At 70.2% G+C, this 110,610-nt stretch carries 112 protein-coding genes, 1 tRNA gene and 2 pseudogenes (2 of these 115 only partly in view); 67 read left to right on the top strand and 48 right to left on the bottom strand.

The features are described 5' to 3' along the window. The 4 genes from RUR49_RS09545 to RUR49_RS09530 all read left to right on the top strand — a co-directional run. Window positions 1-239: the 3' portion of a zinc-dependent alcohol dehydrogenase gene (locus RUR49_RS09545; RefSeq protein ID WP_409146120.1), read on the top strand. The gene continues 640 nt to the left of window position 1, outside the view; the window shows 239 of its 879 coding nt (coding positions 641-879); its start codon lies beyond the left edge, outside the window; the stop codon is at window positions 237-239. Between the two features lie 74 nt (window positions 240-313). Next, entirely contained in the window at window positions 314-721 is a 408-nt protein-coding gene (locus RUR49_RS09540; protein ID WP_409146119.1) for a 6-pyruvoyl trahydropterin synthase family protein, read from the top strand. Window positions 722-962: 241 nt separating this feature from the next. Continuing rightward, a complete protein-coding gene (locus tag RUR49_RS09535; RefSeq protein WP_409146118.1) occupies window positions 963-1,769 on the top strand; it encodes a glycosyltransferase family 4 protein in 807 nt (268 codons plus the stop codon). Beyond that, complete coding sequence (locus RUR49_RS09530; protein WP_409146117.1) at window positions 1,769-2,680, top strand: SAM-dependent methyltransferase; 912 nt, start codon at window positions 1,769-1,771, stop codon at window positions 2,678-2,680. Before RUR49_RS09535 ends, RUR49_RS09530 begins: the two co-directional genes overlap by 1 nt. Window positions 2,681-2,723: 43 nt before the next feature. Here RUR49_RS09530 and RUR49_RS09525 read toward each other — a convergent pair whose 3' ends face one another. Together RUR49_RS09525 and RUR49_RS09520 are read right to left on the bottom strand one after the other, a co-directional pair. Further along, window positions 2,724-3,200: a cytochrome b gene (locus RUR49_RS09525; protein WP_409146373.1), complete on the bottom strand. Its 477-nt coding sequence runs from the start codon at window positions 3,198-3,200 to the stop codon at window positions 2,724-2,726. Beyond that, window positions 3,127-4,104, bottom strand: coding sequence for a RibD family protein (locus RUR49_RS09520; RefSeq protein WP_409146116.1), 978 nt, complete (start codon window positions 4,102-4,104; stop codon window positions 3,127-3,129). The genes RUR49_RS09525 and RUR49_RS09520 overlap by 74 nt, the downstream gene beginning before the upstream one ends. Before the next feature lie 298 nt (window positions 4,105-4,402). Between RUR49_RS09520 and RUR49_RS09515 the strand changes: the two genes are divergently transcribed. From RUR49_RS09515 to pqqE, 7 genes and pseudogenes are all read left to right on the top strand, one after another. Continuing rightward, complete coding sequence (locus RUR49_RS09515) at window positions 4,403-5,644, top strand: EAL domain-containing protein (protein WP_409146115.1); 1,242 nt, start codon at window positions 4,403-4,405, stop codon at window positions 5,642-5,644. An 84-nt stretch (window positions 5,645-5,728) separates the two neighbouring features. Beyond that, the gene (locus tag RUR49_RS09510) at window positions 5,729-6,103 is read left to right on the top strand and encodes a hypothetical protein (protein ID WP_409146114.1); all 375 of its coding nucleotides are present in this window, start codon (window positions 5,729-5,731) and stop codon (window positions 6,101-6,103) included. A gap of 287 nt (window positions 6,104-6,390) precedes the next feature. Further along, a complete protein-coding gene (pqqA, locus tag RUR49_RS09505) occupies window positions 6,391-6,468 on the top strand; it encodes a pyrroloquinoline quinone precursor peptide PqqA (protein WP_409146372.1) in 78 nt (25 codons plus the stop codon). 20 nt (window positions 6,469-6,488) lie between these two features. Continuing rightward, window positions 6,489-7,427, top strand: a pseudogene (gene pqqB / locus RUR49_RS09500) (pyrroloquinoline quinone biosynthesis protein PqqB); the annotation flags it as partial. Window positions 7,428-7,456: 29 nt separating this feature from the next. Next, window positions 7,457-8,275: a pyrroloquinoline-quinone synthase PqqC gene (gene pqqC / locus RUR49_RS09495; RefSeq protein ID WP_409146113.1), complete on the top strand. Its 819-nt coding sequence runs from the start codon at window positions 7,457-7,459 to the stop codon at window positions 8,273-8,275. After that, window positions 8,272-8,556: a pyrroloquinoline quinone biosynthesis peptide chaperone PqqD gene (pqqD, locus tag RUR49_RS09490; RefSeq protein WP_409146112.1), complete on the top strand. Its 285-nt coding sequence runs from the start codon at window positions 8,272-8,274 to the stop codon at window positions 8,554-8,556. Before pqqC ends, pqqD begins: the two co-directional genes overlap by 4 nt. A 5-nt stretch (window positions 8,557-8,561) precedes the next feature. Beyond that, window positions 8,562-9,692 (top strand): pyrroloquinoline quinone biosynthesis protein PqqE, encoded by a 1,131-nt coding sequence (gene pqqE / locus RUR49_RS09485; RefSeq protein ID WP_409146371.1) that lies wholly within the window; start codon window positions 8,562-8,564, stop codon window positions 9,690-9,692. On the opposite strand, the gene RUR49_RS09480 is transcribed toward pqqE, so the two are convergent. Further along, on the bottom strand, window positions 9,671-10,348 hold the full coding sequence (locus RUR49_RS09480; protein WP_409146111.1) for a hypothetical protein: 678 nt from the start codon (window positions 10,346-10,348) through the stop codon (window positions 9,671-9,673). The two genes, pqqE and RUR49_RS09480, sit on opposite strands and share 22 nt — an antisense overlap. Before the next feature lie 114 nt (window positions 10,349-10,462). On the opposite strand from RUR49_RS09480, the gene moaB reads away from it, so the two are divergent. Further along, window positions 10,463-11,068 carry a molybdenum cofactor biosynthesis protein B gene (gene moaB / locus RUR49_RS09475; RefSeq protein WP_409146110.1) on the top strand — a complete coding sequence of 202 codons (606 nt, stop codon included), beginning with the start codon at window positions 10,463-10,465 and terminating at the stop codon, window positions 11,066-11,068. A gap of 24 nt (window positions 11,069-11,092) precedes the next feature. Here moaB and RUR49_RS09470 read toward each other — a convergent pair whose 3' ends face one another. Then, window positions 11,093-11,749 carry a hypothetical protein gene (locus RUR49_RS09470; protein ID WP_409146109.1) on the bottom strand — a complete coding sequence of 219 codons (657 nt, stop codon included), beginning with the start codon at window positions 11,747-11,749 and terminating at the stop codon, window positions 11,093-11,095. A 261-nt stretch (window positions 11,750-12,010) separates the two neighbouring features. Between RUR49_RS09470 and RUR49_RS09465 the strand changes: the two genes are divergently transcribed. Both RUR49_RS09465 and RUR49_RS09460 read left to right on the top strand, forming a co-directional pair. Then, complete coding sequence (locus RUR49_RS09465; RefSeq protein WP_409146108.1) at window positions 12,011-13,159, top strand: PA0069 family radical SAM protein; 1,149 nt, start codon at window positions 12,011-12,013, stop codon at window positions 13,157-13,159. A 70-nt stretch (window positions 13,160-13,229) separates the two neighbouring features. Beyond that, window positions 13,230-13,646, top strand: coding sequence for a VOC family protein (locus RUR49_RS09460; protein ID WP_409146107.1), 417 nt, complete (start codon window positions 13,230-13,232; stop codon window positions 13,644-13,646). On the opposite strand, the gene RUR49_RS09455 is transcribed toward RUR49_RS09460, so the two are convergent. The 5 genes from RUR49_RS09455 to RUR49_RS09435 form a co-directional block, all read right to left on the bottom strand. Then, window positions 13,643-14,746 (bottom strand): TonB family protein, encoded by a 1,104-nt coding sequence (locus RUR49_RS09455; RefSeq protein WP_409146106.1) that lies wholly within the window; start codon window positions 14,744-14,746, stop codon window positions 13,643-13,645. The genes RUR49_RS09460 and RUR49_RS09455 overlap by 4 nt on opposite strands. Window positions 14,747-14,819: 73 nt before the next feature. Further along, entirely contained in the window at window positions 14,820-15,260 is a 441-nt protein-coding gene (exbD, locus tag RUR49_RS09450; RefSeq protein WP_409146105.1) for a TonB system transport protein ExbD, read from the bottom strand. A gap of 9 nt (window positions 15,261-15,269) precedes the next feature. Continuing rightward, entirely contained in the window at window positions 15,270-16,343 is a 1,074-nt protein-coding gene (gene exbB / locus RUR49_RS09445; RefSeq protein ID WP_409146104.1) for a tonB-system energizer ExbB, read from the bottom strand. After that, window positions 16,340-16,876 (bottom strand): Tat pathway signal protein, encoded by a 537-nt coding sequence (locus RUR49_RS09440; RefSeq protein WP_409146103.1) that lies wholly within the window; start codon window positions 16,874-16,876, stop codon window positions 16,340-16,342. The genes exbB and RUR49_RS09440 overlap by 4 nt, the downstream gene beginning before the upstream one ends. Before the next feature lie 711 nt (window positions 16,877-17,587). Then, window positions 17,588-17,923, bottom strand: coding sequence for an antibiotic biosynthesis monooxygenase family protein (locus tag RUR49_RS09435; RefSeq protein WP_409146102.1), 336 nt, complete (start codon window positions 17,921-17,923; stop codon window positions 17,588-17,590). 278 nt (window positions 17,924-18,201) lie between these two features. Between RUR49_RS09435 and hemP the strand changes: the two genes are divergently transcribed. From hemP to RUR49_RS09360, 15 genes are all read left to right on the top strand, one after another. Next, window positions 18,202-18,438, top strand: coding sequence for a hemin uptake protein HemP (gene hemP / locus RUR49_RS09430; protein WP_409146101.1), 237 nt, complete (start codon window positions 18,202-18,204; stop codon window positions 18,436-18,438). A 505-nt stretch (window positions 18,439-18,943) separates the two neighbouring features. Beyond that, window positions 18,944-19,834: a hemin ABC transporter substrate-binding protein gene (locus tag RUR49_RS09425; protein ID WP_409146100.1), complete on the top strand. Its 891-nt coding sequence runs from the start codon at window positions 18,944-18,946 to the stop codon at window positions 19,832-19,834. Between the two features lie 41 nt (window positions 19,835-19,875). Then, on the top strand, window positions 19,876-20,943 hold the full coding sequence (locus RUR49_RS09420; protein ID WP_409146370.1) for a FecCD family ABC transporter permease: 1,068 nt from the start codon (window positions 19,876-19,878) through the stop codon (window positions 20,941-20,943). A gap of 5 nt (window positions 20,944-20,948) precedes the next feature. Continuing rightward, complete coding sequence (locus RUR49_RS09415; RefSeq protein ID WP_409146099.1) at window positions 20,949-21,755, top strand: heme ABC transporter ATP-binding protein; 807 nt, start codon at window positions 20,949-20,951, stop codon at window positions 21,753-21,755. Between the two features lie 236 nt (window positions 21,756-21,991). Continuing rightward, window positions 21,992-23,584, top strand: coding sequence for an ABC transporter substrate-binding protein (locus RUR49_RS09410; protein WP_409146098.1), 1,593 nt, complete (start codon window positions 21,992-21,994; stop codon window positions 23,582-23,584). Window positions 23,585-23,644: 60 nt separating this feature from the next. Beyond that, window positions 23,645-24,655 carry an ABC transporter permease subunit gene (locus RUR49_RS09405; RefSeq protein WP_409146097.1) on the top strand — a complete coding sequence of 337 codons (1,011 nt, stop codon included), beginning with the start codon at window positions 23,645-23,647 and terminating at the stop codon, window positions 24,653-24,655. 4 nt (window positions 24,656-24,659) lie between these two features. Then, window positions 24,660-25,568 carry an ABC transporter permease subunit gene (locus RUR49_RS09400; protein WP_409146096.1) on the top strand — a complete coding sequence of 303 codons (909 nt, stop codon included), beginning with the start codon at window positions 24,660-24,662 and terminating at the stop codon, window positions 25,566-25,568. A 2-nt stretch (window positions 25,569-25,570) separates the two neighbouring features. Beyond that, window positions 25,571-26,218: a hypothetical protein gene (locus RUR49_RS09395; protein ID WP_409146095.1), complete on the top strand. Its 648-nt coding sequence runs from the start codon at window positions 25,571-25,573 to the stop codon at window positions 26,216-26,218. Window positions 26,219-26,286: 68 nt separating this feature from the next. Further along, window positions 26,287-27,288 (top strand): ABC transporter ATP-binding protein, encoded by a 1,002-nt coding sequence (locus RUR49_RS09390; protein WP_409146094.1) that lies wholly within the window; start codon window positions 26,287-26,289, stop codon window positions 27,286-27,288. Further along, window positions 27,285-28,289, top strand: a complete 1,005-nt coding sequence (locus tag RUR49_RS09385; RefSeq protein ID WP_409146093.1) for a dipeptide ABC transporter ATP-binding protein — start codon at window positions 27,285-27,287, stop codon at window positions 28,287-28,289. Before RUR49_RS09390 ends, RUR49_RS09385 begins: the two co-directional genes overlap by 4 nt. An 89-nt stretch (window positions 28,290-28,378) precedes the next feature. Next, window positions 28,379-29,944: an ABC transporter ATP-binding protein gene (locus RUR49_RS09380; protein ID WP_409146092.1), complete on the top strand. Its 1,566-nt coding sequence runs from the start codon at window positions 28,379-28,381 to the stop codon at window positions 29,942-29,944. Continuing rightward, window positions 29,934-31,028, top strand: a complete 1,095-nt coding sequence (locus RUR49_RS09375; RefSeq protein ID WP_409146091.1) for an ABC transporter permease — start codon at window positions 29,934-29,936, stop codon at window positions 31,026-31,028. Before RUR49_RS09380 ends, RUR49_RS09375 begins: the two co-directional genes overlap by 11 nt. Beyond that, the gene (locus tag RUR49_RS09370) at window positions 31,025-31,939 is read left to right on the top strand and encodes an ABC transporter permease (RefSeq protein ID WP_409146090.1); all 915 of its coding nucleotides are present in this window, start codon (window positions 31,025-31,027) and stop codon (window positions 31,937-31,939) included. The genes RUR49_RS09375 and RUR49_RS09370 overlap by 4 nt, the downstream gene beginning before the upstream one ends. Before the next feature lie 65 nt (window positions 31,940-32,004). Beyond that, a complete protein-coding gene (locus RUR49_RS09365) occupies window positions 32,005-33,081 on the top strand; it encodes a BMP family ABC transporter substrate-binding protein (RefSeq protein ID WP_409146089.1) in 1,077 nt (358 codons plus the stop codon). A 177-nt stretch (window positions 33,082-33,258) separates the two neighbouring features. Next, the gene (locus RUR49_RS09360; protein ID WP_409146088.1) at window positions 33,259-34,851 is read left to right on the top strand and encodes a hypothetical protein; all 1,593 of its coding nucleotides are present in this window, start codon (window positions 33,259-33,261) and stop codon (window positions 34,849-34,851) included. On the opposite strand, the gene RUR49_RS09355 is transcribed toward RUR49_RS09360, so the two are convergent. From RUR49_RS09355 to RUR49_RS09335, 5 genes are all read right to left on the bottom strand, one after another. Beyond that, the gene (locus tag RUR49_RS09355; protein ID WP_409146087.1) at window positions 34,848-35,927 is read right to left on the bottom strand and encodes a DUF4915 domain-containing protein; all 1,080 of its coding nucleotides are present in this window, start codon (window positions 35,925-35,927) and stop codon (window positions 34,848-34,850) included. The two genes, RUR49_RS09360 and RUR49_RS09355, sit on opposite strands and share 4 nt — an antisense overlap. Before the next feature lie 48 nt (window positions 35,928-35,975). After that, on the bottom strand, window positions 35,976-37,283 hold the full coding sequence (locus tag RUR49_RS09350; RefSeq protein ID WP_409146086.1) for a UDP-glucose dehydrogenase family protein: 1,308 nt from the start codon (window positions 37,281-37,283) through the stop codon (window positions 35,976-35,978). A 33-nt stretch (window positions 37,284-37,316) separates the two neighbouring features. Beyond that, entirely contained in the window at window positions 37,317-38,216 is a 900-nt protein-coding gene (gene rfbA / locus RUR49_RS09345; protein WP_409146085.1) for a glucose-1-phosphate thymidylyltransferase RfbA, read from the bottom strand. A 37-nt stretch (window positions 38,217-38,253) separates the two neighbouring features. Further along, window positions 38,254-39,309: a dTDP-glucose 4,6-dehydratase gene (gene rfbB, locus RUR49_RS09340; protein ID WP_409146084.1), complete on the bottom strand. Its 1,056-nt coding sequence runs from the start codon at window positions 39,307-39,309 to the stop codon at window positions 38,254-38,256. Window positions 39,310-39,518: 209 nt separating this feature from the next. Beyond that, the gene (locus tag RUR49_RS09335; protein WP_409146083.1) at window positions 39,519-42,113 is read right to left on the bottom strand and encodes an EAL domain-containing protein; all 2,595 of its coding nucleotides are present in this window, start codon (window positions 42,111-42,113) and stop codon (window positions 39,519-39,521) included. Window positions 42,114-42,205: 92 nt separating this feature from the next. On the opposite strand from RUR49_RS09335, the gene RUR49_RS09330 reads away from it, so the two are divergent. Beyond that, window positions 42,206-43,132, top strand: coding sequence for a helix-turn-helix domain-containing protein (locus RUR49_RS09330; RefSeq protein ID WP_409146082.1), 927 nt, complete (start codon window positions 42,206-42,208; stop codon window positions 43,130-43,132). Between the two features lie 21 nt (window positions 43,133-43,153). On the opposite strand, the gene iolG is transcribed toward RUR49_RS09330, so the two are convergent. Then, a complete protein-coding gene (iolG, locus tag RUR49_RS09325) occupies window positions 43,154-44,140 on the bottom strand; it encodes an inositol 2-dehydrogenase (protein WP_409146081.1) in 987 nt (328 codons plus the stop codon). A 188-nt stretch (window positions 44,141-44,328) separates the two neighbouring features. On the opposite strand from iolG, the gene iolC reads away from it, so the two are divergent. From iolC to RUR49_RS09280, 9 genes are all read left to right on the top strand, one after another. After that, complete coding sequence (gene iolC / locus RUR49_RS09320) at window positions 44,329-46,266, top strand: 5-dehydro-2-deoxygluconokinase (protein ID WP_409146080.1); 1,938 nt, start codon at window positions 44,329-44,331, stop codon at window positions 46,264-46,266. 36 nt (window positions 46,267-46,302) lie between these two features. Next, window positions 46,303-48,156, top strand: a complete 1,854-nt coding sequence (gene iolD, locus RUR49_RS09315) for a 3D-(3,5/4)-trihydroxycyclohexane-1,2-dione acylhydrolase (decyclizing) (protein ID WP_409146079.1) — start codon at window positions 46,303-46,305, stop codon at window positions 48,154-48,156. Between the two features lie 190 nt (window positions 48,157-48,346). After that, window positions 48,347-49,240, top strand: a complete 894-nt coding sequence (gene iolE, locus RUR49_RS09310) for a myo-inosose-2 dehydratase (protein WP_409146078.1) — start codon at window positions 48,347-48,349, stop codon at window positions 49,238-49,240. A gap of 11 nt (window positions 49,241-49,251) precedes the next feature. Continuing rightward, complete coding sequence (gene iolB, locus RUR49_RS09305) at window positions 49,252-50,061, top strand: 5-deoxy-glucuronate isomerase (RefSeq protein ID WP_409146077.1); 810 nt, start codon at window positions 49,252-49,254, stop codon at window positions 50,059-50,061. 115 nt (window positions 50,062-50,176) lie between these two features. Then, entirely contained in the window at window positions 50,177-51,529 is a 1,353-nt protein-coding gene (gene aroA, locus RUR49_RS09300) for a 3-phosphoshikimate 1-carboxyvinyltransferase (protein WP_409146076.1), read from the top strand. Further along, window positions 51,526-52,149, top strand: a complete 624-nt coding sequence (gene cmk / locus RUR49_RS09295) for a (d)CMP kinase (RefSeq protein ID WP_409146075.1) — start codon at window positions 51,526-51,528, stop codon at window positions 52,147-52,149. The genes aroA and cmk overlap by 4 nt, the downstream gene beginning before the upstream one ends. Window positions 52,150-52,366: 217 nt before the next feature. Next, the gene (locus RUR49_RS09290) at window positions 52,367-52,717 is read left to right on the top strand and encodes a YqjD family protein (RefSeq protein ID WP_409146074.1); all 351 of its coding nucleotides are present in this window, start codon (window positions 52,367-52,369) and stop codon (window positions 52,715-52,717) included. 168 nt (window positions 52,718-52,885) lie between these two features. Next, a complete protein-coding gene (locus RUR49_RS09285; RefSeq protein ID WP_409146073.1) occupies window positions 52,886-53,314 on the top strand; it encodes a phage holin family protein in 429 nt (142 codons plus the stop codon). Window positions 53,315-53,622: 308 nt separating this feature from the next. Beyond that, window positions 53,623-53,715, top strand: a tRNA-Ser gene (locus RUR49_RS09280). A 281-nt stretch (window positions 53,716-53,996) separates the two neighbouring features. On the opposite strand, the gene RUR49_RS09275 is transcribed toward RUR49_RS09280, so the two are convergent. The 6 genes from RUR49_RS09275 to RUR49_RS09250 form a co-directional block, all read right to left on the bottom strand. Next, a complete protein-coding gene (locus tag RUR49_RS09275; RefSeq protein ID WP_409146072.1) occupies window positions 53,997-55,175 on the bottom strand; it encodes an NnrS family protein in 1,179 nt (392 codons plus the stop codon). 83 nt (window positions 55,176-55,258) lie between these two features. After that, the gene (locus RUR49_RS09270) at window positions 55,259-55,690 is read right to left on the bottom strand and encodes a pseudoazurin (RefSeq protein WP_409146071.1); all 432 of its coding nucleotides are present in this window, start codon (window positions 55,688-55,690) and stop codon (window positions 55,259-55,261) included. Window positions 55,691-55,779: 89 nt separating this feature from the next. Beyond that, a complete protein-coding gene (gene ccoG / locus RUR49_RS09265) occupies window positions 55,780-57,204 on the bottom strand; it encodes a cytochrome c oxidase accessory protein CcoG (protein WP_409146070.1) in 1,425 nt (474 codons plus the stop codon). Continuing rightward, complete coding sequence (locus tag RUR49_RS09260; protein ID WP_409146069.1) at window positions 57,204-58,310, bottom strand: hypothetical protein; 1,107 nt, start codon at window positions 58,308-58,310, stop codon at window positions 57,204-57,206. The genes ccoG and RUR49_RS09260 overlap by 1 nt, the downstream gene beginning before the upstream one ends. Then, window positions 58,307-58,672, bottom strand: a complete 366-nt coding sequence (locus tag RUR49_RS09255) for a metal-sulfur cluster assembly factor (RefSeq protein WP_409146068.1) — start codon at window positions 58,670-58,672, stop codon at window positions 58,307-58,309. The genes RUR49_RS09260 and RUR49_RS09255 overlap by 4 nt, the downstream gene beginning before the upstream one ends. Then, window positions 58,669-58,923 (bottom strand): DUF2249 domain-containing protein, encoded by a 255-nt coding sequence (locus RUR49_RS09250; RefSeq protein ID WP_409146067.1) that lies wholly within the window; start codon window positions 58,921-58,923, stop codon window positions 58,669-58,671. The genes RUR49_RS09255 and RUR49_RS09250 overlap by 4 nt, the downstream gene beginning before the upstream one ends. A 5-nt stretch (window positions 58,924-58,928) precedes the next feature. Here RUR49_RS09250 and RUR49_RS09245 point away from each other — a divergent pair, with 5 nt between their 5' ends. Continuing rightward, entirely contained in the window at window positions 58,929-59,204 is a 276-nt protein-coding gene (locus RUR49_RS09245; protein WP_409146066.1) for a hypothetical protein, read from the top strand. A 43-nt stretch (window positions 59,205-59,247) separates the two neighbouring features. Here RUR49_RS09245 and RUR49_RS09240 read toward each other — a convergent pair whose 3' ends face one another. Beyond that, a complete protein-coding gene (locus RUR49_RS09240) occupies window positions 59,248-60,138 on the bottom strand; it encodes a formylglycine-generating enzyme family protein (protein WP_409146065.1) in 891 nt (296 codons plus the stop codon). Further along, a complete protein-coding gene (gene nirK, locus RUR49_RS09235) occupies window positions 60,135-61,262 on the bottom strand; it encodes a copper-containing nitrite reductase (protein WP_409146064.1) in 1,128 nt (375 codons plus the stop codon). The genes RUR49_RS09240 and nirK overlap by 4 nt, the downstream gene beginning before the upstream one ends. Window positions 61,263-61,498: 236 nt before the next feature. On the opposite strand from nirK, the gene RUR49_RS09230 reads away from it, so the two are divergent. Next, window positions 61,499-62,200, top strand: coding sequence for a Crp/Fnr family transcriptional regulator (locus tag RUR49_RS09230; protein WP_409146369.1), 702 nt, complete (start codon window positions 61,499-61,501; stop codon window positions 62,198-62,200). Here the strand turns inward: RUR49_RS09230 and RUR49_RS09225 are convergent. Both RUR49_RS09225 and RUR49_RS09220 read right to left on the bottom strand, forming a co-directional pair. Then, entirely contained in the window at window positions 62,178-62,486 is a 309-nt protein-coding gene (locus tag RUR49_RS09225) for a DUF6522 family protein (protein ID WP_409146063.1), read from the bottom strand. The genes RUR49_RS09230 and RUR49_RS09225 overlap by 23 nt on opposite strands. Further along, window positions 62,483-62,707 carry a DUF1858 domain-containing protein gene (locus RUR49_RS09220; protein ID WP_409146062.1) on the bottom strand — a complete coding sequence of 75 codons (225 nt, stop codon included), beginning with the start codon at window positions 62,705-62,707 and terminating at the stop codon, window positions 62,483-62,485. Before RUR49_RS09220 ends, RUR49_RS09225 begins: the two co-directional genes overlap by 4 nt. A 219-nt stretch (window positions 62,708-62,926) precedes the next feature. Here RUR49_RS09220 and RUR49_RS09215 point away from each other — a divergent pair, with 219 nt between their 5' ends. The 9 genes from RUR49_RS09215 (at window position 62,927) to RUR49_RS09175 (ending at window position 70,855) form a co-directional block, all read left to right on the top strand. Beyond that, a complete protein-coding gene (locus RUR49_RS09215; RefSeq protein ID WP_409146061.1) occupies window positions 62,927-63,304 on the top strand; it encodes a YbaN family protein in 378 nt (125 codons plus the stop codon). A gap of 80 nt (window positions 63,305-63,384) precedes the next feature. Further along, a complete protein-coding gene (locus RUR49_RS09210; RefSeq protein WP_409146060.1) occupies window positions 63,385-64,557 on the top strand; it encodes an NnrS family protein in 1,173 nt (390 codons plus the stop codon). Window positions 64,558-65,131: 574 nt separating this feature from the next. Next, window positions 65,132-65,329, top strand: a complete 198-nt coding sequence (locus tag RUR49_RS09205) for a nitrate reductase (RefSeq protein ID WP_409146059.1) — start codon at window positions 65,132-65,134, stop codon at window positions 65,327-65,329. Between the two features lie 13 nt (window positions 65,330-65,342). Next, a complete protein-coding gene (locus tag RUR49_RS09200) occupies window positions 65,343-65,660 on the top strand; it encodes a 4Fe-4S dicluster domain-containing protein (RefSeq protein ID WP_409146058.1) in 318 nt (105 codons plus the stop codon). Then, complete coding sequence (locus tag RUR49_RS09195) at window positions 65,653-65,916, top strand: chaperone NapD (RefSeq protein WP_409146057.1); 264 nt, start codon at window positions 65,653-65,655, stop codon at window positions 65,914-65,916. Before RUR49_RS09200 ends, RUR49_RS09195 begins: the two co-directional genes overlap by 8 nt. Further along, window positions 65,913-68,414 carry a periplasmic nitrate reductase subunit alpha gene (napA, locus tag RUR49_RS09190; protein WP_409146056.1) on the top strand — a complete coding sequence of 834 codons (2,502 nt, stop codon included), beginning with the start codon at window positions 65,913-65,915 and terminating at the stop codon, window positions 68,412-68,414. The genes RUR49_RS09195 and napA overlap by 4 nt, the downstream gene beginning before the upstream one ends. Further along, the gene (locus RUR49_RS09185) at window positions 68,387-68,872 is read left to right on the top strand and encodes a nitrate reductase cytochrome c-type subunit (protein WP_409146055.1); all 486 of its coding nucleotides are present in this window, start codon (window positions 68,387-68,389) and stop codon (window positions 68,870-68,872) included. Before napA ends, RUR49_RS09185 begins: the two co-directional genes overlap by 28 nt. A 48-nt stretch (window positions 68,873-68,920) precedes the next feature. Then, window positions 68,921-69,565 carry a cytochrome c3 family protein gene (locus RUR49_RS09180; protein ID WP_409146368.1) on the top strand — a complete coding sequence of 215 codons (645 nt, stop codon included), beginning with the start codon at window positions 68,921-68,923 and terminating at the stop codon, window positions 69,563-69,565. A gap of 399 nt (window positions 69,566-69,964) precedes the next feature. Beyond that, entirely contained in the window at window positions 69,965-70,855 is an 891-nt protein-coding gene (locus RUR49_RS09175; RefSeq protein ID WP_409146054.1) for a Hint domain-containing protein, read from the top strand. A gap of 81 nt (window positions 70,856-70,936) precedes the next feature. Here the strand turns inward: RUR49_RS09175 and RUR49_RS09170 are convergent, their stop codons facing one another. The 9 genes from RUR49_RS09170 to RUR49_RS09130 form a co-directional block, all read right to left on the bottom strand. Next, window positions 70,937-71,614 carry a DUF1028 domain-containing protein gene (locus RUR49_RS09170; protein ID WP_409146053.1) on the bottom strand — a complete coding sequence of 226 codons (678 nt, stop codon included), beginning with the start codon at window positions 71,612-71,614 and terminating at the stop codon, window positions 70,937-70,939. A 74-nt stretch (window positions 71,615-71,688) separates the two neighbouring features. Continuing rightward, the gene (locus RUR49_RS09165; protein ID WP_409146052.1) at window positions 71,689-72,102 is read right to left on the bottom strand and encodes a RidA family protein; all 414 of its coding nucleotides are present in this window, start codon (window positions 72,100-72,102) and stop codon (window positions 71,689-71,691) included. Window positions 72,103-72,134: 32 nt separating this feature from the next. Further along, window positions 72,135-73,406: a flavin-containing monooxygenase gene (locus RUR49_RS09160; protein WP_409146051.1), complete on the bottom strand. Its 1,272-nt coding sequence runs from the start codon at window positions 73,404-73,406 to the stop codon at window positions 72,135-72,137. Between the two features lie 49 nt (window positions 73,407-73,455). Beyond that, window positions 73,456-75,528, bottom strand: a complete 2,073-nt coding sequence (locus RUR49_RS09155; RefSeq protein ID WP_409146050.1) for an FAD-dependent oxidoreductase — start codon at window positions 75,526-75,528, stop codon at window positions 73,456-73,458. 3 nt (window positions 75,529-75,531) lie between these two features. After that, window positions 75,532-76,287: a nitrilase-related carbon-nitrogen hydrolase gene (locus tag RUR49_RS09150; protein ID WP_409146049.1), complete on the bottom strand. Its 756-nt coding sequence runs from the start codon at window positions 76,285-76,287 to the stop codon at window positions 75,532-75,534. 23 nt (window positions 76,288-76,310) lie between these two features. After that, entirely contained in the window at window positions 76,311-77,342 is a 1,032-nt protein-coding gene (locus tag RUR49_RS09145; RefSeq protein WP_409146048.1) for an extracellular solute-binding protein, read from the bottom strand. Window positions 77,343-77,359: 17 nt separating this feature from the next. Next, window positions 77,360-78,169, bottom strand: coding sequence for an ABC transporter permease (locus RUR49_RS09140; RefSeq protein ID WP_409146047.1), 810 nt, complete (start codon window positions 78,167-78,169; stop codon window positions 77,360-77,362). Further along, on the bottom strand, window positions 78,169-79,086 hold the full coding sequence (locus RUR49_RS09135; protein WP_409146046.1) for an ABC transporter permease: 918 nt from the start codon (window positions 79,084-79,086) through the stop codon (window positions 78,169-78,171). The genes RUR49_RS09140 and RUR49_RS09135 overlap by 1 nt, the downstream gene beginning before the upstream one ends. Further along, window positions 79,086-80,147 (bottom strand): ABC transporter ATP-binding protein, encoded by a 1,062-nt coding sequence (locus RUR49_RS09130; protein WP_409146045.1) that lies wholly within the window; start codon window positions 80,145-80,147, stop codon window positions 79,086-79,088. The genes RUR49_RS09135 and RUR49_RS09130 overlap by 1 nt, the downstream gene beginning before the upstream one ends. A 149-nt stretch (window positions 80,148-80,296) precedes the next feature. Between RUR49_RS09130 and RUR49_RS09125 the strand changes: the two genes are divergently transcribed. Further along, on the top strand, window positions 80,297-81,085 hold the full coding sequence (locus RUR49_RS09125) for a LuxR C-terminal-related transcriptional regulator (protein WP_409146044.1): 789 nt from the start codon (window positions 80,297-80,299) through the stop codon (window positions 81,083-81,085). Window positions 81,086-81,153: 68 nt separating this feature from the next. Here RUR49_RS09125 and RUR49_RS09120 read toward each other — a convergent pair whose 3' ends face one another. After that, window positions 81,154-81,363 carry a hypothetical protein gene (locus RUR49_RS09120; protein ID WP_409146043.1) on the bottom strand — a complete coding sequence of 70 codons (210 nt, stop codon included), beginning with the start codon at window positions 81,361-81,363 and terminating at the stop codon, window positions 81,154-81,156. Between the two features lie 252 nt (window positions 81,364-81,615). Next, window positions 81,616-82,218: a HupE/UreJ family protein gene (locus tag RUR49_RS09115; protein WP_409146042.1), complete on the bottom strand. Its 603-nt coding sequence runs from the start codon at window positions 82,216-82,218 to the stop codon at window positions 81,616-81,618. A gap of 457 nt (window positions 82,219-82,675) precedes the next feature. Here RUR49_RS09115 and RUR49_RS09110 point away from each other — a divergent pair, with 457 nt between their 5' ends. Genes RUR49_RS09110 through RUR49_RS09095 form a run of 4 tightly spaced genes read left to right on the top strand, consistent with a single transcriptional unit; the run spans window position 82,676 to window position 86,450 of the window. Further along, window positions 82,676-83,809, top strand: a complete 1,134-nt coding sequence (locus RUR49_RS09110; protein WP_409146041.1) for an aminomethyltransferase family protein — start codon at window positions 82,676-82,678, stop codon at window positions 83,807-83,809. 27 nt (window positions 83,810-83,836) lie between these two features. Next, a complete protein-coding gene (locus RUR49_RS09105; protein WP_409146040.1) occupies window positions 83,837-84,436 on the top strand; it encodes a dimethylamine monooxygenase subunit DmmA family protein in 600 nt (199 codons plus the stop codon). Further along, window positions 84,433-85,398: a PDR/VanB family oxidoreductase gene (locus RUR49_RS09100; protein ID WP_409146039.1), complete on the top strand. Its 966-nt coding sequence runs from the start codon at window positions 84,433-84,435 to the stop codon at window positions 85,396-85,398. Before RUR49_RS09105 ends, RUR49_RS09100 begins: the two co-directional genes overlap by 4 nt. An 11-nt stretch (window positions 85,399-85,409) precedes the next feature. After that, complete coding sequence (locus RUR49_RS09095) at window positions 85,410-86,450, top strand: heme-dependent oxidative N-demethylase family protein (protein WP_409146038.1); 1,041 nt, start codon at window positions 85,410-85,412, stop codon at window positions 86,448-86,450. Between the two features lie 19 nt (window positions 86,451-86,469). On the opposite strand, the gene RUR49_RS09090 is transcribed toward RUR49_RS09095, so the two are convergent. Next, the gene (locus RUR49_RS09090) at window positions 86,470-87,201 is read right to left on the bottom strand and encodes a helix-turn-helix domain-containing protein (protein ID WP_409146037.1); all 732 of its coding nucleotides are present in this window, start codon (window positions 87,199-87,201) and stop codon (window positions 86,470-86,472) included. A gap of 236 nt (window positions 87,202-87,437) precedes the next feature. On the opposite strand from RUR49_RS09090, the gene RUR49_RS09085 reads away from it, so the two are divergent. Genes RUR49_RS09085 through RUR49_RS09075 form a run of 3 tightly spaced genes read left to right on the top strand, consistent with a single transcriptional unit; the run spans window position 87,438 to window position 89,362 of the window. Beyond that, a complete protein-coding gene (locus RUR49_RS09085) occupies window positions 87,438-88,781 on the top strand; it encodes an NAD(P)-binding domain-containing protein (RefSeq protein WP_409146036.1) in 1,344 nt (447 codons plus the stop codon). A gap of 60 nt (window positions 88,782-88,841) precedes the next feature. Continuing rightward, entirely contained in the window at window positions 88,842-89,078 is a 237-nt protein-coding gene (locus RUR49_RS09080; RefSeq protein ID WP_409146035.1) for a transcriptional regulator, read from the top strand. Next, the gene (locus RUR49_RS09075) at window positions 89,078-89,362 is read left to right on the top strand and encodes a type II toxin-antitoxin system RelE/ParE family toxin (protein WP_409146034.1); all 285 of its coding nucleotides are present in this window, start codon (window positions 89,078-89,080) and stop codon (window positions 89,360-89,362) included. Before RUR49_RS09080 ends, RUR49_RS09075 begins: the two co-directional genes overlap by 1 nt. Window positions 89,363-89,366: 4 nt before the next feature. Here RUR49_RS09075 and RUR49_RS09070 read toward each other — a convergent pair whose 3' ends face one another. From RUR49_RS09070 to RUR49_RS09045, 6 genes are all read right to left on the bottom strand, one after another. Beyond that, window positions 89,367-91,352, bottom strand: a complete 1,986-nt coding sequence (locus RUR49_RS09070) for an ABC transporter permease (RefSeq protein WP_409146033.1) — start codon at window positions 91,350-91,352, stop codon at window positions 89,367-89,369. Further along, window positions 91,349-92,437 carry a glycine betaine/L-proline ABC transporter ATP-binding protein gene (locus RUR49_RS09065; protein ID WP_409146032.1) on the bottom strand — a complete coding sequence of 363 codons (1,089 nt, stop codon included), beginning with the start codon at window positions 92,435-92,437 and terminating at the stop codon, window positions 91,349-91,351. The genes RUR49_RS09070 and RUR49_RS09065 overlap by 4 nt, the downstream gene beginning before the upstream one ends. Window positions 92,438-92,538: 101 nt before the next feature. Continuing rightward, window positions 92,539-93,516: an ABC transporter substrate-binding protein gene (locus RUR49_RS09060; protein ID WP_409146031.1), complete on the bottom strand. Its 978-nt coding sequence runs from the start codon at window positions 93,514-93,516 to the stop codon at window positions 92,539-92,541. A 412-nt stretch (window positions 93,517-93,928) separates the two neighbouring features. Next, on the bottom strand, window positions 93,929-96,295 hold the full coding sequence (locus RUR49_RS09055; RefSeq protein WP_409146367.1) for a DUF1989 domain-containing protein: 2,367 nt from the start codon (window positions 96,293-96,295) through the stop codon (window positions 93,929-93,931). Window positions 96,296-96,410: 115 nt separating this feature from the next. Next, complete coding sequence (locus RUR49_RS09050) at window positions 96,411-97,220, bottom strand: 3'(2'),5'-bisphosphate nucleotidase CysQ (RefSeq protein WP_409146030.1); 810 nt, start codon at window positions 97,218-97,220, stop codon at window positions 96,411-96,413. A 4-nt stretch (window positions 97,221-97,224) separates the two neighbouring features. Beyond that, window positions 97,225-98,568, bottom strand: a complete 1,344-nt coding sequence (locus RUR49_RS09045; protein WP_409146029.1) for a TldD/PmbA family protein — start codon at window positions 98,566-98,568, stop codon at window positions 97,225-97,227. A 305-nt stretch (window positions 98,569-98,873) separates the two neighbouring features. On the opposite strand from RUR49_RS09045, the gene RUR49_RS09040 reads away from it, so the two are divergent. After that, entirely contained in the window at window positions 98,874-99,383 is a 510-nt protein-coding gene (locus tag RUR49_RS09040) for a DUF6101 family protein (protein WP_409146028.1), read from the top strand. A 4-nt stretch (window positions 99,384-99,387) separates the two neighbouring features. On the opposite strand, the gene ubiA is transcribed toward RUR49_RS09040, so the two are convergent. Then, window positions 99,388-100,329, bottom strand: a complete 942-nt coding sequence (ubiA, locus tag RUR49_RS09035; RefSeq protein ID WP_409146027.1) for a 4-hydroxybenzoate octaprenyltransferase — start codon at window positions 100,327-100,329, stop codon at window positions 99,388-99,390. Between the two features lie 132 nt (window positions 100,330-100,461). Between ubiA and purD the strand changes: the two genes are divergently transcribed. Continuing rightward, a complete protein-coding gene (gene purD / locus RUR49_RS09030) occupies window positions 100,462-101,763 on the top strand; it encodes a phosphoribosylamine--glycine ligase (protein ID WP_409146026.1) in 1,302 nt (433 codons plus the stop codon). 43 nt (window positions 101,764-101,806) lie between these two features. Here the strand turns inward: purD and RUR49_RS09025 are convergent, their stop codons facing one another. Beyond that, on the bottom strand, window positions 101,807-102,136 hold the full coding sequence (locus RUR49_RS09025; protein ID WP_409146025.1) for a DMT family transporter: 330 nt from the start codon (window positions 102,134-102,136) through the stop codon (window positions 101,807-101,809). Between the two features lie 2 nt (window positions 102,137-102,138). Then, on the bottom strand, window positions 102,139-103,107 hold the full coding sequence (locus tag RUR49_RS09020) for an alpha/beta fold hydrolase (protein WP_409146024.1): 969 nt from the start codon (window positions 103,105-103,107) through the stop codon (window positions 102,139-102,141). A 184-nt stretch (window positions 103,108-103,291) separates the two neighbouring features. Here RUR49_RS09020 and RUR49_RS09015 point away from each other — a divergent pair, with 184 nt between their 5' ends. Next, window positions 103,292-103,747 (top strand): Hsp20 family protein, encoded by a 456-nt coding sequence (locus tag RUR49_RS09015; RefSeq protein WP_409146023.1) that lies wholly within the window; start codon window positions 103,292-103,294, stop codon window positions 103,745-103,747. A 308-nt stretch (window positions 103,748-104,055) separates the two neighbouring features. Here the strand turns inward: RUR49_RS09015 and RUR49_RS09010 are convergent, their stop codons facing one another. Next, complete coding sequence (locus tag RUR49_RS09010; protein ID WP_409146022.1) at window positions 104,056-104,517, bottom strand: helix-turn-helix domain-containing protein; 462 nt, start codon at window positions 104,515-104,517, stop codon at window positions 104,056-104,058. 76 nt (window positions 104,518-104,593) lie between these two features. On the opposite strand from RUR49_RS09010, the gene RUR49_RS09005 reads away from it, so the two are divergent. Further along, window positions 104,594-105,439, top strand: coding sequence for a class I SAM-dependent methyltransferase (locus RUR49_RS09005; RefSeq protein WP_409146021.1), 846 nt, complete (start codon window positions 104,594-104,596; stop codon window positions 105,437-105,439). A gap of 15 nt (window positions 105,440-105,454) precedes the next feature. Here the strand turns inward: RUR49_RS09005 and RUR49_RS09000 are convergent, their stop codons facing one another. Then, the gene (locus tag RUR49_RS09000) at window positions 105,455-106,513 is read right to left on the bottom strand and encodes a threonine aldolase family protein (protein ID WP_409146020.1); all 1,059 of its coding nucleotides are present in this window, start codon (window positions 106,511-106,513) and stop codon (window positions 105,455-105,457) included. A gap of 348 nt (window positions 106,514-106,861) precedes the next feature. On the opposite strand from RUR49_RS09000, the pseudogene RUR49_RS08995 reads away from it, so the two are divergent. The 5 genes and pseudogenes from RUR49_RS08995 to gltB all read left to right on the top strand — a co-directional run. After that, window positions 106,862-107,185, top strand: a pseudogene (locus tag RUR49_RS08995) (ArsR/SmtB family transcription factor); the annotation flags it as partial. Between the two features lie 164 nt (window positions 107,186-107,349). Next, a complete protein-coding gene (locus RUR49_RS08990) occupies window positions 107,350-107,883 on the top strand; it encodes an SRPBCC family protein (protein ID WP_409146019.1) in 534 nt (177 codons plus the stop codon). 154 nt (window positions 107,884-108,037) lie between these two features. Continuing rightward, window positions 108,038-108,814 carry a hypothetical protein gene (locus RUR49_RS08985; RefSeq protein WP_409146018.1) on the top strand — a complete coding sequence of 259 codons (777 nt, stop codon included), beginning with the start codon at window positions 108,038-108,040 and terminating at the stop codon, window positions 108,812-108,814. A gap of 237 nt (window positions 108,815-109,051) precedes the next feature. Beyond that, window positions 109,052-109,645 carry a dihydrofolate reductase family protein gene (locus RUR49_RS08980; RefSeq protein WP_409146017.1) on the top strand — a complete coding sequence of 198 codons (594 nt, stop codon included), beginning with the start codon at window positions 109,052-109,054 and terminating at the stop codon, window positions 109,643-109,645. Window positions 109,646-110,086: 441 nt separating this feature from the next. Further along, window positions 110,087-110,610: the start of a glutamate synthase large subunit gene (gltB, locus tag RUR49_RS08975; protein ID WP_409146016.1), read on the top strand. The gene runs 4,165 nt beyond the window's last position; 524 of the gene's 4,689 nt are visible here — the first part of the coding sequence; it begins with the start codon at window positions 110,087-110,089; its stop codon lies off the right edge, out of view.

Genomic DNA, 110,610 nt, shown 5'->3' with positions numbered 1-110,610 from the left:
GCGCCTTCCATTCGCAACGCCTGCGGCTCGTCGGCTCGCAGGTCGGCAGCGTGTCGCCGTCGCGGCGGCCACGGTGGAGCTACCGCCGGCGGCTCGAGAAGGCCCTCGCCCTGCTCGACGACCCGCGCCTCGACGTGCTGCTCGACACAGAGATCGCCTTCGCCGACCTGCCGCGGCTCTTACCGGCGGCGCTCGCTGCCGGTGGTTGCGCGCTCGGCATCGTCGTCCGCTACGACTGACGCCGCACGACCTTCGATCCGACCCGGTCGCGGCCGCGTATGCCGCCGACCCCACGAAAACGGGAGACGAATCCATGTATGCCGTCGAAGTTCGCGACCACATGATGATCGCGCACAGCCTGCCGGATCCGGTGTTCGGTCCCGCCCAAGGCCTGCACGGGGCGACATTCGTCGTCGACGTCGCCTTCTTCCGCCCGACCCTGACGGAGCACGGCTTCGTCGTCGACATCGGCCGGGCGACCGATGTGCTGAAGGAGACCATGAGCCGGCTAAGCTATCGCAACCTCGACGACGTGCCGGAGCTCGCGGGGAAGTTGACGACGACCGAGTTCCTCTGCCGCTGGGTGTTCGATCGCATGGTCGAGGCGGCACGCGACGGTCGCCTGGGGCCGGGTTCCGACGGCCTTGATTCGATCCGGGTGACGCTGCACGAGTCCCACGTGGCGCGCGCCTGGTTCGAGGGTCCGGTGGCGAATGCCTGAGCTTTTCCTGATGGTTCCGGGTGACCCCGAAACCGTCACCGGAGGCTACGCCTACGACCGGGCCCTGGTCGCGTCGCTGTGCCGCCGGGGCTGGTCGGCCCGCATCATCCCCCTGCCCGCAGACTTTCCTGACCCGGCTAACGATTCGATCGATTCGACCCTCGATTCAATCGTTGGGGCTCCGCCTGAGGGTCTGATCCTCGTCGATGGGCTCGCGTTTGGAGCCCTCCCGGCGGATCGGTTGCGGGCTCTTCGGCGGCCGGTGACGGCCCTCGTGCACCACCCGCTGGCGCTCGAGGGCGGCCGCAGCGCCGAGCAGGCCGCTGCCGTTGCCGCCACTGAGCGTGCCGCGCTGGCGACCGCCGCTGCCGTCGTCGCCACCAGCCCCGCCACGGCGCGGGCGCTCGCGGCCGACTACGGCGTTCCCGCGCACCGCCTGACGGTCGCCCTCCCCGGCACCGACCCGCTGCCGCCGGCTGTCGGCACGGGCGCCGTGCCGACGATCCTGACGGTGGCGACGATCACCCCGCGCAAGGGCCACGGCACCCTCGTCGCCGCCTTGGACCGGATTCGAGACCACTCGTGGCGGGCGGTGTTCGTCGGCGACGACGGCCGCGACCCAGCGTGCGCGGCGGCGCTCCGGCGCGAGATCGCGGAGCGCGGCCTCACGGAGCGGATCGCGCTCACCGGCGCGGTGACGCCGCTGGCGCTGCTCGACCACTATCTCGACGCCGACCTCTTCGCCCTCGTCTCCACTCACGAGGGCTACGGCATGGCTTTCGCCGAGGCGCTATCAGCAGGGCTGCCGATCATCGCCGGCGACGGCGGTGCCGTGCGCGACACCGTTCCCGCCGACGCCGGCCTGCTGGTGCCGCCCGGCGATGTCGAGGCTACCGCCGCGGCGCTCGCCCGCCTCCTCGACGACCCGGCGCTGCGGAAACGGACCGCGGCGGCGGCGCGGCGGGCGGGTGCGGCGCTGCCGACGTGGGACGATACGGCGGCGGCAGTCGAAGCGGCATTGGCCCCCCTCCTGGCGAAGGCATCCTGATGACCGGATTTTCGAGCGACTGGCTGGCGCTGCGCGAGCCGGCAGACGGGGCGGCACGCAGCCCCGCCCTCGTCGCCTCCGTCGCGACTTTCGCGACTGGCTCCAAGTCCTTGACGGTGCTGGATCTCGGAGCAGGCACGGGCTCGACGCTGCGGGCGCTGGCACCGCATCTGCCGACGGCGCAGCGATGGGTGCTGGTGGATCACGACGCCTCGCTGGTGGCAGCGGGGAAGCGGATTCTGAGCGAATGGGCGGAGACGACCCGGCCGGCGGACCGAGCGGACGACACCAGCACCCCTGACCGTGCCGGTCGCGACCATGACGGCGCCGATGCGGGTGGTGACGGCGGTCTGACGCTGCGCGTCGGCACGCGGCCCGTCTTCGTTTCGTGGCGACAGGCCGATCTCGCCCTGGCCGACTGGCCGTCCCTGCTCGCGGACGTCGACCTCGTCACAGCCTCGGCACTCTTCGACCTCGTCTCCGAAGCCTTCATCGAGTGCTTCGCCGACGCGGTGGCGCAGGCCGGGGCGGCGGTCTATGTCGCCCTCGACGTCGACGGCACCAGCACCTGGTCGCCGCCCCATCAAGACGACGCCGCTGTCGCGGCCGCCTTCCGCCGCCACCAGGGCATCGACAAGGGGTTTGGGCCGGCGCTCGGGCCGGAGGCGACGGCGGTGCTGACGCGGGCGCTGACGGGCCGCGGCTATGCCGTGCGGACGGAGAAGAGCCCGTGGCAGCTCGGACCGGAACACGCCGCGCTGATCACCGCGCTGGCGGAAGGCTGGGCCGACGCCGCCCGCGCGGCCGGGCTCGACGAGGACGTCGTCCAACGCTGGCTCGCCGCCCGCCGCACGGCGTCGGGCTGCGTCATCGGTCACACGGACCTGTTCGCGACACCCCCGCCCCGCTGAGGGGCGAGAACCTCGCGCGCGGACCCTGCCCGCTCCCGCGGCCTCAGCCGGCCGAGGGCAGCATCCGCGCCAGCACGCCATCGTGGCGGACGAAGCGGTGATAGAGCGCGGCGGCGATGTGGATGATCACCAGTCCGCCCATGATCAGCCCGGCGGTCGCGTGCCAGCCGAGCAGCATGTTCGCCAGCGCCTCGTTCTTGTCGACGATTGCCGGCAACTGGAACAGCCAGAAGACGGTGATCGGCGCGCCATAGGCCGAGGTGCCGACCCAGCCGACGATCGGCATCGCGAGCAGGAACAGATAGAGCAGCCAGTGAACGGCATGCGACAGGCCGATCTGCCAGCGTGGTAGCCCCGGCTCAGGCGGCGGTGCGCCCGCAAACAGCCGGTAGGGCAGCCGGATCAGGACGAGAAGCAGGATCAGCGCGCCAAAGGAGCGATGGAGGTCATACAGCGTGTTCTGGACCGGCCCGCTCGGCACGTTGTTCATCGCGAGCGCGAGCGGGATCGCGCAGATCACCGCGATCGCCGTCAGCCAGTGCAGCAGGCGGGCGGTGGGCGAGTAGACGGTGACTGTCATCGTCCTCTCCTGCAGGGGCGACCGCACGGGCCGCCGCGAGATCGCAATCGAACAGCACGTCGCCGTCGGCGAGCACGTGCACGCGGGTCGGCGGTCGCAGGGCGTCGGTGAGGGCGGAGATCTCCGGCAGGCGCAGGCCCTCAGTGCCCGAGCCGATGATGAGCGGCGCCACGGTGACGTAGAGGCGGTCGACGGCTCCGGCGGCGATGAAGCCGGACACCGTCTGCGCGCCGCCCTCGACGAGGATGCGCTTCAGCCCGCGCGCCGCCAGCGCCGCCACGACGGCGTGCGGGTCAAGGCGACCGTCGGCACCGGCGGGGACCGGCACGATGCGCTCGCAGGCAGTGACGCCGGGGCCGGCGCGACGGACCACCAGCACCGGCGGACCGCCGTCGGCGAGACAGCGCATCGTCGACGGAAGCCGGCCGGACGGATCGAGCACGACGCGCACCGGGCTTTCGCCGGCGCAGTGGCGGACGGTGAGTTGCGGATCGTCGGCGACCGCGGTGCCGATACCGACCAGCACGGCGTCGACGAGGGCCCGCAAGCGGTGCAGGTGCGTCAGCGCCTCGGGTCCGGAAATGTAGTGCGAGGAGCCGGTGACGGTGGCAATGCGGCCGTCGAGGGACTGGCCGAGCTGGGCGACGACGAACGGTGCGGTCGTGGCGGCACGCGCCAGCGGACCATAGATGCGATCGAGTGCCCGGCAGGCATTGGGAAGCCGCGAACCCGACCGCACGGCGTCGAGGTAGAGCCGCCACGGATCCGCCGGCCGACGCGCAGCCGCGGGGCGGCGCGGCTCGCCTGCGTCCCTCGGCCAGTGTGGCGGCGCGATCGTGTGCAACGGCTCCTCCCGGTTGGTGCCTACCCGACACGATACGCACCACACCCTGCCTTGGTTCAGTTCCAAACGGAACGGTCTGCGGGAGAAACCGCAAAGAATCTTGAGGCCGCTGCATCTGGCGCAAGCTTCGCGGCGTACAGGCGTCTGTTCGATCCCACGGAGGGGCCGGGAACGTTCGGTGGGGGGAGTTTGTTGCGGTGTTGTGCGGGGCTGCACGCGTGAACAGTCTGCCCGACAGGACCGATCGTGCCGTCCGACTTGCACCGCCACCCTCCCCCTTCTTCCCGCGGACAGAGCCATGAAGATCTCCAGCGACGACCTCACCGGCCTCATCGCCACGACAATCCCCGGCGATCGCGATGCGACCGGCATGGTCAAGCGGGCCCTGCAGGTGATGCGACGGCATCTCGGCCTGCAGGTCGCCTACGTGTCGGAGTTCGTCGACGGGCAGTCAGTGTTCCGGGAAGTCGACGCCCCGGGTCTCGAGGATCTGATCAAGCCGGGGGACTCGCGCTCCCTCGACGACGTCTACTGCCGGCACATCCTCGCCGGTCGCCTGCCGGAACTCATTCCCGACACCTCCCGCGAACCGGTCGCGATGGCGATGCCGATCACGGCCGCCGTGCCGATCGGCGCGCACGTGAGCGTGCCGATCCGCCTGTCGGATGGCGAGGTCTACGGGATGTTCTGCTGCCTCGGCCCGAATGCCGACACCTCCCTCAACCGCCGCGACCTGCAGATGATGCGGGCTTTCGCCGATCTAGCCGCCTTCGAAATCGACCGGCAGCGGCAGCGCGCGATCGCGGCGGCGGAACGGTCCGCGCAAGTCCAGGCGATGATCGACGGCGACGGGTTCTTCATCGTCCACCAGCCGATCTGCGCCCTGCCCGGCCGTGACATCGTCGGCTACGAGTGCCTCTCGCGTTTTTCCGGAGCGCCCCAGCGCACGCCGGACGTCTGGTTCGCCGAGGCCGACGAGGTCGGGCTTCGCGAGGCGCTGGAGATCGCCGCGGTTCGCAAGGCGCTGGATAGCGCCGGATGGCTACCGGCGGGCACCTACCTGTCGATCAACGCCTCGCCCGCAACGATACGCGGCGACGCATTTCAAGCCTTGCTCACTGTCGCGCCGGCCGACCGGGTCGTCGTCGAGCTCACCGAGTACGCCACCGTCGACGATTACGACGCCTTGTCGGAGGCGCTGCGGCCACTGCGGGCGCGCGGCGTCCGCCTCGCGGTCGACGACGCCGGGGCGGGCTATGCGAGCATGCAGCACATCCTCCAGCTGCGCCCCGACATCATCAAGCTCGACATGAACCTGACGCGCGACATCGACAGCGATCCCGCCCGCCGGGCACTCGCGACGGCGCTGATCGCCTTCGCCCACGACGTCGGCAGCGTCATCGTCGCCGAAGGTGTCGAGACGGAGGGTGAACTCCGGGTCCTGCAGGCGCTCGGCGCCGACACCGTGCAGGGCTATCTCGTCGGCCGGCCGCAGCCGCTTTCAGCGCCGGTCGAGGAGACGCAGGCGAGCGCAGCGTAACGGCGGCCGCACTTGCCTCCGTGCAACTTTGCGCCTCCGGCAGGGTTTTCTTCCCGCGGGGCCACACGCACGGAGGAAACAATCATGCGCAAGACGATCCTGACGGCCGCCGCGACGGCCGCCCTTCTCGCCTTCGGCGCCGCCTCGGCGAACGCCGACTGCGCGACCAACTCGGCCGGCATCTCCAAGGACGGCAGCCTGGCGCCGCTGCAGCAGCCGGCGGATGGCAGCGCCGACGCCGGGAGCTCCGGCACGACCACCGGTCCGGCGAGCGAGCAGGCGAACGCCGCGGGCGGGGTCTCCAAGGACGGCTCCAACATGCCGATGGCGAGCGAACCGGGTGGCGGCACCGATGTCGCGACGTCGGGGCAGGACGTGCAGCGCCAGCAGGACGGCCAGCCGACCGCGGCCGCCGAGGGCCAGGACCACGCTGCGGCCAGCAACCAGACGAGCTGCTGAGGCATCGTAATCCGCTCGATGTGTGCCGTCGGCCGGCGCGGCCAGCTCGGCCTCGCCGGCCGCCTGCGCCATGGCGATTCCTCGGGCAAATCCGGGAGCGCTAGCCAGAGTGCTGTGTTGCGGACACCCGACATCCACGTCTGCCGAATATAATAATAACTCTCTTATTCAAGAGCAATACTTCCCGGCGTCGACTCTTTATTGTTCCCGTCTCCGAAGACTCGTGTTAGCTTTCTTGCGTCCGCGAATGTTCGCGGACGCAAGAAGCGCATCGAGAGGAGACGACTATGGCCTGGAAGGCTCCGAAGCTCGTGGAAATCTGCGTCGGCCTCGAAATCAACGGCTACATGCCGCCCGAGTACTGACGAAGACAAGGCACAACGCCATGCGCGAAGGCGCTCAGCCGGTGGCCGACCGCCTTCGCGCGATCGTCCTCGGGGCAGCGGCCGGTGGCGGCTACCCGCAATGGAACTGCCGCTGCTCCGTCTGCGCCCTCGCCTGGGACGGCGACCCGCGGGTGAAGCCGCGGACGCAGTCGAGCCTCGCCATCAGTGCCGACGGCCGCAACTGGGTGCTGCTCAACGCCTCGCCGGACCTCGGCACGCAGGTCCGCGCGACGCTGGCGCTGCATCCGCGACGCGGCGGCGAAGGCGGCCGCGACACTCCGATCCGTGCGGTGGTGCTGACGAACGGCGACGTCGATCACGTCGCGGGCCTGCTGACGCTGCGCGAGAAAGCACCGCTCACGGTGTTTGCGACGGCTGAGACACGAGCGGCCGTGAGCGCCAACCCGCTGTTCGGCGTGCTCGATCCGGCTCTGGTGGCGTGGCGGGAGATCGTCGTCGGACGTCCCTTCGAACCGCTGCCCGGCCTCACCGTCGAGGCGTTCACAGTCCCTGGCAAGGTCCCGCTCTATCTCGAGGGGGCGACAGTAGAAATCGGCACGGAGACGGGCTCGACCATCGGCCTCTCGGTGCGGTGCGCCGGCGTCCGGCTCGACTATGTGCCGGGCTGCGCCGCCGTGACGCCGGCGCTCGCCCGCCGGCTCGCCGGCGCCGATGCGCTGCTCTTCGACGGCACCGTCTTCCACGACGACGAGATGCCGGCGGCGGGCGTCGGCACGAAAACCGGCCGGCGCATGGGGCACCTGCCGGTCGGCGGGGCGGACGGTTCGCTGAAGGCTCTCGCCGGCGTGCCGGCGGGCCGCAAGGTCTTCGTCCACATCAACAACACCAACCCGATGCTCGTCGACGGCTCGCCCGAACGCCGCGCGGTGGAAGCCGCCGGCTGGACGGTTGCCGAGGACGGCACGGAGATCGCGCTGCCGGTGCGCGGCGCCCGGGAGGACACGTCATGGCCATCGCCGCCCGACACGCCGACCCCCGCGATGCGGCCCCCGTCGCCGACCTCTTCGCCGTCGACGACGACAGCCCGCTGACGCCGGAGGGCCTCGAGGAGCGCCTGCGGGCGCTCGGGGCGGCGCGCTACCACGACCGCCACCCGTTCCACCGCCTGCTGCACGATGGCGCCCTCGACCGCGGCCAGGTGCAGGCGTGGGCGCTCAACCGCTACGCCTACCAGGCGGCGATCCCGCGCAAGGACGCGGCGATCGTCTCCCGCCTGGAAGATCCGGCGCTCCGGCGTGCCTGGCGACAGCGCATCGTCGACCACGACGGCGAGCGCGAGGGCGAAGGCGGCATCGCCCGCTGGCTGAAGCTCACCGACGGCCTCGGCCTCGACCGGGATTACGTCACCACTGGCGCGGGGCTGCTGCCCGCGACGCGCTTCGCCGTCGAGGCCTACGTCACCTTCTGCCGCGAACGGCCGCTCTTGGAGGCGATCGCCTCGTCGCTGACCGAGATGTTCGCGCCGGGCATCATCCGCAGCCGCGTCGCCGGCATGCTCGCCGGCTACGACTTCGTCTCGCAGGAGACGCTCGCCTATTTCGGCCAGCGCCTGACCCAGGCGCCGCGCGACGCCGACTTCGCGCTGGCCTACGTCAAGGCGCACGCCCTGACGGCGGAGAAGCAGCGCGCCGTGATCGCGGCGCTCGGCTTCAAGTGCGACGTGCTGTGGGCGCAGCTCGACGCCCTGTACTTCGCCTATGTGGCGCCGCGACTGCCGCCGCCGGGCGCCTTCGTTCCAGACACCGCGGCGGGAGGCCCGCGATGACCGCGGGGGATCCGGCAGCCACCTGCCGGCCGCGGCTGCCGCGCGGCGTGCGGCTGCACCATGACCAGGTGCGCGGCGGCTGGACGATCCTCGCTCCCGAGCGGGTGCTGGAGACCGACGCGGTGGGCGCCGAGATCCTGAAGCGCTGCGACGGGGTCGCGACGCTTTCCGAGATTGTCGACGACCTCGCGCTCGCCTTCGACGCCGACCGGGCCGACATCGAGCGCGACGTGCGCGCCTTCCTCGCCGACCTCGCCGAGAAGCGGATGCTGGAGCCATGAGCGCGATGGACGCCCCCGCCCTCGCGCCGTCGGCGCTCGCCACGCCTGCGCCCCCCGCACCGATCGGGCTCCTCGCCGAGCTCACCCACCGCTGCCCGCTGAAGTGCCCCTACTGCTCGAACCCGCTGGAGCTCGAGCGGCGCGCCGGCGAGCTCGATACCGAGACCTGGAAGCGGGTGCTGTCGGAGGCGGCGGCCCTCGGCGTGCTGCAGGTGCATCTGTCCGGCGGCGAGCCGACGGCGCGGCGCGACATCGTCGAGATCACCCGCCACTGCGCCGAGACGGGTCTCTACTCGAACCTCATCACCTCCGGCGTCGGCCTGCGGCCGGGATTGCTGGAGGCGCTGTCGGATGCCGGCCTCGACCACGTGCAGCTCTCGGTGCAGGCGGCGGACGCGGCGGTGGCCGACGACATCGGCGGGCTGGCGGGCGCCCACGCCATCAAGCTCGCCTTCGCGGAGAGGGTGGTGGCGCTCGGGCTGCCGCTCACGGTGAACGCCGTCATCCACCGCGCGAACATCGCGGCGATCGGCGACCTGGTCGAGCTGGCGCTTCAGATCGGTGCGAAGCGGCTCGAGATCGCCCACGTGCAGTACTACGGCTGGGCCTTCGCCAACCGGGCCTCGCTGATGCCGGGCCGCGACGCCGTGCTGCGGGCGATGGCGGTGGTCGACGCGGCGCGGGTGCGGCTGAAGGGCCGGCTCGTGATCGACGCGGTGCTGCCGGACTACTACGCCCGCCTGCCGAAGGCCTGCGTCGGTGGCTGGGGACGGCGGTCGATCAACGTCACGCCCACCGGCAAGGTGCTCCCGTGCCACGCGGCGGAGACGATCCCGGGGCTCGACTTCTGGTCGGTGCGCGAGCACGCGCTTGCCGAAATCTGGGCGCGCTCGCCGGCGTTCGAGGCCTTCCGCGGCACGGCCTGGATGAAGGAGCCGTGCCGGACGTGCGAGCGGCGGGAGATCGACTTCGGCGGCTGCCGCTGCCAGGCGCTCGCCTTTGCCGGCGACGCCGCGGCGACCGACCCCGCCTGCCACCGCTCGCCGCTGCATGGACAGCTCATCGCGATCGCCGAGGCGGACGCCCGCGCCGAGGCGCCGTACCGTTACCGCAGCTACTCGACCGCGCCGGTCTGAGGGGATCGCACCGGGCCGACGCGGATGGCGGTGGCGATCAGCACGTAGAGCACGATGGCGTTGAAGACGTGCCAGAGGAAGTGCGTGCCGATCGGCACAAGGGCACACAGCGGCCCGTCGACAGTGCGGGCGATCAGCGACACGGCGAAGACCGCCCCGGCGGCGATCAGCCCCTCGCCGGCCGGATGGCGGCGGGTGGCGAGGTAGCCGCCGAGCCCGACGAGGGCGATGAGTGCCGGCACGTAGCCGGCCGAGGAGCCGACGAGCCCGCCGAGGCTGCGCGAGATCAGCACCGAGGCGGCGAAGAAGCCGATGGTGGCGAGCACCCCGCCGACGATCCCGAGCCGGAGATAGCGCCGCATCGCCAGGAAGAAGTAGCCGTAGATGAAGATCGCGATCGGGATGACGTCGGCGAGCGAGGCCCCGACGGTGGCGACGGTGTGAAAGGCGAAGGACCCGAGCCCGACGGCGAAGGCGACGAGGATCAGCGCCAGCGCCGGCCCGTCGCCGCGACCGCGGCGCAGCCAGAGGCTGAGCGCCGCCAGCGCGGCGATGATGAAGGCGGCATTGGTGACGGCGTTGAGTGGCTCGGACCACAGGCTCGCGTCGACACGCTCGCAGTAGGCGTCGATCGGCCGCCGGAGCTCTTCCCACACGCGCGTCTCTCCCCCGGCGGACCACCGGACCGCGAATCGCCCCGCCCTTTCCCCTCAGCCGTCGCCATCCTACCTTGAGGGCAACGCGGCGGGACAGGCGGAACGGAGACGCAGATGGACGCGAAGGCAACCGCGGACGGTGGATGCGCCGCTGCATCCACGGCCACCTCCGGCGGGGCGACGGCCGAGCGGCCGTTCGTGCCGGTGACGATCGCCGTCCTCACCGTCTCCGACACCCGCTCGCTCGCCGAGGACCGTTCCGGCGACACGCTCGCCGCCCGTATCGCCGACGCCGGCCACCGCCTCGCCGACCGCGCCGTGGTGACGGACGATATCGAGGCGATCCGCGCACGCGTGCAGGGCTGGGTGGGCACCGTCGACGTGGTGATCACCACCGGCGGCACCGGCTTCACCGGCCGCGACGTCACGCCGGAGGCGCTGGAGCCCTTGTTCGAGAAGCGCATGGACGGCTTCTCGGCGGTGTTCCACCGCATCTCCTACGACAAGATCGGCACGTCCACCCTGCAGTCGCGCGCCACCGCCGGGCTGATCGGGACGACGTTCGTCTTCTGCCTGCCCGGCTCGCCCGGCGCCTGCCGCGACGCCTGGGACGGCATCCTCGAGCGCCAGCTCGACTACCGGCACCGGCCGTGCAATTTCGTCGAGATCATGCCGCGGCTGGACGAGCACCTGAAGCGTGGCAAGGCGCGCCAGGGCTGACGCCCCCACGCTGATCCCGATGGATCAGGCGGCGCGGCGGGCGACGACGGCGGCCGGCAGGCGGAGCGCCAACCCGGCGAGGCCGAGGCGCTGGCCCTCGGCGGTGCGCCGATCGAGCAGCGCGCGCGTGCGCAGCACCGACAGCCTGCGGGCGCCGAGGCGCAGCAGCAGGTCCTGCTCGGCATAGCCGGCATCGTCGCGATGGCCGCCGAGCTTGGCATAGAGCCGGCGCGACACCAGTAGGCCCTGCTGCGGCGCGGCGAGCCCGAGAAGCGCTCCCCCGAGCCCGGCCCGCCATTCCGACAGCCGAGCGCCGAGCCCCGGCTCGTCGAGAGCAAAGCGGAACACGGCGGCCCGCTCCTGTGCGCCAGGGCGGTCGAGGTAAGCACCGACCTCGCGGTGCCAGCCGGGCTCGAGCACTGCCCCCGGCCGCAGGAACATCAGGAAGCGGTGGCCGCGCCCGGCCTCGACGCCCCGCCGCAGCCGCGCTCCCAGTGGGCCGGACGCGGTGACGAGCGTGCAGCCGGCCGCATCGGCGACGATCGCCGTGCCGTCGGCCGAGCCGGCATCGACGACGACGACGTCCCCCACCACGCCGTCGGCGGCGCCGGGTACCAGCGCGGCGAGCGTACGGGCGAGCGGCTCCTCGCAATCCTGCGTGGCGATGACGACGGTCAGCATCCCTGCCCTTCTAGCACAAAGATGCCGCCCCGGGACCGCCGGCGACAATCGTTTGCACCGTGAGGCGGGCCGAGCGGCGCGGCGCGACGCCGCGGCAGGCGCGGGCGGCACAAGCGTGAGCCAGCAGCGGACCAAACGGGATTCGGGCACCACCCTCTTTGTTCTTGCTTCGTTCCGAGCGCGATGTTAACGCTTTGTTCTCATCGCCCCGCCGTCCGCGCCGATGCGGCGGGCCGAACCTCAGGATCGCCGAGCTTGCCCATGAGCACGACCGCCCTCGCCCGCCCGAACGACCGCTTCGATCCCGCCGCACCCGGCAGCCGCGACGCGCGTGCCGGCATCGGTGTTGCCGAGCACCGCCGTCGCGGGCGCGGTGCCGGTCTCAATCCGGTCGGGCGGTTCGAGCCGCATGCCCGCGAAACCGTCGACGACGGCTGGGAGAGCCTCGCCGAGCTGCCGCCGCTGCGCACCGAGGTGCGCGAGGAGCGGGCGCGCTCGCTGATCACCCGCAACACCTCGCCGGATATCGGCTTCGACCGCTCGGCGAACCCCTACCGGGGCTGCGAGCACGGCTGCATCTACTGCTTCGCCCGCCCCGACCACGCTTTCGTCGGCCTGTCGCCGGGGGTCGACTTCGAGACGCGGCTGTTCGCCAAGTCGAACGCGGTGGAGGCTCTGGAGCGTGACCTCGCCGCCCCCGGCTACCAGCCGAAGCCGATCGCCATCGGCACGGCGACGGACCCCTACCAGCCGATCGAGCGGGAGCGGAAGCTGACGCGCGGCGTGCTGGAGGTGCTCGAACGCACCGGCCATCCGGCGGTCATCGTGACGAAGTCGGCGCTGGTCGTGCGCGATCTCGACATCCTGTCGCGCATGGCGGCGCGCGGCCTCGTCAAGGTGGCGGTGTCGGTGACGACGCTCGACCGCCGGCTCGCCCGCTCGATGGAGCCGCGCGCGGCGACGCCGGCCAAGCGCCTGGAGGCGATCACCGCGCTCTCGCAGGCCGGGGTGCCGGTGGCGGTGCTAATGGCGCCGGTGATTCCGGCCCTGAACGACGCCGAGGTCGAGCGCGTGCTGGAGGCGGCAGCCGCAGCCGGCGCTACCGAGGCCGGCTACGTCGTGCTGCGCCTGCCGCTCGAGGTGGCGGACCTGTTCAAGGAGTGGCTCGCGCGTGACCATCCCGACCGCTACCGCCACGTCATGTCGATCCTCCGGGCGATGCGCGGCGGCAAAGACTATGACGCCACCTTCGGCAAGCGGATGACCGGAACCGGCCCCTATGCCTGGGCGCTCGGCCGCCGCTTCGAGCTCGCGGCGAAGCGGCTCGGCCTCAACAAGCAGAAGCACCGCCCGCGCACCGACCTGTTCGAGCCGCCGGTGCCGGTCGGCGGCCAGCTCAGCCTGTTCTGAGACGGCGTGCCGGCGCCACGGAGGCGGCGAGCGACGGCGGGAATACAGAGGACCATCGATGGACCAGCGCATGAGCCTGCTCACCCTCGGCGTCGACGACGTCGCCCGTGCCACCGCCTTCTACGAGCGCCTCGGCTGGCGGCGCTCGTCGGAATCGACCGCCTCCACCGCCTTCTTCGACCTCGGCGGGCCGGTGCTCGCCTTGTGGAGCCGCGCCGCGCTGGCGGAGGATGCCGGCCTGCCGCCACCGTCGGAGCAGGCATTCGGCGGCGTCGCGCTCGCCCTCAACCTCGGGAGCCGCGAGGCGGTGGACGCTACGCTTGCCGAGGTGGCGGCGGCGGGTGGCCAGCTGACGCGGGCGGCGGCCGAGACCTTCTGGGGCGGCTACACCGGCTATTTCGCCGACCCCGACGGCCACCTCTGGGAGATCGCCTTCAACCCCCACTGGCCGCTCGACGCCAACGGCCGGGTTCGGCTGCCCGGCTAGTTGTTCACCCTGAGGCCGATCGTCCAGTTGAAGCTCGCCTGAGTGAGGTCTGCCGGTGCGGCGGGAAAGGGGCTCGCCCGCTTCACCGCCTGGAGGATCGCCCGGTCGATCGCCGGATTGCCGGAGGTGGTCGCGATGTCGACGCTCGTGAGGGTGCCGTTGCGGTTGAAGGCGAGGCGCACGGCGGCCCGCCCCCTGCCGCTGTGCTGCATCCGGCGGACCTCCCGCTCGATGTCGGCACGGACCTTCGCCTGGTACTGCTTCAGGGCGTCGGCGACCGGTCCTCCGCCGGCAGCGCGCGGTGCCGAGGCGGCGGACTGCGGACGGGCACCGGCCTTCGGCGTGTCCGCGGCCGGTCCGGCGGGCTTCCTCGCCGCCGGCGTCTCGGCAGTCTTGCGCTGGCTCGTCGGCGCGGCGGGCTTCTGCGGCTTCGCCGCCGCCGTCTTGCGGTCGGGCGTCTTCGCCTGGGTGGCCGCCGGTTGCGGGCGTTCGGCGGGTGGCGGCACGTCCGGCTTCACCCGCGGCAGGGCGACCGGACCCGGCAAGGTGACGGCGGCATCCGGCACCACCGGCGCGGCCTCGGGCGGCGGTTCGGCCGCGGCGGCCTCCGCTGGCGCAACCGGCGCCGCCTCTGCCGTCTCGACCGGCGGCAGTGCCTCGGCAGCGACCGGAGCGGCGGTTTCCGGCGGCACCGCCTCGGCGGCGATGGCGTCGGCGGGGCGCACGGTCGGGACCGGCGGTGGTGGTGCCGTCTCGGGCGGCAGTTGCTCGCTGGCGGCGAGCGGCGCCTCGATGGGCTCGGGGGCTTCCGGCGCGATGTCCGGCACCGTCGAGCCGCCAATCGCCTGCGCCTCCGGCAGCGGCACCGACTGGGCGGCCGACGGCGGCAGATCGACCGCGGCGACCGCGTCCGGAAGCACCGGCGCCGGCGGCAGATCGATCATGGCGATCGGCTCGGCCGCCTCGACCGGACCCGTCGCGGGCTCTGACTGCAAGAGCGCCAGGCCGACGGCGAGGTGGGCGGCGAGCACGATGGCGAACGCGAGCGCCCAGACGAGGCTGTCGCGCGGCGGCAGTCCCGTCGGAGGCGCCGGGGCCATGGTCGCCGTCGCGCTCATCGCGGCGACAACCCGGTCGCAGGCCGCACCGGAAGGCGGGACCCTCGCCCCGCGCTCATTGCGCCGCCCCGGCCTCCGGAGCCCCGGCCTCGAGGCCGACGAGGGCGATCTTCAGGTAGCCGGCGTCACGCAGCCGGTTCATCAGCGCCGCGAGATCGCCGTAGGTGACCGCCCGGTCGGCGCGCAGGAAGACGCGCTGCTCGCGGTCGCCGCCGGTCACGGCATCGAGCGCCGCGGCGAGACGGCCCTCGGCCACCGGCGCCTCGCCGACGACGACGCCGTTGTCGGCGGTGAGCGTGACGAACAGCGGCGCCTCCGGCCTTGGCTGCGGCGCCGCCGTCGAGGCCGGCAGGTCGACGGGCACGTCGACGGTTGCGAGCGGTGCTGCGACCATGAAGATGATCAGCAGCACCAGTATCACGTCGATAAACGGCGTGACGTTGATCTCGTGGGTCTCCTCGAGATCGTCGCCACCGGGATCGAGATGGCCCGCCATGGTGCCCGCCTACTCGGCGGCCGCAGCGAGGCCGCGGGCGACGCGCCGGTCGAGATCGCGCGAGACGAGCCGCATCACCGCGGCGGAGGCGTCGGCGAGAGCCTGCCGGCGGTCGGCGATGCGCCGGGCGAAGTGGTTGTAGAGGACGACGGCCGGGATCGCCGCGACGAGGCCGATCGCGGTGGCGAGCAGCGCCTCGGCGATGCCGGGGGCGACGATCGCGAGGTTGGTCGTCTGCGCCTCGGAGATGCCGATGAACGAGTTCATGATGCCCCAGACGGTGCCGAACAGCCCGACGAAGGGCGCGGTGGCGCCGATGGTGGCGAGCGCCCCGGTGCCGCGGCGCAGCGTGCGCGCGACGGCGGCCTCGACCCGCTCGAGGCGGGAGGCGACACGCTCCTTCACGCCGGCGGCCGAGAGACCCGCGGAGAGGCGCGTTTCCTCGACCGCGGCAGCGACGAGGGTGGTCGCCTCGGCCCCGAGGGGCAGCTCTGCCGCCGGCGCGAGGCCGGCCGCTGCCGACAGGGTGGCGCGGTCGCGCCCGAGCCGGCGTCCAGCCGCGGCGAGCTCGAACGACTTCACCAGCGCCACCGTCCAGGTGACGACGGACGCGAAGGCGAGCCCGATCATCACAGCCTTCACGACCCAGTCGGAGGCGAGGAACATGCCCCAGGGCGAGAGATCCGTCGGCAGGTGCGCCCGCGCGGCGAGCGCGGCTTCGGTCTGCGCGCCGGGCGCCGCGGGGGTGACACTTCTGGAGGAAGCGGTGGCGGGGGATGCGTCTGCGGACGCTGCAGACGAGGCGCCGGAGGGCGACTGCGCCGCGTCGACCGCTGCCGCCGGACCCGCAGCAGCCGGCGACGTTTCGGAGAGGGCGGCCGGAGCCCCGGCCGCATCGCCGCCGGGCGGGATCGCGTCGCCCGGCGCCTGCGCGGCCGCGGCGAGTGGCAGCATCAGGGCGCCGAGAACCATGGCGAGCGCAGCGACACGCCGCGCGGCGCTGCCGTTCGCAGACGGGTGCAGGGTTGTTGCACGCGAGGTTGCGGAGAGGATACGGGCGGCGGGCGGCACGGCGCGGCTCATCGCTCGAAGGGCACGGCGGCGCGCGACGCCGTGGTGAGGCGGTCGACACAGCCGGGGATCGCGCCGTCCTCGCCCGTACAGGCGACGACGTCGTTGAGGAGCAGGCGCCCGATGCCGGCGCACGGCAGATCGGCCGCCTCGAACAACCGCACCACCGTCTTGTTCGCCCGCACCGGCCCGGTCTCGACCGCGAGGCGGCGGGCGACGATGCCGTCGCCGTCGAACAGCACGAGATCGAGCTTCAGCTCGTCGAAGCGCTGCGCGCCCGGATTGGCGACGACGAGGGTCAACCGGCAGCCCCCGCCAGCGTCCTCCAGGCGGTTGAGCTCGACCGTCGGGCCGACGTCTGCGGCGACGCTGGCCGCCGAGGCGGCGTTTGCGCCCGACGCCTCTGCCGGAGAGGTCGTCGTGGCCGAAGCGGCAGGCACCGCCGCTGACATGAGCACGGCGAGGACCGACGCCCCGAGCCAACGGGCGGCGAGCGGCGCGCCGGCCGTGCAGACGGCAGGAGAGCGATCGGGGGAAAGGGGCACGCGGCACTCCGCAACGGCGGCGCGAGGCGCCGGCCATGACCGGAGCAACCTCGTCGCCCACCAGAATCCAAAGCGGCGCCTCGCCTGCCGGCGCCAGAAGCGACCTGAAAATGTCTCCGGCACCCTGCGCTTGTCAATGTCGGAGGCAGGGATTCATCCATCGATAGGCCTGTTTAGATTTTATATATTCTAGGCTACCGACCATCGTTTGTAGTTGTTTCAATTCTTGTTTGAGTAGTTCGATCCCTCATCATCCGGCGGACGCTTGACGGCACGGCGACCCGTGTGGCCATTGTCGCCGTGGTCATGGATCATCACAGCAGAAAGCCGCCCGTCACTGGGCGATCGTCTCGTTGGCAGTCGCGGTCGGCCATGCCGGGCTGTGCCGTATCGGGTTTTGCCGTGGCGAGGATTGCCGGGTCCGAGTCGTCGGCAGGCGAAGCGTCCGCCGCTCGGGGCGAGGACGCGCCGGCGAGCCCGCCGGGGGCTCGGGCGGCGGCTCCGCGCCTCCCGCCGAGGACGCGGAGGATGATCGGGACGGTCACGCCGAGCGCCGCGGTGGGAACGGTTTACTGGGGCAGAAGGACGTCGTCCTCACCCATCCTCGCGACCGGCGAGGCGTCGTGGCGGTCGCCTCGCGTCGAGGTCACCAGCGAGGCGTCGCGGCGGTCGCCTCGCCTTGAGGTTACCGGCATGTCGCCGCGACGGCCATCACTCGGCCGCGGCGGCGGCGGCCGGCAGCACCTCCTGGATGGACTCGAAGCCCTCGAACTGGGGGTGGCCGAGATAGAGGCGCTTGCCGGAGCCGGCGTCGCGGTGGGCGGCGCGGAAGGCCTCGGAGCGGGTCCAGTCCTCGAAGGCGGTGCGCGAGGCCCAGATGGTGTGGGAGGAGTAGAGGGTATGATCTTCTCGTTCCGGCCCGCGCAGCAGATGGAAGGCGACGAAGCCGGGGACGCGGTCGATGTGGACGTCGCGGCCGAGCCAGACGGCCTCGAAGGCGGCCTCCTCGCCGCGGCAGACCTGGAAGCGGTTCATGGCGATGAACATGGAGCGTCCTCCGTTGGTGGCCGGTCCCGCCGGGCGTTGCCGGGGGACGGGCCGCAATGGGCGCGCGGCCGCTGGCCGGGCTCGGCGCCAACGCTAGCACGGCCGGCCGCAGGCGCGAACGCCTGTCAGGTGCAGGCCGGTCGTGCGAACGACGCCGCGCGGCCCTGGCCGCGGGCTGCCCCGGCTGCGCCTGATCGCGCTGCGCACCGGCACGAGGCGGCCACGACTGCCCGCGAAGGCTTGGGCCAGACGGCGGCGACCTCGGCGGGGGCGCGGCGATGACGAAGGACAATCCCACGGATGCGGCGGTCGCCGCGCCGACGGACAGGCCGCTGCCGCGGCCGGCCACATCCGATGGGATGGCCCATCGGCCGACCGGAGGGTCGGGGGGGCGGCCGGCGCGCTGGGACGTGGCGGCGCTGTGCGGCGACACCGGCGAGGCGATCCTGGTCCACAAGGGCGAACACTACAGGCTGCGCGTCACCGCGCGCGGCCGCCTGATCCTGACGAAATGAGCCGGCCGCGCCGCTCTTCGACTGGGGCGGCGGCGCGCCGGGACGCAAGGAACGACCGATGCCGCAGACCCTGACATCCCCCCTCCCGGCGCCGACCCGACGTCTCGCGCCAAGCTTGGCGTGCGCACGGTCGGCGCCGCCGGCAGCCACGCAGGCGTTGGCGCTCCCCGGAGCAGGCGAGACGCGCGCTTCCGCCGGTGCGAGACCGGAACGGGGCCGCGAACTGCGGGATAGGATCCGGCGAGGACAAATGTCCCCGGCCCCGGTTGCAGGCAGTGGACGGCAGGAGGCTGCTGATCTCGTGTGGTCCGGCTCGAGAGACCCCACCCTGTCGACCTGCGGTCGCCTGTCCCTCCCCCTGTCAGGGGAGGGACGCGTCGCGGCCGCCGCCGCACCGCTGCCACCGATCGACGAGGCGAGCGTCGAGGGGCAGGCGCCGGGTTTCGGCATCGGACGCCGATTGCCTGCGCCGGGGTGGATCGCCCGGCGGGTCGCCGCAAGCATCGTGGCGGCGCTCCTTGTGGCCGCGATCCCGCTCGCCGGCCCGGCGTGGGCCGAAGCGCTGGTGGACGCCCGTGGCACGCCGGTGGGGACGCCGGACACGGCCCGCATCGTCTCGATCGGCGGGGCGGTGACGGAGATCCTCTACGACCTCGGCCTGGAAGACCGCATCGTCGCGGTCGACACCACCAGCACGGCGCCGGCCCGCGCCCTCGCGCAGAAGCCGAACGTCGGCTACATGCGCGCGCTGTCGGCCGAGGGCGTGCTGTCGACCGGACCGTCGCTGATCGTCGCGACCGAAGGCGCCGGCCCGCCGGAGGTGGTCGAGGTGCTCGCCGCCTCCAGCGTGCCGGTGGTGCTGGTCGACGACGCCACCACGCCGGAGGCGGTCGCCGGCCGCATCCGCTTCCTCGCCGCGGCTTTGGGGGCGGAAGAGCGCGGCGCGGCGCTTGCGACCGAAGTGGAACAGGGCTTCGCGGCACTGGCGGAGACACGGGCGGCGATCCGCACGCCGGCGCGCGTGCTGTTCGTCATCTCGCTGCGCGACGGGGTGCCGATGGCGGCCGGCACTGATACCGCCGCCGACGCGATCATCGGGCTCGCCGGCGGCATCAACGTCGCGGCGGACTTCTCCGGCTACAAGCCGATGAGCGAGGAGGCGGTGCTCGCCGCCGCTCCCGACGTCGTGCTGATGATGACCAGCGGCGCCCATGCCGCCGGCGGCGACGTGCTCGCCCTGCCCGCCTTCCGCGGCACGCCGGCGGCGGCAAACGGCTGGCTCGTCACCATGGATGGCCAGTCGCTGCTCGGCTTCGGGCCGCGCACGCCGGAAGTGGCGCGCGCGCTCGCCGCCGAACTGCACCCCGGCCAGATCGCCAAAGCCGGCACGCCGTGAGCGAAGCCGCGGTGCTGCCGGTGACGAGACGGCCGGGACGGATGGCCGTGCGCCCCGCCGGCGACCGCTCGGCCCGGGGACGGCTGGCGATCGCCGCCGCCCTGGTGGCGCTGGTGCTCGCGGCGGCGCTGTCGCTCGCGGTCGGGGCGACCGGCGTATCGCTCGGGGCGCTGCCGCGGGTGCTCGGCCTCGTCGGCGTCGACGGCGTGGATGCCGCGACGCTCGCCCGCGAGCGGCTGATCCTGCTCGACATCCGCCTGCCACGCGTGGCGCTCGCAATCCTCGTCGGCGGCGGCCTCGCGGTGTCGGGGGCGGTGATGCAGGGGCTGTTCCGCAACCCGCTCGCCGATCCCGGCATCATCGGGGTGTCGTCGGGGGCAGCACTCGCGGCGGTGACGGTGATCGCGCTCGGCGGTGGCGTGCTGGCGCCCTTCGTCGCGCCGCTCGGCCGCGCCGCCGTGCCGCTCGCCGCCTTCGTCGGCGGCCTCGCCGCCACCGCCTTCCTCTACCGCCTCGGCACCCGCAGCGGTGCCACCTCGATCGCGACGCTGCTGCTCGCCGGCATCGCCGTCGATGCGGGCGCCCGCGCGCTGACGGGGCTCGTGATCTTTTCCGCCGACGACCAGGCGCTGCGCGACCTCACCTTCTGGACGCTCGGCAGCCTCGGCGGCGCCTCATGGGCGAAGATCGCCGCCGCCGCCCCCTTCGTGCTGTTCGCGGCGGTGGTGCTGCCGTTCGTGGCGCGGGCGCTGAACGCGCTCTTGCTCGGCGAGGCGGAGGCGCACCATCTCGGCGTGCCGGTGGAGACGGCCAAGCGCCTGTCGATGCTGGCGGTGGCGGCCGCGGTGTCGGCGGCGGTGGCGGTGGCCGGCGTCATCGGCTTCGTCGGCATCGTCGTGCCGCATCTGGTGCGGCTCGTGACGGGGCCGGACCACCGCTTCCTGCTGCCGGCCGCGGCGCTGCTCGGGGCGGCGCTGACGCTCGTCGCCGACGCCGTCGCGCGCGTCGTCGTGGCGCCGGCGGAACTGCCGATCGGCATCGTCACGGCGGCGATCGGCGCGCCATTCTTCCTGTGGCTCTTGCTGCGCCGCCGCGCCGGTGCGGGTTGAGGCCGATGCTGCGCGGCGAGAGCCTGATGGTGGCGCGCGGCGGGCGGCGGCTCGTCGACGACGTGACGGTCGCCTTCCCGGCGGGCGAGCTCGCCGTGCTGATCGGCCCGAACGGCGCCGGCAAGTCGACGCTCCTGAAGCTGCTCTCCGGCGAGATGCGGCCGGACGGCGGTCGAGTGCTGATCGGCGGCGAGTCGCTCGCGGCGATGAAGCCGGCAGCGCTGGCGCTCCGGCGCGCGGTGCTGCCGCAGGCCTCGGCGCTGGCCTTCCCCTTCACGGTGCGCGAGATCGCGGCGCTCGGCGTGGCGATCCCCGGGCTGGCGCTGTCGCGCGCCGAAGCGGCGGCGGTGGTCGACCGGGCGCTCGCGGCTGTCGATCTCACCGACCGCGCCGACCGGCTGCACGATGCGCTGTCGGGGGGAGAGCGCCAGCGCGCCCACCTCGCCCGCGTGCTCGCCCAGCTCTGGGTCGGCGCCATCGGCCGCGGCCCGGGCGTGCTGATGCTCGACGAGCCGACGGCGGCGCAGGACCTTTCCCATCAACTTGCCGTGCTCGACGCCGCCCGCGACCACGCGCGGGCCGGCGCCGCGGCGATCGTCGTCCTGCACGACCTCAACCTCGCCGCCCGCTACGCCGACCGCTTCGTCGTCGTGCACGAGGGGCGCGTGGCGGCCGATGGCGCACCGGCAACGGTGGTGACGCGGCGGCTGCTGGCCGACGTCTTCCGCGTCGCACTGCCGCCGAACGAGGTGCCGCCGGCGGGTATGCCCTTCGCGCTACCGCAGCTGGCAGACCGCTTGCCGGCGGGCTGAGCACGGGCTTGGGCGCTCTGCGCGCGCTGGCCCTGCGTGCCGCTCGGGGCTGAGCCGGCGAGCCCCCACAGCCCACGATCGAAACCAAAGGCTAATAGGTGCACCGTCGCCCGCCCCCTTGGCGTGCGCGTCGCGACGTGATTTTTTACCATCAGGTCGAACGGCGCGGTTGCGTACCCCTGCGGCCCCGCAGGGCGCGATGGCGTTCCGACAAGAACCTGAAAGAGGGAAAAACCATGCTGCTGCGCACACTCGCTTCCGCGCTCGCGTTCACGACGTGCCTCGCCTTCACGGCGGCCGAGGCGAAGACGCTCGTCTATTGCTCGGAAGGAAGCCCCGAGGGCTTCAACCCGTCCTTCTTCACCGCCGGCACCACCTTCGACGCCTCGGCGAAGCCGATCTACAACCGCCTCGTCGAGTTCGAGAAGGGCACGACCAATGTGGTGCCCGGCCTCGCCGAATCCTGGGAAGTCTCCGACGATGGCCTCGAGTACGTCTTCAAGCTGCGCCAGGGCGTGAAGTTCCACGGCAACGACAAGTTCACGCCGTCGCGTGACTTCAACGCCGACGACGTGCTGTTCTCCTTCAATCGCCAGCTGAAGAAGGACGAGCCCTGGTACAAGGTATCGTCGCCGACCTATGAATATTTCGACGGCATGTCGATGCCGGACCTGATCAAGAACATCGAGAAGGTCGACGACTACACGGTGAAGTTCACGCTGAACCGGCCGGAAGCGCCGATGATCGCGAACCTCGCGATGGACTTCGCCTCGATCATGTCGGCCGAGTATGCCGACAAGATGATGCAGGCCGGCACGCCGGAGGTGATCGACAACGAGCCGATCGGCACGGGTCCGTTCCGCTTCGTCGCCTACCAGAAGGACGCGGTGATCCGCTACGAGGCCTTCGCCGACTTCTGGGACGGCAAGCAGCCGATCGACCAGCTGGTCTTCGCGATCACGCCGGACGCCTCGGTGCGCCTGCAGAAGCTGAAGGCGGGCGAGTGCCACGTGATGGCCTATCCGAACCCGGCCGACATCGCCTCCCTGAAGGACGAGCCGAACCTGCAGGTGATGCAGCAGGAAGGCCTCAACGTCGGCTACCTCGCCTACAACACGACCGTCGCGCCCTTCGACAATCCGAAGGTCCGCAAGGCGCTGAACATGGCGATCAACAAGGACGCCATCATCGAGGCGGTGTTCCAGGGCACCGGCGCGCCGGCGAAGAACCCGATCCCGCCGACGATGTGGTCCTACAACGAGGCCGTGAAGGACGATCCCTATGATCCCGAAGCGGCCAAGAAGATGCTCGAGGAGGCCGGCGCCGCGGGCCTGAAGATGAAGGTTTGGGCGATGCCGGTGGCGCGCCCCTACAACCCGAACGCCCGCCGCATGGCCGAGCTCATCCAGGAGGACTTCAAGCAGGTCGGCGTCGAGGTCGAGATCGTCTCGTTCGAGTGGGGCGAGTACCTGAAGCGCTCGTCCGAGATGGACCGCGACGGCGCGGTGCTGCTCGGCTGGACCGGCGACAATGGCGATCCGGACAACTTCCTGGCCGTGCTGCTCGGCTGTGACGCCGTCGGCGGCGCCAACCGCGCCCAGTGGTGCGACAAGGAGTTCAACGACCTGATCCAGAAGGCGAAGTCGCTGCCGACCCAGGCCGAGCGCACCGCCCTCTACGAGCAGGCGCAGTTGCGCTTCAAGGACCAGGCGCCGTGGGCGACGATCGCCCACTCGCTGGTGACGATGCCGATGGCGAAGTCCGTGTCCGGCTACAAGATGGACCCGCTCGGCTCGCACCGCTTCGACGGCGTCGACATCGCCGAGTAATCACCGGCACCCGCTCACGACGCCGCGGCGGACAACCGCCGCGGCGTCGGTCGGCCCGCAATGATCCCGTTTCTCGCAAAGCGAATCGGCCTGCTCATTCCGACCTTCCTCGGCGTGACGGTCGTCGCCTTCCTGTTCATCCGCCTGTTGCCGGGCGATCCCGTGCTGCTGCTCGCCGGCGAGCGCGGCCTCTCGCCGGAGCGCTACGCCGAGTTGATGGCGCAGTTCGGCTTCGACCGGCCGCTCTGGCAGCAATATGTCGAGTACCTGACGGGCGTTCTGCACGGCGACCTCGGCAACTCGATCGTCACCAAGCGGCCGGTGCTGTCGGAGTTCGCGGCGCTGTTTCCGGCGACGCTGGAGCTGTCGATCACCGCGATGATCTTCGCCGTCGTGCTCGGCCTTCCCGCCGGCGTCATCGCCGCGGTGCGGCGCGGCTCGGTGTTCGACCACACGGTGATGTCGACGGCGCTCGTCGGCTACTCGATGCCGATCTTCTGGTGGGGGCTCCTGCTCATCATCGTGTTCTCCGGCTGGCTCGGCTGGACGCCGGTCTCAGGCCGGATCTCGCTGCTCTATTATTTCCCGACGCCGACCGGCTTCATGCTGATCGACAGCCTGCTGTCCGGACAGAAGGGCGCGTTCGCCTCGGCGGTGTCCCACCTGATCCTGCCGGCGATCGTGCTCGGCACCATTCCGCTGGCCGTCATTGCCCGGCAGACGCGCTCGGCGATGCTCGAGGTGCTCGGCGAGGACTATGTGCGGACCGCGCGCGCCAAGGGGCTGACGCCAGGCCGCGTCGTCGGGCTGCACGCGCTGCGCAACGCGCTGATCCCGGTGATCACGACGATCGGCCTGCAGGCGGGCCTGCTGCTCGCCGGCGCCATCCTGACGGAGACGATCTTCTCGTGGCCGGGGGTGGGCAAGTGGCTGGTCGATTCGATCTTCCGCCGCGACTACCAGGTGGTGCAGGGCGGGCTCCTGCTGATCGCCGGCATCGTGATGATCGTCAACCTCGCGGTCGACGTCGCCTACGGGCTCGTCAATCCGCGCATCCGCCACCGGAGGTGAGACGATGGCCGTGACCGATCCGGTGGCCGGCGGCGGGACGGTGAACCCGCGCCTCGAAATGCTCGGCGCCTTCTGGGCGTCGTTCTCGGAGAACAAGGGCGCCGTGGCCGGGCTCGTGTTCATGGTGGTGCTGGTGCTGGTGGCGATCTTCGCGCCGCTGGTGGCGCCGCACGCCCCCGACGTGCAGAACCGCGACGCGCTGCTGGTGCCGCCGTTCTGGGAGGCCGGCGGCTCGCTCACCTACATCCTCGGCACCGACGCCGTCGGCCGCGACATGCTCTCGCGGCTGATCTTCGGGGCGCGCTACTCGCTGTTCATCGGCCTGTTCGTCGTCACGCTGGCGCTCGCCGCCGGCGTGACGCTCGGCACGCTGTCGGGCTATCTCGGCGGCTGGGTCGACACCGTCGTGATGCGCGTCATGGACGTCGTGCTGGCCTTCCCGGGGCTGCTGCTCGCGCTAGTGCTGGTCGCCATACTCGGCCCCGGCCTGATGAACGCGATGATCGCCATCACGCTGGTGCTGCTGCCGCACTTCGTCCGTCTGACGCGCGCCTCGGTGATGACGGAGCGCGACAAGGACTATGTGGTGGCGGTGCGCACGGCCGGCGCCGGTCCGATCCGGCTGATGGTGAAGACGGTGCTGCCGAACTGCCTGGCGCCGCTCATCGTGCAGACGACGCTGTCGTTCTCGAACGCTATCCTCGAGGCGGCGGCGCTCGGCTTCCTCGGCATGGGCGCGCAGCCGCCGACGCCGGAATGGGGGACGATGCTCGCCGAGGCGCGCGAGTTCATCCTGCGCGCCTGGTGGGTGGTGACCTTCCCCGGCCTCGCGATCCTGCTCACCGTGCTCGCCATCAACCTCGTCGGCGATGGGCTGCGCGACGCCCTCGACCCCAAGCTGAAGCGGGGGTGAGGGTGAGCGAGACGCTGCAGACTTCGCTGATCGAGGTGGCCGGGACGATTCTCGCCGCCCTGCTCGGCGCGACGGCGGCGGTGCTCACCTGGTACCTGACGACGCGTGACGAGCGACGCCGAGCCAGCGATGAGTTGAAGCGGGAGGCCGAACGGGCCCGCGAGGAGCGCCAGCGGGTCCGCGACGAGGAGCACTTCGTCCGCGAGCAGCGTGTCATCGACATCGTCACCGCCATCCACGCCGAGATCTGCGCGACGATGCGCGGCATCGAACTGCAGACCCAGCCGGCGGAAGCGGCCTACTTCATCGAGAACGAAGACCCCTTCGTCGTCGCAGACGATACCGATTTCGTGTTCGCCTCGATTGCCGGCGACCTGACGATCCTGCCGGAAACGGTCATCCACGAGGTCGTCGCCTACTACAAGGTGGCGAAACAGACCAACCTTCTGACCGCGGCCATCGACAGGCCGGCCTTTCGCGCACAATCCATCGAGGAGCGGAAGAAGTTCATCGCCGGCCTGCTCGATCTCGCGAACGTGCAACGGTCGCTGGCGGTCGAAGCGCTGGTCCAACTCGAGGACTTCAGGCCGGCACTGCGCGCAAAACGGCTCTGGCTGGCCGTGCCGCCGGGCGTCAAGCTGCAGGGATGATGGGGCCGGTCATGCGCGCAATCTCCAACACGCACCCAATATAGGCTCTCCGGATCACGGCGAAAAGAATGCCCCTCCTCGACATCCGAAACCTCACCGTTTCCTTCGCCACCCGCGCCGGGCCGTTCCGCGCAGTGGACGGCGTGTCGCTTTCCGTCGAGATCGGCGAGGTGGTGTCGGTCGTCGGTGAATCTGGCTCCGGCAAGTCGGTGGCGATGCTGGCCGTCATGGGGCTGCTGCCGTCGACCGCGACGGTGACGGCCGACCGTCTGGAGTTCAACGGCCGCGACCTGCGCACGATCTCAGCCCGCGAGCGGCGCCGGCTCGTCGGCCACGAGATGGCGATGATCTTCCAGGAGCCGATGACGAGCCTCAACCCGTGCTTCACGGTGGGCTTCCAGATCGGCGAGGTGCTGAAGGTCCATCTCGGCCTCGGACGCGCTGCGCGCAAGGCGCGGGCGGTCGAACTCCTCGACCTCGTCGGCATCCCGGAGCCGGCGCGGCGGCTCGCGGCCTTCCCGCACCAGCTCTCCGGCGGCATGAGCCAGCGCGTGATGATCGCCATGGCGCTCGCCGCCGGTCCGAAGCTCCTGATCGCCGACGAGCCGACGACGGCGCTCGACGTGACCATCCAGGCGCAGATTCTCGACCTTTTGCTGCGCATCCAGCGCGAGACCGAGATGGCGCTGGTGCTGATCACCCACGACATGGGCGTGGTGGCGGAGACGGCCGACCGCGTCTCCGTGCAGTATGCCGGCCAGCAGGTGGAGTTGCAGGACACGCTCGGCCTGTTCCGCACGCCGCGCCACCCCTACACGGCGGCGATGCTGGCGGCGCTGCCGGAGCGGGCGACAGAGCGGCGGCTGCCGGCGATCGCCGGCGTCGTGCCGGGCGCCTTCGACCGGCCGGCGGGCTGCCTGTTCTCGCCGCGCTGCGCGTTCGCGACGGACACTTGCCGCACCGTGCCGCCGCAGCCGGCGCCGGCCGAGTTGGGCTACGCGCGCTGCCACTACCCTCTCGTCGACGGGCGGCCGACGCCGCTGTCCCGCACTCCGGAGGTGGTGACATGAGCGTGGCTGCTCGCAAGCCCGTGACCGCAGCGGCCGAGGCGCTGGTGGTCGCCGACGATCTCGCCCGCACCTACCGCGTCGCTCGCGGCCCCTTCCGCGGCGACGCGCTGGTGCATGCGCTCGCCGGCGTGTCGTTCCGCCTCGCGCCAGGCCGCACGCTTGCGGTCGTCGGCGAATCGGGCTCCGGCAAGTCGACGCTTGCCCGCGTCGTCACCTCGATCGAGCCGCCCTCGTCGGGCAGCCTCGTCATCGACGGCATCGACATGGTCACCGCCGGACCGGCGGAGAAGGCGACGCTGCGCCGCGAGGTGCAGATCGTCTTCCAGAACCCCTACGGCTCGCTCAACCCGCGGCAGACGATCGCCACCCAGATCGCCGAGCCGCTGGTCATCAACACCAAGATGCCAGCGGACGAGCGCGAGCAGGTGGTGCGTGATCTCCTCGCCCGCGTCGGCCTCAGGCCCGAGCATGCCGACCGCTATCCGCACATGTTCTCCGGCGGCCAGCGCCAGCGCATCGCCATTGCCCGGGCGCTGGTGCTGAAGCCGAAGGTGCTGGTGCTCGACGAGCCGGTGTCGGCGCTCGACGTGTCCGTGCGGGCGCAGGTGCTGAACCTGCTCGCGGAATTGCAGGAGAGCCTCGGCCTCGCCTACCTGTTCGTCAGCCACGACCTGACGGTGGTGCGCCACATCGCCGACGAGGTGATGGTGATGTACCTCGGCCGCGCGGTCGAGCAGGGGCCGCGCGAGGCGATCTTCGAGGACCCGCGCCACCCCTATACGCGAGCGCTCCTGTCGGCGACGCCCTTTGCCGACCCGGAGCGGCGCAAGGAGCGCATCGTGTTGCAGGGTGAACTGCCCTCCCCGTTCAATCCGCCGGTCGGATGTGCCTTCAACCCGCGCTGCCCGTCGGTGATGCCGCGCTGCCGCGGCGAGCGGCCGCCGATCGACCGGGTCGCCGGACGCGACGTCGCCTGCTTCGTGGCGAGCGGCACGGCCTGACATCCACCGGTAAGTTGCACAGGACGTTGGCGTGCCCGATTTCGCTGCACTAGGATCGGCGGCGGGGCACTAGAACGGGGTTCGGTGGGATGGCGGCGGCAGCGGGCGCTGACGGCGGGAGGGACGCACGGCCGCCGGTGCTGGAGGCGCGCGGCATCGTCAAGCGTTTCGGCGCGCTCACAGCCAACGACCACGTCGACCTGACGATCGGCCAGGGCGAGATCCACGCGCTGCTCGGCGAGAACGGCGCCGGCAAGTCGACGCTGGTGAAGATCCTTTACGGGGCGCTGCAGCCGAACGAGGGCGAGATCCGCTTCCTCGGCGAGCCGGTGACGATTCCCAGCCCGGCGGCGGCGCGCGCGCTCGGCATCGGCATGGTGTTCCAGCACTTCTCGCTGTTCGAGTCGCTGACGGTGGCGGAGAACATCGCGCTGGCGATGCCGCGCTCGCAGTCGGTCGCGCAGGTGGCGGACGAGGCGCGGGCGCTGTCGGTGAAACTCGGGCTGGCGCTCGACCCGACGCGGGTGGTGCGCGACCTGTCGGTCGGCGAGCGCCAGCGCATCGAGATCGTGCGGGCGCTGCTGCAGGACCCGAAGCTCCTGATCATGGACGAGCCGACCTCGGTGCTGACGCCGCAGGAAGCCGACCAGCTGTTCACGACGCTGCGGCGCCTGCGCGCCGAGGGCCGCGCCATCCTCTACATCAGCCATCGCCTGGAAGAGGTGCGGGCACTCTGCGACCGCGCCACGGTGCTGCGCCACGGCAAGCTGATCGGCAGTGTCGATCCCGCCCGCGAGACCGCCGACAGCCTCGCCCGCATGATGGTGGGCGGCGCGGTCGGTACGGTCGCGCACCGGCCGACGGTGCCGGACGGGCCGCCGCGCCTCGAGGTGCGCGGCCTGACGCTCGCCCCGGAGACGCCGTTCGGCACGGCGCTGAAGGACATCCGGCTGATGGTGCGGGCGGGCGAGATCGTCGCCATCGCCGGGGTCGCCGGCAACGGCCAGGCGGAGCTGTTCGAGGCCCTGTCGGGCGAGCGCACCTGCGCCTCTGACACGGTGATGATCGACGGTGTGCCGGTGGGCGAAGACGGCGTTTCGGAACGGCGGCGGCGGGGGGCGGCCTTCGTGCCGGAGGAGCGGCTCGGCCACGCCGCGGTGCCGCGGATGCCGCTGTCGGCGAACGTCGTGCTGACGCGACACGCCACGGCGAAGCTCACCCGCCTCGGCCTGCTGGCGACCGCGCCGGCGAAGGAGATCAAGGATCGCATCATCGCCGCCTTCGACGTGCGCAAGGGCAGCGATGACCCCGAGGCGGCGAGCCTGTCGGGCGGCAACCTGCAGAAGTTCGTCGTCGGTCGCGAGGTGCTGGCGGGGCCAGGCGTGCTCGTCGTCGACCAGCCGACCTGGGGTGTCGACGCCGGGGCGGCGGTGACGATCCGGCAGGCGCTCGTCGACCTCGCCGGCCGCGGCAGCGCGGTGCTGGTGATCTCCCAGGACCTTGACGAGATCTTCGAGATCGCCGACAGCATCGCGGTCATCCACCACGGCCGGCTGTCGCCGGCCTATCCGGCCGATTCGATTACGCTCGAACAGATCGGGCTGCTGATGGGCGGCGCCCACCCGGAAGCCGTGGAGGCGACCGATGCGGCTTGAGCTGCAGCGCCGCCCGCAGCAATCGCGCGCCATGCTTTTGTGGTCGCCGGTGATCGCCGTGGCGCTGACGGTGGTGACGGCCGCCGTCATGCTCGCCGTCATCGGCGTCGACCCGGCGCGCGGGCTCTACGTCTTCTTCGTCGAGCCGCTGACCTCGGCGTGGGGGCTGCAGGAACTGGCGGTGAAGGCCTCGCCGCTGATCCTGATCGCCGTCGGCCTGTCGATCTGCTTCATCTCGAACACCTGGAACATCGGCGCCGAAGGCCAGTACGTCGCCGGCGCCATCCTCGGTGGCTGGGTGGCGCTGACCTTCCAGGATACCGGCGCCGCCTGGGTGCTGCCGGCCATGCTGGCAGCCGGCGTCGTCGGCGGGGCGCTCTACGGGCTGATCCCGGCGGTCCTCAAAGTGCGCTTCGGGGCGAACGAGATCCTGACCAGCCTGATGCTCGTCTACGTCGCACAGCTCGGCCTCGACTGGCTGGTGCGCGGGCCGTGGCGCGACCCGATGGGGTTCAACTTCCCGCAGTCGGTGACGTTCTCGCCGGCGGCGACGATGCCGCTGATCGCCGGGCGGCTGCACGTCGGCGTCATCATCATGCTGGTCGTCGTGGTGGTGGCGGCGGTGATGATGGCGCGCTCGCTGAAGGGCTTCGAGATCCGCGTCGTCGGCATGGCGCCGCGCGCCGGCCGCTTCGGCGGCTTCAAGGAGGGCCCGCTGACGCTGTTCGTGTTCGCTGTCTCCGGCGGGCTTGCAGGCCTCGCCGGCATCATCGAGGTGGCCGGGCCGATCGGGCAGCTGCTGCCGTCGGTGTCGCCGGGCTACGGCTTCATCGCCATCATCGTCGCCTTCCTCGGACGGCTGAACCCGGTCGGCATCCTCGTCGCCGGCTTCGTGTTGGCGATCTCGACCCTCGGCGGCGAACAGGCGCAGATCCTGCTGCAGGTGCCGCTCGACTTCACCAGCGTGCTGCAGGGCGTGCTGCTGTTCTACGTGCTCGCCTGCGACACCCTCGTCGCCAACCGGATCCGTCTCGTCGCATCAGGTCCGCGAACGGCGCCGGGCCCCTCGGAGGCGGCGCGATGAACCTGCTCGAGCCGGCCATTCTGACGATCATCACGGCGGCGACGCCGCTCCTGCTGGCGGCGATCGGCGAGCTCGTCACCGAGCGCTCGGGCGTGCTCAACCTCGGCGTCGAGGGGATGATGGCGATGGGGGCGGCCTGCGCCTTCGCCATCGCCATCACGACGGATTCGTCGCTGATCGGCGTCCTCGGCGGCGTCGGTGCCGGCGTCGCGCTGGCGGCGCTGTTCGCGCTGATGACGCTCGGCTTCGCAGCGAACCAGGTGGCGTGCGGGCTGGCGCTGACCATCCTCGGGCTCGGACTGTCGGGGCTCGTCGGCGCGGACTTCGTCGGTGCGCGGCGGGACGCGATGCCGAAACTGTGGATCGAGGGGCTGTCCGACATCCCCTTCATCGGGCCGATCCTGTTCGGCCAGGACGCCTTCGTCTACGCCTCCTTCGTGCTGGTGGCGGGCGTGTGGTGGTTCCTGTTCCGCACCCGCGCCGGACTGACGCTCCGGGCGGTCGGCGACAACCACGTCTCGGCGCATGCGCTCGGCAGCAAGGTGCTCCGGGTGCGGCTCTGGGCCGTGCTGTTCGGCGGTGGCTGCGCCGGGCTCGCCGGCGCCTACCTGTCGCTCGTCTACACGCCGTTCTGGGTGGACGGCATGACCGCCGGGCGCGGCTGGATCGCGCTCGCGATCGTGGTGTTCTCGTCGTGGCTGCCGGGGCGGCTGGTGATCGGCGCCTACCTGTTCGGCAGCGTCTCGATCCTGCAGCTCTATGCCCAGGGCGCCGGCATCGGGCTGCCATCGCAGCTGATGTCGTCGCTCCCCTATCTCGTGACGATCGTCGTGCTCGTCGCCATCGCCGGCACGCGTGCCCGGGCGCGGGCGCCGGCCTGCCTCGGCGTGCCGTTCGTGCCCGACCGCTGAGCGAAACCGATGTTCCACCCCGGGCGGCCACTCCGGCCTCCCGGCACTGTACAAGGAGACCCTGCATGCGAGCATTTCTGAAGGGCGCGATCGCGGCGCTCGGCCTGGCGGCGCTCGTCGCCGTGGCGCCGGCGGAGGCGCAGGAGAAGCTGAAGGTCGGCTTCGTCTATGTCGGCCCGGTCGGCGACTTCGGCTGGACCTACCAGCACGAGCTCGGCCGCCGCGCCATGCAGGAGGCGCTCGGCGACAAGGTCGAGTCCACCTATGTCGAGAACGTGCCGGAGGGCCCGGACGCCGAGCGCGTCATCGAGGGGCTGGTCCGCTCGGGCCACCAGCTGATCTTCACCACGTCCTTCGGCTTCATGGAGGCGACGGTGAAGGTGGCGCAGCGCAATCCGGACGTGAAGTTCGAGCACGCCACCGGCTACAAGCGGCTGCCGAACCTCGCAACCTACGCCGGCCGCTTCTACCAGGGCCGCTACATCTCCGGACAGATCGCCGCGAAGATGTCGAAGACCGGCGTCGTCGGCTACATCGGCTCCTTCCCGATCCCCGAGGTCGTCTCCGGCATCAACGCCTTCATGTTGGGCGCCCAGTCGATCCGGCCGGACATGAAGGTGAAGATCGTCTGGGTGAACTCCTGGTTCGACCCCGGCAAGGAAGGCGACGCGGCGAAGGCGCTGCTCGACCAGGGCGCCGACATCATCGCCCAGCACACCGACAGCCCGGCCGCCATGCAGGTGGCCGCGGAGCGCGGCGCGCTCGCCTTCGGCCAGGACTCCGACATGATCAAGTTCGGGCCGAACACGCAGCTCACCTCGATCATCAACGACTGGTCGGGCTACTACATCGACCGCGTCAACGCCGCGCTGAACGGCACCTGGGAATCGACCGACGTCTGGGGTGGCCTGGACACCGGCATCCTCAAGATGGCGCCCTACACCAACATGCCCGACGACGTGAAGGCGATGGCCGAGGCGACCGAGAAGGCGATCCACGACGGCACCTACAAGGTCTTCACCGGCCCGATCACCAAGCAGGACGGCACGCTGGCGGCGAAGGAGGGCGAGGTGCTGCCCGACCCGGCGATCCTCGGCATGAACTGGTACATCCAGGGCGTCGACGAGAAGGCGCCGAACTGAGCCGACCCGGCCGGGCGGCGGCGGAAGACGGCCGCCGCCCGGCCCCATCAGCGAAGCGTGATCGCCGCCCGGCTGCATCCGTGCGGCCGGTTCGTCTATAAGTTCGGCGCCTCTGCCGTCGCCCCGTCCCGCCGCTGCTCTGGTCGCGCGCGGAACGGGCTCGCACGGAGTGCCGCCATGCGCCTGGCCTCGATCGGGTGGCTCACCGCCCTCGCCTTCCTCGCCCTCTTCGCGGTTCCCACAGCGCCGGCCACTGCGGCCGATTCCTACCTGTCGACGCCTGGTGACGCGGCGCGGGCCTTCGGGACGCTGATCGACGAGATCGGACGGCGCCCAGCGATCTATTCGGTGCGAATCTCGGCCCAGGAGATCGCGATCGAGGTGCAGGGCGCGGGGCGACCGTCAGACATCGACGCCTGGAGCATCCGCCGCATCCGGCGCCTCGGCTTCACCGTCGAACCGACCCGCGGGCCGCAGCCGGTGTCGCCGCCCGGCTTCATCCGCGACATCGTGCCGGGCTTCTTCCCGCTCGCGGCCGCCGACCTCGAGCGCGTGCCGGCCCTCGTCGCGGCGGCGATCGAGCGGGCGGCGCTGCAGGACGCAGCGGCCGTCTCGTCCATCACGATCGCGCGGCAGGTGTCGATCCTGCCGAGCCCGAGCTTCGGACCGGTGCGCTGGACGATCAGCGTCGGCTCGGGACGGGAGAGCGCGTCGGTGTTCGCCGACGAGGCCGGCCGCATCGTCGGCGCCGACCTCTCCGGCACCGAGCGTGCGCGCACCCTGAACCTGATCGCCACCGAGGACTGGCCGAAGGACGAGGCGATCGCGGACCTCACGGCCGTGCTCGGCCCGACCCGGCGCATCCGCAGCCTCACAGTCCACGACCAGTTCCTCAGCGTCGACGCCGACCACCCGACGGCGGCGCAGCAGACGATGGGCTACACCTGGGACCTCTCCGGCGTGCGCACCATGGGCATCGGCATGCCGCTGTTTCCCGGCACCCCGGACGAGGCGTCGTTCCTCGTCGGCGAGGTCGATCTCGGCCGGCTTTCGGCCGTCCGCGATGCGGCGCGCAAGGCGTGGGGTAACGATGGTGCCCGCCTCGTCTACATGATGCTGAGGCGCGACATGGACGCGGCCGGCGCGCCGCCGCTGCGCTGGACGCTCAACTTCAACGATCCCGGCGGCGAAAGCGGATCGGTGGTGCTGGGCACCGACGGCACCGTCGTCGCCGTGACGCTGCCGCCGAGCCGGCGGCCGAATCTCGACTGGATGGCGCCGGAGACGGTGGCCGAGACGCTCGGCCGGCTCGAACGGGAGCTCGGAGCGGCGACGCGGATCTCGCAGCTGATGTTCCAGAACGGCCAGGCGCAGGTGCTGGCGGAGGACCCGCGCAGCCCTGGCACCAACGCCAACTTCATCATGGACGCCGAGGACATGACCCGCTTCGGCACGCCGATGCCGTGGGAGGCGGAGACGAAAGGCGACCATGCCTTCCGCATCGCCGACCTCGCCTTCTTCGATGCGGCGACGCTGCGGCGGCTGACGGAGGAGACCTACAAGCGCCTGAAGACGGATCCGGCGAAGATGCCGGTGTCGCGCTACACCTTCTCGGTCGGCCAGTTGATGACGCCGATGGGCGACTTCATGGTGCCCTCCCCCGACGGCAAGGTGACGCTCGAGATCCGCGTCGAGGCGGCGAACGGCATGGACGGCGGCTGGGTCGCCTACACGGCGACTGGCAAGGCCTTCGACGTGATGACGCCCTAGCCGGGCGTGGGCGGGCCCGACGCATCGGGACCGTCCCCGTCCGGCCCATCCTCCGGGTCGGCGTCCCATTCCTCGTCAACTACCGGCTGCGGATCGGCGTCCTGCAGGTCGAGCAGCCGCTCGAGTTCGGCGATGCGCTGGTAGAGCGACTGGGCGCGAAGCTGCGCGGAGTTCTTCTCGACGAGAGCGTCGTAGTCGATGGCGGCGGTGACGACGTCGTAGATCTCGAGGCCGAGGTGGGTGAGGTTGTGGCGCCGGCCAAGCCTGCGGCCGCCGACCTCGCCGAGGAAGGACATGAACTTCGGATTGCCGACGACGGCGTCGAGGTCGACGGGGTTCACCTTTGGGCCGCGCTTGCGGGAATAAAAGCGCGTGCTCGACTGGCCGACGACGAAGCCGCCGTCGGTGGCGGCGAGGCCACGCAGGTAGCCGCCGAGCTTCAGCTTCGTGATCGCCCCGCTCGCCCAGTCGCGGGAGACGAGCTGACCCGCGGCGGAGCTCAGGCAGTGCAGCGTGCCGCCGACCTCGACGAGCGAGTGCGGGTGCTTGAGGCCGCCGATCAGCACCTCGCGGCTCTCGAGGTCCCAGACGGCGCCGGAGCGGCCCTGGCCGTCATAGCGGGGGTGGACGTGCGACAGCACGTGGACGCGGCCGTCGTGGAGGCCGACGTCATTGATGTGGAGGCGGCCGTCGGCGTGCTCGAAGGCCCAGAGCTCGCGGACGACGAGATCGTCGGGAGAGAAGGTGAAGAGCCGGGAGTTGCCGGTGGAGACGACGCAGATCTCGTCGCCGAGGCGCTTGATCGAATGGAGGTCGTGGAAGCGGTCGTCCGTGATGACGGCGCGCAGCGACAGGTCGGGAGCGAGCACCACCACCCGGCCGCTCTCATGGCCCTGCACGCAGACGTAGATCGCCTCCTCGGTGGCGAGCAGGCCGGTGACGCCGGTATCGGGCGGCGCGATCCACGATGCGCAGTCGACGAGGCCGAAGCGGCGGCGATCGAGACTGCCGACGATCAGCGGGAAGCGGACGCCGTTGCGCTTGAGATTGCAGAGCGAGAGGAGGACGGTCACCATCGGGTCAGCGGCAGGCGGCGGCTCCGATACGGGCCGCCGCCGGCCGGATCAGGCGCCGCGGCCGACGTCGGCGTAGGTGAAGCCGTGCCGCTCGACTTCCGGACGCCGGTAGACGTTGCGCAGGTCGACGAGCACGGGGACGTTGACGATCGTCTTCAGGCGGTCGAGGTCGAGGGCGCGGTAGGTGTCCCACTCGGTGACGAGCACGACCGCGTCGGCGCCCTCGGCGCAGTGGTAGGGGCTGTCGCAGAAGAGGACGCCGGTCATCAGCTTGGCCGCCTGCTCCATGCCCTCGGGATCGTGGGCGCGCACGGTGGCACCGGCCTGCTGCAGTTCGTGCACGACGTCGAGCGCCGGGCTCTCGCGCATGTCGTCGGTGTTCGGCTTGAAGGTCAGGCCGAGGATGGCGATGGTCTTGCCGGCGACGCTGCCGCCGCAGGCGCGCACGACCTTCTCGGCCATACGCTTCTTGCGCTGGTCGTTGACCGCGACGACCGCCTCGACGAGGCGCGTCGGCGCACCAGACTCGCGCGCCGTTTCGACGAGGGCGCGGGTGTCCTTCGGGAAGCAGGAGCCGCCGAAGCCCGGGCCGGCGTGCAGGAACTTGCCGCCGATGCGGTTGTCGAGGCCGATGCCGCGGGCGACTTCCTGGACGTTGCCGCCGACGGCCTCGCAGAGGTCCGCCATCTCGTTGATGAAGGTGATCTTGGTGGCGAGGAAGGCGTTGGCCGCGTACTTGATGAGCTCGGCGGTGCGCCGGCCGGTGAACATCACCGGCGCCTGGTTGACGAACAGCGGCCGGTAGACCTCGCTCATCGGCTCGCGGGCGCGCTCGTCCTCGAGGCCGATGACGATGCGGTCGGGACGCTTGAAGTCCTCGATGGCCGCACCTTCGCGCAGGAACTCGGGGTTGGAGACGACGGCGACGTCGGCTTCCGGCCGGGTGTCGCGGATGATGCGCTGCACGGCGTCGCCGGTGCCGACGGGCACGGTCGACTTCGTCACCACCACAGTGAAGCCGGTGGCGGCGCGGGCGATGTCCTGGGCGGCGGAGAAGACGTAGGTGAGGTCGGCGCGGCCGTCACCGCGGCGGGACGGGGTGCCGACCGCGATGAAGACGACGTCGGCCTCGGCGATCGCCGGAGCGGCGTCGAGCGTGAAGGAGAGGCGGCCGTCGCGCTGGTTGCGGGCCACCATGTCGTCGAGGCCGGGCTCGAAGATCGGCACGCGCCCGCCCATCAGCATGGCGACGCGCTCAGGGTCCTTGTCGATGCAGACGACCTCGTGGCCGAAATCGGCGAAGCACGCGCCCGAAACGAGGCCGACATAGCCGGCGCCCAGAACCGCAATCTTCATGCTCTACTCCTGAAGCAATGTTGGACGGGGCGCTCAGCCGAGCTCTTCGGGCCCCTGGGAATGGGAAAGCGGGTCCTGCAGAAGGTCGGCGAGATAGGCCCCATAGGAATTCTTGTAGCGGGCGGCGAGTGACGCGAGTGCGTCGGCGGTGAGCCACCCCTTCCGCCAGGCGATCTCCTCCGGGCATGCAATTTTGAAGCCCTGGCGGTGCTCGATCGTCTTCACGAACTCCGACGCCTCGAGCAGGCTGTCGGTCGTGCCGGTGTCGAGCCAGGCGGTGCCGCGCGGGAAGCGCACCACGCGCAGGTCACCGCGCTTCAGGTACGCCTCGTTGACCGAGGTGATCTCCACTTCGCCGCGCGGCGATGGCGTCACGCCCTTGGCGATCTCCACCACGTCGGCGTCGTAGAAGTAGAGGCCGGTGACGGCGAGGTTGCTCTTCGGGTGCTCGGGCTTCTCCTCGAGCGACAGCGCCCGGCCATCCGGCGCCATCTCGACGACGCCGAAGGCGCGGGGGTTCGCCACCGGATAGGCGAACACCGTCGCGCCTTTCTGGAGTTTCGCCGCCTCCTCGACGAGGCCGGTGAGGCCGGAGCCGTAGAAGATGTTGTCGCCCAGCGCGAGCGCCACCGGGCTCGAGCCGATGAAGTCCTCGCCGATCAGGAAGGCCTCCGCGAGGCCGCGAGGCTGGTCCTGTTCGGCGTAGGTGAAGGAAATGCCCCAGTCGGAGCCGTCGCCGAGCACAGCCTTGTAGAGCGGCAGCGCCTGCGGGGTCGAGATGATCAGCACCTCGCGGATGCCCGCCAGCATCAGGATCGACAGCGGATAATAGATCATCGGCTTGTCGTAGACCGGCAGCAGCTGCTTGGAGACGGCGAGCGTCACCGGATGCAGTCTGGTGCCGTGCCCGCCGGCGAGGATGATACCCTTCATCGTCCCTCTTCTTCCTGTAGCGCCCCGTGTCAGGGGCTCAGGCGCGCGCCTTCAGGCCGAGCCGCTCGCCGCGATAGGCGCCGCTGCGGATCGGCTCCCACCAGCGGCGGTTATCGAGATACCAGGCGACCGTCTTCTCGATGCCGCTCTCGAAGCTCTCCCGCGCCGTCCAGCCGAGCTCGCCCTCGAGCTTGCCCGCATCGATGGCGTAGCGGTGGTCGTGGCCCGGCCGGTCGGTGACGAAGGTGATGAGCTCGCGGCGCGAGCGATCGGCCGGCGCGATGCGGTCGAGGATGTCGCAGATGCGCTCGACAACCTGCAGGTTGGTGCGCTCGTTGCGGCCGCCGACATTGTACTTCTCGCCCGGCCGGCCCCGCTCGAGGATGGTGACGAGCGCGCGCGCGTGGTCCTCGACATAGAGCCAGTCGCGGACGTTGGAGCCGTCGCCATAGACCGGCAGCGCCTTCATCTCCAGCGCATTGAGGATCATCAGCGGGATGAGCTTCTCGGGGAAGTGGTGCGGCCCGTAATTGTTCGAGCAGTTCGAGACGATCACCGGCAGCCCGTAGGTGCGGTGCCAGGCGATGGCGACGTGGTCGGAGGCAGCCTTCGAGGCCGAATAGGGCGAGGACGGGTCGTAGGCGGTCGTCTCGGTGAACAGCCCATCGGGGCCGAGCGAGCCGTAGACCTCGTCGGTCGAGACGTGGACGAAGCGGAAGCGCTCGCGGCGCTCGCCGTCGAGCGTCTCGAAGTGGCGCCGCGCCGCCTCGAGCAGCACGGACGTGCCGACGACGTTGGTCTCGATGAAGGCGGACGGGCCCTCGATCGAGCGGTCGACGTGGCTCTCGGCGGCGAGATGCAGGACGGCGTCCGGATCGTGCTGGCGGAACACCTCGGCCATCGCCGGGGCGTCGCAGATGTCGGCGCGCACGAACGCATAGCGCGGGTCGCCGGCCACCATCTCCACCGAGGCGAGGTTCGCCGCATAGGTGAGTTTGTCGAGGTTCACGACCGAGTGGTCGGTGTCGCGCACCAGATGCCGGCACACCGCCGAGCCGATGAACCCTGCCCCACCCGTCACCAAGATGCGCATGATCGAGACCTTCCTGACGGATCGCGGCCGCCGGACCGGCGGATCCCGCCACCGCGGGCACAAAGCGAGGAGGCTGCGGAGGACGGGACGATGCGAGCGGCCTTCGACCGGTTCCCGGAACGCCGCAGAAGCGCCCCCGACGAACGGCGACCTTGAATGGAGAAGCCCGCCGGTGTCGTCAAGTCGCGCATGTGCCGCGGATCGGCCGATCACGAAGCCGTCAAGGGAAGCATGACGAGTTCGTCAGCGTCCTCGACCGCCAGCGGACGTCCGAGCAGGAAGCCCTGGCCGTGGTCGCAGCCGAGGTCGAGAAGGGCCTCGCGGGTCTCCCACTCCTCGATGCCCTCCGCGACGACCGTGAGTCCGAGGCCGTGGCCGAGGTCGATCATCGCCCTCACGATCTCACGGTCGTTGGGCGAGCGCGTCATTCCCGACACGAAGGAGCGGTCGATCTTCAGGCTGTCGATGGGGAACTGGTGGAGGTAGCCGAAGCTCGAATAGCCGGTGCCGAAGTCGTCGATGGCCAGGCTGGCGCCGAGCTTCTTGAGCCGTCGCAGAACGCCGACGACCTGATCGGAATTGGCCATCAGCGTGCCTTCGGTGATCTCGAACGTCAGAGTGCCGTAGTCGACCGGGTGCGCCCCGAGGGCGGCTGCCAGGCGGTCGGCGAGGTCGGGGTCGGCGAGCTGATGGGCGGAGAGGTTGACGGAGACGTAGATGGGCTTGCGGCCGTCGCGCCCCCGGCGTTCCAGCCAGCGCGAGGATGAGGCGGCGGCGAGCGACAGGATGCGTTCACCGAGCGGCAGAATCAGGCCGGTCGCCTCTGCGATGGGGATGAACACGGACGGCGGCACGCCGCCGCGCTCCGGGTGATTCCACCGGGCCAGAGCCTCGAATCCGACGAGGTCGTTGGTGGCGATGTCGAAGATCGGCTGGAAGGCCGCGAAGATCTCCGAGGGCCGCGTCGACAAGGCCTCGCGCAGGTCCGCCTCGATCTCCAGGCGCTCGAGGTGGCGGGTGCGGACGGCGGCGTCGTAGCGGTTGATCGCCCCTGGCCGGTCCGACTGGCAGGCCATCTCGGCGTCTTCCAGAAGGCGCTCGATGCCGCCGGTTCGGCGGGCGATGCCGAAGGCAGCGCCGAGCGGCACGCGCCGGCCCTCCAGCTCGAAGGGATGCAGGAAGGCGTCGCGGAGCGTCTGGGCGAGCCGCAGTGCGCCCTCCTGGGTGAGGCGCGCGAAGATGGCGAACCAGTGCTCGCCGACCCTCGTGAGCGCCGCTCGCCCCTCCAGCAGGCCCTGCAGGCGGGCCGCGACGGCAGCCATGAGCCGGTCCGTGAACGCATGTCCGAACGAAGCCGTGATCTCCACGAAATCGCAGAGCCGGACGGTGACGACGGTGTCGAAGCCGCTGTCGGCGCTCTCCCAGCTGACGAAGCGCTGCAGCACGGCATTGCGATTCGGCAGTCCGGTGGCGAGATCGACGAAGGCGAGACGCTCGAGCTCGCGCTCGAGACGACGCTGCTCGGTCACGTCGCGGCCGACCGAGAGATAGCCGGTCACCCTTCCTTGCTCGTCGAACAGCGCGCGGTTGGTCCAGGCGTAGAGACGCTCCTCGCCGCTGCGGGGATACTTCCGGTTCTCGCTGCGATAGATCGGCGCCTCCGGCGTCAGCGCCTCGAGTGCCGGCTGCAGCCGCTCCCACACGTCGTCCGGAATGGTGGCCGAGGCGTGCCGGCGACCGTCGCCGCCGACAGAAAGGCCAAAGAGGTCGCGGAAGGCCCGATTCTCGAAGGTGACGAGGAAGTCGGCGTCCCACAGCGTGACGATGTCGGACTGGTCCTCGACGAGGGCGCGAAACTGCGCCTCGCTGGCGGCGAGCGCCTCCACCGTGCGGCGCTGCTCGGACATGTCCCGCAGATGCGCGGTGAAGAAGCGGCGGTCGGCGGCCGTGACCTCGGAGATCGAGACCTCGACCGGGAACGGCCGTCCATCGGCCCGCCGCATCGTGAGCTCGTGCGTGAGGGCGGCGTCGGCGCCCCTCGCCGCCAGTTGCCGGATCGGGTGCGCCTCGCCGTCGCCGACGTCGACCGCGAAGGTGAGCGCCAGCGGCTTGCCGAGGACGGCGTCCCGCGCCACGCCGAACATCGCCTCGGCGGCAGGGTTGAACTCGACGATGTGATCGGCCTCGTCGACGGTGACGATGGCGTCGAAGGCGGCGTTGAGGATGGAGACCCGGCCGACGGCGTTGGCGGCGAGGCCGATCATCGAGCGCTCGATGGCGGCGGACAGCAGCCTGCCGACCAGACGCATGAAGCCGACCTCCTCGGCCCGCCACGCGCGCTCGACCTCGCAGTCGCCGACACCGACGTGGCCCCACCACTGGCCGGCGACGATCAGCGGCGCGGACAGGAAAGCCCGCACCTGCTGGCGATCGAGCTCGGAGCGCATGCGACCTTCGAGATCGCGCGCCAGGCCGGCGATCATCTCGCCGCGGCGGCGCAGTTCCGCCCACTGCAGCATGGTCGGATCGCCGTGCGTGAGATCCTCGTCGATCAGGCCGCTGTCGCCGGAAAAGCGCTCGAGACCGGGCGCGGCCCAATCGAAGCGCAGCGTCTGGCCGAGGCCGCGGCCCGGAACCTCGTGGACCTGGAACAGGAAGACGCGATGGACCCGCAGCGCGGCCGCGACCCGCGCCGCCAGCACGGGCGCGACCTGACGCCAGTCGCCGACATCACCGATCACGGTGGCGATCTCGGCAGCGAGCTCGAGAAGCGGCGCTTGACCGTCGTCGTCCCGAGCGAGCATTTCATTCCTTCCGTTCCGGAGCCCGAGCCCCGGCGCGCACAGACGCTGGACCGGTTCGCCCCTGCGCCGACCGGACCCGACGTCCGGCAAAGATGGCGACCCTCGTGCGTACCATCCCGCACTTCCACCTCTATGGCGACAATTCACGAAGCGATGATTTCGACTTCGTGCACGTCGAGCCGCTGTGGCGCCGCTCCGCCCGGTTCGGCTGGGTGATCGAGCCGCACGCCCACCGCCACCTCCACCAGGTGACTGCGGTGACGTCCGGCGCCGGGGAGGCGCTGATCGACGGCGAGGCGGTGGCGTTCGCGGCACCCGCCGTCGTGCTGACGCCGGCGGGGGTGGTGCACGGCTTCCGCTTCACGCCGCCCTGCGATGGCCACGTCCTGAATTTCACCGAAGACGTGCTGGCCGGCGTCCCGGAGGCCTACGGCACCCCGGCCGACCGGCTGGCGCGCCTTTGGTCCCGGCCGGTGCTGCAGTTCGCCCCGGGCCCCGATTTCGACCGGCTGATCGCGTTGCTCGACGCGATGACCGAGGAGGAAGCGCTGGCGCGGCAGGATGCGCGCACGGCGCTGCGGGCGCTGCTCGTGCTCCTGTCCGTCGAACTGTCGCGGGCGAGCGCCGAGGGCGAGCGCTTCGCCGCCGTGACGCTCAGGCGCGCCGACGCCACGGTTGCCGAGCTGCGGGACCTGATCGAGGCGGGCTTCCGGACGAGCCGACGGCTCGCCGACTATGCCGACCGCCTGGGCATGACCAGCGACCGGCTGAACGAGCACTGCAAGCGCGCCACCGGTGTCACCGCCGGCCACCTCTTGCGCCAGCGCGTGCTGACGGAGGCGAAGCGGCAGCTGCTGTTCACCGACCTCTCGGCCTCGCAGATCGCGTACGAGCTCGGCTTCGCCGACCCGACGCACCTGTCGCGCTTCTTCAGGCGCTACACCGGCCTGACGCCGAGCGCCTTCCGCGCCGGCCGCCGGGAAGACGCCGCCTCAGGGGGCGGGCCGGACGAGGGCTGAGGCGGTCCGATGGCAGGCCCGTCACACGCGCACGGGCCGGCCGCTGCGGCAGGCCTCGGTGGCAGCGTCGGCGAGGATTTGGGCGCGCAGGCCGTCCTCGCCGGATGGCGACGGCACACGCTTCTCGGCGAGACATTCGAGGAAGTGCTGCAACTCGCGGCGGTAGGCCTCGGCATAGCGCTCGAGGAAGAACGGCAGCGCCGGCTCGACGCGGAAGCCGGTGCCGTCGGCCTCCTCCACCGTCGTCTCGCGGCGGTTGTCGGCGCGCACCAGCCCGGCCGAGCCGTGCACCTCGATGCGCTGATCGTAGCCGTAGGTGGCGCGGCGGGAGTTGGTGATGGTGGCGATGCGGCCGAAGGCGGTCTTCAGCATCACCGCGGCGGTATCGACGTCGCCGGCCTCGCCGATCGCCGGGTCGACCAGGGCGGCGCCGACGGCGTGGACCTCGACGGGTTCCTCGCCGAGGAGATGGCGGGCGAGATCGAAATCATGGATCATCATGTCGCGGAACAGGCCGCCGGAGCGGGCGATGTAGGAGACCGGAGGCGGCGACGGGTCCTTCGAGATGATGGTGACCAGTTCCACCTCGCCGGCGGCGCCGGCGTCGAGGCGCTGCTTCAGGCGGGAGAAGCTCGGGTCGAAGCGGCGGTTGAAGCCGATCATCAGAGGGATGCCGGCGGACCGAACGACCTCGAGGCAGCGGCGGATGCGGGCGGAGTCGAGATCGACCGGCTTCTCGCAGAAGACCGCCTTGCCGGCTCGCGCACACGCCTCGATGAGATCGGCGTGGGTGTCGGTCGGCGAGCAGATCATCACCGCATCGACGTCCGGCGCGGCGATGGCCGCCTCGCTCGACGACACGCGGGCGCCGTAGGCGGCGGCAAGGCCGGCGGCCGCGTCCGTGTCGGCGTCACAGACGGCGACGAGGGTGGCCCCCGGATGGGCGGCGGCGTTCGCCGCGTGGATTCGGCCGATCCGCCCGGCCCCGATCAGCGCAATGCCCGTCATCGTCGGCTCCCGCCTCCCCTGCCCAGCCGGCCACAAGCGGCCAAACCAGAACGTTCATTCCGAATTGACACCAGAATAGAATTCTCGTTTCATGCTGTCCAGTCGGCCGGCTCGCCGGTGGCGTCGCGCGGGACGGTTGAAGCCAGGGCGCCGGTGCCGAAGGAGCCCGGCCACAGGGAGAAGGCGCGATGAGCGCGGTGCATCGACCGTCCGCCGAGGCGGACCTCGACGTCATCACCTACGGCCGCGCCTCTGTCGACCTCTACGGGCAGCAGATCGGCGGGCGGCTGGAGGACGTCGCCTCCTTCGCCAAGTCGATCGGCGGTTCTCCCACCAACATCGCCGTCGGCTGCGCCCGCCTCGGGCTCGCGGCCGGTCTCGTGACGGGCGTGGGCGACGAGGCGATGGGCCGCTTCGTGGTGGAGCAGCTCGGGCGCGAGGGCGTCGCCACGGACGGGGTGAAGGTCGACCCGGCGCGCCTCACGGCGCTCGTCCTCCTCGGCGTGCGCGACGAGCATGCCTTTCCGCTGATCTTCTATCGCGAGAATTGCGCCGACATGGGGCTGACGGAGGCGGACGTCGACCCGGCCTTCATTGCCCGGGCGCGTGCCCTCGTCGTCACCGGCACGCACTTCTCGCGGCCGAGCGTCGATGCCGCCGGGCGCAAGGCGATCGCTGCGGCGAAGGCGGCGGGACGGCGCGTCGCCCTCGACATCGACTACCGGCCGAACCTGTGGGGCGTCGCCGGACACGGCGAGGGCGAGGCGCGCTATGTCCGCGCCAGCGCGGTGACGGAGCACCTGCAGACCCTGCTGCCGGAGATGGACCTCGTCGTCGGCACCGAGGAGGAGTTCCACATCGCGGGCGGCAGCGAGGACACCCGGGCGGCGCTGCTGGCGGTTCGCGCGCTGACCGAGGCGACGCTGGTGCTGAAGCGCGGGCCGATGGGCTGCGTCGTCTTCACCGGGAGGGTCCCGGACCGGCTGGAAGACGGCATCCGCGGACCGGGCTATCCGGTCGCCGTCTATAACGTGCTCGGCGCCGGCGACGGCTTCATGGCCGGCTTCCTGCGCGGCTGGGTGCGCGGCGAACCGCTCGAGACGTGCGCCGCGTGGGCGAACGCCTGCGGGGCCTTCGCGGTATCGCGGCTCCTCTGCGCGCCGGAATACCCGACGTGGCCGGAGCTCTGCCACTTCCTCGCCCATGGCAGCCGCACGGCGGAGCTCCGCAAGGACCGCGAGCTCTCCCACATCCACTGGGCGACGACGCGCCGGCCGCGGCCGGAGGGGCTGATGGCGCTCGCCATCGACCACCGTGCCCAGCTGGAAGACCTCGCCGACCGCATCGGCGCCGACCGTTGCCGCATCGCAACCTTCAAGCGGCTGGCGGTGGCCGCCGCCGCCCGGGTCGCCGACGGTCGGCCGGGGTTCGGGGTGCTGCTGGACGGCATCCACGGCCGAGAGGCGCTGTTCGACGCGGCCGGCCACGACTTCTGGATCGGCCGGCCGGTGGAGCAGCCGGGCTCGCGGCCGCTCGCTTTCGAGGGCGTCGACGACCTCGGCTCGCACCTCGTCGAATGGCCGGTCATCCACACCATCAAGTGCCTGTGCTTCTACCATCCCGATGACCCGCCGGCGCTGAAGGCAGCGCAGGAGGAGAAGCTGCTCGCGCTCCACGACGCCGCCCGCACGGTCGGGCGCGAACTGCTCGTCGAGATCATCGCCTCGCGGCATGGACCGGTCGGCGACGACACAGTCGCGGAGGTCATCGCGCGGCTCTATCATCTCGGGCTGAAGCCGGACTGGTGGAAGCTCGAGGGCCAGCCGAGCGAGCGCGCGTGGGCGAATGTGGCGCGCGCCATCGAGGCCGGCGATCCGTGGTGTCGCGGCGTCGTGCTGCTCGGGCTGGAGGCGCCGGAGGAGGAACTGGTGCGGACGTTCGAGACGGCTGTGGCCTCGCCCGTCGTCAGGGGCTTCGCCATCGGCCGCTCGATCTTCGCCCAGGCGGCTGAGGAGTGGCTTTCCGGCCGGATCGACGACGAGGCGGCGATCGCCGACATGGCGGCCCGCTTCGGCCGGCTGGTGGCGGCGTGGGGAACGGCGACGGCGCGGCGGCGCGCGGCGTGAGGGCGGCGAAGAAACGCCCGTGACGGGGAGGAAGCCTTGACCACCATCCGGCTGACGGCGGCGCAGGCGCTGGTTCGCTATCTGGCGGCGCAGAGGACCGAGATCGACGGCGTCGACGTGCCGATCTGCGGCGGCGTGTGGGCGATCTTCGGACACGGCAACGTCGCCGGCATGGGCGAGGCGCTCTGGCACGTCCGCGACCGGCTGCCGACCTTCCGCGCCCACAACGAGCAGGCGATGGCGCTCTCCGCCACCGCCTACGCCAAGGCACTCTTCCGCCGGCGCTTCATGGCCTGCACCTCGTCGATCGGACCCGGTGCCACCAACATGGTGACGGCAGCCGCCGTTGCCCACGTCGACCGACTGCCGCTGCTGCTCCTGCCCGGCGACGTCTTCGCGAGCCGCCGGCCGGACCCGGTGCTGCAGCAGATCGAGGTGTTCTCCGACGGCACGCAGACGGTGAACGACTGCTTCCGGCCGGTGTCGCGGTACTTCGACCGCATCACGAGGGCCGAGCAGCTTCTGGCGGCGCTGCCGCGGGCGATGGCAGTGCTGACGGATCCGGCCGAGTGCGGGCCGGTGACGCTGTCGCTCTGCCAGGACGTGCAGACGGAGGCCGCCGACTTTCCCGTCGCCTTCTTCGAGCAGCGCAGCTGGACGCCGCGCCGGCCGCGGCCGGACAGGGACGAACTCGAGGCAGCCGCCCGGCTCCTCGCCGGGGCGGCGCGGCCGCTGATCGTTGCCGGCGGCGGCGTGCTCTATTCCGAGGCGACCGTCGAGCTCGCCCGCTTCGCCGAGACGCATGGCATCCCGGTGGCGGAGACGCAGGCCGGCAAGGGCGCCCTGGCCCACGATCATCCGATGGCCGTCGGCTCGATCGGCGTCACCGGCACCAGCGCCGCCAATGCACTCGCCGAAGAGGCCGACGTGGTGCTCGCCGTCGGGACGCGGCTGCAGGACTTCACGACCGGTTCGCGCGCTTTGTTCAAAGGCGACGACAAGCGCCTGATCTCACTGAATGTTCAGGCCTTCGATGCCGGCAAGCACGGTGCCCTGCCGCTGGTCGCCGACGCGCGAGTCGGCCTCCAGGAATTGTCGGCGGCGATCGGCCGAGTGCGGGCGCCGGAGGCGTGGCGCGCCCGGGCTGCGGGCCTGATGGTCGCGTGGCGCGAAGCTTCGGCGCGCGCAACGGCCCCGACCAACGCCGCCCTGCCCTCGGACGCTCAGGTGATCGGCGCCGTGCAGCGGGCGAGCCGGCCGGAGGACATTCTGATCAACGCCGCCGGCGGGCTGCCGGGCGAACTCCACAAGCACTGGCAGACGTCGCAGCCCGGCGGCTACCACATGGAATACGGCTACTCGTGCATGGGCTACGAGATCGCCGGCGGGCTCGGCATCAAGCTCGCCCGTCCCGACCGGCCGGTGACGGTGATGGTCGGCGACGGCTCCTACCTGATGATGAACTCGGAGATCGCCACCTCGGTGATGCTCGGGGCGAAGCTCGTCGTGGTCGTCCTCGACAATCGCGGCTTCGGCTGCATCAACCGCCTGCAGCGGGCGACGGGCGGCGCCTCGTTCAACAACCTGCTCGCCGACACCGTCCACGCGGCGATGCCGGAGATCGACTTCGCCGCCCACGCCGCGAGCCTCGGGGCGATCGCCGAGAAGGTGGCTGGCGTCGCGGAACTGGAGGCGGCGCTGGTGCGGGCACGCGGAGCCGATCGCACGACGGTGCTCGTCATCGACACCGACCCGATGGTGGTCACGGAGGAAGGCGGCCACTGGTGGGAGGTGGCGGTGCCGGAAGTCTCCGAGCGCGCCGAGGTGCGGGCGGCACGGACGGCCTACGAGGCGGCGCTCGCCGCTCGGGAGGGCGGCGCGACGCGCTGAGGCGTCCCTCCCCTGCCAGGGGGAGGGACAGAGCGCCGGAGGCGCTCAGGGTGGGGCCCGTCAATCCAGCACGCCACGATTGACGTCGAACTTCGGATTGACGGGCCCCCACCTGCCGCGCCTGCGGCGCGGCTGTCCTCCCCCCTGGCAGGGGGAGGACGAAGAAACCTTCGACGTTGAGAGGACCTTCATGCCCATCCGTATCGGTGCCAACCCCATCGGCTGGTCGAACGACGACCTTCGGACGCTCGGCGGCGACACGCCGCTGGAAACGTGCCTGACGGAAGCCCGTGCGGCGGGCTTCGAGGGCATGGAGCTCGGCCACAAGTTTCCCCGCGAAGCGGGGCCGCTCAGGGCGGTGCTTTCGGCGCACGGGCTCGACCTCGTCTCCGGCTGGTACTCGGCCGAACTCCTCACCCGCGATGCCGACGCCGAGATCGCGGCGATGCGGCCGCACCTCGATCTCCTGAAGGCACTCGGGGCGACCGTGCTCGTCTTCGCCGAGACCTCCAACGCCATCCACGGAGACCAGTCGGCGCCGCTGTCGAAGCGGCCGGTGATGAAGGTGGACGACTGGGCGGAGTACGGACGCCGCGTCACCGCGGTGGCGGAGGCCTGCCTCGCGGAGGGCGTCCGCCTCGTCTACCACCACCACATGGGCACGATCGTGCAGTCGGCCGAGGACGTCGACGCCTTCATGGCCGCGACCGGACCGGCGGCGCACCTGCTGCTCGACACCGGCCACCTGACTTTCGCCGGCGCCGATCCGGTGGCGGTGGCGCGGCGCTGGCGGGACCGCATCAGCCACGTCCACTGCAAGGACGTGCGGGCGGACGTGAAGGCGCGGGTGCTGGCAGAAGACCTCTCCTTCCTCGATGCGGTCGTCGCCGGCGTCTACACCGTACCGGGCGACGGCTCAGTGGACTTCGTCTCGGTGCTGAGGGAACTGCCCGGCTATTCCGGCTGGCTGGTGGTCGAGGCCGAGCAGGACCCCGAGAAGGCCCACCCCTTCACCTATGCCCGGATGGGCCACGACAACCTCGCCCGCTTCGCAGCCGAGGCCGGCCTCGTGCGCGCCGCCTGAGGAGGCCACCGATGTCGAAGCTGCTCGTGAAGCCGTCGGAGCCTGGCGACGACGGTCGCGTCCACGCGGTGACGCCCGCCTCCGCCGGCTGGACCCACGTCGGCTTCGCCGTCCACAAGCTCGCTGTGGGTGGCGTGGCGACGGGCGGCGAGGCGGGGCGCGAGGTATGTCTCGTGCTCGTCGCCGGCCGCGCCCGAGTCACGGCAGGCGACCGGGACTTCGGCGAGATCGGCGGGCGGGCGTCACCCTTCGAGGGCGCCGGTTACTCCGTCTACGTGCCGGCGGGGCTGCCATGGCGCGTCGAGGCAGTGGGCGACTGCGAGCTCGCCGTCTGCACCGCGCCCGGCACCGGTGCGGGCGCCCCGACGCTGATCGGCCCGGACGACGTCGGCGAGGAGGTGCGCGGCACCGGTACCAACGTCCGCTACGTCCGCAACATCCTGCCGGACAGCTCGCCGCTGGCAGAAAGCCTGCTCGTCGTCGAGGTGATCACGCCCGGCGGACACTGGTCGTCCTACCCGTCGCACAAGCACGACCGCGACGCGCTGCCGGCAGAGTCGCTGCTCGAGGAGACCTACTACCACCGCCTCGAGCCGTCGCAGGGCTTCGCCTTCCAGCGCGTCTACACCGACGACCGCAGCCTCGACGAGACGATGACGGTGGAGGACGGCGACGTCGTGCTGGTGCCGCGCGGCTACCACCCGGTCGCCGCGCCGCACGGCTACACGCTCTACTACCTCAACGTCATGGCCGGCCCGAAGCGCATCTGGCGCTTCCACAATGAGCCTGCCCACGCCTGGCTGGTCGCGCCGAAGGCCTGACCCGGGCTGGCGCCATCCGGGCGGCGTGATGACAGTCCCCGACCTGCGTGCTACCGGAGGCCCCGCCGGCGGCGCCCGCCGCCGGGCGCCCTTCCCTCCTTGCCGATGCGAGCCGATGGCCTCCTCGATCGCCCCAGCCCCCCTCTCCGCCCAGGCTTCCGGGCCGCTCACCGGCCGCATCCGCGTGCCCGGCGACAAGTCGATCTCGCACCGCTCGCTGATGCTCGGCACGCTTGCCGTCGGCACCACGGAAATCGACGGGCTGCTCGAGTCCGCCGACGTGCTGGCGACCGCGGCGGCGATGCGGGCGCTCGGCGCCACGGTGACGCGCAGCGAGGACGGCCGCTGGCGCGTCGCCGGCGTCGGCGTCGGCGGGCTGCTCGAGCCCACAGCGCCGCTCGACTTCGGCAATGCCGGCACTGGCTGCCGGCTGGCGCTCGGCCTCGTCGGCACGCACCACATCGCCGTCACAGCGGTCGGCGACGCCTCGCTGTCGGGCCGCCCGATGGGCCGCGTGCTGGCGCCGCTCCGGCTGATGGGCGCCGAGGCGATCGCCCGCCAGGGTGACCGCCTGCCGCTGACGATCCGCGGCGCCAAGACGCCGACGCCGATCAGCTACCGCCTCCCGGTCGCCTCGGCGCAGGTGAAGTCGGCGGTACTGCTCGCGGCTCTCAACACCCCCGGCACCACCACCGTCATCGAGCCGGTGGCGACGCGCGACCACACCGAGCGGATGCTCGAGGGTTTCGGCGCGACGCTGTCGATCACCACTGACGCCGACGGCGTCCGCACCATCCGCATCGACGGGCCGGTGGAACTGTCGCCGCAGTCCGTCACGGTGCCGTGCGATCCGAGCTCGGCCGCCTTCCCGATCGTCGCGGCGCTGCTCGTTCCGGGCTCCGACCTGACGATCGAGGCAGTGCTGCTCAACCCGACGCGCACCGGCCTGATCACCACGCTGCAGGAGATGGGCGGCGACCTCGTGATCGAGAACGAGCGGCTCTCCGGCGGCGAGCGGGTCGGCGACCTGCGCGTGCGGGCGAGCAAGCTCACCGGCATCACCGTGCCGCCCGAGCGGGCGCCGTCGATGATCGACGAGTACCCGGTGCTCGCCGTCGCCGCCGCCTTCGCCGAGGGCGAGACGGTGATGCACGGCCTCGAGGAACTGCGGGTGAAGGAATCCGACCGTCTCGCCGCCGTGGCGGCGGGGCTTTCGGCCAACCGCGTCGAGCACGAGACCGGGCCGGACTGGCTCGTCGTGCGCGGACGGCGTGGTTCGGTCGGCGGCGGGCGCGTGACGACCCACCTCGACCACCGCATCGCCATGAGCTTCCTCGTCATGGGGATGGCCGCCGACGCTGCCGTCTCGGTCGACGACACGGCGATGATCGACACGAGCTTCCCGGGCTTCACGGCGCTGATGGAGGGGCTCGGCGCCCGCTTCGCGACGCCGGACCCGGTGGCATGATCATCGCGATCGACGGGCCGGCGGCCTCCGGCAAGGGCACCCTCGCCCGCCGCCTCGCCGCCCACTACGGGCTCGGCCATCTCGACACCGGCCTCACCTACCGGGCGGTCGCGGCCGCCCTTCTCGCCAGCGGCGCCTCGCTCGACGACGAGGCGGCGGCGGTGGCGGCGGCCGAGCGGCTCGACCTCTCCGCCCTCGACCGCGAGACTCTGTCGGCCCACGCCGTCGGCGAGGCCGCCTCGCGCGTCGCGGTGATGCCGGCGCTCCGGGCGGCGCTGGTGCGCGTCCAGCGTGCCTTCGCCGAGACGCCGCCGGGCGCCGTGCTCGACGGCCGCGACGTCGGCACGGTGATCTGCCCGGATGCGCCGGTGAAGCTCTTCGTTACCGCCAGCGCCGAGACGCGCGCCCGCCGGCGTGCCGACGAACTCGCCGGCCGCGGCGAGCCGGCGGATGTGGCTGCGATCCTCGCCGACCTCGTCCGCCGCGATGCCCGCGACGCCGAGCGCGCCGCCTCGCCGATGCGGCCGGCCGACGACGCTGTGTTGCTGGACACGACTGCGATGACCGCCGACGACGCGTTTGCGGCGGCCTGCGGCATCATCGACCGCGTCATTCGCTGACGCCCACGGAACGCCATTCACCTTGACGCGTTAGTCCGGTTGCAAGCCAGGGCGGGGTGGCGGATGCTTGCCCGGCGCCCCGCTTCTGGTGCGGTCGCGACAGTCGCGATCGCCCGAGACGGAGGCTGCGACCGTGGACGACAACATCAGGCGCGCGACGAACTCCCCTTCGACCGCAGCGGCGGAGGCCGGGCGCGAGGCAGAGAAGGTGGGAATCATGGCCGAACGGAAAATCGAGAACAGCGTCAACGATGTCGGCGCGGATCTCGCGCAGCTGAAGGCCGATCTCGGCAAGCTCGCCGCGAGCGTCGCCTCGCTGGTCGAGAGCCAGGGCCAGTCGGCCGCCGCGAGCGTCAAGGGCCGCGTCCGCGCCGCCGCAGCGACCGCAGAGGATGCGGCTGCCCGCGTCGCCGAGGAGGGACGCTACGCCTACGACCAGACTCGCGCCGCCGTCGCCAACGCCGGCGACGACGTCAGCCGCATGGTCGAGCGCAACCCGATCGCCGCACTGGGCATTGCGCTGGGCGTCGGCCTCGTCATCGGCATGATGTCGCGTCGCCGCGACTGATCACCGTCCGGCCGCGGCGGCAGGCGGGGCCCTCCCGTCGCGCCGCCGGGCGGACCTGGGGGCCGGAGCGCCAGAGGCGCACCGTGAGGTGGATGGACGGAGCGCCCGGGTGGCGCACCGTCGATGAGGGAGCGCCGCGGGCGCACCCGAGACAAGGGCGGTCGACCGGTGCTGAGACTCCTGCTCGAACAGTTCACCCGCGACATTCGCCTGGAGATGCGCCTGCGGGCCCAGCGCACCGTGACGACGATCGTCTGGTCGATTGTCGCCGGCATGCTGGCTCTGGTCGGGCTGATCTTCCTGCTCGTCGCAGCCGCCTTCGGGCTGGCGCCCGAGCTCGGCGCCGCCGGAGCGACGGCGGTGGTGGGCGCCGGCACGCTGGTCGTCGCCGGCCTCGCCATCCTCGCCGCGCAACCGCGCCGGCCGCGCGTGCGCAGTGCCGCCATGCCGCCGCCCGCCTTCGCCGCGCCGCCGCCAATGGCCTCGCCCGCCGCCGATCCGTCGGCGATGAAGCAGGACGAGAAGTCCGGCAAGACGGCCATGGCGATCGCGGGTGCCGCCCTCGTCGCCGGACTGGTGCTCGGACGCCGCCTCTGAGAGTGATGCGCCGACTGGCGCAGGGTCGCGAACGAGAGCGGCTCGGATCGCCTTGCATCAACCCATCCACGCCCAAGACGATCGCAGAGCGGTGCTTCAACGAATCCACGCTCAAGACGAGTGCGGAGCGGTGAGACGTGCCGGCTTGCCAGGAGTCCGTCACCGCACCGGCGAGCCGGGATCGTCTGCATCCCCGTTTCCCCGAGCCCCTGCGCCGCCGCGAGGCTTGCTCCGGCCAGCCTGAGAGCGGCGTCGTCGCCACTCGGGGATTGACCAGCGCCGTGACGCTCTGTAGCCATTCCCCCGCCGGAGACGTGGCCGAGAGGCTGAAGGCGGCGGTTTGCTAAACCGTTAGACGGGGTAAACCCGTCTCGAGGGTTCGAATCCCTCCGTCTCCGCCATTCCCTTCATTAGACGCCTGAAAAGGCTTGAATTCTTCCGCCGCTTTGGGCGGCACCCCGACATGTACCCAATTCATGGTTGAACCGCGCCGGATTTTCCGGAGACCGATAGCTTTCAGCAGCTGCGCGGCCTCGAGGTAGTTGAAGTCCGGCAGCCACAGTGCGTTCGGATGCGGGGCCTGCACCTTCCGGTTCACCCGGTCGAGGGGGCAATCGGCCGATTTGTGGCTGGACGCATTGCCGACGACGGCAAAGCCACAGCGCGGCGGCGCGGAACGGGGTCAGGTGAGAGACTCGGCAATCCTTGTATCCCGGGGGATTAGCAGCATGCGCCCGTAGCCGATGGCGAAGGCCAGATAGGCGGCGGCCCAGGCGAGGCCAGCGCAGTCGAGAGCATGGACGTACCAGCCGCCCGCGTAGGGGGCCGCGACGCGCGCGGCGGCGCCGACGAAGACGAGCGCGAACAGCGCGATCTCGAGCCGTCCCGCCACGAGGGGCCGACCGGAATGGCCGCGGGTGGCTCGCGTCATCATCGCCAGCGTCATCGCGCCGACGGTGCCGACCGTCCAGATGTGCACCGCTGCAACGGGCTCGACGGACGACGGCCACAGGATCGAGGCGGCGATGGCAAGGAAGCCGAGGGGGATGGTGGCGAAGGCGACGTGCAGAACGAGGAGCAGCGGCTCGGAGCGTGCCGACAGTCCGCACCACCGCGAAAGCCTGACGCCCGCCAGAATGCCCGCCAGCCCGAGCAGTCCCGCCGTCGCCGTCACGTCCGGGAAGGCAGTCCATGCGAGAAGGCCACCAACCGCCGCCGCCATGCCGACGGCGTCCAGCATCGAGAACGCGGCCGGCAGGCAGGTGGCCTTGCGGGCCGCGAGCCAGTTGCGGGTGAAGGCGGGGATGACGCGGCCGCCGATCAACAGGATGAGAAGAACCACCAGCGAAACGGCCACTCGAATCGAAATCTCGGCGGTGCCGGTCGTTCTCGCCTCGAGATGGAAGGCGAGGTTGGCGACGCCCAGAGCCGCAACGACGGCAACGACCCGCAGGTTGCGGTGGTTCTTCGCAGCGATCACCTCCCGCGCCAGAACGGCCGCCAATGCCACCGGGAAGAGGAGGTCGACAACCATGCCGGCGTTCGCCCCGATCGCTGCAGAGGTCGAAACGGCCAACCGGCCGGCGAGCCACAGGCAAACGAGGACGAAGAGCAGACGCCCGGCGACGGGAGGGCGACCGGTCCAGTTGGCGACGGCAGTGAGTGTGAAACCGGCCACGATCGCCATGACACCACCGAACAGCGTCGTGTGGACGTGCCAGTTGCGTGGCTGGAACAGGGTCGGAAGCTCGATGTCACCGATGTAGAGAGGCAGCCACACGAGGACGGATGCCGCCATCGCCAGGGACCCGAGGAGAAAGAAGGGGCGCAATCCTCCCGTGAGCCAATACGGACGGGTCACTTACGCGAGCTCCTCGAAAGCCGTCGGCGACGCGGGATTGATCTCCCGGCGTCGCACTGCAACGGCTGGGGCGGCGGAAACGGTCAGAGTCCGGCGAACAGTTCGGCGAAGCGCTTGCCAGCCTTGCCCGGGTTCTTGACCGACTTGGCCTCGTCGAGGTTCACGGGATCGCCGACCACCACGACGGCCACCATGCCCATGGCGAGGTGTGGCTTGCACTTGACGCCGTAGACCCCGGGCTCGGCGAAGACGACCGTGACGTCCTTGCCCATCTTGCCCTCGAAGCTCGCGGCCCCGTCGGGGAGCATGCCCTTGATCGTCTCGGCGTTGTGGCCGGGGTCGGTCGACTTGAACGTGACGGTGTCGCCTGGTGCGACGCGGACGAGGTCCGGCTCAAACACCATCACTCCCTTCTCGCCCTTGTTGAGCATCCTGACCTCGTGGTCTGCGGCGGTGGCGGTCGCTCCTGCAAGGACAAGGGCCGCAACTGCGAGGGCAATTGTCTGGAACTTCATGGCGTCTCTCTTTGCGGGCCGGTGCGGCCCGTCGGAGCTACACCTACCCGGCGCCTTGCGCCCGAACGTTGTGCCCGGACAAACAGCGCTCAGCTTCCCGGCAACAGAAAGCGATCGACCGTGGCGACGCTCTCACCGCTCGGTGCCGTCAGAGTGAAGCGGACGTCGCCATTCACGTCCGGACGCCCAAAGACGGACACCCGTACCTTCCGGGTCTCGTCAGCGGCGGCGGTCAGGGTAAGCGCCTCCGCTTCGGATCCGGGCTCGGCGGCGATGGCAAGCGTCACGGGTGCCGCACCCTCGACGGTGAGGCGGAACGTGGCTGCCGACGGCGAGGCGTTGGCGATGCGGATCTCGTAGCCATTGCGGATGCGGCCGTCGGACAGCACGACGGCGACGGGGTTGCGTTCGTGCGCGACGCCGAGCCCGAATTCCGGCCGCCCCGCGATGAGCAGCGGCATGCCGACGGCAAGAACGAGCACCGCCGCGGCGAGCGCCACAGTCTTCGGTCGGATGAGCCGCGCCGGACGCTTCGGCTCTCCGCGCCGCTCCCGTTCGATGTTGGTCCAGGTCTCGTAGTCGATGAGGCCGCGCTCGCGGCCGAGCTTGCCCATGGTGGTATCGCAGGCGTCGACGCAGAGGCCGCAGTTGATGCAGGCGATGCTCGGGCCCTCGCGGATGTCGATGCCGATCGGGCAGACGGCGACGCAGGCGAAGCAGTCGACACAGTCGCCGGCGGGGATACCCTGGGCGCGAGCGGCGGCGGCCTTCTTGGCCGACATCCTCGCCTCGCCGCGATAGTCGCGGTAGGTCACCGTCAGCGCCTCGGGATCCCAGATCGCTCCCTGCAGCCGCGGCCACGGGCACATGTAGGTGCACACCTTTTCGCGCCCGAAGCCCGCCAGGCCGTAGGTCGTCAGCGTCAGCGTCGCGATCATGCCGTAGGCGGTGCTGGAGGCGGTTCCGGTGGCGACGTCGGCGAGCAGCGTCGGCGCGTCGGCGAAATAGAGGACGAAGGCACCGCCGGTGACGAGGGCGATGAGCAGCCACAGCGCGTGCTTGAGGGCGATCTCCCCACCCCTTCGGACGCTGAAAGGCGCGGCCGCCTTGCGCAGCCGGTCCCGGCGGTCGCCCTCGACCCGCCGTTCGACGAGCATGAAGAGGTCGCTCCAGACCGTCTGGGGACAGAAGAAGCCGCACCAGACCCGGCCCGCCAGCGCGTTGAGGAGCACGAGAACGAGCGTCGCGAGGACGAGGCCGCCGGTGACGAGGTAGAACTCCCGCGGCCCGATCTCGAGGCCGAAGAGGTGAAAGCGGACACTGGCGAGGTCGAACAGGATCGCCTGGTCGGGGCGGCTCGGCCCGCGATCCCAGCGCAGGAACGGCAGCCCGTAGTAGACGGCCAGGCAGAGGGCGAGCAGTCCCCACTTGATGCGCCGCACCTTGCCCGACACCGATTGCGGCACGACGCGGTCGGTGGGCAGTCCGCGCTTCAGCTTGGGGTCGTGATACATCACAGATCAGGTCCCTCGAGGCGGGCCGGCTCTCCGGCGCGCTGGCGGGTGGCAGCGCCGTTGGCGAGGGCGGTGGCGGCGAGGATCCCCGCGTAGACGAGGAGCGCCGCGACCGTCAGCCACGCCCCGGCCGCAACGAGGGCGCCGGACTGCGCGAAGTCGCCGAGCAGGCGCGCCGCCACCCCGATCTGCAACATCACCACCGGGACGTAGAGCGTCGGGAGGTAGCGCACCCGCACGCCGACGACGGCGGGCAGAATGATCGGCGCATGCGCGAACACCATCGACAAGACGAAGCCGACGGCCACCGTATGGACCGCCGCGTCGTGGCCGAAGGCGGTCGTGGCCGGTGGCAGCAGCAGGAGCGTCACGGCGGTGATGAGGAGCCAGCCATAGCCGAGCAGGAGGCATACGGCGGCAAAACGGGCGAGGCCGCGGGTCCGCACCGTCATCACGGCGACGTCGTTGGCGAGCAGCCACAGTGCCAGAGCCGCCAGAGCGACGGCCAGCACCGCCGACCCGGCCCACGGCTGTCCCGCCAGCACCGCTGCGATGAAGATCGACACGGCGACGACGAGGCTCGCCCGCGCGACCGGGCCGGGAGCAGCGAGGCGCGACAGTTCAATGCGTTCGGCGACGATCGTGAGGACGAGGAAGCCCAGCCACGGCCAGGTCGCCTCGCCCACCGACGCGCCTGCCATCCACCACGCCGTGCCAATCGGCCACAGCGCCGCCGCGACCGTCATCACGCCCATGAACAGGGTCGGCCGCGCCCACGTCGATGCTCCGGTGATGGCGAGGAGTCCCACCCCTGCGGCGAGGAAGGCTGCGGCCGCCTGCGGGACGAGACCGAGCGCAAGCAGCGCCGCTCCGAGGGCCGCGAGGCCCGGCACCAGCAGTGCCCCACCGAACCCGACGGCGACCGCCCGCTCCAGCGCGATCATGGTGCCGAAGAAACCGCAGATCATCAGCGCGCCGTGGTGCTCGGCGGCGTCGATCACGGGCGGTACCAGCCCGAGCCGAGCGAGCCCACCCGAGAGACCGATGACGAGAGCGGAGGCAGCGATGAGCGCGACGCACGCGCGGGCGAGCCGCACCGACGTCATCGCGCCAGCTTCCAGTGCTCGAGCCCGGACCGCAACGCGTCGAGGAACCGGGATTGTGGGCGCTCGAAGCGGGCCCGCACCGCGGGATCTGCGTCAGCGGGGGACCACACCGCCCTCCTGTCGAGGGTAATGCGGATCCCATAGGCGGGACCGAGGCGGTCGCCCACCGCAGCCGCCGCCGTCTCGGCAATGAGGCCGCCGAGCGGGCAGGCGGGCGAGGTCGTCGCCAGCACCACCAAGACGCAGCTACCGACGACGTCGATCGAGACGACGAGGCCGAGATCGACGATGCTGACACCGAGTTCGGGGTCATCCACCCCGCGCAAGGCGGCGAGGACTTCCTCTGTGATCTGCCGGTTCATGGACGTGACACCCGGACCCGCCAGGCGTCGGGTCCGCCCACATGGTCGACCCACGCCCAGGGCCACTCGGCACGGCCGTCGAAGCGAGTGCGAAGTGCCGCCGGTTCGTGATCGGTGACGACCATGAAGGATTCGCCCGGCCGCAGCCCGTCGAACCTGTGCGTGATCGCGGCGTGCCGCAGGATGCACGGCAGGCTCCTTACGTCGACCACGCCAGCGGGCGCAGAATCCTCAATCCGTCGGCTGGACATCTGTCGTGCTCCTTCTTGATGAAGGCACCGTAGGAGGAGCGGAGGCTTGCTTCTTTGCTCTGCGACAAATGCCGGTGCAGTACGGCGTCGCGCGGATCCGCCGCGACCGCAGGGCGACCGCGCCCGGTGCCGGGCCGCCGCGAGCAGCCGGCGTGCGCGCATCTGGTCTCGAATTCGGCGAACCCCGCGAGCGTCCGCTCGACTTCGTGCTGACAGTTGCACGGCAGCACCGACTCCCGGAGCACACGGAAGAGCCGATCGAGAAGGGCCGTGTCCGGTGATGGGGGTTCCGTCATGGCCGCACTTCGACCGACAGCGGATGGCCTAGAAGCCGAGCCACCGGCGGAGGCCGCCTGCCTCCCGCACCAAACGCAGGCCGAGGTTCGCGGGCGGAACACCGACCGAGCACGCCCCCGACTTCGGATCGCGGAAGAAGGTCGTCATGTAGGCCCGGTGCCGACCCTCGGCGATGCGGACGCCGCAGTTCTCGATGGTCGTCGCGAGCCCGGTCGCCGGATCCGTCCGGTGGCGCGCATAGCAGGTGCTGGTCCACTCCCAGACGTTGCCGGCGAGATCGAGCAGGCCATGCTCGTTCGCGCCGAAACTGCCCGCGGGTCGGGGCTGCGGGTCGATCTCCTGGTCGTTCGCCGCCTCGGCGTCATAGACGGCGATCCAGCGACGGGCCGGGTTCGCCGGATCGCTGATCTCGGTGAGAGCGTCGTCGCGATATCGACTTCCCGCGGCGAGGGCCCATTCGCGGTCGGTCGGCAGACGCCAGTGATCGCCGCTCGTCGCCGAGAGCCACGTCGCGTACGCGACGGCATCCTCGTAGCTGGTGCCGACGACGGGGAGTGAACCGTCCTGAGGGCCGTCGAGGGCCTTGCAGCGACTATCGGCAACGCAGAGGTCATACTCCGCCCGCAAGACCTGGCGTTTCATGATGAAGAGCGGCGCATCGGCGAACACTTCGGACATGGGACCGTTCACCGGACGGCCGCCGTCGAGATATTCGCCGGGCTCGCGGTAGGTAACGGTCGTTTCCTCGATCCGGACGAGGCCGTCGTCGAGAGGCGGTGCCGCAAAGCCCTGCAGCAAGGCCATCGTGGCGAGGCCGGCGACCGCGATGAGCGCGACAGAGGTGTGGCGGGGATCAAGCATGGCAATCCTCCCGAAAGGAGCGGCCCGCCGTGGGGCGGGCCGCCATTGCGGCTTCACTGGCCGATGACGGGCCCCGGGGCGCTCACCTGTTTCATCAGGTCGTCGTTCCACTGGCCCTCGACCTTCACATGCGCCGTGGCTCCGAGCTCGGCGGCTTCGATCAGGTTATGGTTGACGTAGGCGTAGATGCCGGGCTGCAGGAAGGTGTAGGTCGCCACCCCGACGCTGCCGCCGGCGACGAACCACGTCTCGAGGTCCTTGGCCGGCGGGTTGGCGAACTTGCCCCGCTCCCAGACATGGTCGCCGTGCCCGCCGATCAGGTGCGGGCGGGTGTCGCGATTGGCCGTGCTGTGGAGGAAAAGGACGGTCTCCCCGACCGCGGCGGTCATCGCCTTTTCGCCGGTGAGCGCGCCCTTCGAGCCGTTGAACACCACGTGGGTCGGCGTCAGCCTCTTCATCACCTCGATGGTGTCGGCATAGGCGTCGCCGGCGCTCTCGTAGTCGATGAAGTTCCCCTCGGCGTCACGCGGAATGTAGAGGTCGAACTCGCCGACGGTGTAGGCCCGGTCATAGTCGACCGGTTTGCCCGCCTCGTCCTTCAGACCTTCGCGGGGCAGCACGAGGATGGTCCCGCTCATGCCGCTGACGACGTGCCAGGGTACCATTCCGGGAGGGGCACAGTGATAGACGAAGGCGCCGGCCCGGGTCGCCTTGAAGCGGAGCGTCGCCTGTTCGCCGGGGTTGATGAGGGTGAGCTGGGCGCCGCCGAGCGCGCCGGTGGCGCTGTGGAAGTCGATGTTGTGGGGCATCGAGTTCGTCTCGGGATTGACCAGGGTCAACTCGACATAGTCGCCCTCGTGGACAACCATCGTCGGGCCCGGCAGGGTGCCGTTGAAGGTCATCGCCTGGAAGGTCGTGCCTTCGTCGTCGACGACGATCTCCTTCTCTTCGATGGTCATCGAGAACTCGACGACCTTCGGGCGCCCGAGGGCGACCTGCTCGTGGGCCATCACGGCGGGAGGGGGCAGCAGGGTCGCCTTCACGCGCTCGAGGCCGATGGTCTGATCAGCCTGAACGATCGCGTCGAGGGTCGGATCGAGGCCCTCGTCGGCGAAGGCGTGGCCGGCCGCCACCAGCGCGGCAAGGGCGACGCCGATCAGGGCGGTGCGGCGGGTCAACATGGCAGTGTTCCTTTCCTGTCTCCGGCTTGGTGCCGGTAAAGGAAGGAAACACCTGATCCGCAGCCGCCATTTTGCCAAAAGGCAAACAACGGGTGGAATCATGCGGGTCCCGCCAGAGGAGTCAGGTGGCGCAGAGGGATGGGCCCCCTCCCCGCACCACAACGACGGTTCCCTCGTTGCGCAGGAGCGTGCATGACTGCACGACAAACGGGAAAAACGCGTTGACGGGACGGGTCATGCCTCAAAACAAGTTCGACCGCTCGCTGATCCGCGGCCTCAGCATCTTTCAGTCGATGTCGGAAGACGATCTCGACGCCGTGCTGGTGCAGGCCTCCGCCCGGCAGTTTTCAGTGGGACAGGCCGTCTTCGAGCAAGGCGAGGCGGCGACCGAGTTCTTCGCGCTCCTGCACGGACGACTGAAGGTCGTGCAGACAACCCCGGATGGGCAGCAGGTCGTGGTTCGACACGTCAGCCCCGGCGACATCTTCGGCATCGCACGCGCCATGCGCCGGCCGGACTATCCTGCGACCGCGATCGCCGTCGCCGACAGCCTCACGCTCGTATGGCCTTCGGCCCACTGGGAGGCGTTCATCGCCCGCAGCCCCGTGCTCGCGCTCAATGCGCTGCAGACCGTCGGCCAACGGCTGCAGGACGCCCATGCTCGGATCCGCGAGCTGTCGACGGAGGAGGTCGAGCGTCGCGTCGCACATGCGCTCCTTCGCCTCGTCCAGCAGGCGGGCCGGAAGACCGAGGAGGGAATTCTGATCGACTTCCCCGTCACGCGGCAGGATCTCGCCGAGATGACCGGGACCACCCTTCACACGGTCAGCCGCGTCATGACCGGCTGGGAGGCGAAGGGCATCGTCGCGAGCGCGCGCAAGAAGGTGGTCGTCTGCGACGCCCACCGGCTGCACGTCATCGCCGAGCGCCAGGACTGACAGCGAGGTTTCGCGGGTCGCGCAGCGACGCCGGCAGCGGCCGCTCGCCAAAATCGATCATCGAGCGGCGTAGAGCCCGGCCGGACGCGTCGACCACCAGGTTCAGCCGGGCATTGCGGAAGAAGAACACGCAGAGCCACCGCCCCGCATCTTCTGCGACGCCCTCGTAGAGCCGTCCGGTGATCTCACCGGCACGCATCAGTTCCGGAACCACCGAGGCCTCGATGCCGAAGCCGACGGCGATCGATCCGGCATCGACCTCGAACGGCGCGACGACGGCGTTCATCGCGCCGACCCTGCGACGACGGCGTTGGCTTCCGCCAGAAAGTCCGCCAGCGGGATGCCGTGTTCCCGGCAGGCCTCACCGACGTCATGCAAGCGCACGACCGGACAACCGATGCACATCATCTTCCGGCGGATGAAGATCGGAATCGTATCGGTATACGTCCTCATCAGGTCATCGAGAACCGTCTCGGCGGAGATGGGAGCCGCCCTGATTGTCGACATTGGATCGCCTCCTTGAACGAGTTCAGGACTATAGCGCTGCGGCGTGTCGTCTTCTTTGCGCCGGCGCAATGAGCGCGACTTCGGTGGCAGCCAAAGAATGAACAAATGAGGCGGCGGGTGGACGCCTTCGCGGAGAAGGCGCCGGGCACGGCCTGAGCGCCGAACACCTCTCCCCGACCGCGAGATGGCGGCATCTGGAAGCCTGCATCGGGAACTCTCATGCGAACTCTCTGGCTCCTTGTCGGCTGTGTCGCGCTCGTGGCGGCGGTGTTGGGCGCCGTCCTGCCGCTCGTTCCGACGGTTCCGTTCCTGCTGGTCGGGGTGTTCGCCTTCTCGAGGAGTTCGCCGCGCCTCGAGTCATGGCTGCTGGAGCATCCGCACCTCGGGCCACCCATCCACGCGTGGCAGCGGAACGGTGCGATCTCCCGGCGATCCAAGGCCGTTGCGCTCGCCACAATGGTGGCGACGCCGATCGTCAGCCTCGCTCTCGGCGTCACCACGGGCATCGTCCTGCTGCAGTGTGCCGTGCTTGCGGCGGTGGCGGTCTTCATCCTCAGCCGGCCGGAACCCGACGGGTCCGCTCGCCGGCGCGGGTGACGACAGTCCCGCTGCGAGCTTGCGCCCGCTCAAAGAGCCGCGCCGTCGCCGGCGGCAAACGGAAGGCGAAAGGATCGCCGATGTCGCCCTCCCCTTCCCTCGCGGCCAGCCGCGCCCGCACCGATGCCGGGTGGCTCTTTGCGGCGCCGTTCCGGCCGTTCTTCGTCGGCGCGTCGGCACTCGCCGCGCTGTCCGTGCCGGCCTGGGTGGCGATGTATCTCGGCGGTGCCGCCGAGGTCGCCAGCATGCCGGCCTTCGCCTGGCACGCCCACGAGATGGTGTTCGGTTTCCTGCCGGCGGTGATGGCGGGCTATCTCCTCTCCGCCACCCCGAACTGGTCCGGCCGGCTCCCCGCCTCAGGCCCGCCACTCGCCGCCCTCTTCGCCCTTTGGGCGGCCGGCCGCGTGATGCCCTTCCTCGTCCCCCTGCCCTTCGCCGCCCTCGCCGACGCCGCCTTTCCGCTGGGGGTGACAGCGGTGCTCGTGCGCGAGGCCCGCATCAAGTCACCGCGGCAGTCGCGGCACGGGCTGATGCTGTTTCCCCTGTTGGCCGTCGCCGCCGTTGCCCACCGGCTGACGGTGATGGACTACGAGGTCGCCGCAGCGATGGCGCGCGTCGGTATCGCCGTCGCCGTCCTCCTCATCTCGGCAGTCGGCGGGCGTTTCGTGCCGAGCCTCACCCGAAACGCCCTCGTGGGCCGGGGCGCTGAACGGGTGCCCGAGCCCTATGGCCGCTTCGACGTGGTGGTGCTGGTCGTCGCGCTGCCGGCGCTGACCGCCTGGGTCGTCGCCCCGGCGGGTTGGATCACCGCGGGCGCAATGGCGATCGCCGCCATCCTGCAGGGCGTGCGCCTGTGGCGCTGGCGCGGTTGGAGCGCGCGGCAGTTCGACGTGCTGGCGCTCCATGCGGGCTATCTCTGGCTCGTGACCGGCACGGCGCTCGCCGCGCTCGCCGCAGTTCCGGGCTCCGGCTTGCCGCTGGACACGGCACTTCACGCCTTCGCCTCCGGAGCTATCGGCGCGATGACGATGGCGGTGATGGCGCGGCTGGCGGTGAGCCGCGGCGGCCATTCGCCGGCGGCCGGCGGGCTCTGTGCAGTCGCAATCGTCGCGGTCAATCTCGGCGCGCTGGCGCGGGTGGTAGCGCCGTTCTCAGGCGCGCATTCCCTGGACCTCATTATCGCCGGTGCGGCGCTCTGGACGATGGCGTGGACAGTCTTTACGACGGCACAGATCATGTCGGCGCGTGCGTGACTCTCGTCACCTAGAGCACGCGTTGCTGGCAGATCGCCGGCAGAGCCCAAGGCAGCCGCTTTGCGCCGTCTCAAGCAGATGGCAACCCGGCCGAACAGTTACGGGAGTGTCGTCCCGCGCCTCGACGCACGCCGTGACGCCGAACACAGGCGGGCTGCCGTTGGCCGAGCGCAACGGCGGCGTAGCGCACGGGCGCCCCAAGCGGGTGCACAACCCCGGCGGCAGCGCCTTGAAACGGCGCGTGACAGCGGGATCCGTCCGCCCTTCGACCGGACCCTGTCGCTCCCGGGCCAGTGACCGGCGGCGGCCGTCCGCGATGTGCCGGAGATCAATTTCGCTTTCGGCGGTTTCCTCGGACCTCTGATCAGGCTACAAGGGTTCCAACGAGCGGCGTGACCGCTCTGTCGCGCAAGAGCCAGCAGTTCGCGGAAACAAGCACTCCGCGGCAAGATCTCAGTGCAGCGCAAGGCAGCGTCGACCTAACGGCGCATTATAGCCTGTCCGCGCGACTTTATACTTACATGCACCCGCCAGAAGAATACATGCAATCACATTGCAGGGGGCGACGGAGGCCATGGGAGCGACGACAAATACAGGAGGCGGAGGGTTGCCGCGCGCTCCGAGCAAGCGTGCTGAATTCCTGACGTTCCTCGTCCTGGCGTTCGGGGTCTGGCCCTTCGTGGCAGTTGGCGTCGTCGGCGGCTTCGGCTTGGCCGTGTGGATCTTCCAGATGATCTTCGGTCCCCCGGGTCCGCCAGCAGTGTTGCACTAGGCGGGCCGGCGAGATGGCGAACGATGTCGCTGGTCTCTCCCGACGCAATTTCCTCAAGGGACGGGTAACGGTCCCGACGTCGGACACGACGGGCTCCGAGATCGCCCACATCGTCAGCATTGGAGCGGGATGCCTGGCTGCGGCCGGTATCGACTGCCAGCTCTGCCGCGACGTCTGTGCAGAGGGCGCCATCGCCTTCGTCCCACGCCGCGGTGGCCCTTTCCTCCCCTCGATCCGGGCTGCCCTCTGCACCGGCTGCGGCGACTGCCTGGCGGTCTGTCCCACTGCGGCGCTTCATCTTGCCCCAACATCAGAGGCTCCGAATGCCTGAGGCCGCCATGCACGTCATCTCGAGCGCCGTCGTCTCGGTCATGCCCGGCCGGCGCGAGGCGGTCGTCGAAGCGCTCGCAGGGATGAGCGGGGCCGAGGTGCGGGCCGCCGCTGGCAGCAAGATTGTCGTCATCCTCGAGGGGGCGGACCGCGGCGAGGTTGGCGGGCGACTGCTGCGGATCGCCGATCTCGACGGGGTGGTCAGCGCCAACATGGTTTTCGAGCACGTCGAAACCGATACGGAGGTCCCGACATGACCATCGACGTTTCTCGCCGCGATGTGCTGAAGGCGCAGGCGGCCAGCATCGCTGCGGCCGTCGCCGGGATTTCGCTGCCGGCAGAGGCGCAGCCCGTGCCCGGCGGGATCGCTACGCTCGACATCAAGTGGTCGAAGGCGCCGTGCCGCTTCTGTGGCACCGGATGCGGCGTGATGGTCGGGGTGAAGGACGGACAGGTCGTCGCCACCCACGGCGACATGCAGGCGGAGGTCAACCGGGGCCTCAACTGCGTCAAGGGCTACTTCCTCTCGAAGATCATGTACGGCGGGGATCGCCTCACCACGCCCCTGATGCGTAAGCGGGACGGCGCCTACGCCAAGGACGGGGAGTTCGAGCCGGTGTCGTGGGACGAGGCGTTCGACCTCATGGCGGCGAAGGCGAAAGAGACGCTGAATGCCAAGGGGCCGACGGCGGTCGGCATGTTCGGCTCCGGGCAGTGGACGATCTTCGAAGGCTACGCCGCAACAAAGCTCATGCGCGCCGGCTTCCGCTCCAACAACCTCGATCCCAACGCCCGTCACTGCATGGCTTCCGCCGCCTACGCCTTCATGCGCACGTTCGGCATGGACGAGCCGATGGGCTGCTACGACGACTTCGAGCATGCCGACGCCTTCGTGCTGTGGGGCTCGAACATGGCGGAGATGCATCCGATCCTGTGGACCCGCCTCGCCGACCGCCGTCTCGGCCACGAGCACGTCAAGGTCGCCGTGCTGTCGACCTATACCCACCGCAGCATGGATCTCGCGGACATCCCGATCATCTTCACGCCGGGAACGGATCTCGCGATCCTCAACTACATCGCCAACTACATCATCGAGACTGGGCGGGTGAACGAGGACTTCGTCGCCAAGCACGCCGTCTTCATGCGTGCCACGACAGACATCGGCTACGGCCTGCGGCCCGAGCACGACCTCGAGATGCGGGCGACCGGCGCCGCCGATCCCGGGAAGACCGAGCCCATCGACTTCGAAGCTTTCAAGGCTCTGGTGTCCGAGTACACGCTCGAGAAGGTCTCCGCCCTCTCCGGCGTCGAGCCGGACTTCCTGGAGGAGCTCGCCGAGCTCTACGCCGATCCGAAGCGGCGGGTGATGAGCCTCTGGACGATGGGGTTCAACCAGCACGTCCGCGGCGTCTGGGCGAACCAGATGCTGTACAACCTGCATCTCCTCACCGGGAAGATTTCCGAGCCGGGCAACAGCCCGTTCTCACTGACCGGGCAGCCCTCCGCCTGCGGTACGGCGCGCGAGGTCGGCACCTTCGCCCACCGGCTGCCGGCCGACATGGTGGTGACGAACCCCGAGCACCGCCGCCACGCCGAGGAGATCTGGAAGCTTCCAGACGGCCTCCTGCCCGCGCTGCCGGGTTACCACGCGGTGCTGCAAGACCGGATGCTCAAGGACGGCAAGCTCAACTGGTACTGGATCCAGGTGAACAACAACCTCCAGGCCGCGCCGAACGACAGTCAGGAGACCTATCCCGGCTATCGCAACCCTGAGAACTTCATCGTCGTCTCCGACGTCTATCCGACGGTGACGGCGCTCGCTGCCGACCTGATCCTGCCGGCGGCGATGTGGGTGGAGAAGGAGGGCGCCTACGGAAACGCCGAGCGGCGCACGCACGTCTGGCACCAGTTGGTCGAGGCCAAGGGCGAGGCGCGCTCGGACCTCTGGCAGTTGATGGAGTTCTCAAAGCGCTTCACCACCGACGAGGTCTGGCCGGAGGAGATCCTGGTGCAGGCGCCGGAATACCGGGGCCGCACGCTCTTCGAGGTCCTCTACGGCAACGGCAACGTTGACCGCTTCCCCCTCTCGGAGATCGATCCGGGCTACGAGAACCAGGAAGCCGAGCACTTCGGCTTCTATGTCCAGAAGGGGCTCTTCGAGGAATATGCCACCTTCGGCCGGGGCCATGGTCACGACCTCGCGCCATACGACCGCTACCACGAGGTGCGCGGCCTGCGCTGGCCGGTGGTGGACGGCGAGGAGACGCTCTGGCGCTACCGCGAGGGCTACGATCCCTACGTGAAAGCCGGCGAGGGCGTGCAGTTCTATGGCCGCCCCGACGGGCGGGCGGTCATTCTCGCGGCCCCCTACGAACCGCCGGCCGAGAGCCCGGACGCGGACTACGACCTGTGGCTCGTCACCGGCCGCGTGCTGGAGCACTGGCACTCCGGCTCGATGACCATGCGGGTGCCAGAGCTCTATCGCGCTTTCCCGGGTGCACGCGTGTTCATGAACGCCGACGATGCGCGCCGGCGCGGCTTGAACCAGGGCGCCGAGGTGCGGGTGATCTCCCGGCGCGGCGAGATCCGCAGCCGCATAGAGACCCGCGGCCGCAATCGCATGCCGCACGGTGTCGTGTTCGTGCCCTGGTTCGACGCGAGCCAGCTGATCAACAAGGTAACGCTCGACGCGACCGATCCGATCTCGAAGCAGACGGACTACAAGAAGTGCGCCGTCAAGATCGAGGCCGCGTGATGCGCCGGCCACTGCTTCTCTCGCTCGCCGCCGCCGCGATCGTCCTGGCCGCGCCCGTCTTCTCGCAGGATGCGCCCCGTCTTACCGGGGAGACGCCACCCATGGCGGAGGTACCCGCGCCGCCGGTGGCGAAGTGGGTGACGGACGACGTGAGGCTGATGCGGGCCTATCCCGAGCAGCCACCGGTGATCCCCCACTCGATCGAGGGCTACCAGCTCTCGGTCAACGCCAATCGCTGCCTTTCCTGCCACAAGCGGGAGTTCACCCAGGGCTCCGGCGCCCCGATGATCAGCGTTACGCACTACATGGATCGTGAGGGACAGATGCTCGCGGACGTGTCGCCGCGGCGGTATTTCTGCACGGCCTGCCACGTGCCACAGGCGGACGTACCGCCGCTGGTCCCCAACACCTTTCGCGACATGAGCGAAATGGGCGCCAAGCCCGCCGGGAGCGAGTAGGCCATGTGGAGGCGGATCAAGGCGGCCCTCCGCTTCGCCTGGACCATCATGGCCCGGCCGAGCGTCCATTTCGGACTCGGGTTCCTGACGCTCGGCGGCTTCGTCGGCGGCGTCCTGTTCTGGGGGGCGTTCAACACGGCCCTCGAGGTGACGAACACGGAAGCCTTCTGCATCGGATGTCACGAGATGCAGGCGAACGTTTACGAGGAGCTGACGCAGACGGTGCATTTCTCCAACCGCTCGGGCGTCCGCGCCAGTTGCCCGGATTGCCACGTTCCGCACGCCTGGACGGACAAGATCGCCCGCAAGATGCAGGCCTCGAAGGAGGTTTGGGGCCACATCTTCGGCACCATCGACACCCGTCGGAAGTTCCTCGACGAGCGGCTCCGCCTCGCCCAGCATGAATGGGCACGCCTGAAGGCGAACGACAGCCTCGAGTGCCGCAACTGCCATTCCTCGGTGGCGATGGATTTCACCAGGCAAACCGAGCGCGCCGCCGAGATCCATCGCCGTTACCTGATTTCAGGCGAGGCAACCTGCATCGACTGCCACAAAGGCATCGCCCACCAGCTGCCCGACATGCGCGGCGTGGAGCCGGGCTGGAAGGTGCCACCGGAACTCGAGGGCCAGCCGCTGCCGCAGGCCTCACTCGATCGACTGCAGCATTACGCGGCAGACCTGGTTCCTCGCTGAAGGCGGCCGATCTTCACTCGGTGGTGCCGCTGCCGGCAGCATGATCGTGCGGGGAACGAGCCCGCCGGCAGTTCTCGCTTTAGCTTGGCTTCAGGCGGCGACGACCCGCGAGCCATGGTGCCCGCCATGACCGTTAGACGTCAGCGGGATGTCCCGGTGGATCGCAGCGTTTGGTGCGACCTCCTCGGCCGGGTAGCACTTCCGCCTGATGACCACTCATCCTTTGCCACCATAACTTTGGGGTTCGATACCGATGTCGCCCCCGCTTGCACAACCGCGGGACATGCCGCAAGTTGTCGAGGTGGGGTGATGCGACCGCTCGCTTCAGATTGAAGTTGCGTCGGTAGCGCCATCCTGCCGCTGGGGAAGAGGGGGCCGGGTTCACTGTGAGTAGTGGCAATGGCAGTTTATGTGACATCGTATTTCTTTGCCGGCACGTATACCAATGGATTATTTACACCGTTTATAGCTGACGATGTGCAGTTTGTCTTCGATGCCGATGGGGATTCTTTTTCCCCGGGAGACATCATCAACGTCGATGGTCAACCGATAGCGCGTTATATCGGCTTCGGCCCAACAGGGATCGTCATACAGGATGCATCCAACGGGGGGAATGGATCATACTACTACTATTCAACGACGATGCTGGATGACGACGACCCGATACAGATCAATACGACAGACGATTTCATATATTGCTTTCTGGCTGGCACGCGAATCGGAACACCGGACGGCGCCGTTGCTGTGGAAGATATCAGGGTCGGCACCCTCGTTCTGACAGCCGACGGTCGCACTGTGCCCGTCAGATGGCTCGGACGGCAGACAGTTGTCACGGTGTTCGGCCCCGATGCGGCGCGTCGGCCGGTCCGGCTTCTCGCCGGCTCGCTCGGACCGGCACGGCCGACGGACGACCTCTGCGTCACATCCGACCACGCGCTGCTCATCGACGGAGTGCTCGTCCAGGCCGGCGCGCTCGTCAACGAGACCACCATCCGTCGGATGACGGACGCCGAACTGGGGGACCGCTATACGGTCTTCCACGTCGAAACCGAGAACCACGAGGTGATCCTCGCGGAAGACGTGCCGGCGGAGACCTTCGTCGACAACGTCTCCCGTCGTCGCTTCGACAACTACGCCGAGTTCGAAGCGCTCTATGGCGACGGTGAACCGGTGGTCACGGAGATGAACCTGCCGCGGATCAAGTCGGCGAGGCAACTGCCGCAGGCGATCCGCCGACAGCTCGACGGCCGTGCCGCCGCACTCCGGCGGAAGACGGCCACCGCTGCATAGCCGGTCCGCGCTGGCCCCGGCTCATGCCGGCGGGCACGGCTGCCAAAGGGGACCGACTGAAGCGCCCCGAGAGCGATCTGGTCACTGGTCTCCCGGCACGCCATAGGACGGGGCGGCCGTCGGGTTGAGCGCCCGCGTGACGTAGGCGTCGGCCTGCGGACTGAAGATCTCCCAGGCGCGGGCGAGAGCGGCGACCGGGCAGCCCTCGTCGACCCAGTCGACGCGCAGGTCGGCATAGGGCCAGCTCTCGTGGTGAACGATAAGGAGGCCCGCCGAGTGGACCGGGCCCGCCTCTCCGCCCGCGACGATGGCGGCCTTGAGGGCGGCCATCAGGCGATCGCCGAGCGGCCCGCCGGCCGCCTCGAAGGCGGCGACCATGGCGGCGGGCACGCCCTCGCTCGCCAGCAGATTGCCGCCCGACGCGCAGTCGCGGCCTTCGGCCGACGTCCAGAGGCCGAGCGCCTTCGTGCCGGAGTGGACCGCCGTCCTCCCCGCAGCGTCGACGGCGAGGAGCTGGCGGAAGTCGGGAAAGCCGTCCCCGTCGCGCGCCGCCGCGACCGCACTTGCGGCCCCCGCCCCCGCGGCGAGGCGGTCGAGCATCAGCGGGCCGAGGGCGGGGTTGGTGACGTTCTGCGTCGCCACCGCCCCGATGCCGGCGCGCGCATGGGCGCAGCGCGCCGCGACCGCCGGCGAGGACGACGAGATCGCCACCCCGAACTGCCCGGTTTGCGCGCAGCGTGCGACGATGGAGAAGGTCATGGGGTCCCCCAAAGGGCTCTCGAGCACACTCGAAGCGGCCTTGCGGGCGTCGCCACGCCGGGCCGCGGAGGCGTTCAGTCCGGGATCATTGCGGTGGCGTCGATCTCCACCAGCCATTCGGGCCGGGCGAGGCAGGTGACGACGATGCCGGTCGAGACCGGGTGCACGCCCTTGATGTACTCACCCATCGTCCGGTAGACGGCCTCGCGATGGCGGACGTCCGTGAGATAGACGACGACCTTGCAGAGGTGCTCCATCCGGCCGCCGGCCTCCTCGATCAGCTGGCGGATGTTCTGCATCACCTTGTGGGTCTGCTCGACGGGATCGTGGCTGTCGAGGTTCTTCGCGCTGTCGAGGTCCTGCGGGCACTGGCCGCGCAGGAAGATCATCGTCCCGCGCGCCACCACCGCCTGGCAGAGGTCGTTGTCGAGCTTCTGCTCCGGATAGGTGTCCTTGGTGTTGAACTTGCGGATGCGGGTGTGGGCCATCGGGCTTCCTCGGATTTTATGGCTGTTCGCGATCAGGGCGTGGTCGACGCGAGGCGCAGCTCCGCCGGCCTGTAGGCCTGATAAGCGCGCTGCTTGGCGATGTGGTCGGCAACGTAGCGCGCGTCGTGCCAGACGCCCCAGATGAAGGACGAGCCGCGCCGCGTCTGCCAAGGCAGGCCGAGGAAGTAGAGGCCGGGCTCGACCGCGACCCCGCGCTGGTGCTTGGGGCGCCCCTCGGCGTCGAGCACTTCGAGCTTCAGCCAGGAATAGTCGGAGGAATAGCCGGTCGCCCAGATCACGGTTGTGATGCCGGCGGCGGCGAGGTCGAGCTCGCGGATCGGCTCGCGGACGCAGGCCGGGTCGGGAAGCATCACGCGGGCCTGCGGCTCCTCGGGCAGGTCGATGCCGTTGCGGGCGACATAAGCGTCGGCCTCGTCGAGCACCGCGAGAAAGTCCGCGTCGCCCTTGGCGAGGTTGCGGGCAAGGTCCGGCGCCAGCGTGAGCTTGCCATCGTGGAACGCCTCCGTCCGGCCGAGCAGGATCATGCCGCTCGCCGCGAAGCGCCTGAGGTCGACGGTGCGCCCGCCGTGGGCGCCGCTGACGGCGATCGTCGTGTGCTCGACGCCGGGCACCGCCTCCGCATCCCACTTGTTGAGGACCCCGAGCCACCAGCAGAAGTCCTGGCCGCGGTAGCTGCGCGGCGGCCGGCCGTGCGGGCCGACCGAGAGATAGACCTGGCGGCCGGCCTCCTGCAGTTCCTCGGCGATCTGGGCGCCGGAGGAGCCGGAGCCGACGACGAGCACGGCACCGTCCGGCAGCTGCGCGGGGTTGCGGTAGGCGGCGGAGTGGATCTGCAGGAGCCCAGCCGTGTCCGGGATGAGCCGGGGGATCACTGGGGTCTGAAAGGCGCCGGTCGCCGCGATCACGCAGCCGGCGTGATAGGTCCCGGCCGACGTCTCCACCCGGAAGCCCGGCCGGCCGGTGAGCCGTGCCACCGAATGCACCTCGACGCCGGTGCGGATCGGCGCGGCAATCTTCTCGGCATAGGCGACGAAATAGTCCGCCACCTCCTCCTTGCCGGGAAAGCCGTCGCGAGCGCTCGCGAACTCCAAGTTCGGGAAGCGGTCGTGCCAGGCGGGGCCGTTGGCGACGAGGGAATCCCAGCGGCCGCTACGCCAGCGCTCGGCGATGCGGTCGCGCTCGAGCACGACGTGATCGATGCCGTAGCCGCGGAGATGCTCGCTTGCGGCGATGCCGGCCTGCCCGGCGCCGACAACCAGTGCGGAGACCTCTTCTATTGGCATGGTTCTGTCCCCTCCCCCGCCACTCGTCCCGGCGACCTCGGCCCATCCCTCACGGCGCAAGCTCCGCCAGTTCGCGGCGGAACGGCAAGGCGTCGCCGATGTCCGGCGCGTCGAGCTCCTCGGCATAGCGCCGCCCCGCATAGGTCGCCCATGCGATCGGGCCCGGCGCGGCGGCGTCGCCGATCACCTTCAACGACTGGACGCCAGCCCCGCCCCAGTCGCGGGCGCGGAGCTCGAGGTAAAGTTCGTCGTTCGGGGTCCGGCTGGTCACCAGCACCACGGCGTCCGCCGGGGTCGCCGTACGGGCCCCAGTCCACGTGCAGCCGAGCGTTACCTCGCCGTCGCCGATCGCCTCGGGCGCCTTGCTCGGCAGCACATTGACGCCGAGCGACAGCAGCCGGCGCATGATCACCCCTTGCTCGAGGGTGTTCTGCGTCCACTCGGCCACCTTGGTCGCCGGCGTGACGAAGTCCACGGAGCAACCCCGGGCGGCCAGCACCTCGGCGATCACCGACCCCATGTAGAAGTGGTCGTCATCATAGAGCAGCACCCGGCCACCGGTTGGACCGCCGCCGACCATGACGTCGTCCGGCGTGAACAACGGCATCGCCGGGTCTGTCGGGATCGGCGCGAGATGCAGGCGCGCCACCACGTCCCGCCGCCAGGTCGCGCCGGTGGCGATGGCGACGTGCTCGAAATCCATCTCGAGCACGTCGTCGGCGGTGAGGCGGCTGTCGAGATAGGTCTCGACGTTCGCCATCGGGGCGATCTGGCCGGTGCGGTAGTCCGCGACGCGGCCCCAGGCGGAGAGGCCGGGCAGCTGGCGCTCGCGCGCCACCCGGCCGCCGAGCGTCGTCGTCGCCTCGGCGATCGCCACCCGGTAGCCGCGCTTGCCGAGCTGCAGCGCCGCCTCGAGCCCGGTCGGCCCGGCCCCGACGATCAGCACCGACTCCGAGGCGCCCTTGGGCCGCGCGCGCTCCGGGTGCCAGCCCTTGCGCCATTCCTCCATGAAGGCGGTGTTCTGGGTGCAGCGGCTGATGGCCCCCGTCATGTCGCCGCTGACGCAGATGTTGCAGCCGATGCACTCGCGGATGTCGTCGAAGCGACCCTCCTCGATCTTGCGCGGCAGGAACGGGTCGGCAATCGACGGCCGCGCCGCGCCGATGAAGTCGAGGATGCCCTGGCGCACCTGCCGCACCATGGCATCCGCCGAGGTGAAGCGGCCGACGCCCACCACCGGTTTCGGTGTTAGCGCCTTGATGCCGGCGACGAGATCTTCCTGCGCCCCCTCCCCGACGAAGCGCGACGTGCCGGAACAGTTCTCCCAGGTGCCATGGGCGAGGTCCCACAGGTCCGGCAGTTCGGCGTTCAGCGCGATGAACTCGCGCAGTTCCGCATTCGACAGGCCGAGGGTGCCCTCCTCGTGCAGCGACAGGCGGAGCGTCACCGCCATCTCGTCCCGCATCTCCTCGCGCAGTTCGGCGATCACCTCGCGCACGAAGCGGGAGCGGTTGTCGAGGCTGCCGCCGTATTCGTCGCCGCGCTGGTTGGTGGCGCGCGACAGGAAGTGCTGGAAGATGCCGAAGCCGTGCGCGCCATAGAGGCAGACGAGGTCGAAGCCGGCGGTGCGCGCCCGCCGCACGGCGTTGCGGAACCAGCGGCGGATGTTGCGGATGTCCTCGCGGTCGATCGTGCGGGCCTGCACGGGATCGGCGGTGAAGGTGAGGATCGGCCCGCCCGTCACGGCGAGCGGCACCTCGCGGCTGTAGAGGTTGGGCCCGTTGATGCCGGAATAGGCGAGCTGGATGCCAGCGAGCGCCCCGTGGGATTTCATCGCCTCCGCCATGCGGGCGAGCGCGGGGATCTCGCGGTCGTCCCACAGCCGCTGCTCGATGAAGGGGGTGATCTCCGAGGTCTGGTGGATCTCGGTCTGCTCGGTGAAGATGACGCCCCAGCCGCCCTCCGCCTTGGTGCGGCGCATCTCGGCGACAGCCGAGGGGTCACGGTAGCCGCCGCCGTTGCAGTGGGGCACCTGGTAGAAGCGGTTCTTGGCGAGCTTCGGCCCGATGCGCACCGGCTCGAAGAGAACGTCGTAACGGGCGGGACGGGCGTTCGTGTCCATGGCTCACTCGACGGGTCGGTAATCGCGGCCTTGCGTCGACAGGCGCGCGGGGTCGGCGGGCAGCAGGTCGGCGATCAGCAGCGCCGGTCCGGGACCGGCCTGGGCCAGCACGGTGGCGTCCGCCGAGACGAGGCAGGAGCCGCCGGTGTAGGTGAGGTCACCCTCGCTGCCGCAGTGGTTGGCGTAGGCGATCGCGACGCCGTGGATGACGGCCTGCGCGGGCACCGTCACCGACGGTACATGCGTGAACGGCTGCATGTTCGCCGTCGGGCAGAGGACGAGGCGGACGCCGCGGTCGGCGAGCGTCCGGAGTAGCGGCGGGAACTCGACGTCGTAGCAGATCAGCAGCGCCGTGCTGGTGCCGTCGAGATCGAACGTCACCAGCCGGTCGCCGGGCACGAAGAAGTGCTTTTCCCGGGCGCCATAGAGCTGCGTCTTGCGGTAGAGCGCCAGCCGCCGCCCGTCGGCGCCCCACGCCATCGCCGCGTTGTAGAGCGCATCGCCGTCGCGCTCCGCCAGACCGACGACGAGCGCGCAGCCGGCCATCGCTGCGAGCGGGCCGAGCACCGCGTCCCACTCGTCCGCCGTGCGTGCGCCCACCCCCGGGTCGGCGACGTTGTAGCCCGGCAGGAAGAGCTCCGGGAACAGCGCCACCTGCGCCCCCCGCGCCGCCGCCGCAGCGAGCGACGACGTCAGGGACGCAAGGGCCCGTTCCGTCGCCCCGGCGGGCGACGGATCTTGCACGACAGCGATGCGCATGGGCGTGGCTCTTTGTTCCGGCTTTACTTCTTCAGGTTGAGCCAGATGGCGTCGTAGAGCTTCTGGGTCTCCTGGTCGCAGGCCTCGACGAAGTCGAACTTCATGCTCGCAGGCGGATTGTTCTCGGGGCTGTTCTTGATGGCGTCGTCGAGGAACGGCTCCACGCCCTTCACGCCGGCGGTGTAGGCGGCGTAGTTGGTGAGCGCCGCGGCGTTCTCGGGCACGAGCAGGAAGTCCATGAACTTCAGCGCGTTCTCGCGGTTCGGCGCATCCTTGAGGAGGACGACGTTGTCCATCCAGACGACGGCGCCTTCCTTCGGATAGGCGTATTCGATGTTGGCGCCCTCGGCGCGGGCCTTCGACGAGAAGCCGTTGTAGATCATGCCGGCGGCGGCATCGCCGGAGACGAGCACGTCCTTGGCAGTGTCGGAGCCGAACGAGGCCCACGAGGGCTTCGCCTTCAGGAGCATGTCGTTCAGCGCCTTCAGCTGCTCGCGGTCCGTCGTGCACTGCGGGATGCCGAGGTACATGGAACCGAGGGCGAGCACCTCGCCCTGGCTGTCGAGGACGTTGATGCGGCCCTTCAGCTCCTCCGGCGGGTCGAAGATGATGGCGAGCGAGCCGATGTCGCCCTTGAAGACATCGCGGTTCACCGAGAAGCCGGTCGAACCCCACTGGTAGGGGATCGAGTGCGTGCGGCCCGGATCGAACGGAACGTCGGCCCATTCTTCCTGGATGTTGGCGAAGTTCGACAGCTCCTCGGGCTTGAAGCTGTCGAGCAGGCCCTGGTCGGCCATGATCTTGACCATGTAGTCGCCGGGCATCGCCACGTCGTACTGGCCGAGCTTGCCGGCCTTGAGGCTCGCGAGCAATGCCTCGTTGGACTCGTAGGTGTCCATCGTCACCTTGACGCCGGTCTCGGCCTGGAACTTGTCGAGCAGGGGCTGCGGCATGTACTCGAAGAAGTTGTAGATCTTCAGTTCACCGTCGGCGAAGGCGGGCGAGACGAACAGCGTCGTGGCCAACAGGGCCGTGGCGAGAAGCGATTTCTTCATCTGAGTTCTCCTCTGAATCAACGGGTCTTCTGCCCGATGCGGTTGGCGAGATAGCTGAGGGTGACAAAAACGACGGAGACCATGAGCATCAGCGTCGAGATCGCCATGATGTTCGGCTTGATGCCCTGCTTGACCGAGCCGAAGATCGCCGTCGGCAGCGTCTCCATGCCGGCGCCCTTGACGAAGTTGGTGATGATGAAGTCGTCGAGGCTGATGATGAAGGCGAGCAGCCAGCCGGAGATGACGCCCGGCATCATCAATGGCAGCAGGATCAGCCGGAACGCCTGCCAGCGCGAGGCGTAGAGATCGCGCGCGGCGAGCTCGTAGGTCTCCTCGATCCCCTGCATGCGGGCGGCGATCGGCAGGTAGGCGAAGGGGATGCAGAAGGTGATGTGGGCGACGAGGATGGTGCCGTAGCCGGTCCGCACGCCGATCGCCGTGAAGAACACCAGCGTCGCCACCGCCGTGACGATTTCGGGCACCATCAAGGGCAGGCTGATCAGCGCGTAGGACGCCCCGCGCCCGCGGAAGCGGCCGCCGCGGATCATCGCCACGGCCGCCGAAAGGGCGATCAGCGTCGCCGCCGTCGAGGCGAGTGCTGCGATCGAAATCGAGTTCCACGCCGCCGCCCGGAAGATCGGCGCCTCCGGGCCGGTGAAGACGTCGGCATACCAGCGCAGCGAGAAGCCGGCCCAGTTGGTGATCGACCGGCTGTCGTTGAAGGAATAGACGGCGATGACCGCCAGCGGGACGTAGAGGATCGTCAGGCAGAGCGCCGTCGTCAGCCCGAAGCCGGCATAGCGGCGCATGTCGGTGCGGGACGCCATCAGCGCTGCCCCCGCGCGGCGGCGCGTGCCTGCCACAGCAGCACGAGCAGGACGAGCGTCAGCAGGATCATCGCCACCGCGGCGCCGAACGGCCAGTTGCCCATGCTGCCGCGGAACTGCTCGTCGATCAGCGAGCCGATCATGTAGGTCTTGGCGCCGCCGAGGAGATCGGGCGCCAGGAAGGCGCCGAGCGAGGGCACGAAGACCAGGATGCAGCCGGCGACGATGCCGGGCTTCACCACCGGCAGGACGATCTCGCGCAGCGTCGTCCACGGGCCGGCATAGAGGTCGCGCGCCGCCTCCGAGAGGGCGAAATTGTAGCGCTCCACCGCCGCATAGATCGGCAGCACCATGAACGGCAGGTAGCTGTAGAAGAGGCCGAGTTGCACGGCCAGATCGGTGTTGATGATGCGCAGCGGCGCGTCGATCACCCCGATTGCGAGGAGCCCCTCGTTGAGCGGCCCCTGGTCGCGCAGCAGGAAGCGCAGCGACACCGTGCGGATCAGAAGGTTGACCCAGTAGGGCACCGTGATCAGGAACACCCACAAGGCGCGGTGACGCAGGCTGCGGGTGGCGATGAACCAGGCGGTCGGGAAGCCGATCAGCAGGCAGAGCAGCGTCGCCAGCGCCGCCTGCCAGATCGAGCGCCAGAAGATGCCGATATAGGTCCACTCGATCTGCGGCGGCTCGTCGCCGAACAGGCCGCGGGTGACGAAGAACTGGTCGTAGGCGGCGAGGCTGAACTCCCAGACGACGCCGCCGCGAAAGTCCTTGGTGAGGACCGAATAGACCACCATCAGCACGACCGGCACGAGCAGGAACGTCCCGATCACCAGCCACGTCGGCAGCATCAGCGGCACGGCGAGCGACCGCCATCCCGTCGCCACCGAACCGGAGCTGTCGGGGGCGGCGGCCATCAGTCGAGCAGCAGGCGCGCGGCGCCCGCCTCCACGTGCAGACCGACTTGCGTGCCCGCCGCCGGCAGTTCGTTGCGGCTGGAATTCTGCAGCCGCGTGACGATCGGCGTGCCGTCGTCGAGCCGCGCCAGAAGCTGCAGGTCCGTGCCGAGATAGATCACCCGCTCGACCCGCGCGGTGAGGTCGGCGTCGGCGGTGGCGAGCGACAGGCGCTCCGGCCGGATCGAGACGTGGTGGGCGCCCGGCGCCAGGCCCTCGAGCGCATCCGTGGTCAGGACGTGGCCGCCAGGCAGGGTCACCCGAGCCCGGCCACCTGAAACGGAATCGACCATCGCCGGAAGGACGTTCGTCTCGCCGATGAAGTCGGCGACGAAACGGTTGATCGGCGCCTCGTAGATCGTGCGGGGATCGCCGACCTGCTGCACCTGCCCGTTCGACATCACGGCGATGCGGTCGGACATCGCGAGCGCCTCCTCCTGGTCGTGTGTCACGAACACGAAAGTGATGCCCGTCGTCTCCTGCAGCTGCTTCAGCTCCACGCGCATCGCCTGGCGCAGCTTCAGGTCGAGCGCCGACAGCGGCTCGTCGAGGAGAAGCACGCGCGGCCGCGGCGCGAGCGCCCGGGCGAGCGCGACGCGCTGCTGCTGGCCGCCCGAGAGCTGGGCCGGCAGCCGCTCGGCGAACTCGGAGAGATGAACGAGGTCGAGCATCTCGTCGGCCCGTGACCGACGCTCGGTGAGCGGGACCCCCTGCATCCGCAGGCCGAAAGCGACGTTGTCGCGGACGCTCATGTGCGGGAACAGGGCGTACTGCTGGAACACCGTGTTGACCGGCCGCTTCTCCGGCGGCAGCGTCGCGATGTTCGCGCCATAGAGGACGATCTCGCCGGCCGTCACGTCCTCGAAGCCGGCGATGGTGCGCAGCAGCGTCGTCTTTCCACAGCCTGAGGGCCCGAGCAGCGTGAAGAACTCATTGTCGGCGATCGACAGCGACACGCCCTTCAGCGCCTCGAAGGCGCCGTAGCGCTTGACGACCCGGTCGATGCCGATGGCCTGCTGCATTGCGCTCCCGCCAATGTCCGGGGCCCCTCGCCCACACGGAACATCATACCCCTGCCGCCTTGGTTTCACGCTAAAACTGGCCGGTGGCAGGGGTATATAACCCCAAGGGGGTATGATTGGACGGACTGCCGAACACAGCCGAGGTCGCATTGGCGGATGCGATCCGCCTTGCGGGCAGTCTGGGCTTCGAGGCGTCGCTCGCCCGCTTCCTCCGTCGCAGCATCGCCTGCAACAACGTCGTCTTCATCGTCTATCGGGGCTCGGAGACGCCAAGAATCCTCTATTCGCAGGCCGACGACCCGATCGTCTTCAAGGACCTCTACCGGGTCTACGTCCCCGGGGCCTATCTACTCGATCCCTACCACGATCTCCACCTCAACCGCATCTCTCCCGGCGCCTACCGTCTGCTCGACATCGCGCCAGACCAGTTCCAGCGCAGCCAGTACTACCTCGATTACTACCGGCAGACGACCCTGATCGACGAACTTACCTTCGTCAGCTACCCCGACGACGACAGCACGCTGAACATCTGTCTCGGCCGCGACGCCTCTGCGCCACGCCCATTCGGCACGGACGCACGCGAGATCGCGGTGCGGATCGCACCGGTGGTGACGGCGCTCACCGACCGGCATCTGCGCGACTTCGCAGCCACGCCGGCGCCCGCCGCCGGACCGGCGTTGCCACAGGCGGACGAGCCAGCGGACAGGTTGCAGCGCGTTCTCGCCGAGAGCCATGCGATCCGGCTGTCGCGACGCCAGGCGCAGGTGGCGCTGCTCATCCTGCAGGGCCACTCGTCCGTCTCGATCGGGCTCAGGCTCGGGGTGTCGGCGCAGACGGTGAAGGTGTTCCGCCGGCAGATCTATGCGCGATGCCGGATCAGTTCGCAGGCCGAGCTGTTCGCGCTGCTCCTTCCCCTGCTCATCGGCGAAAGCGCCTGAGGAAGAGGCCCGAGCGACGAGGGACGGGGCGGAGGTCGCCTGAGGGACTCTCGAGAGTGCGGCGACCCTCAGGAGATGCGCTCGCTCTGGAACCGGATCGCGACCTGCGCCCTCGCCGCGGCCTGCATCAGCGCCGAGACGATCTCGGCACGGGGGGTGAGCGGCAACGCCCGGGCGATATGGTCGGCGACAGCATTCACGTCCAGAGGCTGTCCCGTGCTGATGGAAATGGCGACGCTCCGCCGCACTTCCTCTAGCAGATCGTCTTCGCCACGCACGCTACAGAACTCCGGCCGCCGGCGTCACCGCGGCGGCTTTGAACTGTCGAAAACGACGTCACCGCGGAATCCGTTCCCGCGCGCCGGAGATTGAACTCGCTCGGAGCGTGTGGCGGTCGGCGGATCAAGTCGCGGCCGGCCGCGACGCGGACGACGGCCCTCCAATGCCGCTCGATGATTTGCGGCATCCCTTCTGCGACAAAAGCTGGCCAGCCGCGGTCCGAGGATCCGCGGCCGGCATCCTGGGGTGGGTCAGACCAGGCCGGTGACGATGCCAAGTCCGGCAAGCGCGGTCAGACCTCCGACCGCCCGAACGGCGATCGGATTGGTCCGGTCACCGACACGGCCGAGCGCATATCCGAGGCCGAGACCCGCAAGGTGCAGCGCCGCCGTCGCGATCAGGAACCCGAGACCATAGGCGAGCCCTCCGGCGTTCTCGGGCATCTCTGCCCCGTGGGCGTAGCCATGGAAGATCGCGAAGAAGCCGACGAGCGCCATCAGGGCGGCCAACGGCGCCCTGGCGCCAAGGGCGACGACGGCGCCCAGCACGACGATCGACAGGGCGATCCCGACCTCGACGGCCGGGACCCCGATACCGGCAAAGCCGAGAGCTCCCCCGACGGCCATGACGCCGACGAAGGCGAGCGGGACCATCCAAAGGGCGCGCCCGCCCAGTTGCCAGGCGAGGACGCCTACCATCACCATTGCCAGGACATGGTCGAGGCCCCCGACCGGGTGAGCGAGACCGGAGAGGAACCCGCTGGCCTCTCCGTGGCCCGCGTGCGCGAGGGCAGCGGTCGGCAAACCAACGGCAGCCGCCACGAGGAGCGAGAGGGCGAAGGGCTTCGTCGTCATGGTCGGCTCCCGGCAAGATGGTGGCCAAAGGAACCCCGCTGCGCGAAACCGGGCAAGCGCAAGTTTTATCAATCGGGTGCCGCATCTGCCGGAATAATGAGCACATCCGCGCGAGGGCGCGCCGCCTTCCAACGCGGGCCGCTCGGCGAAGGTCGGACCTGAGCGACGGCGGCCACAACGCCGCTCTGGATCCGGTGCGTGCGGGTCTCGACGTCGCCGTGCCGGGGCCGCAGGCGTGCGTCGCGCAGCACACACTCTGCCGACGCTGCACGATGGCTCGAAGAACACGTCCACCCAAAAACCACCTCATCGGTTTTGCCTGGCAGGAAAGCTTTTTGCATGTTGGTATTGCGTGCTGCCGACGCGCGAGCGCATTATCCTGTTGCTGGGAGGGTTCCGGGAGGAGGTGCGACGGGCACCGGGAACCACACGCGGCGACGGACCATGGGAGCGAGCGATGACGCAGTCCTGGAGGTTTTCGACCCTGGCCGACCGCCACCGGGCGCTCGGCTCGAAGCTCGAGGACTGGAGCGGCATGGGCACCGCCTGGAGCTACTCCGGCGACGCCGACGCGGAATATGTCGCCATCCGCACCAAGGCCGGGCTGATGGACGTCTCGGGCCTGAAGAAGGTGCACATCACCGGCCCGCACGCCTCGCACCTGATCGACCTCGCGACGACGCGCAATGTCGAGAAGATCTATCCCGGCAAGTCGGCCTATGCCTGCATGCTGAACGAGGCCGGCAAGTTCACCGACGACTGCATCCTCTACCGGACCGGCCCGAACTCCTGGATGGTGGTGCACGGCTCCGGCACCGGCCACGAGGAACTGCAGCGCGCCGCCATGGGCCGCGACGTCTCGATCCGCTTCGACGACAACCTGCACGACCTGTCGCTGCAGGGGCCGCTGGCGGTGGACTTCCTCGCCCCCCGCGTGCCCGGCATCCGCGACCTCCCCTACTTCCACCACATGCAGACGCAGCTCTACGGCTTGCCGGTGATGATCTCGCGCACCGGCTACACCGGCGAGCGCGGCTACGAGATCTTCTGCCGCGGCCAGGACGCGCCGGCGATCTGGGACCGCATCCTCGAGGAAGGCGCCGACATGGGCATCATCCCGTGCCGGTTTACCACCCTCGACATGCTGAGGGTGGAGAGCTACCTGCTGTTCTACCCCTACGACAACTCGCAGAAGTACCCGTTCGAGAACGAGGGGCCGGGCGACACCCTGTGGGAGCTCGGGCTCGACTTCACGGTCAGCCCCGGCAAGACCGGCTTCCGCGGCGCCGAGGAGCACTACCGGCTGAAGGGCAAGGAGCGCTTCAAGATCTACGGCGTGCTGCTCGAGGGCACCGAGCCGGCCGACGAGGGCGCGCCGGTCACCGCCGGCGGCAAGCCGGTCGGCGTCGTCACCTGCGCCATGTATTCGCCGCTCGTGAAGAAATCGATGGGCATCGCCCGGCTCGACGTGCCCGTCGCCGTCGCCGGCACCAAGCTCGAGATCCACAACAAGAGCGGCACGATTGCTGCAACCGCGCAGCCGCTGCCGTTCGACGACCCGAAGAAGACGAAGCGGACGGCGAAGGGCTGAGGGCGGGGCGGCGAGAGCGGAGGGCCGATGCCGGAAAAGAGCATCATCAGCCGGCCCGTCTATGGGACGCTGTCGCCACAGCCGGGCCGCGAGCACCTGTTCGTCGCCGATGCGCAGGGCGCCGAGGCGATCCTCGACATGGCAGCGGCCGCACCCGAGGGCTTCTTCGCCGGCGCGCAGATCGTCTACATCCCGCGCGACGCCGATCCGTCGCTGGCCGAGAAGCTGAAGGCGCTGTCGCCGGCGATGTTCTACGAGGGACCGTCGGTCGCCGCCGCGATGCCGCGGCTGCGGCAGACGCTCGCCACCGCCCGCATGGGGCTCAGGGTCTACCTCGCCGGCACCGAGGGGCTGATCGGCCAGGCGATGCAGGCGGCACTCGAGGCCGGCATCGACCACAGTTCGATCCAGACCGAGCACCGCGGCTCGCTCGCCCGCCGCGTCCAGTGCGTCCACTGCAAGGGCATCACCGAGGACGTCACCACCCAGCCGGTGACGTGCGCCCACTGCGGGCTGCTGTTGTTCGTGCGCGACCACTACTCGCGCCGCATCGCCGCCTTCCAGGGCGTGTGCATCAACGCCGAGGACCGCAGCGACGTGCCACCCACGGAGGTGGTGTTTCCATGAGCACCGGAACCACCAAGCTCGACGTCGTCGTGGCGGACGTCGTCACCGTCAACGACATGGTGAAGCGCTTCCACTTCCGCCGGCGTGACGGCGGCCTGCTGCCGACGTTCTCCGGTGGCGCCCACGTCGTCGTCGAGATGAAGGACGGCGACACGCCGCGGCTCAATCCCTATTCGCTGATGAGTTCGCCGCTCGATACCCGCGAGTACACGATCAGCGTGCGCCGCGACGATGCCGGGCGCGGCGGCTCGCTGTTCCTGCACCAACGGGTGGAGCCCGGGCAGGCGATGGTGATCTCCTACCCGGTCAACCTGTTCTCGCTCGATCTCCGGGCGAAGAAGCACCTGATGCTCGCCGGCGGCATCGGCATCACGCCGTTCCTGGCGCAGACGGCGCAGCTGTCGGCCGAGGGCGGAGCCTTCGAGCTGCACTACTGCGTGCGCACGGCGGCGCTCGCGAGCTATGGCAGCGAACTGCAGGCCCGCTACGGCCGGCGTGTCAGCCTTTATCACGACGATCGTGGCGAGCAGATCCCGCTCGACCGGCTGCTGGCGGCGCAGCCGCTCGGCACGCACCTCTATGTCTGCGGACCGTCCGGCATGATCGACTGGGTGCGCGGGCGGGCGGCGGCGCTCGGCTGGCCGGCCGAGGCCGTGCACTACGAGCACTTCTCGGCGCCGCAGCCGGGCGTGCCGTTCACGGTGACGCTGGCGGCCAGCGGCAAGACGATCCGCGTCGGCGAGCAGCAGAGCCTGCTCGAGGCGATGGAGCAGGCCGGGGTCGATCCGCCCTATCTCTGCCGCGGCGGCGTCTGCGGCCAGTGCGAGACCGACGTGATGTCGTGCGAGGGCACCTTCCTGCATAACGACCACTGGCTGAGCGAGGACGAGCACCGCTCCGGCCGCAAGATCATGCCGTGCGTGTCGCGCTTCGAGGGCCCCTCCCTCGTGCTGGATCGCTGAGGAACCGCACCATGGGCATCACCTTCCGCCAGGAGACGTTTCGGGACGACTTCAGCTTCCGCAACAGCCCGGAGCACATCCGCCGCTTCCCGTTCCCGTTCCACGAAGACAGCTACATGTATGCGGTCAACATCGAGCCGCACGTAGCGGGCCCGAAGGGCAGCGTGCTCGAGCATCCGATCGACGTCGACGAGCACTACGTCTCGGAGATGCAGGACCGGGCCCTGGTGCTCGCCGAGGACCCGCTGCGCTGCCAGTCGCTGCCGCACATGACGCTCGCTGGCTGGGACCTGCTCGAGCTCCTGATGACGGCGAAGGCGGAGAGCTACCCCGAACATTTCGAGCTGACGCGCGACGGCGACCGCTGGCACTGGGTGAACCGGCCACTCGGCATCGACGACCGCTTCACCTTCGGCGACGTCGCCACCCTGCCCTACGGGCCGATGGAGTACATCACCCGCCAGTCGCAGGGCGACTTCTGCCTGCTCGACCAGCGCGACGGCAATCTGTGGATGGATGCCGGCATCGTCACCACGCAGGCTGACTGGTCGCTCGATTTCGACATCGGCATGAACTTCTTCGAATGGCACGCGCCGGTGCCGCTCGCCCACGAGAAGGGCATCTTCACCCGCGCCCTGAAGTTTCTGCTGAACGTGCAGCAGGGCAAGCCGGCGCGGCGCCTCAACTGGACGATGACGATCAATCCCCGGCTCGATACGAGCCCCGAGAACTACCACAAGTGGGGCCCGGACCGGACGACGGTGACGCCGGAGAACGTCGGCCGAAAGGTGCACCTGCGCGTCGAGCTGCAGAGCTTCTGGCGGCTGCCGCGCTCGAACGGCCTCGTCTTCCCGATCCGCTGCTACCTGATCCCGATGGACGAGCTCGTCACCTCTCGGAAGTGGGCGCGGCGGCTGCACCGCGTCATCCGCGACCTGCCGGACGAGATCGCCGCCTACAAGGGTCTGACGCGCTACCGGCCGACGCTCATTGAATGGCTTTCGGCCCACGACGACGGCGCACCGACCTCGCCCGGGTTCGGGCCGGACTGAGGCGCATCCGCCGGCCCGCTCAGCCGCCACCGCCCTGCGGGTAGGAGATGATCGACAGGTAGCGGATCGGCAGCCGGGTGAGTTCCTCCGGCCCGTGCGGCGCGTCGGCGTCGAAGAACAGGCTGTCGCCGGGCAGCATGCGGAAGAGGTTGGAGCCGTGCCGGTACACCACCTCCCCTTCCAGCATGTAGAGGAACTCCATGCCCTCGTGCTGGAAGGTCGGGAAGACGTCGGAGGTCTCCGACAGGGTGATCAGATAGGGCTCGACGACGACTCCGCTCGCCTTGGCGCCGACGTGGCCGAGCAGGTTGTACTGGTGGCCGGCGCGGGTACCGCGGCGCTCGATCTCCAGCCCCTCCCCCGCCTTGACGAAGACGGCGCTGCGTTCCTCCTCGTAGCGGCGGAAGAAGGCGGTGACCGGCACGCCAAGCGCCCGCGACAGCACCTGCAAGGTGGTGAGCGACGGCGAGGTGATGCCGTTCTCGATCTTCGACAGCATGCCGAGCGACAGGCCGGTGGCGGCGGCGAGATCGGCGACCGTTATGCCGAGCTTGCGGCGGAAGGCGCGCACCTCCCGGCCGATCGCGACCTCCAGAACTTTTTCGGGCGTGTCGCGCACGGCATGCGGGTTCTGCGACAGCGGCGGCAGGATGGCGTGCACGTCCGGCACGGTGGTGGCCGCCGCTTTCGCGCCCCCCGCGCCGCCGCGCGCCGTGGGCTGCTGATCCCTCTTGCGTCCGGGCTCGGCCACGGTCCACCCTTTCCCGGTGCGGCGGATTTCACCGCCAGTGAAACCACTCTCCTGCCAGATACACTGGCGGGAAAACCGGCTCAAGGCCGTGCGTCGCCGGTCGGGGGCCGGCGCGGCGACCGGGGGCGTCGGTCGGCAGCGTTGCTTCGCGAGAGCGAGCATTGACAGAGATTGGGGACGGGATACCGTCCTGACAGTGAAAAATCTTTCGTTGTGGAAAAGTCGGGGAGCAGTCCATGAAGAAGCGGGTCGCGGTGATCGGAGCCGGTCCCTCCGGTCTCGCCCAGTTGCGGGCGTTCCAGTCGGCGGCGGCGAAGGGGGCCGAGATCCCCGAGGTCGTCTGCTTCGAGAAACAGTCGGACTGGGGCGGCCTGTGGAACTACACCTGGCGCACCGGCCTCGACGAGCACGGTGACCCGGTGCACGGCTCGATGTACCGTTACCTGTGGTCGAACGGGCCGAAGGAGTGCCTCGAGTTCGCCGACTATACCTTCGAGGAACACTTCGGCCGGCCGATCGGATCATATCCGCCGCGCGCCGTGCTGTGGGACTACATCAAGGGCCGGGTCGAGAAGGCCGGCGTGCGCGGCTGGGTTCGCTTCAACACGCCGGTGCGCATGGTGACGTGGTCGGACGCGTCGAAGAAATTCACCGTCACCGCCCACGACCGCACCAATGACCACACCTACTCCGAGGAATTCGACAACGTCGTGGTGGCCTCCGGTCACTTCTCGGTGCCGAACGTGCCCTATTTCGAGGGCTTCGAGAGCTTCCAGGGCCGCGTGCTGCACAGCCACGACTTCCGTGACGCCTGCGAGTTCACCGGCAAGGACGTGCTGATCATCGGCCGCAGCTACTCGGCCGAGGATATCGGCTCGCAGTGCTACAAGTACGGGGCGAAGTCGATCACCACGAGCTACCGCTCACGCCCGATGGGATTCAACTGGCCGGAGCGCTGGAAGGAAGTTCCGCTGCTGCAGAAGGTGGTCGGCAAGACCGCGCACTTTGCCGACGGCACGACGAAGGACGTCGACGCCATCATCCTCTGCACCGGCTACCTGCACAGTTTCCCCTTCCTCACCGACGACCTGAAATTGAAAACGACCAACAGGATGTGGCCACTCGGTCTCTACCAGGGCGTTGTCTGGGAGAAGAACCCGGCGCTGTTCTACATCGGCATGCAGGACCAGTTCTACACGTTCAACATGTTCGACGCGCAGGCCTGGTACGCCCGCGACGTCATGCTCGGCCGCATCAAGCTGCCTTCGGCGGAGGAGATGGCGGCGCACAGCCAGGCCTGGCGCGACCGCGAGGAGAAGATCGAGACCGCCGAGGACGCCATCTGGTTCCAGGGTGACCAGACGAAGGACCTGATCGAGGCGACCGACTATCCGATGTTCGACATCGAGGCGACCAACAAGACCTTCATGGAGTGGGAGCACCACAAGATGGAGAACATCATGGGCTTCCGCGACAACGCCTACCGCTCGCTGATGACCGGCACGATGTCGCCGAAGCATCACACGCCGTGGATGGAGGCGATGGACGATTCGATGGAGAGCTATTTAGCGAGCAAGTAGCCGAGAGCTTCCGCTCCGCCGCCGATTGAGCGCGGCGGGGCGCCGGTGCTACGATGTGCCATGTCCACCGACCTGAAGCTTCCGGACCATCTGCGGGCGCGCGTCGATACCATCGCGGCGCGTTCGAACCTGACGCCGACCGACGTCCTGACCGACGCCCTCGAGAACGGTCATTCGCTGGACTGGCAGGAGGCTCTCCTGGAGACGGTCGCGCAGCGGGCGGCCGCTGCGGATGCCGGTGACTTCGCAAGCGCCGAAGACGTCGCCAGCGTGATGAACAAGTACCGTCCCACCTGATGCGCGTCGTCTGGACGAGGGGTGCCCTCGCCGACGTGGACCAGATTCAGGATTTTGTCGCGCAGGACCGCCCGATTGCGGCCCACCAACTCGCAATCGCGCTCATCGGCCGAACCAACGCGCTTCTCGCTGACAACCCGTTTGCATGCCGAAGAGGGCGTGCCGTAGGAACGCGCGAACTGGTGGTGACCGGCACGCCGTACATCGTCATCTTTCGCGTTCGGGACATCGTCGAGGTACTCGCGGTGGTCCACGGCGCGCACAAGCCTCGGGACGAGCTGTAGCCCCCTACCCCAGCTTCCCCCGTGCCTTCGCTGTCCAGGCGCCGAACAGGCGGTCGGCGATGATGCCGATGAAGGCGATGGCGAGGCCGGCGACGATGCCACGGCCGGCGTCGGCCTTCGACAGCGCGATGAACACCTCCTGGCCGAGGTCGCGCGTGCCGATCATCGCGCAGATGATGATCATCGCGAGCGCCATCAGGATCGTCTGGTTGATGCCGAGCATGATCTCCGGCAGCGCCAGCGGCAGCTGCACGCGGAAGAACGTCTGCCGCTTCGTGCAGCCCGAGACGACCGCCGCTTCCATCAGCGCCGGCGGCACCTGGCGGAGGCCGTGGTTGGTGTAGCGGATGGCCGGCACCACGGCGAAGGCGACGGTGGCGATCATCGCGGTGACGTCGCCGACGCGGAACAGCATGACGACCGGGATGATGAAGCAGAACGACGGCAGCACCTGCAGGGTGTCGATGATCGGCGTGACGATCTTCTCGACGCGGTCGCTGCGCGACGCCCACAGGCCGATCGGGATGCCGATCAGGCAGGCGATGAAGGCGGAGACGCCGACGAGGTAGACCGTCGCCATCGTCTTCTCCCACAGCCCGGTGACGGCGCAGTAGGCGGTGAGCGCGGCGACGAGGATGGCGAGGCGGGCGCCGCCCAGCTGGAAGGCGGCGAGGCCGAGCAGGAACACCGCCCCGAGCCACGGGAAGCCCTCGCAGAAGGCGCGGACGGGGTTCAGCACGTAGAGGATGAGGGCGACGCGAACCGTCTCGATGACGTCGAAAAGGTTGATGGTGATCCACGACACGCCCGCCTTCCACGCCGGCGCGGTGGTCATGGTAATCGCCTTCGGCACGTCGGCGAAGGCGGGGATGAACAGGCCGGCAACGGTGGTGGCGGCGAGCACGGTGACGGCGAGCGAGAGGTTCGGATAGCGCCGCCAGAACGGGCCGTCTTCCATCTCGCCGTGCACGTGTCCCCGCGCCTGCCGGCGCGCCATCGCCTGGCTCAGCCGGTCGAGGGCGATGGCGAGCGCGACGATCGCGAGACCCGCCTCCATCGCCTCGCCGACCTTCAGCGCCCGGAGTGCCAGCAGCACATCGTAGCCGAGGCCGCCGGCACCGATCATCGAGGCGATGATGACCATGTTCAGTGCCAGCATGATCACCTGGTTGACGCCGACCATCAGCGTCGGCCGCGCCGACGGCAGCAGCACGCGCCAGAGCTTCTGGCGGGCGGTGCAGCCGGCCATCTCGCTGAAGTCGCCGATCTCGGAAGGCACGCGCGACAGCCCGAGCATGGTGGCGCGCACCATCGGCGGCATCGCGAAGATGGCGGTGGCGATCATCGCCGAGACCGGGCTGTTGCCGAACAGGATCAGCATCGGGATCAGGTAGGCGAACGTCGGGATCGTCTGCATCAGGTCGAGCGACGGCGAGACGATGAGCTTCTCCGCCCACGGCTTGCGCCACGCCCAGATACCGATGAGGAGGCCGGTGACGATGCAGAACGGCACGGCGATCGAGATCAGGCCGAGCGTCAGCATGGCGCTCGTCCACTTGCCGAACAGCGCGATGTAGAGGAAGCAGCCGCCGACCACCGCGCCGAGCTTCCAGCCGCCGAAGGCACGGCCGGCGAGGAAGGCGGCCACCACGATGCCGACCCACGACAGCCGCGGCAGCACGATCGCCTCCGGCCCGGCGCCGATCTTGAAATTCTTGGCGAGCAGGGAGAGCGCGAAATCGAGCGGCACGCCGAGGATCGCGGTGATCGAGCGGGTGAGCCAGGTGATGTTCGCCTTCAGCCACGCCATGATCGCCGAGACCCAGTCGGTGACCGGGATGACGGCGGCGGCGGGATAGTCGACGAGGGCGGGGAAGCGGTCGCCGAGCAGCGTCAGCGCCAGCACGGCGGCGAGCGCCACTGCCCATACTGCCGGCCAGAACGGCAGCGGCCGCGCCGGAGCGGCGGAGAGGTCGGTCGCGATCGTCATGGCCGCGCCCCGCGGCCGTCGACGCCGGCGAGAAGGTCGATCACCGCCTGCGGCGTCACCTCGCCGATCGGCTTGCCCGTTCCGTTGACGACGGCGAACGGCTTGCCGGCAGCGACGATGCCGGCCGAGAAGCTCGCGATCCGCGCTTCCGGGGCGACGACGCCGCCGTGCTCGCCGCCCGCGCACGGTCGCATCAGGCTGCGGGCGGAGATCACCTTGGCGCGCTGCACGTCGCGGGTGAACTCGGCGACGTAGTCGGTCGCCGGATTGACGACCAGCTCCTCCGGCGTGCCGGTCTGGATGACTTCACCGTCCTTCATGATGGCGATACGGTCGGCGAGGCGGATCGCCTCGTCGAAGTCGTGGGTGATGAAGGCGATCGTCTTGTGCAGCACGCCCTGCAGGCGCAGGAGCTCGTCCTGCATCTCGCGGCGAATGAGCGGGTCGAGCGCCGAGAACGGCTCGTCGAGGAACCACACCTCGGGCTTGGTGGCGAGGCTGCGCGCGATGCCGACGCGCTGCTGCTGTCCACCGGAAAGCTCGCGCGGATAGAAGTGCTCGCGCCCGCGCAGGCCAACGAGCTCGATGACTTCGCGGGCGCGTGCCTCGCGCTTCGCTCGGTCGATGCCCTGGATGCTCAGCGGAAAGGCGATGTTCTCGAGCACATTGAGGTGCGGCAGCAGCGCGAAGTTCTGGAACACCATGCCCATGCGGTGGCGGCGGAGCTCGATCAGCTCGGCGTCGGAGACCTTTAGGAGGTCCTTGCCCTCGAATTCGACGGTGCCGAAGGTCGGCTCGACGAGGCGCGACATGCAGCGCACCAGCGTCGACTTTCCGGAGCCCGACAGCCCCATGATGATGAAGATCTCGCCCTGGCGGATCTCGAGGTCGACATGGCGGACGGCACCGACCAGCTTCGCCTCGGCGAGATCGGCCGAGGTGGCGCGGCCGTCGCGCTTGCCGATCCAGTCGGCGGCGTCGGGGCCGAACAGCTTCCAGACATTGCGGCAGGCGAGCTTGACCGGGCGCGGATCGACCGGCCTGGCGAGCGCGGCCGACAGGCCCGTGTCGACTGCAGCGTTCATGCACCGTCCTTCGTGATCATGTGCGGTGGTCCGCGGCCCCGATCGATGCAGGATCGGGGCCGCAACCGTCTAGTCGGCGGAGGCTTGCTCCGCCCGGGCGCTTACTCGGCCCACTTCTTCCAGGTCGCCTCGTTCTCGGCGATCCACTCGGCGGCGACGTCTTCCGGCGACATGCCGTCGAGGTCGATCTTGCCGCTCATGGCGTTCAGCACGTCGGTGTCGATCGTGTAGGCCTTGGCGACCTTGTGCGCGACCGGCCACTTCTCCTTCATGCCGCCCCAGGCATACTTCCAGATGTCGCCGAACGGCTTGCCGCAATCATACAGCGCGTCCTTGTTCACGCCCCACGCCGGATCGGTGTAGCACTCGGCCGTATACTCCGGGAACTCGACCCACTCGCCCTTGTACTTGGCAGGCGCCCAGTGCGGCGAGTACACCCAGAGAATGATCGGAGCCTCGCGCTGGTAAGCGGAGTCGAGCTCGGCGAACATCGCCGCGTCGGTGCCGGCATGGATGACGGTGAACGGCAGGCCGAGCGACACGACGCGCTCGTCGTCGAAGCCCTCCCAGGTCACCGGGCCGCCGACATAGCGGCCATTCGGCGCCGTCTCGGGCGTGGCGAACGCCTCGGCGCACTTCGGGTCCTTCAAGGCTTCCCAGTTCGGCAGGCCGGGGCACTTGTCCTTCATGTAGAGCGGGTACCACCACTCTTCCTTGGCCTTCGGGCCGAGGGGGCCGAGCTTCTCGGTCTGGCCGGTGGCGTCCGACGCCTTCATCGCCTCGCCTGCCGTGGTGTCCCAGAACTCCATGGCGACCGTCAGATCGCCGTTGGTGAGGCCGGTGGTCAGGCTGGAGAGGTAGTCGGCGGTCGGATACTCGACCGTGTAGCCGAGCTTCTCGAGGATGCCGCCGAGGATCTTGGCGTTGAGGTTGACGCTGGTCCAGTCGAACAGCGCGATCTTGATCGGATCGTTCGATTCCGGTGCGGCAGCAAGTGCCGGTCCGCCGAGGCACCACGTGGCGGCCGCGATCGCGAGCGCCCCTTTTCCAACTCTCGAGAAACGACTGCTCATCGACATGTCTTCTTCTCCAGTTGTGCGATCCGGAAGCGCTGGTTCAGCTCAGGTGCGTCAGTCTTCGTCCTTGCTGCTCTTTATCCTTGCTGCCCTGGCAGAAATCGTTCTCGACGCGCGCCGCCGGACTCTCACACCGGCTGGCTCGTCGACACCTGCAAAATCAAGGTCCCCGTGCGCCGCCCCCCGGCGCGCCTGCCGCGGCCGGCCATCGTCAGCCCGGGTCCGCAGTTTTCACCAGATGAAACTTATATGCCTTGCGCCCTCCTCCGCAATGCCCCTTCAGGATGACGGCGTCGTTTCAGCAAGCCATTCGGCTGCATTGGACAGTATAGGCGTGCACTGCACAAAGGTGCAGCGCGATGATCATCGGACGTGCAGGCAAGTGCGCAGCGCTTGTGCGGCCGCGCTCTGCCGATCAGGATCGCGGCCGCGTCTTCTGCGGATCGAAATGCGGGAACGGCACGACTCGCGCCGGAAGGCGCTTCTGGTGGCCATCGAGCTTGCCGATCTCCACCTCGGTTCCGACAGCCGCGTGGGTGACGTCGAGGCGGGCGAGCGCAATCGTCTTGCCGAGGAGCGGCGAGCGCATGCCGCTCGTCACTTGGCCGATCTGGGCGCGGCCGACGTGCACGCAGTCACCGTGGCCGACGGGGACGTTGGCATCGATCTCGAGACCGACGAGCTTGCGCTGCGGATTGTCCTTGCGCCGGATCAGGGCGTCGCGGCCGATGAAGTCGTCCGTCTTGCCCTTCAGCGGCACGGTGAAGCCGATGCCGGCCTCGAACGGGTCGGTCTGGTCGGAGAACTCCGTGCCGGCGAAGATCAGCCCCGCCTCGATGCGCACCATGTCGAGCGCCTGCAGGCCCATGGGCTTGAGACCGTGCGGCTGGCCGGCCTCCCAGACGGCGTCGAAGACAGTGCCGGCGTCGCGCGGGTGGCACCAGATCTCGTAGCCGAGTTCGCCGGTATAGCCGGTGCGCGAGACGACGATCGGCACCCCCTGGGCGTCGCCGATGCGGCCGACGGCGAAGCGGAACCACTCGAGCTCCGCCATCGAAGGCTGCGTCGGCGCCGTCCAGACGATCTCCTTCAAGATGTCGCGGCTCGCCGGCCCCTGCACGGCGATGTTGTGCATCTGGTCGCTTGAGGAGCGGACCATCACGGTCAGCCCGAGCTTCTCGGCCTGCTGGCGCAGCCAGAGGCCACCGAAGTCGTCGCCGCCGATCCAGCGGAAGTTGTCGCGGCCGAGGCGCAGCAGCGTGCCGTCGTCGATCATGCCGCCGTGCTCGTAGCACATGGCGGTGTAGACGACCTGGCCGACCCCGAGCTTCTTCACGTCGCGCGTCAGCGTGTACTGCAGCAGCGCCTCGGCGTCCGGTCCCGTCACCTCGAACTTGCGCAGCGGCGACAGGTCCATCACCACCGCCTTCTCGCGGCAGGCCCAGTATTCCTCGACCGCCCCGCCCTTGGCGAAGGCGTTGGCGAGCCAGTAGCCGCGGTATTCGGAGAAGTCGCGGGTGTGGCGGGCGAAGCGATCGTGGAACGCCGTCTCGCGGGTCAGTTTCGGCTCGGCGTCGGGGGTCATGCGGGTCGCTATGGCACGAGAGAATTTTTCGGCACCCGAATAGGTGCGGACGTGGATGTCGGTGAGGTGCCAGCCATTCGCCGGCGTGGTGTCGTCCGGGCAGGCCGAGGAGACGCAGACGAGGTCCGTCAGCGCCCGCAGCAGCACATAGTCGCCGGGCCGCGACCACGGCTCGTCGGAGACGACGTGGCCATGCGCGTCGATCGCCGTGTTGAAGAAGAAGTTGATCGCCATCCACCCGGCACGCGGCGTCACACCTCGCCCAGCGAGGGCGTTGTTGAAGTTCTCCGAGCAGTTGACGTGGCCGGGATACCCGATGTCGTCGTAGTACTTGGCGGCGCAGGCGAGCGCGAAGGCGTCGTGGCGGCCGCAGGTGTCCTGGACCACCTCGACCAGCGGCTCCATGTCCTGGTCGTAGTATTTCGAGTGCAGGCCGGGCATCGGATAGGCCGAGCCCATCAGCGTGCGCGTCGTCGTCACGTCGAGGGGATGGTCCTTGCCCCTATCGAGCTTGCGCGCCGAGAAGCACTGGAAGTCGGTGCACTGCCGGCCGTCGACATCGATGATCTGGATGTAGTCGCCCGCCTTGACGAAATAGGACCGCGCCGTCGCCGAGTGGACACGAATGTCGTCGACGGGATCGGCAAGCGGATCCGGCAAGGCGTGGGTGCCGACGAGGCGCGGCCGGCCACGCTCTACCAGCACGGCGAGCGGCGTCGCGGTGTCGTGGCCGTCGACCGCCATCGGCCCGCCGGGGGCGGCGACGACGAGGGCGCCGTCGCGCTGCACGGTGAAGCGCTCCTGCGCTCCCGCCGAGGTGCCGTCGCCGAAGAGGTGCAGCGCGGAGGCGCCGGCGAGCGCGATCCCGCGCCGCTCCAGGCGGCGGCGGAAGAGCGCCAGGCTCGGCTCGCCCGATAAGAGAAGCGCCTTCAGGCCGGTGGCGCTGCCATTCGCGGGGACGCCGAGGACACCGGGATCGCTGCGGCCGTCACGGTCGACGGTGACGATCTCGCAGACCTGGCCGCCCTCGAGATTGCGGATGGTGACGGTATCGCCGGCCTCGACCTCGACGAGGATCGCTCCGGCGCCGGGCACGTGGTGGCGCTCGTGACCGCTCGTCGCGACGGAGCCATCCGGCCGAAGAATCCGGCTCGGGCGCGGCGGGCCGGCGATGACCTCGGGATAGCGGAGCTGCAGCAAGGCCGGACCCTCGTCGCGCCGCGCCGACGGCGTCGTCGCGAAGGCGTTCCCCGGAGCGCCTGCCGGTGACGATACCGGGTCCCCTTTGGCCCGACAAGGCGACGCTGGTCGGTCAGGCTCCGTGCAGGGCCCGCGCTGCGATGGCGTTGGCGAGGAGCGCCGCGATGGCGTCATGCATCGCAGGGGTCGCGGCGACCAGCGGTGGGTGGCGCACAGTCTCGCGATTGTAGGCCACGGAACGCCCGTCGAGGTCGGTCAGCCGGCCACCGGCCTCCTGCACCAGCAGATCGGCGGCGGCGAGGTCCCAGTCGCAGGCCTTGCTGCTGGCTGCGGCGGCGTCGAGCCGGCCGGCGGCGACCAACGACAGGCGGTAGGCGAGCGAGTGGACGAGCGGCACCGGCTCGACGCCGGCGTCCGTGAACGCGGCCGAGCGGACGAAGCCTTTCGGGCCGGCGATGCGGGCGCCGGCGAGCCGCGTCGCGCCGCTCGTCATCACGACGGCGCCATTCAGCAGCGCCCCACCGCCGAGGCTCGCCAGGAACAGCTCGTCGCGCGGCGGACAGAGCACGGCGGCCGCAATCGGCCGGCCGTCCTCGACGATTGCGAGGCTGACCGTCCAATCCTCGTCCCCGCGCACGAACGCACGGGTGCCGTCGATCGGATCGACGATGAAGATGCGGCGGTGCTGCAGGCGGACCGGATCGTCGACACTCTCCTCCGACAGCCAGCCATAATCCGGCCGCGCGGCGCCGAGGTGCGTCGCGAGGAAGCGGTCGACGGCCAGATCGGCCTCGCTCACCGGTGAGGAATCGCCCTTCGTCCAGACCTCCGGCGACTGTCGGAAGTAGCCCATCGCCATCGCGCCCGCCTGGCGGGCGGCGTCGGCGAGGAGCGCCAGATCGGCGGCGTGGGGCGACGCCACGCCTTCAGCGCCCGGCAATGGTCAGGCCCTCGATGGCGATGGTGGGGGCGTTGGTGGCGCCGCGGAACTCGAGATCGTTGGCGACCACCATGCGCGAGAACATGTCGCCGAGGTTGCCGGCGATGGTGATCTCGCTGACGGGCCCGCCAAGCTCGCCGTTCTCGATCCAGTAACCGGCGGCACCCAGGCTGTAGTCGCCGGTGACGAGGTTGGCGCCGTGGCCGATGAGGTCGGTGACGTAGAGCCCGGTGCCGACCTGGGCGAGCAGCTCGGCCGGACCGATCTTCCCAGGTTCGAGCGTGAGGTTGGTCGAGGACGGCGACGGCGATCCGCCGCCACGGGCGGCGCGGCCGTTGCTCGTCAGGCCGAGCTCTCGCGCCGTGGCGCCGTCGAGCAGCCAGTCGGTGAGAATGCCGTCCTCGACGAGCGCGAACGGCCGGCCGGCGACGCCCTCGCCGTCGAAGGGCCGCGAGCCGAGGCCGCGCCGGCGGGTGGGGTCGTCGGTGATGCGGATGCCCGGAGCGAAGACGCGCTCGCCGCGCTTGTCCTTGAGGAAGCTCGTCCCGCGCGCGATCGCCGCGCCGTTGGCGGCGCCGGCGAGGGCCCGAACCAGGCTGGTGGCGGCGCGCGGCTCGTAGACGATGGTGGCGGTCTGCGTCTCGACGCGGCGTGGTGAGACGCGCCGCACCGCCCGCTCGCCGGCGCGCCGGCCGACATAGTCCGCGGCCTCGACGTCCTCCAGATGAGCGGCGGAGCTCGACCAGTAGTCGCGCTCCATGGCCGTCCCCTCGCCGGCGACCGCCATCGCCGAGCGGCCGTGGCGCGAGCCGAGATAGGCGCCGGTGAAGCCGCCGGAGGTGGCGAGCACCAGCCCGCCGAGGCTCCAGGAGGCGGAGGCGCCGCCGGAGCGGCTGACGCCCGCGACCTCGCGCATCGCCGCCTCGGTGGCGAGCGCCGTCTCGGTCAGCTGGGCCGCCGAGGGCGCCTTCGGGTCGACGAGGTCGAGGTCAGGAAACTCGCGCGCCAGCGCGTCGGGATCGGCGAGACCGGCGTAAGGGTCTTCCGGCGCGTGGCGGGCCATCGCCACCGCGCGTTCGACGAGGGCGGCGGCCTCGGACGGCGCGTTCGTCGAGACGGTGGCGAAGCGGCGGCCGACGAAGACGCGCAGCGACAGGTCGTCGGACTCCGAGCGCTCCGTCTTCTCGACGCGGCCGTCGCGCACCTCGATGGCGAGCGCCGTGCCGCGCACGACGACGACGTCGGCGGCATCGGCCCCGGCGCGGCGCGCCTGTGCGACGAGATCGGCGGCGACGGACTTCAGGCGGTCGAGATCGGGGGTATCGGTCATGCGGTGTCCCGTTCGCACCGTCCGTCCCGCCGCACGACGGGTGCGAGGGAGGCGGTGCGGTCCCCGTTCATCTACGGCGCCGACCCACCCCTCGCAAGGCACGGGCGTCGCGAGGTCGCGGGCAGAGCGACGGTTCGGAAGCCAAGTCGGGCGCGAATTTGCGCGATCCGGGTGAGGTTTGCGTAACCGTGCGGGAAGAGCCACCCCGCCCACCACCTCCGCGTTAACGGCCGCACAAGCACGCCGGCCCCCTGATCACGGGCAGACAAGAGCCGGAGACAGCCGGCGATCAGGAGCAGGCCGACGTGCCCCCATCGACCGCAGACATCAACACCGCCGACCGCGCCCCGCGCGCCGCCGACGACCTGCTGCCCCACCGCTTCGCCGCCGAAGAGGGCGTCGTCGGCAACGACGCGCTGCTGTCGCTGGTGCTCGACGAGACACACGCCGTCATCCGGCGGCGCCTCTCGGGCGTGGCGATGACGATGGTGATCCCGGTCGCCGCCTTCCGCGGCGTCGGGGTGTGCATCTCGGATGATCTCGACGAGATTTCCTTCCTGCTCGTCCACTCCGACCCGGGCCTGACGGTGCCGCTCGGCGCGACCGATACGGTCGACGAGGCCGCCCGCCTTCTTGACGGCTGGTCGAAAGCGCTCCGGCTGCCGCGGCTGTTCGTCGACCGTGACGGCATCGCCGCGCCGATCGACGCGGTGATCGCCACGGCCGCACCCGATGCCGCCCCCCGCCCCCTGGTGCGGGCCGGCGGACCGTCGCTGCGCGTCCACGAGGGCGGACGCGCGGGGTTCAAGCGCTGATCTCTCAGCCACCGACACCGGCGGCGCGAAGTCCCGCGTCGGCAACAAGGCCCAAAAACGGCATCCAGCCGGCGATGCGGTTGGAGCGGAACAGCATCAGGCAGCGCGCCGGATCGTCCTCGTCGAGCGTGATCACCTGCCAGGCGAGATGGACGGCGAAAGCGGCGAGGCCAACGTAGGCCGGCCACCCTGCCCCGACGAGCGCGAACGCCACGGCGAGCGCCACGACCGTCGCCACGAACAAGCCACCGATCGAGAGCTTGGTGTAGCGGCCGAACAGGCGCGCCGTGGAGCGGATCCCGACGATGGCGTCGTCGCGGCGGTCCTGGTGGGCGTAGATGGTGTCGTAGCCGATCGTCCACAGGATGGCGGCGAGGTAGAGCGCCACCGGCGCGAGCGCCAGTTCGCCGAACACCGCGGTCCAGCCGAGGAAGGCTCCCCACGAGAAGGCGAGGCCGAGCACCATCTGCGGCCAGTCAGTGACGCGCTTGGCGAACGGATAGGCGGCGACGACGACGAGCGAGCCGGCGCCGACGAGGATCGTCGTCAAGTTGAACTGCAGGAGCACCGCAAGGCCGACGAAGGAGAGCGCCACGGCGAAGGCGAAGGCACGCTTCGCGCTCACCTGGCCGCTCGGGATCGGCCGCGAGCGGGTGCGCGTCACCTGCGCGTCGACGTCGCGGTCGACGACGTCGTTGTAGGTGCACCCGGCGCCACGCATGACGATGGCCCCGACGAGAAACAGCACCAGGTGCCACGGGTTAGGGTACGGCGCCCCGGCTGCGACCGCGGCCAGCGCCGCCGACCACCAGCACGGCCACAACAACAGCCACCAGCCGATCGGCCGGTCGAGCCGCGCGAGGCGAGCATAAGGCCGCCACGACAGCGGCGCCCAGCGGTCCACCCAGTTGCCGCGGTCGGCGTCGGCGACGGCACGGTCGGTCATCGGCGTCCTCCCTCCCCCGCTGGTGCACCACCGCCGGGCCGCCGCGTCAAGGCGGTGCGATCGCCCGTCGCGCCGGCGGTCCCGCCGTGCTAAGCGCGGCCCCGACCTCCGCCAAGCAGACGGGCCGACACCATGACCTCCGACGACCGCCTCAACGTGCTCGTGATCGGCTCCGGCGGGCGCGAGCACGCGCTCGCCTGGAAGCTGGCGCAGTCGCCGCGGCTCGGCAAGCTGTGGGCGGCACCGGGCAACCCGGGCATCGCCACCGTCGCCGACCTGGTGCCGATCGCGGTCGGAGACGCACCGGCGACGGTGGCGTTCTGCCGCGACAACGGCGTCGACCTGGTGGTGGTCGGGCCGGAGGCGCCGCTCGTCGCCGGGCTCGCCGACCGGCTGACCGAAGCCGGCATCATCGTCTTCGGACCGAGCGCCGCCGCCGCGCAGCTGGAAGGCTCCAAGGGCTTCACCAAGGACCTGTGTGCAGAAGTCGGCATCCCGACCGCCGCCTACGCCCGCTTCCGCGACGCCGCCTCGGCGCGCGCCTATGTCGAGATGAGCAGCGCGCCGATGGTGGTGAAGGCCGACGGCCTCGCCGCCGGCAAGGGCGTCGTCATCGCCATGACGACCGCGGAGGCGCTGGAGGCCGTCGACGCCTGCTTCGAGGGTGCCTTCGGCGCGGCCGGCGCCGAGGTGGTGGTGGAGGCCTTCCTCGAAGGCGAGGAGGCGAGCCTGTTCGCCCTGACGGACGGCGTGACCGTAGTCCCGTTCGGCACCGCTCAGGACCACAAGCGCGTCTTCGACGGCGACGAGGGACCGAACACCGGCGGCATGGGCGCCTACTCGCCGGCGACGGTGATGACGGCCGAGATGACCGAGCGGGCGATGGCGGAGATCGTGCGGCCGACGGTGGCGGCACTCGCCGCCCGCGGCACGCCGTTCCAGGGCGTGCTCTTTGCCGGGCTGATGATCACCGCGAAGGGCCCGGAGCTGATCGAGTACAACGTCCGCTTCGGCGACCCGGAGTGCCAGGTGCTGATGCCGCGGCTGGAGGACGACCTCCTCGACCTCCTGTACCGCTGCGCCACCGGCCATCTCGCCGGCGCGGTGCCGCGGTGGCGGGACGAGACGGCGCTGACGGTGGTGATGGCGGCCGCGGGCTATCCGGGCGAACCGAAGAAGGGCACGGCGATCGGCGGTCTCCCTGCCGCGGAGGCGACGGGCGCGACGGTTTTCCACGCCGGCACCGCGCTGGCCGACGACGGCACGCTCATCGCCAACGGCGGCCGCGTGCTGGCCGTGACGGCGACCGGCGCCACGGCTGCGGAGGCGCAGCGGCGCGCCTACACCGCCGTGGACCGGATCGACTGGCCGGGCGGCTTCTGCCGGCGCGACATCGGCTGGCGGGCGGTCGCACGGGAAAGCGGATCGGACTGACCCAACTCGCAGAGCCGCTGTCTGCCCGGCCCTGCGGGCGGCCTCAGTGGCCGCTCATGCCGGACAACGTCTTGAGCACGACGACGCCGCCGATGATCATCGCGAGGCCGAGCGCACCGGCGAGGTCGATCTTCTCGCCGTAGAAGACGATGCCGGCCGTGGCGGCGAGCACGATGCCGAGGCCCGCCCACACTGCGTAGCTGAAGCCGAGCGACAAGGTGCGCAGCGCCAGCGACAGCAGGAAGAAGGCCAGGCCGTAGCCGACGACGACGGTGAGCGACGGCCACAGCCTGGTGAAGCCGTCGGCGGACTTCAGCGCCGTGGTGGCGATCACCTCGGCGACGATCGCGACAGCAAGGAAGATGTAGGCCATCGTCACTCCTCGCCGGGCACGAAGGCGTCGAACGCCGCCCAGAATGGCTCACGGAAGCGGTCGGCTTCCATCATCAGTTCGTGGCGCGCGCCCGGAACGAGGATGACGCCGCCGTTGACGAGCCGCTTGCCGAAGCGCTCGACGGCACGGGCATCGACGACACGGTCGCGGCCGGAGGCGAAGATCAGCGTCGGCAGCGTCATCCGCTCGACGAGTTCGGCCTTCTTCAGCGTCACCATGGTGTCGCGCGCGGCCTTCACCCAGCCGATCGTCGGCGCGCCGAGGCGCAGCGCCGGGGCGGCATCGAGGACGGCGAGGTTGCGGGAGAAGCGGGCGTGGTCCGACGTCAGCGGGTTGCCCTCGAAGACGCCGGGCTCGCCGGCGCCGGGCCGGCGGGCGGAGACCTGCTTGCGCCCGAGCCCGATGAGGCAGGAGACCTCCAGCACAGAGGCGAACACCCAGTCCGGCATGTTGCGTTCGCCGAACCCCAGTAGCGGCGAGACGGTGACGAGGCGCGAGAACAGCGGGTGCAGCCGACGCACGCCGAGGAGCACGACGGCGCCGCCGGTGGAATGGGCGAGCGCTGTATAGGGCGGCGGCAGCGCCGGCATCACCGCCTTGCGCATCACCGTCTCGATGTCGGCGACATAGTCGTGGAACGAGGCGACGTGGCCGACGTGCGGGTCCTTCGTCAGGCGGCCGGAGCCGCCCTGGCCGCGCAGGTCGAAGGTGGCGACGGCGAAGCCGCGCTTCTGCAGGTCGGCGATCGTCTCGAAATATTTCTCGATGAACTCCGCCCGGCCCTGCACGATCACCACCGTGCCGCGCGCCTCGCCGGTGGCCGGCCACAGCGCGACGCGCAGCGGCACGTTCCAACGGCCGGCGACCGTCAGCGTCCGCACGCCCGGCGGCACCGGGTTGATCGGCAAGTCGAGAAGGGCCGGCGCGGTCGGGTCAACCTTCACGAGCATGGGCGCTCCGGCGTGATCGGCAAACGACGAATTCTTCGCACACGCCCCCCTTGAACTGCAAAAACGCCGCTCCTACCTCGGTCGTGCGGGCGCCAACCGGGTCCGCAGGAATGCCCACAGTCCGGCCAAGACGGCGGACGGAGCGCATTCCGGACATCAACGTCGCTTCTTCTTGGAGGACACCATGCGTCACTTCGATCTGAGCCCCCTCTACCGGACCACCGTCGGCTTCGACCGGCTGTTCAACCTGCTCGACCAGGGTGCCGGTGCCGAGGCGCCGTCCTATCCGCCCTACGACATCGAGCGGACCGGCGACAACGCCTACCGCGTCACCATGGCGGTGGCCGGCTTCGCCGACAAGGACCTCTCCATCGAGGCGCGCGAGAACGTGCTGACGGTGAAGGGCGAGAAGCAGGCCGAGACCGACGGCAGCGAGCGCCAGGTGATCTACCGCGGCATCGCCGGCCGCGCCTTCGAGCGCCGCTTCCAGCTCGCCGACTACGTGGTCGTGAAGGGCGCGAGCCTCGAGAACGGCCTCCTGCACATCGACCTCGTGCGCGAGGTGCCCGAGCAGCTGAAGCCGCGCCAGGTGCCGATCCGCGCCGCGCAGGCCAAGCAGATCGAGCAGGTCGCCGCCTGACGATGCTCGCCTGAGAGACGGTAGAGACGACGGGGCGCCTCGCGAGAGCGGGGCGCCCCTTTTCCGTTGTGGTGGCGTCGGAGGACTTGTGGGGCGGTTGAGATCATCACGTCTGCTGTACCTGCGGCCCCCCCTCCCTGCCCTCCCCCGCAAGGGGGGAGGGTTCGCGCCGAGATTTGAGGTGAGGGCGTGCCCAGGCACCATGGAAACCCTCCCCCCTCGCGGGGGAGGGCAGGGAGGGGGGGCGCCGCGGGCTCGGCGGCAGAGACGACGCAGTGCCCCGGCCACACCCCTCACCCGCCCTCGCCTCACTCCACCGCGACGCAGACCGGCGGTGACCGCTTCCCCCGCCCGCCGAGCTTGCCGGAGGCTGCCGCCGTCAGGATGCGGCGGAAGGTCGGGCATTCCATGTGGCTCGGTGCGGTGCAGGCGACGGCGTGACGCAGGCCGTCGCGCATCACCGTGAGGGTGCGGATGGTGCGGTCGAGCTCTTCCGCCTTGGCGGTGAGCAGGTCGCGGTCGATGGCGGGCCGCCCGTCGGCGGCGAACATGCGGGCGATCTCATCCAGCGAGAAGCCGGCGGCGCGCCCGAGGCCGATCAGCGCCAGCCGCTCCAGCACGCTCGCATCGAACAGGCGGCGCAGGCCGCGCCGGCCGATCGGGGCGATCAGCCCCCTCTCCTCGTAGTAGCGCAATGCGGACGCGGGCACGCCCGAGCGCCGCGCCACCTCGGCGATGTCGAGATCGTGGGTCACCCTTACGTCGCGCATCCCTCTTGACCTCAAGTTAGCTTGAAGTGGCAGGGTGCCGCCGGATGGCCGTTCAGGCAAGCGAATGGAGGCAATGATGGTGCAGGCGAGTAGCAGCAGCCCCGATCAGGCGGCGCACTGGAACGGACCCGCCGGAGAGGCGTGGGTGGAGGCACAGGAACTGCTCGACGGCATGTTCAGCGGTCTCGAGGAGGCGCTCGCCGACACGGCCGCGACGGCCAGCGCCCGCCGGGTGCTCGACATCGGCTGCGGCACCGGGGCCACGACGCTCGCGGTCGCTCGCCGGCTCGGCGAAGACGGCGAGGCGCTGGGCGTCGACATCTCGGCGCCGATGGTGACGCACGCCCGCGCCCGGGCCGAACGGGAGGGCTCGCAGGCGCGCTTCGTGGTGGCGGACGCGACGACCCACGCCCTGCCTCCCGCGCACTTCGATCTCGCGGTGTCGCGCTTCGGGGTGATGTTCTTCCCCGACCCGGTCGCCGCCTTCGCGAACATCCGCCGCGCGCTGCGGCCGGGCGGCGGGCTCGCAGCCGTAGCCTGGCGCAGCCGCGACGAGAACCCGTTCATGACGACGGCCGAGCGCACCGCCGTGCCGATGCTGCCGGAGGCGCCGCCGCCGCGGCGGCCGGACGCGCCGGGCCAGTTCGCCTTCGCCGACGAGAGCCGCGTGCGCGGCATCCTCGAAGACAGCGGCTGGGGCGGCGTGACGATGCGGCCGGTCGATGTCGACTGCACGTTCCCGGCGACGGCGCTGGAGCTCTATCTCACCCGCCTCGGCCCGCTCGGCACGCTCTTGCGCGAGGTCGATGAGGTGACACGGGAGCGCGTGCTCACGGCGGTGCGGGCGGCGTTCCAGACCTTCGTGCACGGCGACACGGTGCGCTTCACGGCGGCCTGCTGGTGGATCGAGGCGCGGGCGTAGTTATGCGCCCTCGCCTCACCCGCGGTCGACGAGCTCCAGGAAGTCGTCGACCTCGTCCGCCGTCGTGGCGAAGGAGGTGACGAGGCGGACGTAGGTCTCGTCCTCGCCGGGGCGGTCGCCTGGGGCGAGCGTCGCGGCCGACCACGGGTAGAGCTTTGCGCCCGCGGCGACGAGGCGCTCGTAGGTCGGCTTCGGCAGCACCGGGAAGACGGCGTTGGCACCCGGCGCGAACGGCAGGCGGACGCCGCGGATGCGGGACAGGCCGTCGGCGAGGCGGTCGGCCATGGCGTTGGCGTGGGCGGCGAGGCGCAGCCACAGACCGTCGGCGAGCAGCGCCTCGAACTGGGCGGCGACGAAGCGGCTCTTCGAGAACAGGTGCCCCGCCCGCTTGCGGGTGAAGCCGAACTCGCGGCCGCGCTCACGGTCAAAGAACACCACCGCCTCCGCCGCCCAGGCGCCGGTCTTGGTCAGCCCGAAGGAGAGCACGTCGACGCCCGCCCGCCAGGTGAAGTCGGCCGGTGACGCGCCGAGGCGGGCGACGGCGTTGGAGAAACGGGCACCGTCCATATGGACGGCCAGATCGCGCGCCTTCGCCGTGGCCGCGAGCGCGGCGATCTCTTCCGCCGTGTAGACGGTGCCGAGCTCGGTCGCCTGGGTCAGGCTCAGGACGTCCGGCCGACCGAAGTGGACGACGTTCGGCGGATAGCGGTGGAGCGCGGCGTCCAACGCCGCCGGGTCGATGCGGCCGGCCGTTGTGGAGAGGCCGACCATCTTGGCGCCGCCGGTGAGGAATTCCGGGGCGTTGCACTCGTCGGTGCGGATGTGCGCCTCGTCGGCCGCGAGCACCAGCGCGCCGGGGCGGACGAGCGCCGACAGCGCCAGCGCGTTCGCCGCCGAGCCGGTGGCGACGAAAAAAACCGCCACCTCGCGCTCGAACACCTCCCCGATCCGCCGCTCGACGCCGGCCGTCCAGTCGTCGCTGCCGTAGCCGGGGCTGACACCGACGTTCACCGCGGAGAGCGCGTGCGCCACTTCCGGCGGCACGCCGGCCCAGTTGTCGGAGGCGAAGTTCATCGGCGAGGCTCCCGCGAACGCCCGCCGCGGGAGGCGCGGCGACCGGCAGCCTCAATGCCGGAGCGGTGCGTCGACGGCAAGGCGTGCGGTGGTCGCGGGGCCAGCGATGACCACCGTCTCGCCTCCGCCTGCGGCTCTTCCTGCCTCTCGCACCTCCCCCTCTGGGGTCATTCCCGGCTTGTCCCGGGAACCTACCCGCCTCAGGGAGCAGAACGCCCGCGGCCGGCTTGCCGAGCCGTGAAGGATGGGTTCCCGGGACAAGCCCGGGAATGACCCATCGGGGGCTTCCAACCGCGTCACTTAACTCAACGGTTGACTCTCTGCGCCACCACCTTCATATTCAACCACATGGTTGAACATGAACCCGCCCGGCTCGACGCCGTCTTCCACGCCCTCGGAGATGCCACGCGAAGGCGGATGCTGCGGGCGTTGGCCGGCAATGAGCGGACGGTCGGCAGGCTCGCGGCGCCGTTCGAGATGTCGCTCGCGGCAGCCTCCAAGCACGTCCGGGTGCTGGAGCGGGCGGGACTGGTGCAGCGCGCGGTCGCCGGTCGCACGCACCGGCTCTGGCTGGCGCCGGGGCCCCTCGCCGGCGCCCACCATTGGCTCGGCTTCTACGAGCGCTTCTGGAGCGGGCGGATCGACATTCTCGAGCGGCTCCTGCGGGAGGAGGCGGCGATGCCCGTCGCCCCTGCCCGCAACGTGACCCCGCCCCCGAACCGAGTGCCCGATCCGGCGGACGCGAACGCCGTTCCTACCGCAGACCCCACCCTCTCCGCCCCCGCCCCCGCAGAGCCCATCCCCTCAGACCTCCCCTCTCCCGAAGGAGACGCGCCATGAACGAGATCACCTCCCCCGACGCCTACGGCGTGCTGACCGAGCCGACCACGCTGACGATCCAGCGGCTGCTTCCAGGCCCGATCGAGCGGGTCTGGTCCTACCTGACGGAGAGCGAGTTGCGCCGGAAGTGGCTGGCCGCCGGCGACATGGAGATGCGGCCGGGCGCGCCGTTCACCTTCGTCTGGCGCAACGCGACGCTGTCCGACGTGCCGTCCGAGCGGCCCGAGGGCTTTTCCGACGAGCACCGGATGGAGAGCCGCATCGTCGCCTGCGAGCCGCCGCGGAAGCTCGTTTTCACCTGGAACGGCAGCGACGACGTCTCCTTCGAGCTCGAGCCGGTCGGCGCCAAGGTGCTGCTCACCGTCACCCACCGTCGCCTGCCGAGCCGCGACATGCTGCTCAAGGTCGCCGCCGGCTGGCACATGCACCTCGACACCCTGGCGGCCACTGTTGCCGGTACGGCGCGGCCGGCCTTCTGGGAGGGCTGGGTGGCGCTGAAGGACGCCTACGACCAGCGCCTGCCGGACTGAGGCAGTCACCCGGCGAATGAGCCGGCGGCCGCCACGCCGCGCGGCATCCCGCTCATCGATAGCCGACTTCCACGACCGACCCCGCGCTCCCGCTGACCCCGCGCCCGCCTGGGCGCGGGCAAGGCCGGACCGCGTCTGCACGGAGGACACCGCAGTGCTTGCTTCGAATGGAGGGCGCAACTCGGCGCCCCGGGCCGCCGCGGCCGCGACGTTGGTCGCGCTCGCCCTCGCCGCAGCGCCGGCCCTTGCTGCCGGTACCGTGATCGAGGCGATGCCGGAAGGTCTCGAGACGCGGCTGGCGCTCAGCGCCGCGCCGCCGGCGCTGCGCGACGACGCGACCGTCTTCCTGCTCGACCCCGCCAGCGGCTTCCGGCTGGCGAGACAGGGCACGAGCGGCGTCGCCTGCCTCGTCCAGCGCACCGTCTGGGAACTGGCCGACGACCGCGACGACATCTACATCCCGCTTTGCTATGACGCCGCCGGCACGCGAACCTATCTGACCGTGATCATGGATGCCGCGGAGCTGCGCGCCGGAGGCCTCGGCGGCGAGGCTCTGAAGGCGGAAATCGCCGGGCGCTGGGCCGACGGCACCTACCGGGTGCCGGAAAAGGCCGGCCTCTCCTACATGGTGGCACCGGTGTTCCGCACGGTGGGGCCGCCGGACATGGCGGTGCGAACGCTGGCGATGCCGCATCTGATGTTCTACGCGCCGGGGGTGACGAACGCCGACATCGGCGCGTCACCGGATCTCGCCGACCATGCGAGCCTCGCCTGGCCGTTTATCGATCGCCAGGGCAACGACGAGCAGAGCTACATCATCCAGATGCTCGGCGCGGCGGAGACGGCCGCCATCCTCGCCGACGAGAAGCAGCTCGTCGGCGACCTCTGCGCCTACCGCGACATCCTCTGCCTGCCGCCCGGCGGACATTGAGGGCCGACGGAGGCGGCGCCTCCTCACTGACCGTCATCCCGGACAAGCGAGGCGCAGCCGAGCGCCGATCCGGGACCCAGCACAAGACTCCGCGCAGAGCGCGGCTTCTGCGTCGCGCGTTCCGCGCGCCCCGCTTTTCCGCTGGGTCCCGGCTCGCTTCGCGTTGCTTCGCGTCCGGGATGACGACGGCAACTATCTAATTTCATTGGCCAGATTGGCCTTGGAGACGAGGACACCATGCGCCCCCTCATTGCTGCCCTGAAGATGTCGCTCGACGGCAGGATCGCCGGCACCGACGGCCTCGCCGACTGGGTGACGTCGTGGTCGGACGACTACGGCCTCACCGATGAGATCGATGCCTGCGTGCTCGGCGGCGGCATGTACCCCGGCTACGAGGGCTACTGGTCGGCCGTGCGGGCCGAACCGGAGGCGCCGACCTGGGCAACGGGCAAGCCCCCGACCCCGGCCGAGCTCGCCTGGGCCCGCGTCACCGAGGAGACGCCGCATTACGTGCTGTCGACGACGATGACCGAGGGCGCCTGGCCGGCGACGCGCTTCCTGCGCTCGCTCGACGAGCTCGCGGCGCTGAAGGCGCAGCCGGGCAAGGCGATCTACCTCGTCGGCGGCGCCAGGACTGTGGCCGCCTGCCTCGACGCCGGGCTGGTGGATGAACTGCGCCTCATCGTCTACCCACTCGTCGCCGGCCCGGGACTCGGGCTGTTCGAGACGGTCGGGACGCGGCGGGGGCTGGCGCTGCGGGAGGTGGAGGCGCTGGGGGATGGGCGGGTGCGGGTGGTGTATGGGGTGGGTGAGGCCCGCGCGACCACCTGACGAGCCTCCCATTTCGGTCGCCCCTGCCCCCATCGCCGAAACGTCCTTGCGCGGCGGGGCGGGTTCTGGCAATTTCCCCTCTGGATAGGTCAGTAGGACTGCCCTATCATAGGTACACGAACGGATTCGAGCCGACGGCTCGTCCTGCGGGGCGGCCGGCGGCTCTCGGTGCGCCGGCACTGAGCGGTGTTCTGGTGCCGGGCGCCGGCTCGCGGGCGACGGATGGGCTTGCCGTCTTTGTGATGTCGGCTACCTCGCCTATAGGTCGGGTGTCGAACGCGACCCGGTACGCGGCGGACCGGAGCGGGCCGGAACTTGGCCCGGAAGATGCCTGCCCGCATGGCGCTCCGGCGTCGGCAGAGGCGGGCAACGAGACGAAGACGGGGCGTCGCCTTGCGCGGCGCCGGGGTTGGAACGGCTCTATAGAGGAGCAGGACGGCGATGATCGGCGGTATCGGGAGCAAGGGCACGGGCTTTGGTGCGGATCGGGCGACGGCCGAGGCCGCGACGAAACGCGCCGCCGCCACGGGCCTCTATCGCCCCGACCGCGAGCACGATTCGTGCGGCGTCGGCTTCCTCGCCAACATGCGCGGCGAGGCGAGCCACGAGATCGTCGCGATGGCGCTGAAGCTGCTCGAGAACCTCGAGCACCGCGGCGCCGTCGGCGCCGACCCGCTGATGGGCGACGGCGCCGGCATCCTGGTGCAGATTCCGCACGGCTTCTTCCGCGAGGAGGCGGAGCGGCTCGGCGTCAGCCTGCCGGAGCCGGGCGCCTATGCCGTCGGCCACATCTTCCTGCCGCGCGACGAGGCGATGCGGGCGATTTGCATCGAGACGGTGGAGCGCGTCGTCCGCGAGGAGGGCCAGGAGATCATCGGCTGGCGCACCGTGCCGACCGACAATTCCGGCTTCTCGCCGACCGTGCTCGCCTCCGAGCCCGTGCACATGCAGGTGCTGATCGGCCG

The sequence above is a fragment of the Pseudoxanthobacter sp. M-2 genome (assembly GCF_046156265.1).
Taxonomy (GTDB): domain Bacteria; phylum Pseudomonadota; class Alphaproteobacteria; order Rhizobiales; family Segnochrobactraceae; genus CAMDHY01.
This window is presented reverse-complemented; position numbering and strand designations above follow the sequence as displayed.

Bases quoted from the DNA above. Each gene is read 5' to 3' on its own strand.
- RUR49_RS09540 (WP_409146119.1), top strand. From the start codon at position 314: ATGTATGCCGTCGAAGTTCGCGACCACATGATGATCGCGCACAGCCTG.
- RUR49_RS09530 (WP_409146117.1), top strand. From the start codon at position 1,769: ATGACCGGATTTTCGAGCGACTGGCTGGCGCTGCGCGAGCCGGCAGAC.
- RUR49_RS09515 (WP_409146115.1), top strand. From the start codon at position 4,403: ATGAAGATCTCCAGCGACGACCTCACCGGCCTCATCGCCACGACAATC.
- RUR49_RS09510 (WP_409146114.1), top strand. From the start codon at position 5,729: ATGCGCAAGACGATCCTGACGGCCGCCGCGACGGCCGCCCTTCTCGCC.
- pqqA (WP_409146372.1), top strand. From the start codon at position 6,391: ATGGCCTGGAAGGCTCCGAAGCTCGTGGAAATCTGCGTCGGCCTCGAA.
- pqqC (WP_409146113.1), top strand. From the start codon at position 7,457: ATGGCCATCGCCGCCCGACACGCCGACCCCCGCGATGCGGCCCCCGTC.
- pqqD (WP_409146112.1), top strand. From the start codon at position 8,272: ATGACCGCGGGGGATCCGGCAGCCACCTGCCGGCCGCGGCTGCCGCGC.
- pqqE (WP_409146371.1), top strand. From the start codon at position 8,562: ATGGACGCCCCCGCCCTCGCGCCGTCGGCGCTCGCCACGCCTGCGCCC.
- moaB (WP_409146110.1), top strand. From the start codon at position 10,463: ATGGACGCGAAGGCAACCGCGGACGGTGGATGCGCCGCTGCATCCACG.
- RUR49_RS09470 (WP_409146109.1), bottom strand. From the start codon at position 11,749: ATGCTGACCGTCGTCATCGCCACGCAGGATTGCGAGGAGCCGCTCGCC.
- RUR49_RS09465 (WP_409146108.1), top strand. From the start codon at position 12,011: ATGAGCACGACCGCCCTCGCCCGCCCGAACGACCGCTTCGATCCCGCC.
- RUR49_RS09460 (WP_409146107.1), top strand. From the start codon at position 13,230: ATGAGCCTGCTCACCCTCGGCGTCGACGACGTCGCCCGTGCCACCGCC.
- RUR49_RS09455 (WP_409146106.1), bottom strand. From the start codon at position 14,746: ATGGCCCCGGCGCCTCCGACGGGACTGCCGCCGCGCGACAGCCTCGTC.
- exbD (WP_409146105.1), bottom strand. From the start codon at position 15,260: ATGGCGGGCCATCTCGATCCCGGTGGCGACGATCTCGAGGAGACCCAC.
- exbB (WP_409146104.1), bottom strand. From the start codon at position 16,343: ATGAGCCGCGCCGTGCCGCCCGCCGCCCGTATCCTCTCCGCAACCTCG.
- RUR49_RS09435 (WP_409146102.1), bottom strand. From the start codon at position 17,923: ATGTTCATCGCCATGAACCGCTTCCAGGTCTGCCGCGGCGAGGAGGCC.
- hemP (WP_409146101.1), top strand. From the start codon at position 18,202: ATGACGAAGGACAATCCCACGGATGCGGCGGTCGCCGCGCCGACGGAC.
- RUR49_RS09420 (WP_409146370.1), top strand. From the start codon at position 19,876: ATGGCCGTGCGCCCCGCCGGCGACCGCTCGGCCCGGGGACGGCTGGCG.
- RUR49_RS09415 (WP_409146099.1), top strand. From the start codon at position 20,949: ATGCTGCGCGGCGAGAGCCTGATGGTGGCGCGCGGCGGGCGGCGGCTC.
- RUR49_RS09410 (WP_409146098.1), top strand. From the start codon at position 21,992: ATGCTGCTGCGCACACTCGCTTCCGCGCTCGCGTTCACGACGTGCCTC.
- RUR49_RS09405 (WP_409146097.1), top strand. From the start codon at position 23,645: ATGATCCCGTTTCTCGCAAAGCGAATCGGCCTGCTCATTCCGACCTTC.
- RUR49_RS09400 (WP_409146096.1), top strand. From the start codon at position 24,660: ATGGCCGTGACCGATCCGGTGGCCGGCGGCGGGACGGTGAACCCGCGC.
- RUR49_RS09390 (WP_409146094.1), top strand. From the start codon at position 26,287: ATGCCCCTCCTCGACATCCGAAACCTCACCGTTTCCTTCGCCACCCGC.
- RUR49_RS09385 (WP_409146093.1), top strand. From the start codon at position 27,285: ATGAGCGTGGCTGCTCGCAAGCCCGTGACCGCAGCGGCCGAGGCGCTG.
- RUR49_RS09380 (WP_409146092.1), top strand. From the start codon at position 28,379: ATGGCGGCGGCAGCGGGCGCTGACGGCGGGAGGGACGCACGGCCGCCG.
- RUR49_RS09375 (WP_409146091.1), top strand. From the start codon at position 29,934: ATGCGGCTTGAGCTGCAGCGCCGCCCGCAGCAATCGCGCGCCATGCTT.
- RUR49_RS09370 (WP_409146090.1), top strand. From the start codon at position 31,025: ATGAACCTGCTCGAGCCGGCCATTCTGACGATCATCACGGCGGCGACG.
- RUR49_RS09365 (WP_409146089.1), top strand. From the start codon at position 32,005: ATGCGAGCATTTCTGAAGGGCGCGATCGCGGCGCTCGGCCTGGCGGCG.
- RUR49_RS09360 (WP_409146088.1), top strand. From the start codon at position 33,259: ATGCGCCTGGCCTCGATCGGGTGGCTCACCGCCCTCGCCTTCCTCGCC.
- RUR49_RS09355 (WP_409146087.1), bottom strand. From the start codon at position 35,927: ATGGTGACCGTCCTCCTCTCGCTCTGCAATCTCAAGCGCAACGGCGTC.
- RUR49_RS09350 (WP_409146086.1), bottom strand. From the start codon at position 37,283: ATGAAGATTGCGGTTCTGGGCGCCGGCTATGTCGGCCTCGTTTCGGGC.
- rfbA (WP_409146085.1), bottom strand. From the start codon at position 38,216: ATGAAGGGTATCATCCTCGCCGGCGGGCACGGCACCAGACTGCATCCG.
- rfbB (WP_409146084.1), bottom strand. From the start codon at position 39,309: ATGCGCATCTTGGTGACGGGTGGGGCAGGGTTCATCGGCTCGGCGGTG.
- RUR49_RS09335 (WP_409146083.1), bottom strand. From the start codon at position 42,113: ATGCTCGCTCGGGACGACGACGGTCAAGCGCCGCTTCTCGAGCTCGCT.
- RUR49_RS09330 (WP_409146082.1), top strand. From the start codon at position 42,206: ATGGCGACCCTCGTGCGTACCATCCCGCACTTCCACCTCTATGGCGAC.
- iolG (WP_409146081.1), bottom strand. From the start codon at position 44,140: ATGACGGGCATTGCGCTGATCGGGGCCGGGCGGATCGGCCGAATCCAC.
- iolC (WP_409146080.1), top strand. From the start codon at position 44,329: ATGAGCGCGGTGCATCGACCGTCCGCCGAGGCGGACCTCGACGTCATC.
- iolE (WP_409146078.1), top strand. From the start codon at position 48,347: ATGCCCATCCGTATCGGTGCCAACCCCATCGGCTGGTCGAACGACGAC.
- iolB (WP_409146077.1), top strand. From the start codon at position 49,252: ATGTCGAAGCTGCTCGTGAAGCCGTCGGAGCCTGGCGACGACGGTCGC.
- aroA (WP_409146076.1), top strand. From the start codon at position 50,177: ATGGCCTCCTCGATCGCCCCAGCCCCCCTCTCCGCCCAGGCTTCCGGG.
- cmk (WP_409146075.1), top strand. From the start codon at position 51,526: ATGATCATCGCGATCGACGGGCCGGCGGCCTCCGGCAAGGGCACCCTC.
- RUR49_RS09290 (WP_409146074.1), top strand. From the start codon at position 52,367: ATGGCCGAACGGAAAATCGAGAACAGCGTCAACGATGTCGGCGCGGAT.
- RUR49_RS09270 (WP_409146071.1), bottom strand. From the start codon at position 55,690: ATGAAGTTCCAGACAATTGCCCTCGCAGTTGCGGCCCTTGTCCTTGCA.
- ccoG (WP_409146070.1), bottom strand. From the start codon at position 57,204: ATGTATCACGACCCCAAGCTGAAGCGCGGACTGCCCACCGACCGCGTC.
- RUR49_RS09260 (WP_409146069.1), bottom strand. From the start codon at position 58,310: ATGACGTCGGTGCGGCTCGCCCGCGCGTGCGTCGCGCTCATCGCTGCC.
- RUR49_RS09255 (WP_409146068.1), bottom strand. From the start codon at position 58,672: ATGAACCGGCAGATCACAGAGGAAGTCCTCGCCGCCTTGCGCGGGGTG.
- RUR49_RS09250 (WP_409146067.1), bottom strand. From the start codon at position 58,923: ATGTCCAGCCGACGGATTGAGGATTCTGCGCCCGCTGGCGTGGTCGAC.
- nirK (WP_409146064.1), bottom strand. From the start codon at position 61,262: ATGTTGACCCGCCGCACCGCCCTGATCGGCGTCGCCCTTGCCGCGCTG.
- RUR49_RS09230 (WP_409146369.1), top strand. From the start codon at position 61,499: ATGCCTCAAAACAAGTTCGACCGCTCGCTGATCCGCGGCCTCAGCATC.
- RUR49_RS09225 (WP_409146063.1), bottom strand. From the start codon at position 62,486: ATGAACGCCGTCGTCGCGCCGTTCGAGGTCGATGCCGGATCGATCGCC.
- RUR49_RS09220 (WP_409146062.1), bottom strand. From the start codon at position 62,707: ATGTCGACAATCAGGGCGGCTCCCATCTCCGCCGAGACGGTTCTCGAT.
- RUR49_RS09215 (WP_409146061.1), top strand. From the start codon at position 62,927: ATGCGAACTCTCTGGCTCCTTGTCGGCTGTGTCGCGCTCGTGGCGGCG.
- RUR49_RS09210 (WP_409146060.1), top strand. From the start codon at position 63,385: ATGTCGCCCTCCCCTTCCCTCGCGGCCAGCCGCGCCCGCACCGATGCC.
- RUR49_RS09205 (WP_409146059.1), top strand. From the start codon at position 65,132: ATGGGAGCGACGACAAATACAGGAGGCGGAGGGTTGCCGCGCGCTCCG.
- RUR49_RS09200 (WP_409146058.1), top strand. From the start codon at position 65,343: ATGGCGAACGATGTCGCTGGTCTCTCCCGACGCAATTTCCTCAAGGGA.
- RUR49_RS09195 (WP_409146057.1), top strand. From the start codon at position 65,653: ATGCCTGAGGCCGCCATGCACGTCATCTCGAGCGCCGTCGTCTCGGTC.
- napA (WP_409146056.1), top strand. From the start codon at position 65,913: ATGACCATCGACGTTTCTCGCCGCGATGTGCTGAAGGCGCAGGCGGCC.
- RUR49_RS09180 (WP_409146368.1), top strand. From the start codon at position 68,921: ATGGCCCGGCCGAGCGTCCATTTCGGACTCGGGTTCCTGACGCTCGGC.
- RUR49_RS09175 (WP_409146054.1), top strand. From the start codon at position 69,965: ATGGCAGTTTATGTGACATCGTATTTCTTTGCCGGCACGTATACCAAT.
- RUR49_RS09170 (WP_409146053.1), bottom strand. From the start codon at position 71,614: ATGACCTTCTCCATCGTCGCACGCTGCGCGCAAACCGGGCAGTTCGGG.
- RUR49_RS09165 (WP_409146052.1), bottom strand. From the start codon at position 72,102: ATGGCCCACACCCGCATCCGCAAGTTCAACACCAAGGACACCTATCCG.
- RUR49_RS09160 (WP_409146051.1), bottom strand. From the start codon at position 73,406: ATGCCAATAGAAGAGGTCTCCGCACTGGTTGTCGGCGCCGGGCAGGCC.
- RUR49_RS09155 (WP_409146050.1), bottom strand. From the start codon at position 75,528: ATGGACACGAACGCCCGTCCCGCCCGTTACGACGTTCTCTTCGAGCCG.
- RUR49_RS09150 (WP_409146049.1), bottom strand. From the start codon at position 76,287: ATGCGCATCGCTGTCGTGCAAGATCCGTCGCCCGCCGGGGCGACGGAA.
- RUR49_RS09145 (WP_409146048.1), bottom strand. From the start codon at position 77,342: ATGAAGAAATCGCTTCTCGCCACGGCCCTGTTGGCCACGACGCTGTTC.
- RUR49_RS09140 (WP_409146047.1), bottom strand. From the start codon at position 78,169: ATGGCGTCCCGCACCGACATGCGCCGCTATGCCGGCTTCGGGCTGACG.
- RUR49_RS09135 (WP_409146046.1), bottom strand. From the start codon at position 79,086: ATGGCCGCCGCCCCCGACAGCTCCGGTTCGGTGGCGACGGGATGGCGG.
- RUR49_RS09130 (WP_409146045.1), bottom strand. From the start codon at position 80,147: ATGCAGCAGGCCATCGGCATCGACCGGGTCGTCAAGCGCTACGGCGCC.
- RUR49_RS09115 (WP_409146042.1), bottom strand. From the start codon at position 82,218: ATGACGACGAAGCCCTTCGCCCTCTCGCTCCTCGTGGCGGCTGCCGTT.
- RUR49_RS09110 (WP_409146041.1), top strand. From the start codon at position 82,676: ATGACGCAGTCCTGGAGGTTTTCGACCCTGGCCGACCGCCACCGGGCG.
- RUR49_RS09105 (WP_409146040.1), top strand. From the start codon at position 83,837: ATGCCGGAAAAGAGCATCATCAGCCGGCCCGTCTATGGGACGCTGTCG.
- RUR49_RS09100 (WP_409146039.1), top strand. From the start codon at position 84,433: ATGAGCACCGGAACCACCAAGCTCGACGTCGTCGTGGCGGACGTCGTC.
- RUR49_RS09095 (WP_409146038.1), top strand. From the start codon at position 85,410: ATGGGCATCACCTTCCGCCAGGAGACGTTTCGGGACGACTTCAGCTTC.
- RUR49_RS09085 (WP_409146036.1), top strand. From the start codon at position 87,438: ATGAAGAAGCGGGTCGCGGTGATCGGAGCCGGTCCCTCCGGTCTCGCC.
- RUR49_RS09080 (WP_409146035.1), top strand. From the start codon at position 88,842: ATGTCCACCGACCTGAAGCTTCCGGACCATCTGCGGGCGCGCGTCGAT.
- RUR49_RS09075 (WP_409146034.1), top strand. From the start codon at position 89,078: ATGCGCGTCGTCTGGACGAGGGGTGCCCTCGCCGACGTGGACCAGATT.
- RUR49_RS09070 (WP_409146033.1), bottom strand. From the start codon at position 91,352: ATGACGATCGCGACCGACCTCTCCGCCGCTCCGGCGCGGCCGCTGCCG.
- RUR49_RS09065 (WP_409146032.1), bottom strand. From the start codon at position 92,437: ATGAACGCTGCAGTCGACACGGGCCTGTCGGCCGCGCTCGCCAGGCCG.
- RUR49_RS09060 (WP_409146031.1), bottom strand. From the start codon at position 93,516: ATGTCGATGAGCAGTCGTTTCTCGAGAGTTGGAAAAGGGGCGCTCGCG.
- RUR49_RS09045 (WP_409146029.1), bottom strand. From the start codon at position 98,568: ATGACCGATACCCCCGATCTCGACCGCCTGAAGTCCGTCGCCGCCGAT.
- ubiA (WP_409146027.1), bottom strand. From the start codon at position 100,329: ATGACCGACCGTGCCGTCGCCGACGCCGACCGCGGCAACTGGGTGGAC.
- purD (WP_409146026.1), top strand. From the start codon at position 100,462: ATGACCTCCGACGACCGCCTCAACGTGCTCGTGATCGGCTCCGGCGGG.
- RUR49_RS09025 (WP_409146025.1), bottom strand. From the start codon at position 102,136: ATGGCCTACATCTTCCTTGCTGTCGCGATCGTCGCCGAGGTGATCGCC.
- RUR49_RS09020 (WP_409146024.1), bottom strand. From the start codon at position 103,107: ATGCTCGTGAAGGTTGACCCGACCGCGCCGGCCCTTCTCGACTTGCCG.
- RUR49_RS09015 (WP_409146023.1), top strand. From the start codon at position 103,292: ATGCGTCACTTCGATCTGAGCCCCCTCTACCGGACCACCGTCGGCTTC.
- RUR49_RS09010 (WP_409146022.1), bottom strand. From the start codon at position 104,517: ATGCGCGACGTAAGGGTGACCCACGATCTCGACATCGCCGAGGTGGCG.
- RUR49_RS09005 (WP_409146021.1), top strand. From the start codon at position 104,594: ATGGTGCAGGCGAGTAGCAGCAGCCCCGATCAGGCGGCGCACTGGAAC.
- RUR49_RS09000 (WP_409146020.1), bottom strand. From the start codon at position 106,513: ATGAACTTCGCCTCCGACAACTGGGCCGGCGTGCCGCCGGAAGTGGCG.
- RUR49_RS08990 (WP_409146019.1), top strand. From the start codon at position 107,350: ATGAACGAGATCACCTCCCCCGACGCCTACGGCGTGCTGACCGAGCCG.
- RUR49_RS08980 (WP_409146017.1), top strand. From the start codon at position 109,052: ATGCGCCCCCTCATTGCTGCCCTGAAGATGTCGCTCGACGGCAGGATC.